We start from the raw sequence: 114629 nt of genomic DNA, 5'->3' as shown, positions 1-114629 counted from the left end.
CGCCGGTCCCGGAGGCCCCGGGGCTTCCCCCCACGCCCAGGGCAGGGGCCCCGGCGGTGGGATGAGCGACGACACCGCGATCCTCACCCCGCAGAAGCCGGCCCCCGAGCCCGGCCACCCGAACTACGGCGGCGTCGCCGACAACGTCTCCGGCCACACCGTCACCAGCGGCATCCCCGTCGTCCCCGCCGGCGCACAGAGCGGGCCGTTCGGGCCGGGCGGCGCCGACGCTCCCGGGCCGCACACGCCCCCGAAGCTGCCCGAACCCGCCGGCTCGCAGACTCAGACGTCCCGCGCGCCCAAGAAGAAGGGCCGCAACAAGCTGGCCCTGATCGGCGGCGGCGTGATCGTCCTCGCCGGTGGCGTCTACGGCGCCGGCCTGCTGATGGCCCACTCCGACGTGCCCAAGGGCACCACCGTGCTCGGCGTCGACATCGGCGGCGGCACCCGCGACGAGGCGCTGAAGAAGCTCAACGACGCCTTCGACAAGCAGGTCAACAAGCCGCTGAAGCTCTCGGTCGGCGGCAGGACCGTCTCGCTGGAGCCGGACAAGGCCGGGCTGCAGTTCGACATGCAGCAGACGGTCAGCGCGGCCGCGACCAGTGACTACAACCCGGTCTCGGTCATCGGCTCCCTCTTCGGCAACCACCGGGTCGTCGATCCGGTCATGCCCACCGACGAGGAGAAGCTGCAGGCGGCCCTGCAGGACGTCTCCGGCGGGTCCGGCTCGGTGACCGAGGGCACCATCAAGTTCGACTCCGGCAAGGCCGTCGCCGTCTACGGCAAGGCGGGCAAGGGCATCGACGTCGCCAAGTCCACCGCGGCGGTCCAGGAGGCCTACCGCACCCAGGTGGAGACGGGCGCGTCCGCCGCGGTGCAGGTCGCCACGACCACTCAGCAGCCGACGGTCGCGAACGCCGAGGTCGACCGGTTCATGAAGGAGTTCGCCGAACCGGCGATGGCCAACAAGGTCACGATCCAGACGGATGCCGCGCACAGCATCCAGTTCGGCTCCCTGTCGCTGCCGAAGATCCTGGGAGCCAAGGCCGTCGACGGCAAGCTCGTGGACACCTACGACCTCAAGGCGCTCAAGGCGGCGTACGGCGCCACCTTCGACGGCGTGCAGATCAACGGCGCGAGCGGCAAGCGCGACGTCCTCCCGCAGGATGTCGCCTCCGCCCTGCGCAAGGCACTGCGCGCCAAGACGGCGGCGGAGCGGACCGTCACCATCGACACCAACCCGAGCTAGCGCAACCGCTCGGAGCAGGGGGCACCCGGCACTCGCCGGGTGCCCCCTGGCCGTCGTATGACATCTGTCATCCGGCAGTCGGGACCGCCGACACTGCCGGGCTCCCGGCCCCCGCGGCCACCCTTGAGCACATGACAACGACAGCGTTGAACACGACGACTGCGGTGGTCGGATTCGATCAGGTGAGCAAGAGCTACGGGGACGTACGGGCCGTCGACGGCCTCACGCTCGCGCTGCACCCGGGGGAGACCGTTGCCCTGCTGGGCCCCAACGGGGCCGGCAAGTCCACCACGCTCGATCTGCTACTCGGCCTCAAGCGCCCCGACAGTGGCAGGGTCGGCGTCTTCGGTACCGACCCGCGCGAGGCGATCGTCGCCGGACGGGTGGGGGCCATGCTCCAGAGCGGCGGGCTGATGGGCGAGGTCACGGTCGCCGAGATGGTGCGGCTGGCCTGCGATCTGCATCCGCGGCCGTACCCCGTCTCCGACGTCCTGGCCCGCGCGGGCATCACGCAGATCGCCGACCGCAAGGCCGACAAGCTCTCCGGCGGCCAGTCCCAGCGCGTCCGCTTCGCCCTCGCCACGGCGGGCGACGGCGACCTGATCGTCCTCGACGAGCCCACCACCGGCATGGACGTCACCACCCGCCAGGCCTTCTGGGCCACCATGCGCGAACAGGCCGACCAGGGCCGTACGGTCCTCTTCGCCACGCACTACCTGGAAGAGGCGGACGCGATCGCCGACCGGGTGCTGGTCCTGCACCGCGGCCGGCTGCTGGCCGACGGCACGGCGGCCGAGATCAAGGCGAAGGCGGGGGCGCGGCGGATCTCCTTCGACCTGGCCGACGGTCCGGTCGACGAGGCCGCCCTGCGCAGCCTGCCCTTCCTCACCTCGCTCACGGTGTCCAACAGCGGCTCCGCCGCGGAGTCGGGCCGGACCGTCCGCCTCCAGTCCTCCGACGCCGACGCGACCGTCCACGCCCTCTACGGGCTCGGCCTCTACCCCCGCAACCTCGAAGTCGCCGGGCTCGGACTGGAGCAGGCGTTCGTCGCCATCACCACCGCCGAGGAGGCACGTACGTCATGAAGGCCCTGATCCGGCTGGAACTCACCCGCGCCCTGCGCAACCGCAAGTTCCTGTTCTTCTCGGTGCTCTACCCGTCGATGCTGTTCCTGCTGATCGCGGGCAGCGCCGACAGCACGACCGAGGTCGACGGCACGGGCCTGACCCTGCCGACCTACATGATGGTCTCCATGGCCTCCTTCGGCGCCCTCACGGCCGTCCTGATGGGCAACAGCGAGCGCATCGCCAAGGAACGCGAGAGCGGCTGGGTACGGCAGCTGCGGCTGACCACCCTGCCGGGCCGCGGGTATGTGCTGGCCAAGACCGCGAGCGCAGCCGTGGTCAGCCTGCCGTCGATCGTCGTCATCTTCGTCGTAGCCGCCGTCGTGAAGGACGTACGTCTGGACGCCTGGCAGTGGCTCGCCCTCACCGGTGCGATCTGGGCCGGGAGCCTGGTCTTCGCCGCGCTCGGTGTGGCGATCGGATACTCCGCCACCGGTGACGCGGTACGCCCGATCACGATGATCATCTACTTCGGGCTGTCCCTGCTCGGCGGCCTGTGGATGCCCACGACGACCTTCCCGCAGTGGCTCCAGGACATCGCCGCCTGGGTGCCCACGCACGCGTACGCTGCGCTGGGGCAGGCCATCGAGCAGAGCCAGGCCCCCCACGCGAAGGACCTCGTCGTCCTCGTCGTCTCCTTCGCCCTGTTCACGGGCGGCGCGGCCTGGCTGTACCGGAAGGACACGTTGAAGGCGTGAGCGGCACAGGCGTGGGTATCGGGCAGCGCCCGCAGAACCGCAAGCAACGCGTCGTCAAGCTCCTGTGGACCGGTATCTGGCTGGTGTACCTGAGCGCGCCGGCCAACGACCTGCTGCACGGCGGTCACAGCCCGGGCGTCCGGGTGCTCGGCTGGATCGGCCTCGCCGCGTTCGTCACCTGGTACATGCTGCTGCTCTTCCGCACCGGCCGAGGCGAACGCAACAGCGTCGTGCTCGCCTCCCTCGGCGTCCTCGCCGCCCAGTCCACGGTCCTCGCCCTGACCCTGGGCCGGGAGTGGCTGGTGCTGTTCGTGTACGTCTCCATCGCCTCCGGCGCGGCCCTGCCGCTGCGCATGGCGCGCTGGACGATCCCGGGCGCGTCCGCGCTGATGACCGTGATCGCGTTCGCGACGCCGGGCGGCAAGGCATTCCTGGCCGGGCTGCTGATCCCAGCCCTGCTGGGCGGCTTCGCCATGACCGGCGTACGCGAGCTCATCCGCACGACGATCGCGCTGCGCGAGGCCCGCGCCACCGTCGCCCAACTGGCCGCGAACGAGGAGAGACTGCGCCTGGCGCGGGACCTGCACGACCTGCTGGGGCACTCCCTCTCCCTGATCACCATCAAGAGCGAACTCGCGGGCCGGATGCTCCCCGGCCACCCCGACAAGGCCGCCCGGCAGGTCGCCGACATCGAGCAGGTCAGCCGTCAGGCCCTGGTCGACGTGCGCGAGGCGGTCTCGGGCTACCGCCGCCCGCGTCTCGCGGCGGAACTGGCGGGCGCCAGGGTCGCCCTGACGGCAGCCGGCGTGACGGCCGAGCTCCCGGCCGAGCCCGACCTCACCGACGTCGCCGAGGACAGCGAGACGGCCCTCGCCTGGGCCCTGCGCGAGGCGGTCACCAACGTCGTACGGCACAGCGGCGCCCAGCGCTGCACGGTCGAGGTCGCGCGCCGCCAGACCCTCGACGGCCCCGTCCTCGAACTCTCCGTCGAGGACGACGGCTCCGGCGACCAGGGCAACGGCCCCGGCCACGGCCTGACCGGCCTCTCGGAACGCCTGGAGAAGGCGGGCGGCACCCTGGAGGCGGCCGGCACCCGGCAGGGCTTCCGCCTGATCGCCCGCGTCCCGGCCGCCGCGATCTCGGCGGACGTAGGATCCGGTTCATGAGCCGCACGATCAAGGTCCTCCTCGCCGAGGACCAGTCGATGGTCCGCGAGGCCCTGGCCGCCCTGCTCGGCCTGGAGGAGGACATCGAGGTCGTCGCCCAGGTGGCTCGCGGTGACGAGGTCCTCGCGGCGGCCCGCGACCACGACGTGGACGTGGCGCTCCTGGACATCGAGATGCCGGGCGCGACGGGCATCGAGGCGGCGGCGCTGCTGCACAAGGAGCTGCCGGCCGTGAAGCTGGTCGTCCTCACGACCTTCGGCCGCCCCGGCTACCTGCGCAGCGCGATGGAGTCCGGCGCCGACGCCTTCCTCGTCAAGGACGCCCCGGCGGCCCAACTGGCCGAGGCGATACGCAAGGTACTGGCAGGTGAACGGGTCATCGACCCCACCCTGGCGGCAGCGGCCCTGGCGGAGGGCGCAAACCCTCTCACGGACCGCGAGCGGGAGGTCCTGCGGGCAGCGGAGGACGGCTCCACCAACGCCGAGCTGGCAGCAGCCCTGCACCTGTCCCAGGGCACGGTCCGCAACTACCTCTCGACGGCCATCCAGAAACTGGCGGTGCGCAACAGGGCGGAGGCGGTGAGGATCGCGCGGGAGAAGGGGTGGCTGTAGATCGCCGCCGGTGAAAGCGCCCCGAGGGGCAACGCCCTTCAGAGGCGCGGGGAACTGCGCGACCAGCCACAACGAACCCGCAGTCGCGCCACCGGCCCAACCGCTACGGCGAACCGGCGAACTCAGTTGAGCAACGCCCGGGCGGCCCGAGCCTGCCCGCGCACCTGTTCCGCCGCCCCCTCATCCACCGCACAGATCAACTCCGCGTACTCCTCCAACTCCACCGCCCCCTCGACGAAGTCCCCCCGCTGTACGAGCAACTGCGCCCGCTCGAACCGCAACCGAGCCGGATGCGACGGCAGCAGCAGCGACAGCTCCACCGCCCACAGCGCCACATCCGACCGCTCGGGCCGAGTCGCCGCCCAGGCCCGAACGTTGTTCAGAATCCGCAGCACCACATCCAGCGGATCGGCCGGCGACAGCATCGACGAATCCAGCGGCGCCCCCGTGGCCCCCGCCACCAGCAGCTCCGCATCGCCCCCCGTCAACACCCGCCCGCCGTCGAACGGATCGGCGAGCACTTGCTCATCGGTCGGCCCGAACCCCACGACGAAGTGCCCGGGCAGCGCGACCCCGTACACCGGGGCTCCCGCCCGCCGGGCCACCTCCATCCACACCACCGACAACAGAATCGGCAGCCCACGCCGCCGTCGAAGCACCTCGTGCAGCAACGACGACTCCAGCCGCTGATAGTCCGCGGCCGAGCCGCGAAACCCGTACCGCTCCCCGAGCAGCTCCCGCAGGGCCACGGCCCACGCCCTCGGCCCGCCCGGCCGAAACGGCAGCTGTCCGGCCAGGGCATCCAGCTCCACCTGCGCGGAATCCATCCCCGGCTCGTCCAGCGCCCCGTCCGCCTCGGCTCCCACCAGCAGACACAGCATGGACAGGTCGGGCCGCTCGGACCGTGCCTCTTCGGCGAACCGCCGCCGCAGCTCGGCGGAGCGTTCCGGAGGTGGGGGGTAGGGGGGACGCATAGCTGGCTCGTGCCCTTTCGCGGCGATCGGTACCACTGCTCACGGAGATCGATAGTGGTGGTAGGCATGATGCGCGGTGAACCCCATCCCGGCGTACATGTCCCGCGCGCCCGCGTTCTCCGCCTCGACCTGCAGCCACGCCGCCGACGCCCCCTCGTCGAGGGCCTGCCGGGCCAGCGCGGCCATCACCCGGGTGGCCAGCCCCTGCCGTCGCAGCGCCGGATCGACCTCCACGGCGGCGAACCCGGCCCAGCGCCCGTCCACGACACAGCGCCCGATCGCGGCAGGCGTACCGCCTTGCGCTCCGGCAACCGTCGCGAACCACACCGACGGCCCGCTCCCGAGCACGTTCAGGGCCACCTCGCTCACCCCCTTGCGCTGATACCGCGCAAGCCAAGCCTCGTCCGCCTCCCGGGCCAGCACCACTCCGGCGCCCTCGTCCCGGTCGGCGATCGGCGCGAGCGCCCCGATCCACATCTCGGCGGACACCTCCCGCACCCACCCCAGCCGCTCCAGCTCCGCGCACAGCAGCTCCTGCGTGCCCTCCGCCCCGGTCGCGGTCTGGATGTAGGCGGGGAGCCCACGGTCGCCGTACCAGCGCCGTACGGCATCCAGCGCGGCCGGCAGCGGCATGCCGGGATCGCCGAGCGGCAGCACCGAGTTGGCCCGCCGGGTGAACCCGGACGCGGCGCGCAGCTCCCACTCGCCGAGCCGTTCGCTCTCGAGGGGCCGCCACGCGCGCGTGGCGACGTGCGCGAGTTCCTCGTACGAGGCGGCGGGGCCCCGGCGCCGGGCGGGAGCGGCGGGCACCACCTTCCCCGCCACCAGCGACGATTCCGCGATGCGGACGGTCTCGCCACTCTTCCGTGTGATCAGCAGCACACCGTCGTCCCATGATGCGAGAACACCCACCGTGTCGGTGAACTTCTCACCCTCGGCCGCAGGATCGTTCAGGCGGCGTACGGAGACCCGTTTGCCCACGTCAGCAGCGGTGATACGGACCTCAAGGCGTCCCGTCGCTGAGATTTCCACAGGTCAGTTCACCCCTCCTGTTCGGATCATGCCCAAGAACGGAGATACTAGGGGCGGGCATCGACGACGCCGCGCTCCCGCGCGCCAGGCGGCGGAGCCTGAGGAGGCCCGCCAGCGCCCTATCGAGGAGGAACGACAGCGTGACCTACGTCATCGCGCAGCCTTGTGTCGACGTCAAGGACAAGGCGTGCATCGAGGAGTGCCCGGTCGACTGCATCTACGAGGGCCAGCGGTCCTTGTACATCCACCCGGACGAATGCGTCGACTGTGGTGCCTGTGAGCCGGTATGCCCGGTCGAGGCGATCTTCTACGAGGACGACACTCCGGAGGAGTGGAAGGACTACTACAAGGCGAACGTCGAGTTCTTCGACGAGCTCGGCTCCCCCGGCGGCGCCAGCAAGCTGGGTCTGATCGAGCGCGACCACCCGTTCGTCGCCGCGCTCCCGCCGCAGGCCGAGTAATCCTCACCGGCGACCCGCACAGCGTGCCGCCTCGGTCCCGTACGGCCTGATCGCCCCGATCGTCGTACGGGACCGAGGCGTTGCCGTATCCGCTGTACCAGAAAGTGAGCGAGATCCCGTGTCCGCAGTCTCCGACCGCCTTCCGGCCTTCCCCTGGGACAAGCTGGAGCCGTACAAGAAGACGGCCGCCGCGCACCCCGACGGCATCGTCGACCTCTCGGTCGGCACGCCGGTCGACCCGGTTCCCGAGCTGATCCAGAAGGCTCTGATCGACGCGGCGGACTCCCCGGGCTATCCGACGGTCTGGGGCACCCCGGCGCTGCGTGACGCGATCACCGGCTGGGTGGAGCGCCGGCTGGGCGCCCGTGAGGTCACCCACCGGCACGTCCTGCCGATCGTCGGCTCCAAGGAACTGGTCGCCTGGCTCCCCACCCAGCTGGGCCTCGGCCCCGGCGACCGGGTTGCCTACCCGCGCCTGGCCTACCCGACGTACGAGGTCGGCGCCCGCCTCGCCCGCGCCGACCACGAGGTCTACGACGACCCGACCGACCTGGACCCGGCGGGCCTGAAGCTCCTGTGGCTGAACTCCCCGTCGAACCCGACGGGCAAGGTCCTGTCCAAGGACGAGCTCACCCGGATCGTGGCGTGGGCCCGTTCGCACGGCATCCTGATCTTCTCCGACGAGTGCTACCTGGAACTGGGCTGGGACGCCGACCCGGTCTCGGTCCTGCACCCGGACGTGAACGGCGGCTCGTACGACGGCATCGTCGCGGTCCACAGCCTCTCCAAGCGCTCGAACCTGGCCGGCTACCGTGCCGCGTTCCTGGCCGGCGACCCCGCGGTCCTGTCGCCCCTCCTGCAGATCCGCAAGCACGGCGGCATGATGACGGCGGCCCCGACCCAGGCGGCGGTCGTCGCGGCCCTCGGCGACGACGAACACGTCCGCGTCCAGCGCGAGCGCTACGCCGCCCGCCGCGCGGCCCTGCGCGAGGCCCTGCTCCGCCACGGCTTCCGCATCGAACACAGCGAGGCCAGCCTCTACCTCTGGGCCACGAAGGACGAGTCCTGCTGGACGACCGTCTCCGCACTCGCCGACCTGGGCATCCTCGTGGCCCCGGGCGACTTCTACGGCGAGGCGGGCGCCCACCACGTACGAGTCGCCTTCACGGCGACGGACGAACGCGTGAGGGCAGCGGTACAGCGCCTGACGTAAGCCCGTCCGGCTGTACGGCGCCCGCCGGCACCGCTGTGCCCCAGCCCCGGCCGACGTACCGAACGTACCGACGTACCGTCGCAGGCACGCAAAAGCCGACGGGGCCCAGGGAACTCCCTGAACCCCGTCGGCTCAAGCCGGGCGCACGCCGGCGTCAGCCGAGCGGAAGCCCCTGCACCGGCAGCGAACCGGCCGCCGGCACGCCACTCCCGGCCGCGTCACCGAGGACGGTCCCGACCGACCCGGCGACACCGCCCGCGGTCGCCTGCGCCGCGGGCGTCGCCTTCTTCGTGACCTTGCTGCCGGCCTTGGTCGCCGCCGGCACCGCCTTCTTCGCGGCCTTGCCGCCGGTCTTGGTCACCTTGCCACTGGCCTTCGTCGCGGTCGGCAGCGCGTTGTCGACGGCGTTGTCGACCGCGCCACCCGCGAGCCCTGTGGCGTTCGCGGCCGCGCCGTCGACGACGCTCGCGCCGTCCAGGGCGGTGAGCCCGCCGACCTGCGGGGCGTTGGGCAGTTCGGGGGCCGCGCTGGCGGAGCCGGCCGCACCGACCCCGGCAGCCGCTCCCGCAGCGACGAGCAGCGCGGCACGGGCGATCCGGCGGGTCAGGGGGAGGGACATGATGCTCCTTCGACGGTTATGTCGGATGAGAACGATGAAGTGTCCGACCACGCCCGGCAGTTGACCGACTGGCTGTTGATCTCCGGGCTCGGACGCAGTGACTACCGCTCGAAGCCCTCGAAGGTTGCGGCGGCGCAACGTAAAGAGTTGGCAATGCGTCGCATTATCGCCTGCGGATAAATCCGGGCAAAACTCATGCCGCCCGAAACCCTGCCGAATCCTTACAGCCCTTGATTCCCAAGGCCTTTGACGGATGCGAGGGTGTCCGCGCGAAAACCTGCCCACACCACCGCCGACCGACACCTCGGGTGACCCTCGGGAGTGATCCGCCGAACGCCTGCGCGTGGCAGTCGACGTGTACGGGCCGGCTGCTACGGCATGGTTGTGATCCGGACCGCGTCCAGCCCGCTCCGCACCCCCGAGGCGCCCTGCCCCGCGAGCGGACGCCACTGGCTGTCGGTGTTCCCGGCGGTCCACTCCCGGCCCGCGTACGCCACCCGCTTGATGTGCAGATCGGAGGCGTTGGCCACGGCCCAGTGGGCCAACTGCCAGCCGCGCTCGCGGACACCGCGCCCGGCGCCGGAACCCCCGTCGGCGGTCACGGGCAGCACGACGGTCTGCCCGTCGCTCCCGGCCGCGGACGCGGTGGGCGTGGGCGTGGTCTTCTCGGCGCCGACCTCGGCCGAGGCCGGCTGGAGCGCGTCCCGCCCGAAGTCCCGTACGAGCGCGGCCCGCACGGCGTCCGGACCCGTGGCCCGCGTGGCGGCGGGGCGCCCCTCGCAGGTCAGCGTGGCCGCCGAACGCCCGGTGAGGGCCGCCGCGAGCAGCGTCGCGTCCGGCTCGTGCTTGGCGTAGGCCTCCGGGAAGCCACTGCGCTGGACGTGCTGCGCGGCCACGGTGAGCGGCATCTCCAGGTAGCCGCGGACCTTGACCAGGTGCTTGTAGAACATGCCCGACGAATAGATCGGGTCCATGATCTCCGCCTCGGTGCCCCAGCCCATCGAGGGCCGCTGCTGGAACAGTCCCAGCGAGTCGCGGTCGCCATGGGTGATGTTGCGCAGCGCCGACTCCTGCAGGGCGGTCGCGAGGGCGATCGCCACGGCCCGCTCGGGCAGGCCCCGGCCGGTGCCGACAGCGGCGATCGTCGCCGCGTTCACCGCCTGCTCCGGCGTGAACTCGTACCTCGCCCCGTCGCCCGAGGCGACCTGGCAGCCCGGCTCGCCCGTGCCGCCGGTGACGTACTGCACCGCGAGATAGGCCGCGACGGCGAGCAGGACCAGGAAGGCCGCCCCGCGACGCAGGAGGCGGCCACGACGACTGGAGGAGGGGTACGGCTCTGGCACGCCCTACAAGGTAGCTGAGGTTACCGAGGGGTATGGGTCGAGTGAGGAAAGTGGGAGGACGGCCCCACGGTCCGGCGCGTTAGGGTCGGCACCATGGCCGACACCTCCCTTGACCTCACGCTGGACGCCGCGAAGCTCACCGCGCAGCTCGTCGACTTCCCCTCCGTCAGCGGCACGGAACAGCCTCTCGCGGACGCGATCGAGGCCGCCCTGCGTGCCCTGCCGCATCTGACGGTCGACCGGTACGGCAACAACGTCGTGGCGCGCACCGACCTGGGTCGGCCGGAACGCGTGATCCTCGCCGGCCACATCGACACGGTGCCGATCGCGGACAACGTCCCTTCGCGGCTGGACGAGGACGGCGTCCTGTGGGGCTGCGGCACCTGCGACATGAAGTCGGGCGTCGCGGTCCAGCTCCGCATCGCCGCGACGGTCCTGGCCCCGAACCGCGACCTGACCTTCGTCTTCTACGACAACGAAGAGGTGACCGCGGACCTCAACGGCCTCAAGCATGTGTCCGAGGCCCGTCCGGAGTGGCTGCAGGGCGACTTCGCGGTCCTGCTGGAGCCGTCGGACGGCGAGGTCGAGGGCGGCTGCCAGGGCACGCTCCGGGTGCTCCTCAAGACGAAGGGCGAGCGCGCCCACTCCGCGCGCAGCTGGATGGGCTCGAACGCGATCCACGCGGCGGCCCCGATCCTGGCCCGCCTGGCGTCGTACGAACCCCGTTACCCGCTGATCGACGGCCTGGAGTACCGCGAGGGCCTGAACGCGGTCGGCATCTCGGGCGGCGTGGCGGGCAATGTCATCCCGGACGAATGCGTCGTCACCGTCAACTTCCGCTACGCCCCCGACCGCACCGAGGAGGAGGCCATCGCGCACGTCCGCGAGGTCTTCGCCGACTGCGGGGTCGAGGAGTTCGTGGTGGACGACCACAGCGGCGGCGCGCTTCCCGGCCTCTCGCACCCCGCGGCAGCGGCGTTCATGGCCGCGGTCGGCGGCACCGCGCGCCCCAAGTACGGCTGGACGGACGTCTCCCGTTTCTCCTCCCTCGGCATCCCGGCGGTCAACTACGGCCCCGGCAACCCGCACTTGGCGCACAAGCGGGACGAACGGGTCGAGACGGCGAAGATCCTGGCGGGGGAGGAGCGGTTGAGGGCGTGGCTCACGGCGTAGGACCCGGGGTGGACGAGGGGTGAGCGTGCGCCCGGGGATCGCCGGTGCGGCGCTTCATGGCAGACATGCACACGTCCCCCGTCCGTAACCCGCGTGGATCTACGCTGAGTGGAAAGACTGCAACATCTGCACGACCTGCAAGTCCGCAGGCCCCGCAGCGGAGGGAGCGTACATGGCTACCGGCAACCCCGAGGGGAAGAAGCAGCCACCGTCGGAGCAGCGTCTGGGACCGGTGATCCGCAGGCGGGGTCAGGTGACGGCGAGCACGACCGACCAGCGCCTGCTGGATGCGGGCGGACCCTCCGACTGGGTCCACACGGACCCCTGGCGAGTCCTGCGCATCCAGTCGGAGTTCATCGAGGGCTTCGGCACCCTCGCCGAACTCCCGGCCGCCATCAGCGTGTTCGGCTCGGCCCGCACACCGGTCGACTCTCCCGAGTACGACGCCGGAGTCCGCCTCGGCCGGGGCCTGGTCGAGGCCGGCTTCGCGGTCATCACCGGCGGTGGCCCCGGTGCCATGGAAGCGGCGAACAAGGGCGCCTGCGAGGCGAAGGGCGTCTCGGTCGGCCTCGGCATCGAGCTCCCCTTCGAGCAGGGGCTCAACCCCTACGTCGACATCGGCCTGAACTTCCGGTACTTCTTCGTCCGCAAGATGATGTTCGTCAAGTACGCGCAGGGCTTCGTGGTCCTCCCCGGTGGCCTCGGCACCCTCGACGAACTCTTCGAGGCCCTCACTCTCGTCCAGACCCAGAAGGTCACCCGCTTCCCGATCGTCCTCTTCGGTACCGAGTACTGGGGCGGCCTGGTCGACTGGCTGAAGAACACTCTGATCGCCCAGGGCAAGGCCTCGGAAAAGGACCTGCTCCTGTTCCACGTCACGGACGACGTGGACGAGGCGGTGGCCTTGGTGTCGAAGGAGGCGGGGCGCTAGCGCCGGGCTTGAGCCGTACGGTCCGGTGTCCGAGGACGAGGAGTGTTTCTCGGCGCCGGTCCAGGCATTTCAGCCCGTCCGGCGCTTGAGGACGAGGCCGGTCAGGCCGAGAGCGGGGCTGGGGGCGCAGCCCCCAGGTCCAGGGTCGACGGGGCAGCACACCTTCAAGGGCGGGACGGGCAGGGGCGGCGGGGGCGAAGAAGGCTAGGCCAACCCCCGCCGCGCCACTGCCGGAGCCCGCCACCCCGCGATCGACGCCACCATCTCCAGCACCTGCCGCGTCTCCGCCACCTCGTGCACCCGGTACACCTGCGCCCCCAACCACGCCGACACCGCAGTAGTGGCCAGCGTCCCCACCACCCGCTCCTTCACCGGCCTGTCCAACGTCTCCCCGACAAAGTCCTTGTTGGACAGCGACACCAGCACGGGCCACCCCGTCTCCACCATCTCCCCGAGCCGCCGAGTCGCCTCAAGACTGTGCCGCGTGCTCTTGCCGAAGTCGTGACCCGGATCGATCAGGATCGACTCCCGCGGCACCCCCAGCGCCGACGCCCGCTCGGCCAGCCCCACAGTCACCCGCAGAATGTCGGCCATGACGTCGTCGTACGTCACCCGGTGCGGCCGAGTCCGGGGCTCCGCACCTCCGGCATGGGTGCACACCAACCCGACCCCGTACCGAGCGGCGACCTCCGCCAGCCCCGGATCCGCCCCGCCCCACGCGTCGTTCAGCAGATCCGCCCCCGCCTCGCACACCGCTGCCCCGACCTCGGCCCGCCAGGTGTCCACGCTGATCACGACATCCGGGAAGCGCCGCCGCACCTCGGCCACGAATGCGACCGTCCGCCGCGCCTCCTCCTCGGCGGTCACCTCTTCGCCGGGCCCTGCCTTGACCCCACCGATGTCGATGATGGCCGCACCCTCCGCCACGGCCTGCTCCACGCGCGCGAGGGCGGGCTCGTCGCGGAACGTCGCCCCCTGGTCGTAGAAGGAGTCCGGGGTCCGGTTCACGATCGCCATGATCACCGGCTCGTGCGTGTCGAACTCACGCCTGCCCAGCCTGAGCATCCCCTGTGACCTCTCCTTGTGTGTCCTGGTACGTCCCGCCCTTCGGGCCGCCTGCGACCCTAACTGTCAGAGTCGCATGGCACGATCGGACCCTGACACACTCGACCGCTCGCATACACCGACCGTGGGGGCCGCAGCGATGGTTATGTTCTTGTTCCTGGTCGTCGCGTTGGCCGTCGTGGTCGCCGCGGTGACACTCGCCGTGGTGGGCGGCGGTGAGAGCGACGGCCCGCTGCCCGAGGCAGCGCCCGAGCGCCTGCAGGACCTGCTGCCGCTGGACCGCCCGCTCGACCGCGCGGACATCGAGACCCTCCGCTTCCCGATCACTGCCCGCGGCTACCGCATGGCCGACGTCGACGACGCCCTCAGCCGCCTCGGCGCCGAGCTCGCCGAGCGCGACGCCCGCATCGCCGACCTGGAGTCCGCGCTGTCCGGCGCGCAGGCCTCGGCCGGTCATGTGTCGATGGACAAGCCCGCCCAGGAGGACCAGCAGTGAGTGACGGCACTGCCCTCGCCGGCCCGGACGGCGCCCTGCGCTGCCCCTGGGCCTTGTCCACCCCGGACTACGTGACGTATCACGACGAGGAATGGGGCCGCCCGGTCCACGGCGACGACGCCCTCTACGAACGCCTCAGCCTGGAGGCATTCCAGTCGGGCCTGTCCTGGATCACGATCCTGCGCCGCCGCGGCGGTTTCCGAGCCGCCTTCGCGGGCTTCGAGATCGCCAAGGTCGCCACCTTCACGGACGCCGACAAGGACCGCCTCCTCACCGACGAGGGCATCATCCGCAACCGGGCGAAGATCGACGCGACCGTCGCCAACGCCCGCGTCCTGGCCGACTGGGCCCCCGGCGACCTGGACGCCCTGATCTGGTCCCACGCCCCGGACCCGACCACGCGCCCGGCTCCGAAGACCCTCGCGGACGTCCCAGCGGTCACCCCGGAGTCGACGGCCCTGTCCAAGGCCCTGAAGAAGAGGGGCCTGCGCTTCGTGGGACCGACGACGGCATACGCCCTGATGCAGGCGTGCGGCCTGGTCGACGACCACTTGCAGGCATGCGTCGCGAGGAGCGCTCCGTAAGGGGCGCGGGGCTGTGCCGATGTGCGGCTCCGCCGCGTGGGCGCGGCCAACCACGACGGACCCGCAGCCCCCGACGGCGCTACCGCCCCGAGCTCATCGGCCCAAGTACTTCGGCTTCTCCTTGTTGACGAAGGCCTGCACCGCGATCGCATGATCGTCCGAGGACCCCGCTCGCGTCTGCAACTCGTCCTCCTTCTCCAAGGTCTCCTCCAAGGAGTGCGACAGTCCGAACGCCACCGCCTCCTTGATCGCCCCGTACGCCACCGTCGGCCCCTCGGCCAGCGCCCGCGCCACCTTCTCGGCCTCCGCGCGCAGCTCATCCGCGGCCACCAGCCGGTTCGCGATCCCCAGCTCGTACGCCTCCTGCGCCTTGATGTTCCGCGGGAACAGCAGCAGGTCCGCCGCGCGGCCCGGTCCGACGACCCGCGGCAGCGTCCACGAGATCCCGGAGTCGGCGGTCAGCGCGACCCCCGCGAAGGACGTGTTGAAGGCCGCCGTATCCGCCACCACCCGATAGTCCGCAGCGAGCGCGAACCCGAAGCCGGCCCCGGCAGCGACCCCGTTCACCCCGGCCACCACCGGCTTCGACATCCCGGCCAGCGCCCGCACGACGGGGTTGTAGTGCTCCCGCACCGTGCTCATCGTCTGCCCCGACCCCGTCTCGCGGTCGGAGACCAGCAAGCCGATGTGCTCCTTCAGGTCCTGCCCCACGCAGAACGCCCGCTCCCCGGCCGCGGTCAGCAGCACGGCTCGTACGGCGTCGTCGCCCGCCGCAGCCTGGACCGCGTCCCGCAGGGCGACCTTGGTCTCGATGTTCAGCGCGTTCATCGCCTCGGGGCGGTTGAGCGTGATCGTCGCGAGCCCGTCGCTCACCTCGTAGAGCACGGTGTCGGCCATGGCGTATCCCCTCCGGTGCGGCAGCTCGGGCGTACTCGTCGGTACGCACCTGTCTGAGGGACAGCATGGCGGAGATCACCGGCGACCGCCCCGACCGGACGTGTGACCTGCGTCAAAGAATTTGCGTCCGGTTCCGTTCGGCCGAAGCGCGTGCGGCGGAGCAGTATCGCAGTCACATCGCCGAATTGAGTGGTTTTGCTCGCGCGCGTTGCCCAAGCGATGCCGACTGATGTTGGTCATCGGGTCCTGAGATGCGGGATAATGGCTTGGAAGCAATGTGTTCGATGCCGGTGTCGCGTGTCCCATACCTGACGCGCGTGCCCTCCATGGGGCCGTCGGCTTTGACGATGAGCTGGTTTCAGGAAGGGGAACGAGCATGGCGGCCATGAAGCCGCGAACGGGCGATGGCCCGCTCGAGGTGACCAAGGAGGGGCGGGGCATCGTCATGCGCGTTCCGCTCGAAGGCGGCGGTCGGCTCGTCGTCGAGCTGACCCCGGACGAGGCCGACGCGCTCGGCGATGCCCTCAAGAAGGTCGTCGGCTGACGCGGCAGCGACCCTACCCTTTCGGCGGCCCCGGCATCGCACATGGTGCCGGGGTCGCTGCTTTCCCGGTACGCCTGCGATTCCCGCCGCTCCGTCTGTCAGTCTTCCCGGTAGGTCGGTGGCTATTCCCAGTAGGAATACGGCCTGTGTGGCGGCCGGTCAGGCGGTCAGCGCTTGACCGCGCACAGCAGCCCGTCGCCCACTGGCAGCAGGGACGGAACCAGCTCCTGGCTCTCGCGCACCGCGCGCAGCAGCTCCCGGATCCGTATGACCTCGGTGGGCTGCGGGCCCGAGTCGACCGTGCGGCCGTTGGCGAAGACGCCCTCGAAGACGACGAGGCCGCCCGAACGCAGCAGGCGCAACGATTCAGCGAGATAGTCGAGGAACTCCAGCCGGTCGCCGTCGCAGAAGACGAGGTCGTAACCGGCGTCGGCGAGGCGGGGCAGGACGTCCAGGGCGCGGCCCGGGATGAAGCGGGCGCGGTTGCTGGCGAAGCCGGCGGCACGGAAGGCCTGGCGGGCGAACTGCTGGTGCTCGGGCTCCGGGTCGACCGTGGTCAGCACACCGTCCGGGCGCATACCGTGCAGGAGGTGGATTCCGGAGACGCCGGTACCGGTGCCGATCTCCGCGACGGCCTTGGCGTCCACGGTGGCGGCGAGCATCCGCAGCGCGGCACCCGTGCCGGGCGACACCGAGCGCAGCCCCGCCTCACGGGCCCGGTCACGGGCCCAGCGCAGGACGTCGTCCTCGGCGACGTAGGCGTCGGCGAACGCCCAGCTCGTCTGCCGGTTGCCGGTAATGACCCTCTCCTGTCCCCGTGGTTGCCTGGGCGTGACTGTATCCGTTGCGGCCGGGAACCCGCAGATGGGACCAGGCGTTTAGAGGGGTGTGAAGACGAGCGGGGGGACACGGTTGGATCACGACGACGAGCAGCGCCGAGAGCAAGTGCTGACGCAGGCCCACCAGCCGTGTCAGCCCAGATCAAATTCTCGTAAAACCGCTTATCCGGAGCTAACGGGCGAGGTGGCTATGGTAGGGGCTCCACTGGACACCACCAGAGCCGACAGGGGAGGTGCGGCTGCGCCTGTGGATCGGGGAGGAGTGCTCCGGCGCTTTCTCGGATCGGCAGGTAGGCCGAAATCCGTGAACGACACCGCTGACCACAGCCACGCCGACGACTACGCCCAGACCGCGACCTTCTCCACCGACGCGGACGGGCAGGCGTGGACTCCGCCCACCTGGGAGGAGATCGTCAGCACGCACAGCGGCCGCGTCTACCGCCTGGCGTACCGCCTCACCGGCAATCAGCACGACGCAGAGGACCTGACGCAGGAGGTCTTCGTCCGCGTCTTCCGCTCCCTGTCGACTTACACGCCGGGCACCTTCGAGGGCTGGCTGCACCGCATCACCACCAACCTCTTCCTGGACATGGTCCGTCGCAAGCAGCGCATCCGCTTCGACGCACTGGGCGACGACGCCGCCGAGCGGCTGCCCAGCAAGGAGCCCACGCCCCAGCAGGTCTTCAACGACGCGCACTTCGACGCGGACGTCCAGCAGGCCCTCGACACCCTCGCACCCGAGTTCCGTGCCGCCGTCGTCCTGTGCGACATCGAAGGACTGTCGTACGAGGAGATCGCCGCGACCCTCGGCGTCAAGCTCGGCACCGTCCGGTCCCGGATCCACCGCGGCCGTTCCCAGCTGCGCAAGGCCCTCGCGCACCGTTCGCCGGAGGCGCGTGCCGAGCGCCGCTCCTTCGTGCCGCGCGTGCCCGCACTGGGGGGAGGGGGCGCGACCGCGTGAGTGCCACCCGACCCAACCCCGCCGAACGGCTCCTCGCCGAGCAGCACCTTGGCGACCGACTCTCCGCCCTCGTCGACGGAGAGCTCGGTCATGAGACGCGCGAGCGCGTCCTGGCCCACCTTGCGACCTGCGCCAGGTGCAAGTCCGAGGCCGACGCCCAGCGCCGACTGAAGAACGTCTTCGCGGAGGCGGCCCCGCCGCCTCCCTCAGAGAGTTTCCTGGCCCGTCTTCAGGGCCTCCCCGGGGGAGGTGACCTGGACGGCGGCGGCTCGCCGCTCGGCGGGGGAGGATTCGGCGGACTGTCCGGACGGCCCGGCGCCGGGGCCTTCGGAGTGAAGGGGGACGACCGCTTCGAGTTCGGATACGTCCCGTCGCGCTCGCACGCCGTCCCGGCGCTCCCCGCCTCTGACCGCGGCTTCCGTACGCACCCCGTGGGCCGTCATGACGCCGATCGCGCGTCCTCCCGTATGCGGTTCGCGTTGGTCGCGGCGGGTGCGGTGTCGCTCGCGGCCATCTCGCTGGGCGGTGTCACGACGAGCGCGCCGACCGATGCGGAAGCGCGCGGTGGCACGGGGACCGGCAGCAATGTGACCCCGACGCGGACCCAGGGCACGGGCGCCACGACGGCACCGGAGAACCAGCGCCGCCGTGCCGTGGGCCCCCTGCTCGCGCAGGGACAGGGTGCGCGGACGCCCGACACCTCCGTGGCCCCGACCGAGGTCTCGGCTCCCCTCCTGCCCGGGATGCCTGCCCAGGCCGCCGACGCGGACATACACACCCTCGCCGCGCCCGTGGTGGCAGGCGCGGCCGCCATGTCCCCGCTGATACGCCCGCTCAGTGCGACCGCGCCGCTCGCCCTGACCTCGTGGGCCACGACCGCCGCGATCACGGCCGCCCCCGACCTGCTCACCGCACCCCTCCCCGACGCGACCTCATCCCCCTCCGCCCCTGAGGCCACCCGCCGCTGACCCGTCCTCTGCGCAGCGGACCGGGAACCTGATTGAATCCAGGGTGGGCCGCGCGCCGTGCCTGTGGGCCGTGCGCGGAGTGGATGAGCTGCGGCCGCCGTTGATGCCGCGTGCCGGATGGGGGGTAGCACGAGGTCGCCGGTTTCCTGGGGGGAACCTGAGTGCGACAGCGCAGAGTCGAGTAGGCATTCGGGCGCCGGGACGACCCGGTGGCGGCCTGCCGAGAAGCCAGGGATCGGATGCAGCCGCGGCCGTGGGTGCGGCACCGTTCGGGCGGGGTTCCTTGGACAGCCGGCACACGGGCTGCGGGGTGGCGACCGATCGGCTGTGGCTGCCCAGCCGGACGCCGGCCGTGTCCGTTGGGACGCGGCCCGGGAGCGGAGCGCCCTACTCGAGCATCGGGTCAGCAGTGAGCAGGAAGCAGAGCATGAACGAGGGGAAGCCCGCGAAGGCGAAGTGGTGGAACCGGCCTCGACCGCAGGGGCCTTCGGCCGAGCCGGAGGGGGCCGCACCGACGCCGGGCGACTTGAGCGAGCCGACGGCACCGGCCGGGGACGCTGGAGACGACGGTGCGCGGGGCCACCGTGCTGACACCGACGGGGACTTCGAGCTGGCGCTGCCTGCGGTGAGCGACGGTCGTGGTGGGACTTCGGCGCAGGGCGACTTCGAGCTGGCGCGGCCCGCGGTGGGGGCAGCCGGCGACGCGACTTCGACAGAGGGAGACTTCGAGCTTCGGCCCGCGGTGAGCGGCAGTGGTGGTGACGGGGCTTCCGCCGAGACTGACTTCGAGCTTCGGCCTGCGGTGAGCGGCAGTGGTGGTGACGGGGCTTCCGCCGAGACTGACTTCGTCCTGGCCCGGCCTGCCGCGCACGTGGACGGCGCAGGCGACGGCGAGGCGGCTTCGGGTGAGGGGCGCTTCGAGCAGGCCCGGCCGACCGGAGCGCCCGCGCCCGCCCCGGAGGCCGACGTGACAGTCACAGCAGCCGGAGCTGCCGACGACGAGCGCCCCGAGCCCCTGCACGCCCCCGACCCCTACAGCACCCCTCCCTACGGCGAGCCCGGCCCCTGGGCGCCCGCTCCGCCGGTCCAGCACCCCGCGACCACGCCCGCGCCCGGGACGGCCGTACCGAGCCCGCCCCCGTCGGTGCACGGCGTGCTGACGCCCGCGCCTGGGACGGCCGTGCCGAGCCCGCCCCCGCCGACGCATGGCGTGCTGACGCCCGCGCCTGGGACGGCCGTGCCGAGCCCGCCCCCGTCGGTGCACGGCGTGCTGACGCCCGCGCCTGGGACGGCCGTGCCGAGCCCGCCCCCGTCGGCGCACGGCGTGCCGACGCCCGCGCCTGGGACGGCCGTGCCGAGCCCGCCCCCGTCGGCGCACGGCGTGCTGACGCCCGCGTCCGGTGCAGCCGCCTCGACGACCGGCACCGAGGGCACAGCGCACACCGCACCCGGGCCTCCGGTACCCCCGTCTCCGTCCGGCGCCGAACCCGCCCCCGCACCGCCCCCGGCCCTCAGCGCAACCGTCACGGCGGCGCCCCCCGGCATCCCCGCCCAGACACCACCTCCGGCGACCGGCACGGCCACCCGGGCCACCCCGGCCCCGACGGCGGATACCCCAGCCCCTGCCAACCCCTGGCAGAACTACGACCCCTGGTCCCGCACGCCCCACGCGCCCCACACCACGCCGCTCCAGCAAAACGGCGCCACAGGTGTCACCGGCGTGCCGAGCCGCAAGCGAGGGAGGAAGGCGCTCCTCGTCGGTGCCCTGCTGCTCGCGCTCGTGTCCGGTGGGGTCGGTGGTGTCGTGGGGGCGTCCTTGGAGCGCAACGGCGGTGTGGGGGCCGTCGAGCTGCCGCAGGCCGGCAGTGAGTCCGCCGGGCGGGCGCCGGACAGTGTCGCCGGGATCGCCGCGCGTGCCCTGCCGAGCGTCGTGACGCTCCATGTGAGCGGCAGCGAGGAGCAGGGCACCGGCACCGGGTTCGTGCTCGACGACCGCGGTCACATCCTCACCAACAACCACGTCGTCGAACCCGCGGGCGATGACGGCGAGATATCCGTGACCTTCCACAGCGGCGACACCGCGAAGGCCACCGTCGTCGGACGGGACGGCGGCTACGACCTCGCCGTCGTCAAGGTCACCGGCGTCAGCGGCCTCGCCCCCCTGCCGCTCGGCAACTCCGACAACGTCCAGGTCGGCGACCCTGTCGTGGCCATCGGCGCCCCCTTCGACCTGGCGGGCACCGTCACCTCCGGCATCGTCAGCGCCAAGGAGCGGCCGATCACGGCCGGTGGCGAGAGCGGCGACGGGAGCGACATGTCGTACGTGGACGCGTTGCAGACCGACGCGCCCATCAACCCCGGCAACTCCGGCGGTCCTCTCCTCGACGCCCAGGGCCGTGTCGTCGGCATCAACTCCGCGATCCGTTCCGCCGACAGCGGCTCCGACCTCGACGGCGGCCAGGCCGGTTCCATCGGCCTCGGCTTCGCCATCCCGGTCAACCAGGCCAAGCGCGTCGCCGAGGAGCTGATCAACACGGGCAGGGCGACCCACCCGGTCATCGGGGTCACGCTCGACATGGGCTACACCGGCGACGGAGCCCGCGTCGGCACCAAGGGCAGCGACGGCGGTCCCGCGGTCACGGCCGGCGGCCCGGGCGCCAAGGCAGGCATCAAGTCCGGCGACGTCATCACCGAGGTCAACGGGCAGCGCGTGCACTCCGGTGAGGAGCTCATCGTCAAGACCCGCGCCCACCGCCCCGGCGACCGGCTGGAACTGACCTTGGAGCGTGGCGGGAAGGAGATCTCGATCCCGCTGACGCTGGGCTCGTCGAGTGGAGGCTGAGCGGGCCGAGACTCACAGAAACCTCTCAGCGTGACCCGTGTCACTGCCCACACGGGTGCTGACAAGGCAAACAACCCGGAAAACCGCACGACCACCCGCATTCGGAGGCCTCGGGACAGTACCGGTCGTAGCGGATCGCCGGGTACCGTGGAGCCGACCGAGGACATCGCAAGGAGCTTCAGGTGTTCAATGACATAGGACCGCTCGAGCTGGTGACGCTCATTGTCCTCGCCGTGCTCGTCTTCGGTCCGGACAAGCTCCCGAAGCTCATCCAGGACGCCACGCGGACGATCCGCAAGATCCGCGAGTTCTCGGAGAGCGCCAAGCAGGACATCCGGCAGGAACTGGGCCCGGAGTTCAAGGACTTCGAATTCGAGGACCTCAACCCCAAGACGTACCTCCGCAAGCAGCTGGACAACGACGAGCTGGGGCTGAAGGAGATCCGCAACGGCTTCGACCTGAAGAAGGAGATGGCCGAGGTCACCGACGCCGTCCACGGCCGTGACGCGGAATCGCCCTCGCCGTCCTCCGCCTCGGGTTCCGCCGGCGGCACGATCGACATGACGAAGAAGCCCGAGAGCCCCCGCGACGAGCGCCCGCCGTACGACGCGGACGCCACCTGACCCGTACGAACAGGCGGGCGGGACACCGCTCGTACGTGACGCTTCTCATACTCCGCCCGGGTCGTGCACGGCCTGAACACGCCCTCTGTGCGCCCCACGCGCCGGGCGGTTTCGCTGCCGCTCGGAGCGGGGTGGCTATGCTGCCGAGTTGTTGTGCGGACCGGACGAGTACGCCCGAAGGGGGGCGGGCCGGGCTGGTCCGGCGAGAACGAGGAGGCGTCCGGGTACATGGAGACGACGAGTCAGACATCGAGTCGGGCAGTCGCGCAGGAACCGGCCGTGGAGAGCGGACAGCAATTCCCCTCCGCCCGGCGCACGGTCGACGGCTACCTGTTGGCGCCCTTCCCGTGGTACGGCCTCGACGAGGCCTTCACGGGGCCGCGCTGGCTGATGCAGGTCGGCATGGCGGCCGACGGGTCCGTGGAACACGGATCGATCGGGCACGGCGACGAGCCCTCCGTACGGAACGAGGCGACGGAGGACCGGGAGAAGTTCGCGGTGGTCGTGACCGTCGCGGCGAACCCGTCCCGGCGGAGCGCCGACGGTACGGGGCTGCTGGAGGCCACCTCGGTGTCCTCGGCGGCGTGGCTCGCCGGGGTGGGGCTGCTGTCCTTCACCTGGCCGGGGCAGATGGACCACTCCCTGCGCGACGACTGGCTGGAGCAGCAGACGGAGACGGCGTGGGCGCTCGCGGACGACCTCGAGGGTTCGGACTGGTCGACGCTGTCCCTGCCGGTGGACGGGGTGCCCACACCCTTCCACTACCGGGAGTCCGAGTTCGGCTGGGTGCTGGCCGGCTCCACCGAGGAGGGGGTGCACGTGGGGGCGTACGGGAGAGGCATGAGCGCGTACGGGCTGGGCTTCGCCGTCATCAAGGACATCGCGGCGTACGCCTAGGCCTCGACCTGCACCGGGTTCCGGTCACGACGATGGGGGCGCCGTCCGGTGAGACGGCGCCCCCATCGTCGTACGGGACTCAGAACTTGTTCTTCGGGGTGATCCCGAGGGACAGCCCCGAAAGGCCCCTCTGGCGGCCTCCCAGCTTCCCCGCGATCGCGCGCAGCGCCGAGCCCGCCGGGGAGTCGGGGTCCGTCAGGACGACCGGCTTGCCCTCGTCGCCGCCCTCGCGCAGACGGACGTCGATGGGGATGCTGCCGAGGACCGGGACGTTGGCCCCCGTCGTGCGGGTGAGGCCCTCGGCGACCGTCTGGCCGCCCCCCGTGCCGAAGACGTCGACCATCTCGTCACAGTGCGGGCAGGGCAGGCCGGACATGTTCTCGACCACGCCGACGATCTTCTGGTGGGTCTGGACGGCGATGGAGCCGGCCCGCTCGGCGACCTCGGCGGCCGCCTGCTGAGGCGTGGTGACGACGAGGATCTCCGCGTTCGGGACCAGCTGGGCCACCGAGATCGCGATGTCGCCCGTGCCCGGCGGCAGGTCGAGGAGCAGGACGTCCAGGTCGCCCCAGTACACGTCCGCCAGGAACTGCTGGAGCGCGCGGTGCAGCATCGGGCCGCGCCAGACCACCGGGGCGTTGCCCGGCGTGAACATGCCGATGGAGATGACCTTCACACCGTTCGCGGACGGCGGCATGATCATGTTCTCGACCTGGGTCGGACGCCCGTCCGCGCCCAGCATGCGCGGCACGCTGTGGCCGTAGATGTCGGCGTCGACGACGCCCACCTTGAGGCCGTCGGCCGCCATCGCCGCCGCCAGGTTGACCGTCACGGACGACTTGCCGACACCGCCCTTGCCGGAGGCGACCGCGTACACGCGGGTCAGCGAGCCCGGCTTGGCGAAGGGGACCTCGCGCTCGGCGGTGCCGCCGCGCAGGGCGTTCGCCAGCTCCTTGCGCTGCTCGTCGCTCATGACGTCGAGGGTGACGTCGACGCGGGTGACGCCCTCGACGCGGGAGACGGCATCCGTCACGCGCTGCGTGATCGTCTCGCGCATCGGGCAGCCGGAGACCGTCAGGTACACGGTGACCGCGACCGCACCGTCCGCACCGATCTCCACCGACTTGACCATCCCCAGTTCAGTGATGGGGCGGTTGATCTCGGGGTCGTTCACCGTCGCCAGCGCTTCGCGCACCGCGTCTTCCGTAGCCATAGGACGATGGTACGGCGCGGTAGCCATGCCCCGGTAAGCCCGTCAGCGGTCGTCTACGTCACGTCCCGCAGACCGATCTGCCGGGAATACCCCGTGCTCGCGGTGGCCACTGCGCCGGTGGCCGTTGCCCCGCTCGTCCAGGTCCTTCAGCAGGTCCTGCAGCTCCGAGCGCATCCAGTCGCGGGTGGCCACCTCGCCGAGGCCGATGCGCAGCGCGGCGATCTCGCGGGTCAGGTACTCGGTGTCGGCGATCGACCGCTCGTTCTGCTTGCGGTCCTGCTCCAGGTTGACCCGGTCGCGGTCGTCCTGCCGGTTCTGCGCGAGCAGGATCAGCGGGGCGGCGTAGGAGGCCTGCAGGGACAGGGCCAGCGTCAGGAAGATGAAGGGGTACTCGTCGAACCGCAGATCGCCGGGTGCGGCGATGTTCCACAGCACCCACACGATGATCACGATCGTCATCCAGACGAGGAACCGTCCGGTGCCGATGAAACGGGCGATGCGCTCCGACAGCCGTCCGAAGGCCTCGGGATCCCACTCCGGCAGGATCCGGCGGCGCGGCGGGCGGGGTTGGTCCAGGCGCGCACGGGGCGCCCGGGTGGCCGCGGTGGCGCCCGACACGACGCGCTCGCGCGTGCCCTCGCGCTCAGGAGCCATGGACCGTCACCCCCTCGCCCGCGCCCTCGTCCAGGTGGAACTCGGTCTCCCGCCAGTCGTCGGGCAGCATGTGGTCCAGCACGTCGTCCACGGTCACCACGCCCAGCAGCGACCCGGATTCGTCCACGACGGGCGCCGCGACCATGTCGTACGTCGCGAAGAACCCCGCGACGACCGGCAGCGCCGCGTCCGGGTCCAGGGCCTCCAGAGCCTCGTCGACCATGGAGCTGACCAGCGTGTACGGCGGGTCGCGCAGCAGCCGCTGGAAGTGGACCGTGCCGAGGTACTTGCCGGTCGGGGTCTCGTCGGGCGGGCGGCAGACGTAGACCTGGGCGGCCAGGGCGGGCGACAGGTCGGGGTTGCGGACCCGGGCGAGAGCGTCGGCGACGGTGGCGTCGGGGCGCAGGATGACCGGCTCGGTCGTCATCAGACCGCCGGCCGTGTGCTCCTCGTACGCCATCAGACGGCGCATGTCGGCCGCGTCGGCGGGCTGCATCAGGCTCAGCAGCCGCTCCTTGTCGTCCTCCGGCAGCTCACCGAGGAGGTCGGCCGCGTCGTCCGGGTCCATGGCCTCCAGGACGTCGGCGGCGCGTTCCTCCTTCAGCTTGCCGAGGATCTCGATCTGGTCGTCCTCGGGGAGCTCTTCGAGGACGTCGGCGAGGCGGTCGTCGTCGAGGGCCGCGGCGACCTCGGCACGGCGCTTGGGGGAGAGGTGGTGCAGCACGTTGGCGAGGTCGGCGGGGCGCAGCTGCTCGAAGGTGGCGAGGAGGCTCTCGGCGCCCTGTCCCTTCTCCTCCAGGGTGAAGCCGGTGACGGCGGACCACTCGACGGTCAGCGACTCGCCCTTGGCCCGCCGGAAGGCGCCGCTGCGGCCGCCCTTGCGTACGAACACCTTGTCGATCTCCCAGTCCCGGCGGGCCGGCAGCTGCCCGACCGACAGATCGAGGACGGTGACCTCCTCGCCGGTCTCGACGAGGGTGACGCGCCGGTCGAGAAGCTCGCCGAAGACGAGGCGCTCGGTGGGGCGCTGCTCGAAGCGGCGGACGTTGAGCACGCCGGTGGTGATGACCTGGCCGGACTCGATGCTGGTGACGCGGGTCATGGGCAGGAAGATGCGGCGCCGGGTGGAGAGTTCGACGACCAGGCCGAGCACGCGTGGCGGACGCCGGCCGACCCGCAGCATGACGACCAGATCGCGGACCCGGCCCACCTGGTCGCCGTTCGGGTCGAACGCGGCGACGTCGGCGAGGTGCGAGACGAAGATCCGGGGAGCGCCGGCTGCCATTGCTGCGGCTCCTTTGCCTGCTGTTGCGCTTGCCTGTTCGTGGACTGTGCCGCTTACCCGAATTGCCCGCTCGGGTGGGCTTCAGGCTAGCCCGTCCGGATCCGATACGCCCTGGTGAGCAGTCCGGACGGACTGGCTCCGCCTGGGCCCTGACACCCCGGTACGCTGCGGTACGCCGCTCGGGTCCCACAACAGAAAGGCAGCCCCACCTGTGCCTGCGATTCCTCAGGGTCGTATTCGCCGGGCCGCGATGGTGAGCGCCGTGTGCGCGCTGGTCGTTTCGGGAACCGGACTGACGGGATGCAGTGAGGACCCGGACGAGGGCACCAACGGCGTCGGCAAGCTGACGGCCGCCGAGATCCAGCGCAAGTCCCGCACGGCCGCCGACTCCGCCGAAGCGGTCCGCCTCGCCGGGAGCGTGGTCACCAGCGGGCGCACCTACAAGCTCGACATGCAGCTGAAGGCCGACGGCGGCACGGGGTCGGTCACCGCCCAGGGGGCCACCTTCCAGCTGCTGCGGATCGGCGAGCAGCTGTATCTGAAGGCCGACGCCGGGTTCTGGAGCGATGCGGACGGCGCCAAGACCGATGCGGCGGCGGACAAGCTGAACGGCAAGTACGTGAGGGTGCCGGAGGGTGATCCGTCGTACAAGAAGTTCAGCGGATTCACGGACAAGGGTGTCCTGCTCGACGGCCTGTTGACGCTCCACGGCGCTCTCGCCACCGACGGGCGCCACGAGCAGGAGGGCACCCGCACCATCCGCATCACCGGCGACAAGGGCGCCGGCGGCACCCTCGACGTCTCCCTGGAGGGCACTCCGTACCCGCTGCGCCTTACCCGCGCGGGCGGCGGCGGCACTTTGACCTTCTCGGCCTGGGGCAAGGACTTCCCGCTGGAGAAGCCGGACAAGGACGAGACGGTGGACTACGGCAAGCAGCTGCCGACGTCTTGACGGCCCTGCTCGGTGACCGCCCGGCTGAGTACCGCCCGGCGGTGCAGCGCCTAGCGGCGTCGCTTCTGCTTCTTCTTCAGCAGCAGCCGCGGCAGCCCCGCGGGGATCGGCTCACGTGTCGTCGCCGGGGAAGGCAGAGGCGCCTCGGCCAGTGAGCCGTCCGGCAGCGGGGCGGTGGTGCCCGTCGGCTCCAGGCGCAGTACCCGGCACTCGCGGGCCCATCGGGACGGCATGGCCTCACCGTCGGGCGCGTTGAGGCGCTTGCCCTTCAGCTCGGCGACCGTCGCCTCCCACGGCTCGGAGCCCGGCGCCAGTTCCACGACCTTCGCCGACCAGGAGACCAGCCGGCCGCCCTTGTCCTTGCTGCGGACCGTCACCTCGGCCGTGGCCCCGTCGGCCAGCCCCGGCAGCGGCTGCTCGCCCGGCCCGTCGCCGACGACACACGCCGCACCCTCGTGCCACGCGTGCCACAGCGCCCGGGCCGCGACACCGGGTCCGCTGACCCAGACGAGGCCGGACTTCTTCGTGGCCTCCTCGACGAGGGCCTGGTCGAGCAGCTCGCTTGTCATGCCCCAAGCCTATCCAGCCGGCTCCGGCCCGGTCGGCGGCGCCGGAATCGGACCGCTCAGAGCCATCCGTTGCGCTTGAGCGTGCGGTGGATGCCCAGACAGATGGCCACCGTGATGCTCATGATCACGGGGTAGCCGTACTTCCAGTGCGTCTCCGGCATGTAGTCGAAGTTCATGCCGTACACCCCGCACACCATCGTCGGTACGGCGATGATCGCGGCCCACGAGGTGATCTTCCGCATGTCCTCGTTCTGCGCCACGGACGCCTGCGCGAGGTTGGCCTGGAGGATCGAGTTGAGGAGCTCGTCGAAGCCGATGACCTGCTCGTGCACGCGCGCGACGTGGTCGGCGACGTCCCGGAAGTACTTCTGGATGTCCGGGTCGATCAGCCGCATCGGCCGCTCGCTCAGCAGCTGCATGGGCCGCAGCAGCGGCGACACCGCGCGCTTGAACTCGAGGACCTCGCGCTTGAGTTGGTAGATCCGCCCCGCGTCCGTGCCGCGCGGCGTGCCCTTGCGTCCGGGCGAGAAGACCTCGGTCTCCACCTCGTCGATGTCGTCCTGCACCGCGTCGGCGACGGCGATGTACCCGTCGACGACATGGTCGGCGATCGCGTGCAGCACGGCTGACGGACCCTTGGCGAGCAGCTCGGGGTCGTCCTGCAGCCGGTGCCGCAGCGCCCGCAGCGAGCCCTGCCCGCCGTGCCGGACCGTGATGAAGAAGTCCCGGCCGGTGAAGCACATGACCTCGCCGGTTTCGACGACCTCGCTGTTGGCGGTGAGTTCGTCGTGCTCGACGTAGTGGATGGTCTTGAAGACGGTGAACAGGGAGTCGTCGTAGCGCTCCAGCTTGGGGCGCTGGTGCGCCTGCACCGCGTCCTCGACGGCCAGCGGGTGCAGCCCGAACTCACTGGCGATACCGGCGAATTCGGCCTCGGTCGGCTCGTGCAGGCCGATCCACACGAACCCGCCGTCCCGCCGTACCCGGCGCATCGCCTCGTGCGGGGTCAGCGGCTGCGGGGTCTCGACGCGGGCGCCGTCGCGGTAGACGGCGCAGTCGACGACGGCGGAGGGCGTCGCCGGGTCGCGGGTGGTGTCGTACGTTCCGGTGTCCTTGCGCAGCGAGACGCGGGAGGGGCGGACCACGGCACGCAGGTCGCGGATCATCGACATGAGCAAGCTCCTTCGCAACGGGCAACGAAGCGTGAAGGGCCGCAGCACGGTTGGAACTGCCCGGAATGGGGACGTCCTGACTTCAGGATGTTTGGCACGTCCACAAAGCGGGGAGCACCGCACCGTCGCGGTGATGGGCTTCGTTGCTGATTCAGATCAAACAGATCAGGCAAAGCGAAACGAAGTGCTCTTCCGCGTGAGGACGCGAGCATGAAAGGCGGCGGTCAGCCGGAGGCGGAACAGCCGAATCAGCTACATCAGCGGCGGGAAGAGCGAGTGGTACTGCACGGTCGACTTCGATCCATGACAGCCCCACCTCCTCCGGCCGGTCCCTCGTGAGGGACGATCCATACCCCGTTCGGGGTTCCCCGTAGGGGAGTCTCTATTCGGTGTCAGGACTCGATCGCGAAGCTTCTGCATGCCGTCCCGAACACCGGGCAAGAGTATCAGCCGACTGAAGTGTCAAGGCGCTCCTTTGCCCGGTACTGACGAGTTCTATGCTCGGCGCATGGCTGATGTTCTCCCTCTGGTCGAGGCCCGGTTGCGCTCCGCGCTGGGCGAACCGGACGCACGCGCGGCGGTCACCTTTCTCGGTACGGACCGCATGGAGGTGCTCCGTTTCCAGGAGGGAGACCTCGTGCGTTACGCCACACTCGGCATGTCCGCGCATCCCATGAACGACCCCACCGCGATGGTCGCCGACCCGGTCAAGGGCCCCCGCGCCGAGCTGGTGCTCTCGGTCCGCGCCGGGGTCGCCGACACCGACAAGGTGCTCCGCCCGCTCGCCGTGCTCGCCGCGTCCCCGCAGGTGGAGGGCGTGATCGTGGCTCCGGGCGCCTCGCTGGACGTCGGTGAACCGCTGTGGCCGGGGGCTCCGTTCACCTCGGTCCTGGTCGCCGAGCCGGGCGGCCTGGTCGAGGACCTGGAACTCGACGAGCCTGCCGACCCCGTGCACTTCCTGCCGCTGCTCCCCATGACCCCGAACGAGGCCGCGTGGAAGCGGGTGCACGGCGCCCAAGCCCTCCAGGAGCGCTGGCTGACGAACGGGACGGACCTCCGGGATCCCGCCCGGACGTCCGTCCCGCTGGACTGACCGCCGCGTGAGTAACCTCACCAACCGGTGGCTGAAAAGCGTCAGTTGGCGAACACGGTCACGCTGTCCTCGGTGGCGTGCGCCGGCGCCAGCTCCTCGGCCTCGCCACTGAGCGACTTCCGGCGTACGACGACCACGAGCGAGCCCAGTACGGCTGTGACGGCAGCCACGACGAACGGGATGCGGAGGCTGCCGGTCCACTCCTCGATCCGCGGCGCGAAGTAGGGCGCGGCCGCCGCCGCGAACCACCGCACGAAGTTGTAGCCCGCGCTCGCCACGGGGCGAGGGGCGTCGGAGACGCCGAGCGCCAGCTCCGTGTAGACGGTGTTGTTCACGCCGATGAACGCGCCGGACAGGATCGTGCAGACGACGGCGGTGGTGTGGTCGCCGTAGCCGAGGACGAGCACGTCCGCGGCCAGCAGCACCAGGGAGCCGCCGAGCACCTTCAGCGAGCCGAACCGCTTCTGCAGGCGTGGCGCCACCAGCACCGAGAACACGGCGAGGAGCAGACCCCAGGCGAAGAACACCGCGCCCGACCGGTACGGGCTCATGTTCAGCACGAACGGTGTGAAGGCCAGCACGGTGAAGAACGTGTAGTTGTAGAAGAACGCCGAGACCGCCGCGGACGCGAGGCCGCCGTGGCCGAGGGCCCTGATCGGGTCCAGCATCGAGGTCTTGCGGGCCGGCTTCGGCTGCTCCTTCAGGAACGCCGCGATGCACAGGAAGCCGACCGCCATCAGCGCGGCCGTACCGAAGAACGGGTAGCGCCAGCTGGCGTCCCCGAGCAGCGCGCCCAGCAGCGGTCCGCAGGCCATGCCGAGGCCGAGGGCGGACTCGTACAGCAGGATCGCCGCAGCGCTGCCGCCGGCTGCCGCGCCGACGATGACAGCGAGGGCGGTGGAGACGAAGAGCGCATTGCCGAGCCCCCAGCCCGCCCGGAACCCGACCAGCTCGCCGACCGATCCGGACGTGCCCGCGAGGCCTGCGAAGACGATCACGAACGCGAGGCCGAGCAGCAGGGTCTTGCGGCCGCCGATGCGGCTGGAGACGAATCCGGTGACCAGCATCGCCACGGCGGTGATGAGGAAGTACGAGGTGAAGAGCAGGGAGACCTGGCCGGCGGTGGCGTGCAGGCCGCCGGCGATGGACGGCAGGATCGGGTCGACGAGCCCGATGCCCATGAAGGCCACGACGGAAGCGCCGGCAGTCGCCCACACGGCCCTCGGCTGCCGCAGGATGCTGCCCGCTCCCGCGTCGAAGGGGTCCATTGCGTTCTCCAATCCCGGACTGAGGTAGGTGGCAGATACACAGAGTATGTTAGCTAGTCTAATTAATGCAAGCTACATCTATATTCGGTCGGCACGCGTTCCGTCCGGACGGGTGATCGTCCTTGACGTGACGCAGAAGGGGTAGGAGCGTGGGGGCCTATGAGGGGCGAACCCAGTTGCCCGAAGTGTGGTGGCCGGGTCAGGGCTCCCGGACTCTTCGCCGACACCTGGCAGTGCGATGTGCACGGCACCGTGCATCCGGTGCAGCCCGTGATCCCGCCCAGCGTCGAGGCCCTCGGTGTGGTCGTGCATCGCACGCATGTGCCGGTGTGGATGCCGTGGCCGCTGCCGATCGGCTGGCTGTTCACCGGCGTCGCCAGTGCGGGCGACGACCGCAGTGGCGGCCGCGCGACCGCCGTGGCCTGCTCCGGACCCGGCCCGCTGGGCGGCATGGGTGAGCTGATCCTGGTCGCCGAGGAGCTCGGCGTCGGCCTCGGCGCGCGCTACGCGGGCATCGACGGTCCGGATCCGGGGCCGTACATGAACGTCGAGAAGCCACCCCAGGTCAAGGTTCTGGCCGCCGGTCGCCCGACCCCGCTGTGGCATGTCTCCGGAGCCCCGGACGACCGTGCCGTCTTCGCGGGCGAGGCGCTCGGGATGTGGCTGTGGGCGGTCGTGTGGCCCGAGCAGTCGGGGTTGCTCATGTACGACGAGCTGGTGCTGACGGATCTGCGGGACGCGGGGGCCGAGGTGGAACTGGTGCCCTGCGGGGCGTTGTCGCCGCGCTTGCTCGAGCCGTAGCGCTCCGCTGGGTCGGGCCGTGGTGCGCCCAAGAGCACGGGTGGTCGAGGGTGGTCTGCGACTGCGGGTTATTTGTGGTTGATCGCGCAGTTCCCCGCGCCCCTTTCAGGGCGCTGCCCGTAGGGGGCGCTCGGGCTGTGTGGGTGTGACAAGGGTCGTTGAAAATCTGGTTATCCTTGAGCGGTCCCTGCCGTATCGTCCCCCCGACTGGAGTTCGCGTCGTGCGCATCGACCTGCACACCCACTCCACCGCTTCCGACGGCACGGACACCCCCGCCGAGCTGGTACGCAACGCCGCCGCGGCCGGACTGGACGTCGTGGCGCTCACCGACCACGACACCACCCGCGGATACGCCGAGGCCATCGCCGCGCTGCCGCAGGGGCTCACTCTCGTCACCGGCGCCGAGCTGTCCTGCCGGATCGACGGGATCAGCATGCACATGCTGGCCTACCTCTTCGACCCCGAGGAACCGGCGCTGTTCGCCGAGCGGGAGCTGGTGCGCGACGACCGGGTGCCCCGGGCCCAGGGCATGGTCGCCAGGCTCAACGAGCTGGGCGTGCCCGTCACCTGGGAGCAGGTGCTGCGGATCGCCGGTGAGGGCTCGGTCGGGCGGCCGCACGTCGCCTCCGCGCTGGTCGAGCTCGGAGTCGTACCGACCGTGGGCGACGCCTTCACCGAGGACTGGCTGGCCGACGGCGGCCGGGCCTTCGTGGAGAAGCACGAGACCGACCCGTTCGAGGCCGTCCGGCTGATCAAGGCCGCGGGCGGCGTCGCCGTCTTCGCGCACCCCGCCGCGAGCAAGCGGGGCCGCACGGTGCCGGAGTCCGCCATCGCGGACCTGGCCGCGGCCGGGCTCGACGGCATCGAGGTCGACCACATGGACCACGACCCCGACACGCGGGCGCGGCTGCGCGGGCTCGCCAAGGAGCTCGGGCTGCTGACGACCGGCTCCAGCGACTACCACGGCAGCCGCAAGACGTGCGTGCTCGGCGAGTACACGACGGACCCCGAGGTGTACGGCGAGATCACGCGGCGGGCCACGGGGGCGTTTCCCGTGCCGGGGACCGGCGGGGCCTGAGGCTCACCCCGTCACCGCTTCACCCCGTCGCATCCTCATGCTCGCGTCCCGTTCGTTTCGTTCCTCCGCAAGGCACCCATGTTCGACCTCGCCGTCTTCGGCTCCCTGTTCCTGACCCTTTTCGTCATCATGGATCCCCCCGGGATCACCCCGATCTTCCTCGCGCTCACCGCCGGCCGACCTGCCAAGGTGCAGAAGCGGATGGCCTTCCAGGCCGTCTGCGTGGCGGGCGCTGTGATCGCGGTCTTCGGGCTCCTCGGCCATCAGATCCTCAACTACCTGCACGTCTCCGTCCCCGCGCTGATGATCGCGGGCGGGCTGCTGCTCCTGCTGATCGCGCTCGACCTGCTCACCGGTAAGACGGACGAGCCCAAGCAGACCAAGGACGTGAACGTCGCCCTGGTCCCGCTGGGCATGCCGCTGCTCGCCGGGCCGGGTGCGATCGTGTCGGTCATCCTCGCCGTGCAGAAGGCCGACAGTGTCGCCATGCAGGTGTCGGTGTGGTCGGCGATCCTCGCCATCCACGTGGTGCTGTGGCTCGTGATGCGGTACTCGCTGCTGATCATCAGGGTCATCAAGGACGGCGGCGTGGTCCTGGTGACGCGGCTCGCGGGCATGATGCTGTCGGCGATCGCTGTGCAGCAGATCATCAACGGCGTCACCCAGGTGATCCAGGGCGCCTGAGACCTCGGAACCGCGCAGCGCCCTCGAGGGCGCTGCCGGATGCGCGAAGCCCCCGTACGGCGTCAGTGCCGTACGGGGGCTTCGAAGCTACTGCGGTGATCCGCGTCTGTTATGAGGCCGTGGTGTCGGCCGGTCGGATCCACAGACGCTGTCCGGTGGCGGCGGCCTGCTGAACGATCCGGTTGACGGAGGCGGCGTCCACGACGGTGCTGTCCACGGGCGTACCGTCGAACTCGTCGAGTCGCATGATTTCGAAGCGCAAGGGCTTCTCCCTTCGTCTGGTCATCCTCCTGCGGAGAACTGAGGAGAACTACTTGGTTACACACGTATGCAACGTGCTTCGTGTTGCAAACATTCCCTACGCTAAAGAAATTTTTCGAACGTCTAACTACTGACCGGTACACGGTCGTCCGGAGATCAAGGCGGGACTGACCGGGACCGGTTGTGTCCGCAGCGTGACCGCCGGGACAATGGTGGCGATGAACGACGACCTCGCGGCGCTCGGCGCCCGCATCGACCGCACCAACGAGCTGCTGCAGCGCATGCTCGCCGAGGTGGCGAAGACGCCCTCCACCCATGCGATTTTCGTCGACGCGGGCTATCTCTACGCGGCCGCGGGACGCCTGGTCGCCGGGACGGAGGACCGCCGGGCCTTCGATCTGGACGCCGAGGGGCTGATCGAGGCGCTCATCGACCGGGCACGCACGATCTTCGCGGACAGCAGGCTGCTGCGGGTCTACTGGTACGACGGCGCCCGCCGCCGCATCCATACGGCGGAACAGCAGTCGATCGCCGAGCTCCCCGACGTGAAGGTGCGGCTGGGGAACCTCAACGCCAACAACCAGCAGAAGGGCGTCGACTCACTGATCAGGACCGACCTGGAGTCCCTCGCCAGGCACCGCGCCATCAGCGACGCGGCGCTGCTCGGCGGCGACGAGGACCTGGTGTCGGCGGTGGAGGCCGCGCAGGGGTACGGGGCGCGGGTGCACCTGTGGGGCATCGAGGCGCCGGAAGGCCGTAACCAGGCCGAGCCCCTGCTCTGGGAGGTCGACAGCCAGCGCACCCTCGACCTCGACTTCTTCAAGCCCTACGTCTCCCGGCGCACGGCCGCCGCGTACGAGGCGGCGGGAGCCCGGCCGACGCGGGAGGACGTCCGGTTCGTCGGCGCCCAGATCGCGGCGAAGTGGCTCGCGGCCCGGGGGCGGGAGTCGCTCGTGGAACTGCTGCCCGGCCATCCGTATCTGCCCGGGTCCGTCGACCAGGACCTGCTCGTGGAGGCCGAGGGGCTGCTGCAGTACTCCCTGCGCGGGCAGGCGGATCTGCGGCGGGCGCTGCGGGACGGGTTCTGGGAGCACCTGCAGGCGCAGTACTAGACCGGGCGCAGAACTGGACCGGGCGCCGCACTCGGCCATGCGTCGGATCGGACGAGGAGCCGCACTCGGCCATGTGCCGGATTGGCTCAGGCGTCGCACCACGCCATGCGTCGGATGGGACCAGGCGCCGTATCAGGCCTGGGTGGCGGACCCGTCGACGGTGTTCCAGAAGTCGGCGACGGCCTCGGCGGTGCGCAGGGGCTGGTCGGCGTTGGGGGAGTGCTCGGCGTTGGGGATGACGGTGCGGCGGGCGTTCAGCCGTGCGGCCATGTCGTCGAGGAGCGGGACCGGCCAGGTGTCGTCGCTCGCGCCTGACAGGACGTGGAACGGGAGGGGGAGAGCGGCGAGTTCGTCCACGCGATCCGGCTCCGTGGTCAACTGGCGGCCCGTGGCGAGGAGTTGGGCCGGCTTCGTGCCGAGCCAGCGCCGGCGCAGCAGGTCCGGGCCGCCGATGCCGCGCGCCGGCCCGCCGACCTCCTCGGGCGGCCCCATCGCGAGGATCGCTTCCCAGGTCTCGGCCATGGTCATCACCGCGAGCGCGTCCCGCAGCAGCTTCACGCGCTGCTGCTGGGAGTCCGAGATCTGGGCGGGGCCCGACGCCATGAGAGTGAGCGAGCTGAACGGGGTGTGGTCGAGGAGAACGGCCGCGCGGGCGATCTGGCCGCCGAGGGAGTGGCCGAAGAGGTGCAGGGGAGCCTCGAGAGTGCCGAGCGCTGCCGCTTGGGCGAGGACGTCCCGCGCCAACTCCTCTCGCGCATACGGCGCTTCGTCGCGCTCCGGACCGTCCGACTCGTGCTGTCCCCGCCCGTCGACGGCGATCGTGCGGTAGCCGCGCGCCGCGAGCGGCTCGTGCATGAGCGTGAAGTCCTCCTTGCTGCCCGTGAACCCGGGAAGCAGCAGGGCGACACCTCGGACCTCGACACCGGGAGCGGCGGGCGAGTCGACGACGGCGAAGGTGCCGCGGGAGGTGTGGAGGGGGTAGGCGCGGGCGTTCGGGGGCGGCGTGAAGGCGGGTTCGGTGGTCACGGGGGGAGGGTAGCGGGTGGGCCGTAGGACCCCCATGGGTCCGTCCGGGAAAGCCGACGGCCCGGCCACCGCGCGAGGCGGGACCGGGCCGTCGTACAGGAGATCAGCTCTCCGCGGGCTCCGTGGCGGCCGTGGCCTTGCGGGCACGGCGCACCTTGGGCTTGGCCTCGGCCGCGCTTTCGGCGGCCTCCACGGTCGCCGCCGCCTTGCGGGTACGGCGACGCGGCGCGGGCGCCTCGGTGGCCTTCGGTTCCGCGGTCGCCGTCGGCTCCTGCGTGGCCTGGGCCGGGATCTCGGCGGCCAGGGTGGCCGACGCCGCGGTCTTGCGGGTGCGGCGTGCCTTGGGCTTGGCCTCGGCGGCCTCGGCCGTGTCGACGGCGGCGTCCGCAGCGGCAGTCGCCTTGCGGGTCCGGCGGGGCTTGGCCTCGGCGGCTTCCGGCTCGGTGACGGTCGCGGCGGCCTTGCGCGTACGACGCGGCTTCGCCTCCGTGCCCTCGGCCGTGTCCACGGCTGCCTCGGCAGTGGCGGTGGCCTTGCGGGTGCGGCGCGCCTTGGGCTTGGCCTCGACGGCTTCCGCCGTGTCGACGGCGGTCTCCGCAGCGGCGGCCGTCTTGCGGGTGCGCCGCGGCTTGGTCTCGGCTGCCTCCGGCTCCTGGGCCGTCTGAGCCGGGATCTCGGCGGCTTCCACGGTCGCCGCCGCGGTCTTGCGGGTGCGACGCGCCTTGGGCTTGGCCTCGGCGGCCTCGGCCGTGTCGACGGCGGCTTCGGCCGCAGCCGTTGCCTTACGGGTCCGGCGGCGCGGCTTGGTCTCCGTCGCCTCCGGGGCCTGAGGCGCAGCCTCGGTGGTGCCCTCGGCCGTGTCCACGGCGCTCTCCGCCGTGGCCGTCGCCTTGCGGGTGCGGCGGCGCGGCTTGGCGGCAGGGGCCTCTTCGGCCACCGCGACCTGGTCGGCCGCAGGCGCCGCAGCGGGCTCGGACGCCTGCACGGCCTCCGCGACCTGCGCGGTCTCCACCTCCGGCGTCGCCACGGCCGGAGCCGAAGTCGCCTTCGGTTCCGCCGACTTGCGGGTCCGGCGGCGGCGCGGCTTCGCCGGGGTCTCCTCGGCGGAGTCCAGGGACGGGCCCTCCGCCGTCGTGACGGCCGCCTCTGCGGCGTCCGCGGGCTCGGGGGCCGAGGACGTGGCGGTCACGGCCTGCTCCGCCGACGCCCCGCTGCGGGTGCGGCGACGGCGGCGCGGGGTGCGGGGCTCGGTGACGGACTCCGCCGTGCCGGCCCCGGCGGTCTCCTCCGGAGTCCCGGAACCGACGGCGGGCGCCGACGTCTCGTCCAGCGTTGCTCCACCGCGCGTGCGGCGGCGGCGACGCGGCGTGCGCGCCGGGCGCTCACGGTCCGGCGAGGACGAGCGGGACTCGTCCCGGCCGCCTCGGCCACCGCGGCCGCGCGCACCGCGTCCGCCGGTCTCGCCGAGGTCCTCCAGCTGCTCCGCCTCCAGCCCGGCGCGCGTGCGCTCCGAGCGGGGCAGGACGCCCTTGGTGCCCGCGGGGATGCTCAGTTCCTCGAAGAGGTGCGGGGACGTGGAGTACGTCTCCGGCGGGTCGTTGAAGTTCAGCTCCAGCGCCTTGTTGATCAGCTGCCAGCGCGGGATGTCGTCCCAGTCGACGAGAGTGATCGCGATGCCCTTGGCGCCCGCGCGGCCGGTGCGGCCGATGCGGTGCAGGTACGTCTTCTCCTCTTCCGGCGACTGGTAGTTGATGACGTGCGTCACGCCCTCGACGTCGATACCGCGAGCGGCGACGTCGGTGCAGACGAGGACGTCCACCTTGCCGTTGCGGAAGGCGCGCAGCGCCTGCTCGCGGGCGCCCTGGCCGAGGTCGCCGTGGACCGCGCCGGCCGCGAAGCCGCGCTGCTTGAGCTGGTCGGCGAGGTCGGCCGCGGTGCGCTTCGTACGACAGAAGACCATGGCCAGTCCCCGGCCGTCGGCCTGCAGTATGCGCGCGACCATCTCGGGCTTGTCCATGTTGTGCGCGCGGTAGACGTGCTGCGAGGTGTTCGCGACCGTGGCGCCCGCGTCGTCCGGCGCGGTGGCGCGGATGTGGGTGGGCTGCGACATGTAACGGCGCGCGAGGCCGATGACCGCGCCCGGCATGGTCGCCGAGAACAGCATGGTCTGGCGCCTGGCCGGCAGCATGTTGATGATCTTCTCGACGTCGGGCAGGAAGCCCAGGTCGAGCATCTCGTCGGCCTCGTCGAGGACGAGCGCCTTGATGTGCTTGAGGTTGAGCTTCTTCTGGCCCGCGAGGTCCAGCAGTCGGCCCGGGGTACCGACGATCACGTCGACGCCCTTCTTCAGGGCCTCGACCTGGGGCTCGTAGGCCCGGCCGCCGTAGATCGCGAGGACGCGGACGTTACGCACCTTGCCCGCGGTGAGCAGGTCGTTGGTGACCTGCGTGCACAGCTCGCGGGTGGGGACGACCACGAGTGCCTGCGGGGCGTCGGTGAGGGCGTCGGGCCCCGCGCGCCCGGCCTCCACGTCGGCGGGGACGGTGACGCGCTCGAGGAGCGGGAGACCGAAGCCCAGCGTCTTGCCGGTGCCGGTCTTGGCCTGGCCGATGACGTCCGTGCCGGAGAGGGCGACGGGGAGGGTCATCTCCTGGATGGGGAAGGGGTTGATGATGCCGACGGCCTCAAGGGCTTCGGCGGTCTCGGGAAGGATTCCGAGCTCTCGGAAAGTCGTAGTCAGGGTGCTGCCTCTTCTGTGTACGCGGTGCGAGGCGAGCGCGGGGGTCTTGACGGACCGTGCCGGGGACGTCGGCTGCCATACGGATTGGCCGTAGGACACGGGACCACTGCCGACGCTCTAGCGCTCGTACCGCTGAGGGTGTCCCTCCGGTCGTCGTACGCATCTGTGCCGTACGACCGAGGAGGGCTGTCGGGTCGGAGCCGATCGGGCCTCCGACCGGGCATCCTCATAACGTGCGGCCCGTCGAATACATCAGAGTACTCAGCGGGCGCATTACCACCATACCCTGGAAACGCGCACATGCGATGGCCGAATTGGTCACGTAGTCGGCGTCACACTGATTGACCAGGGACTTCCGTGACGTGGAGAGCGGGCTATTGTGCGCTACATGACGACGCCTGACAACACGCCCGACGCCTCCGACACCGCTGACTCCGCCGTCGAGACCGGCGGCACCGTCGCACACACCGGGGTCGCCGCCCAGGACTGGGCGCAGGCCTCCGCCGATCCGCAGTACCGGGCCGCCGTCGTGGACCTGCTCGGCGCGCTGGCCTACGGGGAGCTGGCGGCGTTCGAGCGGCTGGCGGAGGACGCCAAGCTGGCGCCGACGCTGGGGGACAAGGCGGAGCTGGCGAAGATGGCGTCGGCCGAGTTCCACCACTACGAGAAGCTGCGGGACCGGCTCACCGAGATCGGGGCCGAGCCCACGCAGGCGATGGAGCCGTTCGTCGCGGCGCTGGACGGCTTCCACAAGCAGACGGCGCCCTCGGACTGGCTTGAAGGGCTGGTCAAGGCGTACGTCGGTGACTCGATCGCCAGTGACTTCTACCGGGAGGTCGCCGCGCGGCTCGACTCGGACTCGCGGGGGCTGGTGCTGGCCGTGCTCGACGACACCGGGCACGCCTCCTTCGCAGTGGAGAAGGTGCGGGCCGCCATCGACGCGGATCCGCGTGTGGGTGGACGGCTCGCCCTGTGGGCCCGGCGCTTGATGGGGGAGGCGCTGTCGCAGTCCCAGCGGGTCGTGGCCGACCGGGACGCGCTGTCCACGATGCTGGTGGGCGGGGTGGCGGACGGGTTCGATCTCGCCGAGGTCGGCAAGATGTTCTCGCGGATCACCGAGGCGCACACCAAGCGGATGGCTGCGCTGGGACTGGCGGCTTAGGCGCCGGCCCCGCTTCCTGGGGGCCTGCGGCCTCGCTTTCTGGGGGCCGGCGGCCCCCAGACCCCTGCTTCGGCCCTGGACGGGCCTCGTCCTCAAACGCCGGACGGGCTGGATTTCGCCGGCCGGCGCTGGGACGTGAGCGCCGGCCTTCGGACGGCGTCAGGAAGCCGGCGGCCGGTCGTCCTCGGAATCTACGCGGTCGCCGAGTGCCGGCTCAGTCTTCCCGCGGGGCGTACCAGCAGGGAGAGAGAGGCGGCGGAGACGACTGCCGCGCCGATCAGGATCACGAAGAGGTTGCCGAAGTCCAGCGCGGTGTGCGTGATGAACGCGCCGAAGAGGGCGCCGGCGACGCCCGTCGGCAGGACCAGGGAACTCGTCGGCAGACGGTGCGGCAGGCGGCGGGTGGCAGCCCACGCCAGGGCCAGGCCTAGGATCGCGGAGCTGAGCGCTTCCAAGAGCATGCTGGGGTCCCTCCCACATGGCCGACCTGCTCGAACCGGTCGTAGCCCGTCATACCCCTGACCTGCGGAATGCAATCCTCCTGTGTGATCGACCTGTGCTCCGATCGTGGAGAGACGGGAGGGGCCCGGCGACCGTGGTCGCCGGGCCCCTCCCGTCACGCCTGTCTGTCGGCGCCTTCTCGCTTACAGCGCGCCGAAGCCCACCTTGCGCGGGGCCGGCTCGCCGAGCTCCACGTACGCGAGGCGGTCTGCCGGGACCAGGACCTTGCGGCCGTGCTCGTCCACGAGGGTCAGCAGCTGTGACTTTCCGGCCAGCGCCTCGGACACCGCCCGCTCGACCTCCTCGGCACTCTGACCGCTCTCCAGAACGATCTCGCGGGGCGCGTGCTGCACGCCGATCTTGACCTCCACGGCTATGTCCCTCCGACGGTCAGTGAAGTGCGCGACCTTCCGCGCCGTACCCAGCACACATTAGCCCGGTGAGGGGACCTGCACGCTCCGCCCAAGAACGCCAGGAGCGAACAGGGGGCGGGAACAAATGCCCGACACGCTCAGTGGTGCTCGGTGCCGTGCAGCGGGAAGCCCGCGATGCCGCGCCAGGCCAGGGACGTCAGCAGCTGCACCGCCTGGTCGCGCGGCACGCTGCGGTCGCTGTGCAGCCAGGAGCGGGCCACGACCTGGGCGAGGCCGCCGAGGCCGGAGGCGAGCAGCATCGACTCCGCGCGCGAGAGGCCGGTGTCCTCGGCGATGACGTCGCAGATCGCCTCGGCGCACTCGTTCGTGACCTTGTCGACGCGCTCGCGCACGGCGGGCTCGTTGGTCAGGTCCGACTCGAAGACCAGACGGAAGGCGCCGCCGTCGTCCTCGACGTACGCGAAGTACGCGTCCATCGTCGCCCGCACGCGCTGCTTGTTGTCGGTCGTCGACGCGAGCGCGTGGCGTACGGATTGGATCAGGGACTCGCAGTGCTGGTCCAGCAGGGCGAGATAGAGGTCGAGCTTGCCCGGGAAGTGCTGGTAGAGCACCGGCTTGCTGACGCCGGCGCGCTCGGCGATGTCGTCCATCGCTGCAGCGTGGTAGCCCTGCGCGACGAACACCTCCTGGGCGGCGCCCAGCAGCTGGTTCCGTCGGGCACGGCGCGGCAGGCGCGTGCCCCGCGGGCGTGCCGCCTCTGTCTGCTCGATGGCTGTCACGCCGCCTCCCAATGTCGTCCGCATGCGGTGTGCGCCGCGTCGCCATCGTACTTTTCGGTAACCCTGGTGTGCGCGGTACGAGCGCAGAATTTCACGGACCGGACGGTGACGAAAGTCGCGCAGAAGGTTTGAAACCCGTCCGGAACGGGCAACAACTGGTCTCTTTCCTGCTCAACGGCACTCTCTTCCGTGCCCACCTGTACCTTCATTCGCCTTCGTTCGTGCAGAGTGGCGCCCGGAGTCGGTCCGTCTCACCGGCAGCCGTCGTCGTGACGCCGGCCGGCGTCACCGATAGTCGTCCTCGTCGATGGAGACGACGCGTGCCTGTTCGATGAGATCGGCCTCGTTGGCCTCGTCCTGGTCCGTCTCGGTCAGCCGGTCGTCACGGTCGCGCCGGACATCGGCGTGCTGCTCGGCCGCGTCGGCGACGGGGGCCTCGACGTCGTACTCCTCGTCCTGCTCGGTGTCGTCGTCCACGAAGGTCTCGGGGTCGGTGGGATCGACGGCCATGGCGGGCTCCCTTCCTAGAACGTCCCCGTGGGGCACAACGTCCCTGGGTGAAGCAGGGGGTCCCTCTCCGGGTGCCCTGCGTACGAGCCTAGGAGACACCGGATCCGGACGCTATGCGATCGGCGGGGGATCTGCGGCAATTCGGGCGTGCTCCGGATGGCTTCCGTGAGCGCGACGCGTCTGACGGGTTTCCCGCCCGGGAAACTGCCATGTACGTGTCGACTTGTGACGGCGAACACATGAACCACTGCGTGATCGTCTCGTAACATTGCCGCATGTCTTCGACCGAGCTCCCGTCAGCGCCGGCCGCCAATGTGCTCCCCAAGGTGGCGACCGTCAGGGTCGCCGAGGGGGAGCGGCTGCGGTCGGTCGGGCTGCCCGGGATCACGCTGACGGTGCGGTCGAGGCCGCCCGCGCGCGAGGGGCTGCCGCCCGCGCTGTACGTCCACGGGCTCGGAGGTTCCTCGCAGAACTGGTCGGCACTGATGGAGCTGCTCGAGGGCGAGGTCGACTGCGAGGCCGTCGACCTGCCGGGCTTCGGCGACTCGCCACCGCCGGACGACGGCGACTACTCGATCACCGCGCACGCACGCGCGGTGATCCGCTATCTCGACGCCTCCGGTCGCGGCCCCGTACACCTCTTCGGCAACTCGCTCGGCGGCGCGGTCACCACGCGCGTCGCCGCCGTACGTCCGGACCTCGTCCGTACGCTCACCCTCGTGTCCCCCGCCCTGCCCGAGCTCCGCGTCCAGCGCAGCGCCGTGCCCACCGCGCTGCTCTCGGTGCCCGGAGTGACCTCGCTGTTCACCCGGATCACCAAGCAGTGGTCGGCGGAGCAGCGGGTCCGCGGCGTGATGCACCTCTGCTACGGCGACCCCGACCGGGTGACGCCTGAAGGATTCAGCAACGCGGTCCAGGAGATGGAACGGCGGCTGCAACTGCCGTACTTCTGGGACGCGATGACGCGTTCCGCGCGCGGGCTGGTCAATGCCTACACGCTGGGCGGGCAGCACGCGCTGTGGCGCCAGGCCGAGCGCGTACTGGCTCCGACCCTGCTCATCTACGGCGGCCGGGACCAGCTCGTCGGCTACCGCATGCGCAGCAAGGCCGCACGCGCCTTCCGCGACTCCCGCCTGCTGAGCCTGCCGGAGGCCGGGCACGTGGCGATGATGGAGTACCCGGAGGTGGTCGCCCGGGCGTTCGTCGAACTCCTCGTGGAAACGGGGGAGTCGGAGGCCGCGGGGGGTGCCCGCGGCGAGGGCGTGGATGCCCTCTCGAGGCGCAGGGCGGGCGAGACCGAGGCCGCGAGACGGAGTGCGGGTGGGACCAGGGCCGCTGCGAGCGGCGACGGCACCATGACCGAGAACGCGGGGAGCTGAGGCGCGACGTGGGACGCCACAGCAGGCGCGGGTCCGCCGCCAAGCCCAAGCGCGACGCCGCGGACACAACTGCACGACAGGATTCCCGGGGAGGGCAGCCGGAGGCGGGCACGGCCCAGCGGGGGATGTCCGTGCCGGGCGCGGGGCCCGGTCGGGCTCCGGGTGCCCGACCGCCTGGTGCAGCTCCGGGTGCGGGCCCGAGCGGTTGGCCGCAGTCCGGCGGACCTGGTGGTGGTCGCCGGGTGCCGGGCCCGCCGCCCGGCCGGCAGGGGATGCCCCCGGGCGGAGCTCCCGGGTACGCAGGACGCGGCTTCCCCGACGGCACGCCCGCGCAGGGGGTCCCGAGGCTCTCCGACGGCACGCCCGCGCGCGGCTTTCCGAGGCTGCCCGACGGCACGCCCGCGCACGGCTTCCCGAGGTTCCCCGACGGCACCCCCGCGCACGGCGTGCCCCGTTTCGCCGACGGTACGCCCGCCCACGGCACCCCCCAGGCCCGTGCCGGCCACCCCGAGCAGCGTGAATCCGGCGGTGGTTGGGGCGAGCTGAGGGGGCGCACCGGCGGTGCCCACGGCGCGCCCGCGGCGGCCGGCGCCCCGCCCGTGACCGGTGTTCCGGTGCCGCGGCCCCGGCGGGCTGCGCCGTCCGAAGGCCCCCGGCAGGACTACCTCGAGGCCTTCGACAGGGACGGGGACGTCGACGTATTCGCGCCCCGCACGGTCGAGACCGCCCACACCTCCGGCCCGTACGCCTCCGTCACCGACTGGGACACCAGGACCGGCGCCGGTGGCGCGGACGACACGGGGACGTATGTCGGCACCGATGTCGATGACGACGACGCCCCGCCGACCGGCGAGCCCGTGGCAGCGAAGGGCTCCAAGGGCCGGGCCTTTTCCGGCATCGCCGCCGCCGCGGTAGTCACCGTGCTTGCCGTCGTCGTCGCAGGTCAGGTCGCGAAGGGGCGGGAGGCCAGCGACGTACAGTCGCAGTCCGCCACCGACCAGGGGCGGGACGCCCGCGACTCGGCCTCGCGTGGGGAAGGGCGGCCGACGCCGGACAGTTCGCCGAGTGTGCCGGCGCCGCTGACGTACGAGCAGAAGATGGGTGAGACGTACGCGCTCAGCGCCAAGCTCGAGGGCTCGGGCAAGTTCGACGCGGTCCCGGGGATCGCCAAGGCGCCCGGCAAGGGGCAGAAGTACACCTATCGCGTGGACGTGGAGCAGGGGCTCGGGCTCGACGGCGAACTCTTCGCCGAGGCCGTGCAGAAGACCCTCAACGACGACCGGAGCTGGGCGCACAACGGCGCCCGCACCTTCGAGCGCATCTACTCCGGCAAGCCGGACTTCGTGATCACTCTGGCCAGCCCGGGCACGACGGCCGACTGGTGTGCCAAGTCCGGTCTGGACACCACCGAGGACAATGTGTCGTGCGACTCCGCCGCCACCGAGCGCGTCATGATCAACGCGTACAGATGGGCGCAGGGGTCGGAGACATACGGTGATCGCATCCACGAGTACCGGCAGATGCTGATCAACCACGAGGTCGGTCACCGGCTCGGCTACTCCCATGTGACCTGCGACAAGGACGGCGAGCTCGCCCCGGTCATGCAGCAGCAGACCAAGTTCCTCGACCACGACGGGATTCGCTGCCGGGCCAACCCCTGGATGTATCCCGGGAGTTGACGGGTGACTCATACGTCACATTGACATGTGCAGCGAGTTCATACATATTTCTGCACATGTCGACCCGTCACACCCTCTCTCGCGCCGCCATCGAGCTGGCGCTGATCGGTGTGACCGCTCTGTGCGTGGCCGACCTCGACTGTCGCTGACGCCCGCCCTCTGGCGTTCGCGTCGCGATCTTCTTCTTCCACTCCTGTAAGTCGCTGACGGGTCTCGGACCCGTGGCGCCTGCACAGGCTGCCGACGACCCGACGCCGGGGCAGACGTCTGTCCATCCCTGTCTCACTCCGCGTCATTTCGTCTCGATATCCGAGACTCATTCTTCCGAGAGGTCGTCTCCGATGCGTCAATCGTCCGTCATAGCGCGCCGCGTGGCCGCGGCATCCGTCAGCCTGGTCGTAGCGGCGGGCGCCGCCGCCTGCGGGCCCGAGGACAACGATGCCAAGAGTGCCGGCGGCGACTCCACGCCCCACAAGGGCGGCACGCTCACAGTCCTGAACTCCAATCCGCAGCAGGACTTCGACCCGGCCCGGCTGTACACCTCGGGCGGCGGAAACGTCCCGTCCCTCGTCTTCCGTACGCTCACCACCCGCAATCGCGAGAACGGTGAGGCCGGCGCCGAGGTCGTCCCCGACCTCGCCACCGACACCGGGCGCCCGAACAAGGATGCGACCGTGTGGACGTACACCCTCAAGGAGGGCCTCAAGTACGAGGACGGCACCTCGATCACCTCGGCCGACGTCAAGTACGGCATCGAGCGCTCGTTCGCCCCCGAACTGTCGGGCGGAGCCCCGTATTTGAGGGACTGGCTGGTCGGCGCGGCCGACTACCAGGGGCCGTACAAGGACAAGAAGGGCCTGACGGCGATCGAGACGCCGGACGAGCGGACCATCGTCTTCCATCTGAACAAGCCCGAGGGTGAGTTCCCGTACCTGGCGACGCAGACGCAGTTCACGCCGGTGCCGAAGGACAAGGACACCGGCACGAAGTACGAGGAGCACCCGGTCTCGTCCGGCCCGTACAAGGTCGTGAAGAACGAGAACGACGGTGAGCGGCTCACCCTGGAGCGCAACACACACTGGTCCGCCTCGACGGACTCCGAACGCAAGGCCTACCCCGACAAGATCGACGTACGGTCCGGGCTCGACTCGTCGGTGATCAACCAGCGGCTGTCCGCGTCCCAGGGCGTGGACGCGGCCGCGGTCACCACGGACACCAACCTCGGCCCCGCCGAGCTGGCCAAGGTGACCGGTGACAAGGAACTGGCCGCGCGCGTCGGAACCGGACACTTCGGCTACACCAACTACCTCGCGTTCAACCCGAAGATCAAGCCGTTCGACAACGTCAAGGTGCGCCAGGCCATCTCGTACGCCATCGACCGGTCGTCCGTGGTGAACGCGGCGGGCGGGTCCTCGCTCGCCGAGCCCGCGACCACCTTCCTGCCCGACCAGAAGTCCTTCGGCCACACGCCGTACGACCACTTCCCGGCGGGTGCGGCGGGCAACTCGGCGAAGGCCAGGGAACTGCTGAAGGAGACCGGTTACCCGAACGGTCTGACCATCACCCTGACCCACTCCAACGCCAAGGACTTCGAGACCAGCCCCGAGATCGCGACAGCGATCCAGGACGCGCTCAAGAAGGCGGGCATCACGGTCAAGCTGCAGGGTCTGGAGGAGAACGACTACTCCGACAGGATCCACAACGTGAAGACCGAGCCCGGCTTCTTCCTGGCGCACTGGGGTGCCGACTGGCCCTCCGGTGGTCCCTTCCTCGCCCCGATCTTCGACGGCCGGCAGATCGTCAAGGACGGTGCGAACTTCAATACCGGCCTGCTTGACGACAAGTCCGTCAACACCGAGATCGACGCGATCAACAAGCTGACCGATCTTGACGCCGCCGCCCAGCGATGGGGTGCCCTGGACAAGAAGATCGGCGAACAGGCGCTGACCGTGCCGCTGTTCCACCCCGTCTACAAGCGGCTGTACGGCGAGGCCGTCAAGAACGTCGTGATCAGCGACTGGACCGGCGTGCTGGACATCTCCCAGGTCGCGGTGAAGTAGCGCCGTGAGTGAGGCAGTTCTCGCCACCGAGGCTGCCGAGGCTCCCGGAGCGCCTGCTCCGGGAGCCTCGGGCACCCGTCAGTTCTGGCGGCGGCTGCGGACGCAGCGCGCCGCCCTCGTCGCGGCCGCCGTCGTCGCGCTGCTCGTCCTGGTCGCGCTCGCCGCACCGCTGCTCACCGCGATCGAGGGCCAGGACCCGACCACCTACCACCCCTCCTTGGTGGACTCCGCACGCGGCGGAGTGCCCATCGGGTCGTTCGGGGGAGTGAGCGCCGAACACTGGCTCGGCGTCGAACCGCAGACCGGGCGGGACCTGTTCGCGCGGCTCGTGTACGGCGCCCGGGTCTCGCTGGGAGTCGCGCTGGCCGCGACCGTCGTCCAGATCGCCATCGGTGTCGTGGTGGGCGTGGCGGCCGCGCTCGGCAACCGTTGGGTCGATCAGCTGCTCAGCCGCTTCACCGACGTCATCGTGGCGATGCCGCTGATGATCATGGCATTGGCGCTGCTCGCGATCGTGCCGTCGAGCTTCCCGCGACCCGTGCTGGTCGCCGTCGTGATCGGCCTGATCGCATGGGGCAACATCGCGAAGATCGTGCGCGCCCGGACGCTCACTCTCAAGGGGCTCGACTACGTCGCCGCCGCCCGGCTCAGCGGTTGGGGCACCTGGCGGATCGCCCGCCGGGAACTGCTGCCCGGCATCGCCGCACCGGTCATCACGTACGCGGCCCTGCTGGTCCCGGCCAACATCTCCGTGGAGGCGGCTCTGTCCTTCCTGGGTGTCGGTGTGAAGCCGCCGACGCCGTCCTGGGGGCAGATGCTCACCGCCGCCGACGTCTGGTACCAGGCAGCCCCGCAGTACCTCCTGCTGCCCGCCGGCGCACTCTTCGTGACCGTCCTGGCCCTCACCGTCCTCGGCGACGGCGTGCGCACCGCGCTCGACCCGCGCGCGGCGTCCCGGCTGCGCGTGGGCACGGGCCGCAAGAGGGAGGCCAAGGTATGAGCGGCTTCCTCGCGCGTCGCGTGCTGGGCGCCGTCGTCACGCTGTTCGCCATCTCGGTGATCGTCTACGTCGTCTTCTACGCCACCCCCGGCAACGTCGCCCAGATCACCTGCGGCCCGCGCTGCTCGCCCGCCCAGGTCCAGCAGGTCGCCGAGCAACTGCACCTCAACGACCCGCTGTACACGCGTTACTGGCACTTCCTCCAGGGTCTCGTCGCCGGCCAGGACTACTCGACGGGCGCGTCCGTGCAGCACTGCTCGGCGCCCTGCCTCGGGCTGTCGTACCAGAGCGACCAGCAGGTCACCGAGCTGATCCTGGCGAAACTGCCGGTGAGCCTGTCACTCGTGTTCGGTGCGATGGTGCTGTGGCTGGTCCTCGGCGTCGGCTCGGGCGTCCTTTCCGCATGGCGACGCGGGCGTCTCACCGAGCGGCTGCTGACCGGCGTCACGCTCGCCGGTGTGGCCACGCCGGTCTTCGTGATCGGCCTGGTCCTGATGATCGTCATCTGCGGCCGGCTGCGACTGCTGCCGTTCCCGCAGTACGTCGCGTTCACCGACGATCCCGAACAGTGGGCGTGGAACCTGCTGCTGCCGTGGCTCTCCCTGGCCCTCATCGAGGCGGCGGCGTTCGCCCGTCTCACGCGCGCGTCCGTGCTGGAGACGCTGGCCGAGGACCACATCCGCACCTTCCGGGCGTACGGCGTCGGCGAGCGGTCGGTCATCGGACGGCACGCGCTGCGCGGCGCCCTCGCGCCGGTCATCGCGCTCAACGCCAACAACTTCGGCGGCGCGGTCGGCGGCGCGGTGCTCACCGAGACACTCTTCGGCCTGCCGGGCATCGGACAGGAACTGGTCCATGCGGTCAACGTCGTCGACCTCCCGGTCGTCGTCGGCATGGTCCTGGTCATCGGCTTCTTCGTGGTCGTAGCCAACGCCGTCGCGGACGTGCTGTACGCGGTGGCCGACCGACGGGTGGTACTGGCATGAGCCTTGTGGACGTCACCGACCTGACGGTCGAGTTCGGGTCCCTGCGGGCCGTCGACGGCCTCTCCTTCCGGCTGGAGCAGGGCGCCGCTCTGGCTCTCGTGGGTGAATCCGGCTCCGGGAAGTCCACGGTCGCCTCGGCGTTGCTGGGTCTGCACCGCGGCACGGGCGCACGCGTCGGCGGTTCGGTCGAGGTCGCAGGCGTCGACGTACGGGAGGCGCCGGACGACGAACTGCGGCGACTGCGCGGCGGGAAGGCGGCCATGGTCTTCCAGGACCCGCTCTCCGCGCTCGACCCGTACTACGCGATAGGCGACCAGATCGCCGAGGTGTACCGCACACACACGCGTGCCTCGCGACGAGCGGCACGCGTGCGTGCGGTCGAGGTGCTGGACCGGGTTGGAATTCCGGACGCACCGCGGCGATCCCGTTCCCGTCCGCACGAGTTCAGCGGCGGCATGCGCCAGCGTGCCCTCATCGCCATGGCGTTGGCCTGTGAGCCCGACCTGCTGATCGCCGACGAGCCGACGACCGCGCTCGACGTGACGGTCCAGGCCCAGATCCTCGACCTGCTGCACACGCTCCGCGAGGAGACCGGCATGGGCCTCCTCCTGGTCACCCACGACGTCGGCGTCGCCGCCGAGAGCGTCGACGAGGTGCTGGTGATGCGCCACGGGCGGTCGGTGGAACGCGGCCCGGTCGCCGACGTCCTGGGTACTCCCGAGCAGCCGTACACGCGCGAACTGCTGCACGCGGTCCCGCGCGTGGACGCGCCGCGCGCCATTCATGAGGACGCCAAGGAGCCCGAGGGAGCGACGAACGCCCCGGCGGACGTCGTCCCCGCGGACGTCATTCCCACGGAGGTCATTCCCACGGAGGTCATTCCCGCGGACGTCATTCCCACGGAGGTCATTCCCGCGGACGTCATCGCCGCGGACGTCGTCCTGGAGGCGACCGGCCTCCGGCGTGAATTCGGGCGCGGCAAGCGGGCGTTCACCGCGGTGGACGACGTGACGCTGGCGATCCGCCGGGGCGAGACCCTCGGTGTCGTGGGGGAGAGCGGCAGCGGCAAGACGACCCTCGGGCGGATGCTGGTCGGCCTCCTGGAGCCGACGGCGGGCGAAGTGCGTGACGGCGGCCACGTGCGCGTGGGCGTGAATCCCGCGGTGCAGATGGTCTTCCAGGACCCTGTGTCCTCCCTCAACCCCCGCCGCACCGTGGGCGAGTCGATCGCCGACCCGCTCCGCGCGCGGGGCGAGGACGACGAGGGGCGCATCCGCGGGCGGGTACGGGAACTGCTGGGGCGCGTGGGGCTCGAAGCGGCGCACTACGACCGCTACCCCCACGAGTTCAGCGGCGGTCAGCGCCAGCGCGTGGGCATCGCACGGGCGCTCGCCGCCGACCCGCGCGTCATCGTCTGCGACGAGCCCGTCTCCGCGCTCGACGTCACCACGCAGGCGCAGGTCGTGGCCCTGCTGGGGGAGTTGCAGCGTGAACTGGGGCTCGCGCTGGTCTTCGTCGCGCACGACCTCGCCGTCGTACGCCAGGTCAGCGACCGGGTCGCGGTGATGCGGGGCGGGCGGATCGTCGAGGAGGGCCCCGCCGACGAGGTGTACGACAATCCGCAGGACCCGTACACCAAGCAGCTCCTGGCCGCCGTACCGGCGCTCGACCCCGGGATCGCGGCCCAGCGGCGGGCCGTGCGACGGGAGTTGGCCGCGGTGTGACCGTCTGCGCCGTTCAGGTGTGACGATGCGTGCGCGTTTACTCTCTTAGCGCGACGGAACGCGACCCGCACGGGAAAGTTACGACCGTTCACCCCTTTTGGTGGCGCGATGGACAACCGTCCGTCGCGCCACCGCCTTGTCCGCATACGTTCTTCCCGCTGTGAGCCGCCGGGGGAACGGCGGCTCCCCTAAGGGAGATCGGGGGTGTACTCGTGCGCATCGGACTGATTGCGGAGGGCGGCTATCCGTATGTGAGCGGTGACGCCAGGCTCTGGTGCGACCGGCTCGTGCGCGGGCTCGGACAGCACGAGTTCGACATCTACGCGCTCAGCCGCAGCGAGCGCCGGGAGGACGAGGGCTGGATCCCGCTGCCACCCCAGGTCAGCCGGGTGCGCACGGCGCCGCTGTGGGCGGCCGAGGACGACGGGGTGGTATACGGACGCCGTGCGCGCCGGCGATTCGCCGACTGCTACGGCGAGTTGGTGGCCGTGCTCTGCGCCGGGGCCACCACAGTCACGTCCGGAGCCCCCGAGGACGCGTCGGCCACCGAGGCGGACCGTTTCGGCAACGCGCTGTACGGCCTCGCCGAACTCGCCCGCGACGAGGGCGGGCTGGTGGGAGCGCTCCGCTCCGAATCCGCCGTGCGTACTCTCGAGCGCGCCTGCCGAGCGCGGGGCGCCCTGCGCACGGCGCGCGAGGCGCGCGTTCCCGATCTGCTGGCCGTCGCCGGGCATCTCGAACGCGCCCTGCGCCCCCTCTCGCTCGACTGGTACGAGGACGACGGCCTGGGCTCGGTCGACCTGTGCCACGCCACGTCCGGTGGTGCCGCGGCCCTGCCCGCCCTGCTCGCCCGCCACTTCTACGGCGTACCACTGCTGCTGACGGAGTACGGCGTCCGGCTGCGCACGCACTACCTGGCCGAAACCGACTCCTCGCCCGCCGTACGGTCCCTGCTCGCCGCCCTCCACGGCAGGCTCGCCGCCGAGTCATACGCCCGTGCAGCCCTCATCACGCCGGGCAACGGCCACGCCCGCCGCTGGCAGGAGCGCTGCGGCGCCGACCGCGCGAAGCTCCGCACGGTCTACCCCGGCATGGACGCCGACCGCTTCGCCGAGGTCGGCGAGAGCACGGAGCGCGCGGACGCGGACGCGGACACGGACGCGGACACGCTCGTCTGGGTCGGCCGCTTCGAACCGGCCAAGGACCTGGTGTCGTTGCTGCACGCCTTCGCCGAGGTCCGCAAGAAGCAGCCGAAGACCCGCCTGCGGATCATCGGCACCCCTGCGGGCGACGAGGGCGCCGCTTACCTCGGCCACTGCAAGGTGCTGGCCGCGCAGCTCTTCCCCGACGAGGCCGAGGGCCCGCACACGGTCGGCCACAACCCGGTCTCCTTCGAGGAGATCGGCGGCCCAGAGGTCCCGGCCCTCGCCGACGCCTACGCCTCGGGTGCGGTGGCCGTCCTGTCCAGCGTCGTGGAGGGCTTCCCGATCGGCCTGGTCGAGGCCATGTTCTGCGGCCGCGCCACGGTGTCCACCGACGTCGGCGCGGTGGTGGAGGTCATCGGCGGCACCGGTCTCGTCGTACCGCCGCGCAATCCCCGCGCGCTCGCGGAGGCCTGTGTGGCGCTGCTGCGCGACCCCGAGCGCCGCGAGCGCCTGGGCGCGGCCGCACGCGCGCGTGCGCTCGAACTGTTCACCGTCGAGCAGAACGTCGCAGCATTTCACGGCATTTACCTGGAGATCGTCTCGCGCACACCGGTCCGCCGAGTCGTCCTCGACGAGTCCGGCGCCCCCCTGCCCTTCGCCGTCCCCGCCGAGGCCCACGTCCCCGGCCGCTGGACCGACCGAACCGGGCGCCTGGTAGCCCGCGGCGGCCCACCCCGACCGCCAGGAGCCCCCGTACGCGCCACCGCGCTGCCCGCGACGGAGGGAGCGCGATGAACGGCCTGGGAGGACTGGACCGCCCCGGGGCCCCCACCAGCCCCGGAGCATGGCACGAGCGCTCACAGGACCGGCTTGCGCCGGAGACCTACGCGCGGGAGGACGCGGCGGCGGGGACGGGCGGTGCAGGGACGGGCGCGGCGGCGGGGACGGATGTACGGGCAGGCGCGGCCGCAGGGATGGAAGTAAGTGAAGGCGCGGCAGCGACGGACGGGTGGGGAGGCAGACCGGCAGCGACGGACGCAAGGCAAGGCGCAGCCGACGTGCCGCCCCCCATCGCCGCCGACGCACGAAACCCCGCCCCCACCCCGACCCCAACGCGCACGATCGGCGCCAGACCAACCCCCACCGACCCCCGTCCCACTTCCACCCCCACCCGCCGCACGGGCGCCGACCCGGTCAAGGCGCTGATGCACCGTCACCGAAACCTGTGCGAACGCGCGGTGGACCCGCTGGACATCGCCGCCGGCCTGGAGGCCCACGGCATCACCGACCGCACCGCGTCCCGCTTCCTGCACCGGGACGTCTTCTCCCTCGCGGAGGAGATGTACGCCCGAGTGCCCCGCGACGCGGAGTCACCCCAGGGCGCCCCGGTCCTCACCGCCCCCCGCGCCCGGGCCGACTGGATTCTCCTCACCCTCCTCCCCGGAGTCCTCTGCGTGGCGGCCGTGACCGCCCTGCACCTCACCCACGGCCAGTCCCGCCTGATCGCGGCCGTCGCAGGAACCCTCGCTGTGGCCCTCGCCGTGCGCGCCGCCCTGACCCGGGGCCCCCTCGTCGGCAAGGACCGCACACACCCCACCGCCACTCGGATCGCCTGGCTCGTCGCCTACACCCTCCTCGGCGACGGCCTCCTCCAGGCAGCCGCCACAGGAGGCCCGGACGCCCTCCCCATCGGCACCGCCGAAGGCCCATGGCCCCTCACCACGGCACCCGTTCTGGCCCTCACTCTCTCCTGCGCCCCGGCGGCGTGGTGCGCTCACCTCTTCGCCGTACGAGCCCGCCGCAGACTCTCGGCCAGTCGAGCCCTGGAGGAGTTCGCAACCTCGGCGAAGCCCTTGCTCCTGGGCACGTTCGCTCTCTACCTCTGCGCGTTGACGGCCCTGCTGACCCTCACGACCGCCGCCCTGGACGAGCCCCTCGCCTACCCCCAGACCCTCACCCTGGGCGCCCTTTTGCTCCTCTCCCGTCTCCTCACCACCTACGGCTTCACGCACGCCCCCGCGCTCGTCCTCACCGCCGCAGCCTCAGCCGAGGCAACGGCCCTGGCCACCCTCTTCGCCGCCCGCCTCCCCGGCTGCGCCTTACTGTCAACCCCCGTTCAGACGCTCATCGACACGTGGGGCCCGGCCGCCATCCCCACCATCGCCTGTGGCGCAGGCGCCCTGACCCTCCTACTGCACGCACTGCGCACGGTGACGAGGGCATCGGCACACGCGAAGGCGGACGACACATGCTGACGCGACAGCAATCACGCCGCGCCCCCAGCCGAGTACGGCGGCAAAGGGGGCGTGCCGAGGGGCGTCCGCCCGCAGGGAGCCGGCGTTCGGCGGACGTCATCGGACAGCTCCGGTTGCCCAACGGCAACCGCCCGACCGAGGCCGGACACCCGCGGCGCCGCCCCGACCCCCAACACACCCGCAGGCGTGACGGAAACCCGCACCCAGCATCACAGCCCGCCGCCGGCATACGCCCCCACAGCACCGCCGAACGCCCCCTGCCCGAAACCCCCCTCCCTCCCGGAAGCCCCTCCAGCTGAAGCCCCCGAAGGAGAACCCCAAATGATCACCTCCCGACCCGACCACTCCTCGGCCCCGGGAGCCGCCCGATGAGAGTCCTGCTGATCGGAGCCAACGGCTACCTCGGCCGCTTCGTAGCCGACCGCCTCCTCGCCGACCCCGCCGTCCAACTCACCGCGCTGGGCCGCGGTGACGACGCCGATGTCCGCTTCGACCTCGCATCAGGCAGCCCCGGCGCCCTCACCCGCTTCCTCGACGCGGTCCACCCCGGCGTGGTCATCAACTGCGCGGGTGCCACCAGAGGCGGTGCCCGCGAACTCACCCGCCACAACACCGTCGCCGTCGCCACCGTCTGCGAAGCCCTGCGCCGCAGCGGCTGCGGCGCCCGCCTCGTCCAGATCGGCTGCGGCGCCGAGTACGGACCGAGTCAGCCCGGCTCCTCCACGGCCGAGGACGCAGTCCCTCGCCCGGGCGGCCCGTACGGCGTCAGCAAACTCGCCGCCACCGAACTGGTCCTGGGCTCCGGCCTGGACGCCGTGGTCCTCCGGGTCTTCTCGCCCGCAGGCCCGGGCACCCCCGCCGGCTCCCCCCTCGGCCGCCTCGCAGAGGCCATGCGCCGCGCCATGCAGTCGGGCGACGGAGAGCTCAAACTCACCGGCCTCGGTGCCCAACGAGACTTCATCGACGTCCGCGACGTGGCCCGCGCCGTCCACGCGGCCTCGCTGTCCGCCGCGCAGGGCGTCATCAACATCGGCTCGGGCCGCGCCGTCCGCCTCCGCGACGCCGCAGCCGTGCTCGCCCGCGTGGCCGGCTACGGCGGCGCGCTCCACGAACTCGACGGCCCGCCCGGCCCGTTGCGGGCATCCATCGGCCACCCCCGCCCCGACTCGGACCACATGTCCCACGCCGGCCACACCGCGCACACCGCCCACGCGACGCACGTGGCCCATGCGGCCCACGCCGCCCAAGCGGGCCAGGTCTCCCCGGCTGCGTACCCGTACCCGGACGGCTGCGGCAGTTGGCAGCAGGCCGACGTACGCACCGCCCGCGACCGCCTCGGCTGGCGCCCCCGGATCAACCTCGAAGAGTCCCTGGGCGATATCTGGATGGAGGCGGCATGCCGTATCTGACCGGCGCCACGCCCACCACAGCGGAGACCGACTTCCGGACCGGCCTCGGCATCCCCGGCTACGCGCACCCCCTGCTCGCCCCGACCGAGTGGGGCGAGCTCACCCGCCCCGGCACCCCACTGGACTGGGTCGTCCTCAACGTCGCCGACGGCCCCGGCGCCCGCCCGGACCCCCATTGCCTGGAGGCCGCCGGGAGGCTCCGCAACGCCGGAGTCCGCGTCCTCGGCCATCTCGACGCGGCCCGCCTCGACACAGCCCAGGCCGCCTCGGCCCGCCTCGGCACGACCCGCCTCGACAGGGCGCACCTCGGCACGACCCACGCCGGCACGACCCACGCCGGCAGGACCCGCCGCAGCACGGCCCGCTTCGGCAGCGGCCACCGCGGCATGCCGCACGGCGCCCGCCCCTTCGACCAGCTGATCTCCGAGGCCCAGCGCTACCTCGACTGGTACCTCGTCGACGGCTTCTTCCTCGACCGCTGCCCGACCGAACGGGCCGCCCTGCCCGAGGTCCGCCGCACGGTCAGCACGCTCCGCGCCCTGCGTGACGAGGCCCACATCGTCCTCGGCCACGACACCCACCCGCACCCGGGCTACGCCGAGTGCGCCGACCAGCTGGTCACCTTCCGCGGCTCGTGGAGCGACTACCGCTGGTCGCAGGTCGCCGAGTGGACGGCCGACTATCCGGCCGACCGCTTCTGCCACTTCGTCCACGGAGTGCCCCTCGGACACCTCGACGAGGCACTGCGCATCGCCCGCTGGCAGGGCGCCGCGACCATCTGGTTCACCGACCGCACGGACCGCGGCGGGCGCACCGATCCCTGGGAGACCATGCCCGGCTACTGGGACGAAATCGTCTCGCGGATCGGAACAGGTGTCTCGGAATGAAAAAGGCCATGGCACTGTTACGGGGAGAACAACTGTAGTGATAGACCGACCAACGGAGTCCCCGTGTCGCTGCCACCCCTGGTCGAGCCGGCCCCCGAGCTCACCGTAGACGAGGTTCGCAGGTACTCCCGCCACCTGATCATCCCCGATGTCGGGATGGACGGGCAGAAGCGGCTGAAGAACGCCAAGGTGCTGTGCGTGGGCGCCGGCGGCCTGGGCTCGCCGGCGCTGATGTACCTGGCCGCGGCGGGCGTCGGCACGCTCGGCATCGTGGAGTTCGACGAGGTCGACGAGTCGAACCTGCAGCGCCAGATCATCCACAGCCAGTCCGACATCGGCCGCTCCAAGGCCGAGTCCGCGCGTGACAGCGTCAAGGGCATCAACCCGTACGTGAACGTGATCCTTCACGAGGAGCGGCTCGAGGCCGACAACGTGATGGACATCTTCAGCCAGTACGACCTGATCGTCGACGGCACGGACAACTTCGCGACCCGTTACCTGGTCAACGACGCCTGCGTGCTGCTGAACAAGCCGTACGTCTGGGGCTCGATCTACCGCTTCGACGGCCAGGCCTCCGTCTTCTGGTCCGAGCACGGACCCTGCTACCGCTGCCTCTACCCCGAGCCCCCGCCCCCCGGCATGGTCCCCTCCTGCGCCGAGGGCGGCGTGCTCGGCGTGCTGTGCGCGTCCATCGGCTCCATCCAGGTCAACGAGGCCATCAAGCTGCTCGCGGGCATCGGTGAGCCGCTGGTCGGCCGCCTGATGATCTACGACGCCCTGGAGATGCAGTACCGCCAGGTCAAGGTCCGCAAGGACCCGAACTGCGCCGTCTGCGGCGAGAACCCGACCGTCACCGAGCTCATCGACTACGAGGCCTTCTGCGGTGTCGTGTCCGAGGAGGCCCAGGAAGCGGCGGCCGGCTCCACGATCACTCCCAAGCAGCTCAAGGAGTGGATCGACGACGGCGAGAACATCGACATCATCGACGTCCGCGAGATCAACGAGTACGAGATCGTCTCGATCCCCGGCGCCCGGCTGATCCCGAAGAACGAGTTCCTCATGGGCACCGCCCTGGAGAGCCTCCCGCAGGACAAGAAGATCGTCTTGCACTGCAAGACGGGTGTCCGCAGTGCGGAAGTCCTCGCGGTCCTGAAGTCCGCGGGCTTCTCCGACGCCGTGCACGTGGGCGGCGGCGTGATCGGCTGGGTCAACCAGATCGAGCCGGACAAGCCGGTCTACTGACGCGACGGCTTCGCCCTCAGGGCGGAACCAGCTCCGGTGGCGGGGGCTTCGAGCACCACGGGTGGTCGAAGCCCCCGCCACCGTCATGAGCAGACCTTGCCGTCCTTGGGCACCGTCCCCTGAAGCAGGTACGCGTTGATCGCCGAGTCGACGCAGTCGCTCCCCTTCCCGTACGCGGCGTGGCCCTCGCCCTTCCATGTGAGCGTCACCCCGACACCCTTGCCGAGTTCGTCGGCCATTTTCCGGGTGCCCTCGTAGGGCGTCGCCGGATCGCCCGTGTTGCCGACCAGCAGGATCGGTGCCGCACCCGGCGCGCTCACCTCGGGAGTCTCGTACTGTCCGGCCACCGGCCAGTCGTGACACCAGCCCGCCGTGTCCCAGCCCAGCATGGGCCCGAACACGGGTGAGACCTTTTCGAACCGGGGCAGCAGCTTCCGCGCCTGCTCGGCGGTGGGGCGCTGCTTGTCGTCCAGGCACGATATGACCCGTTGTGAGTGGGTCCCCGTGACGTAGTGCCCCGACGGATCACGATCGTTGTACTCGTCGGCGAGCGCCAGGAGTTCCGAGCCGTCTCCCTGCTCGGCCGCATCGAGCGCACTGGTCAGGGTCGGCCAACTCGCCTCGCTGTACAGCGGCCTGAGGAGACCGGTGAGCGCCAGTGCCTCCGTGAGCTTTCGCTCGGATCCTGTCGGGAGAGGGCTTTCATCGATCCGCTTCAGCAGGCCCACGATCTCCTGCGTGCCCTCCTTTGCACCCTGGCCGGTGGACTCGAGGTAGTTGTTCAGAGCGCGCTGGAAGCCCCTGGCCTGGTTCTCGACGTGCCCAGCCGCGTCGGCGCTCGGGTCGGCGACCGCGTCCAGGATCAGACGCCCCACGTTCTTCGGGAACAAGTGGGCGTAGACGCCGCCGAGTTCGGTGCCGTAGGAGATACCGAAGTAGTGCATCTTCGGATCGCCGAGGACCTGGCGCATCAGGTCCATGTCGCGGGCGGTATCGGTGGTCGACACATGCGCCATCAGCTTCCCCGTGGACTTCTGGCAGCCCTTGCCGAAGGCGGCGGCGTCCCGGAAGTACGCCGTCTCCTCGGCCGGGGTGTCCGGCGTGATGTCCACCGACTCGGCGGCCTGGATCTCCTTGTCGCTGCGGCAGCGGACGCCTTCGCTGGCGCCCACCCCACGCGGATCCCAGCTCACCAGGTCGTATCGCTCGCCCAGTTCGGACGTGTTGGAGGCGTACCACGGCAGTGTGGACATCCCTGAGCTGCCGGGGCCGCCGAAGTTGAACAGGAGCGAGCCGATGCGGTCGTCGCCGCCCGCCTTGGAGCGAATCAGGGCGAGGCCGATCGTCCTGCCGTCCGGTTTCGCCCAGTCCAGCGGTGCCTTGAGCGTGGCGCACTGCCACTCGTCGCCCGGCGCGGGGGAGTCCCCGGCGGCCTTGCAGCGTCCCCAGTTGAGCTTCTGCGAGGTCAGAGAGGCCGGCAGCGTGGTCGCCGAACCTGTGGAGGTGCCTGATGAACTCGCGCCGCTCGTCTCCCCACCGGCCTCCGCGCCGTCCGAAGACGAGCCACCGCTGCAACCAGTCGCCAACAGCGCGGCGGCGGCCGTCAGAGCCGTCCACCGTACGAAACGCGCCATGCCAATTCCCCCCTCGCAGGCCGTCCGCACCGTGCCGCGGATGGCGGTCAGGCCATAGTAGGCGGATCACGAAAACGCCGTTGGGGCCTGTGGATAACTCTCTGACCTGCTGTTTTCCAGGCCATCGGGGCGATCTCAAGAGCAGACGGTCCCGGCCGCCGGCACCTTCCCGTCCAGCAGATATCCGTTCACCGTGTCCTGCACGCACTTGCTCTTGCTGTTGTACGCCCCATGCCCCTGTCCCTTGTACGTCAGCTCGACGCCCACCCCCTCGCCCAGCGCCTCCACCATCCGCCGCGCGCCTTCGTACGGCGTGGCGGGGTCGCCCGTGTTGCCCACGACGAGGATCGGCGCGGAGCCCGGCGCGCTCACGTCGGGATGGTCGGCGGCACCCGCCACGGCCCAGTCGGTGCAGCTGAGCATGGACCATGCGAAGGCGTCACCGAACAGGGGCGAGGCGGCCCGGAACTCGGGCAGTTTCCGCTCCACGTATTCCGGGGTGTACCGCGGCTTGTCGTCGGCGCAGTTGATCGAGATGTTGGCGGCGCTGATGTTGCTGTACTCGCCGTTCTCGCTGCGCCCGTTCAGCGAGTCGGACAGCAGCATCAGGATCCTGCCGTCACCGTCGTACGCCTGCTGCAGCCCCTCGGTCAGGTACTGCCAGAGGTCCTGGGAGTACAGCGCCTGCGCGATGCCGGTGGTCGCGGCGCTCTGGGTCAGCTCGCGCGGGAACACGCCCTGGATCGGCTTGCTGTCGAGGTCCTTCAGGAGCTTCGCCATGCGGTTCTTGACGTCCTGTGCGGTGTCGCCGATCGGGCAGTCCTCGATCTTCGAGGTGCAGTCCTCCGCGAAGTTGTCGAGCGCCAGCTGAAAGCCCTTGACCTGCCCGAGTGAGCCCTGCTCTGAGTTCTGCGTCGGGTCGACCACCGCGTCGAAGACCGCGCGGCCCACGTTCTTGGGGAACAAGTGGGCGTAGACACCGCCGAGTTCGGTGCCGTACGAGATGCCGAAGTAGTGCAGTTTGTCGTCGCCGAGCACCTGGCGCATCAGGTCCATGTCGCGGGCCGCGTCGGTGGTGCGCACATGCGGCAGCATCCCGTCGGAGTTCTCCTCGCAGGCGTCGTTGAACTCCTCGGTGCGGTCCACCAGTTCGGTCCGCTCGGCGGCGTCGTCCGGCGACGTGTCCTGCTGGAAGTAGGCGTCGAGCTGCTGGTCGTTCTCGCACAGTACCGGCGCGCTGCGGCCGACCCCGCGCGGGTCGAAGCTCACCAGGTCGTAGCGGGTGCGCAGCTTCTCGTACCCGTCGCCGAAGGAGGGCAGCGTGGTGACGCCCGACGCGCCGGGCCCGCCGAAGTTGAAGATCAGCGAGCCGATGCGCCGGTTCGGGTCGCCGCTGGACTGGGCCCGGATAAGCGCGATGTCGATCGTGTCGCCCTTGGGATCGTCCCAGTCACGGGGCGCCTTCATGGTGGCGCACTGCCATGAGTCGCCGTCCGGCAGAGGTGACGGGCTGCCCGCGCCGCCCTGCGCCTGGGAGGGGGCCGGGCAGTCCTTCCAGCTGAGCCGCTGGGCCGTGAGGTCCTCGTTCCCGGAGTCGTCGTCGCTGCAGCCGGCCAGCAAGGAGGACAGCAGCAGGGCGGCGGCGGTCAGGGCAGCGGCGCGCTTCCGGGGAGGGTTCGGCATGGTCCCATCCTGCGGTCGTACATGGTGGGGCGCTCGGGGCACGGTCCGTACGAGGTACGGCCGCGCCTCACCCGCCTACGTGCCCTTACAACGTACGACGCCCTGGTCCTCGTAGGACAAGTCCCCTCGTAGGACAAGTCCGCGGTCCTGGCAGGACAAGTCCGCCGTTCTCGCAGGACAAGTCGGCGCGTGTCACAGCGCGCCCTTGCGGGTCAGGTGGTTGAAGGCCAGCCAGCCCGGCAGCACCGGCAGCCACAGTGTCAGCAGCCGGAACAGCAGCACCGACGGCGCGGCGACCTCGCTGGGCAGGCCCACGGCGATCAGACCGACGGTCAGGGTCGCCTCCACGGCGCCGACGCCGCCCGGGGTCGGGGCCGCGGAGCCGAGGGCGTTGCCCGCGAGGAAGACGACGGCCACGCTGGCGAGGCTGATCGAGGTCCCCTCGCTGCCGAACGCCCTGATGGACGCGTCCAGGCACATCACGAAGCAGGCGGTCAGCAGCAGCATGCCGCCGATGCCGGTGACCAGCTTCTGGGGCCGCTGGAGCACGTCGAGCATGCGCGGCACGACACCCGCGAACAACGACCTCACGCGCGTGACGACGAATTTCCGCAGGAACGGCACCGACGTCACCACGAGCACCAGTACGGCCACGGTCAGCAGACCCGCGATGACGGTCCGGGACGGCGACAGCGACGGCGTTTTCTCGGTGCCGGTCAGATAACCGAAGGCCAGCAGCATCAGGATGTGGCAGCCGAGCCCGAACAACTGCGAGGCGCCGACGCTCGCCACCGCGAGTCCCGGCCGCACTCCCGCGCGCTGCAGGAACCGCGTGTTGAGGGCGACGCCGCCGACCGCGGCCGGTGCGACGATCTTCACGAAGGACCCGGCGACCTGCGCCGACACGGTCCGCCGGAACGGCACCCGCTCGGGCACGAACCCCAGCAGCGCCATCGCCGCCGCGAAGTAACTGGCCGCCGAGAACAGCACAGCCGCGGCCACCCAGCCCCACTCGGCGTTGGCGATGAGCGGGCCGAACTCGATGTGCGTGAGCTGCGTCAGCAGGAAGTACGCGCCGATGGCACCGGCGATGAGGCTGATCAGCGTGCGCGGCCGCACCCGCTCCAGTCGGGCGGGTTCGACGGGTGCCTGCGGCCTGATGAGCAGCACCTCGTGGCGGATCTGCGTGAGCAGATCCTCCTCGCGAGCCTCGTCCACGGCCTCATCGATGGCCCGCTTCTCGGCCCGCGCCTGCGCCCGTACGGTCTTCTTGTCCGGCTTTTCCGGCTTGTCGAGCTTCTTGTCGAGTTCCTTGTCCGGCTTGTCGAGTCCCGGCCCGGCGTCATCCGCGGCCCCCCCGCTGCGCGCGTGCTTGGCATGCCGCGAGGCCTCCAGCACCGCCTCACGCTCACGCTCGGCCCTCTCGCGGGCGAGCCGGCGCAGCGTCGCGCGCGTGGAGCGGCTCAGCGCGATGGGCTGCAGCATCGGCAGACAGTCGGCCACGGCGTCCGGACCGAGCACGCCCACCGCCGAGGCCACCGCGCGCTCCGCGCCCACGCGCAGGCCGAGCGTGACCAGCAGCTGCGAGATGTCCATGCGCAGCAGCAGATTGTTCGCCGCGATCTCGCCGATCCGCAGGTCGGTGATGATCACCTTGCCGGAACGATCCACCAGAATTGCGTCACCCACCAGCCTGCGGTGGGCGATGCGGCGGGACTGAAGGGCTTTCACCTGGAGCCAGGTACCGCGCAGCAGGTCGTCAGTGATCTCCTCGTCCGGCAGCGAGTCGAGTGTGTGCCCGCCGGTGTGCTCGTAGACCAGCATCACGGCGTCCGGGCCGAGCTCGGATGTGGCGATCAGCTTGGGAGCGTTGGCGCCGGCCGCGATCGCCGCGTAGGCGAGCAGCGCCTCCTGCTCCAGGGCCTGGCGCAGCGACTGGAGGCTGCTGCGGGTGGCGAAGCCGCGCAGGGTCAGATTGCGCCACGCGCGGTAGAAGAAGCCCTGGGCCTGCTGTTCCCGGTCCACCACCGTGACATCGAGCGGGGGGCCCTCCTCAAGGGTGACGAAGTAGCGCCGGCCCCGGTCGCCGGACTCCTCGGACACCTCCTCGCGGGCCGCGCTCACCGGGCGGAAGCCGACGTGCCTGAGGCCCGCCATCAGGGTCCGCCCCGTGGGCCGGACGTTGGGCGAGCCGACGGCGTACAGCGTGCCGTAGGCGACGGTCCAGCCGATCAGCAGCGTCAGCAGGATCGAGAACGGCGTCGTGTAGCCGGTGACCAGCATCGAGAAGGCGTACAGGACCAGGACCGCCCACAGGACCGCACGCCAGCGGGGTCTGCGGGACATGCCCACGGCGGTCATGTACGCGATGACCGGGGCGAGGTAGCCGTGCACCGGGTCGGTGAGGGAGCCGACGTCGCCGGGGGAGGGCTGGGTGAGCGCGTCCCGGATGGAGTCCGGGGCGGCCCGCGCGACCCACAGGTCCGTGGCGAGCGTCACGCCGTGAGCGAGGACCGCGGCGAGGACACCGTCGGCGATCCGCAGCCCGTCCCGCTTGATCAGGCGCTCGATCGCGAAGGCGACCGGCACCAGAAGGATCGCGATGCTGGACACCAGCCCGGCGATCTTGCTGAACAGGTCGGGCGCCTGCCCGGTGCCCTTGTTGATGTCCTGCTCGAGACCCGAGGTGGTGCCGTGCGCGAATGCGGCGACCGCGAGCAGCAGGGCGATGCCCAGCACGCCCACGAGGAGCCGCATCAGGTCGGAGGGACGGTGCACGCGCGCGGGGAGCAGCGGTTCGTCGCCCTCGACCTCGTCGGCGTGCACCTCTTCGAGGTCGTACGCGGCCTTCCCCTCGACGGCCTTGCGGCCGGCGTCACTCGCGCCGGCGCCCTTGCCGGGCTCGTCCGTCTTGCCGCCGTCGCTGTCGCCGGAGTCCTTCTTGTCGGCGTTCGCGGTGTCCGGGCGCGACGAAGCCGCAGAGGTGCTTTCCGCGTCGTCCGGGTGCGCACCCTGCTGCTTCATCGTCTCTTCTTGGTCTCGTATCACCAGTCACCGCCCGCACGATGGTGGCATGCCCCACCGACACACGGGGGCATCAGGGTGCAATGCGGGGGCGCACAGTCTGCCTGAAGCGTCGCCTCCGGGCGAGGCATACGCACAGTGGCGAGCGCGTCACATTGTCGGTGGGGTGCGGCAGGATGGGCCGGATGAGCGAGGAGAGGCTTCCGGACAACACCCGCCCGGAGTACGACCGGGCCCACCCGGAGCACGCGGACGCGTTGCCGGAGTATGCCGAACGCGTGCTCGAGGTCGCCGACCTGATTCCGCAGGGGCGCGTCATGACGTACGGGGACGTGGCGGAGTGGCTGGAGGAGGGCGGTCCCCGGCAGGTCGGCCGGGTGATGGCCCTCTACGGGGGCGCCGTCGCGTGGTGGCGGGTGGTCCGCGCTGACGGGGTCCTGCTGCCGGGCCACGAGCTGCGGGCGCTGGATCACTACCGCGCGGAGGGCACACCGCTGAAGGAGGCGAGCAGGGCCGCCGAGGGCCACCTGCCGCGCCTCGACATGAGACGGGCGCGCTGGGACGGCGGAGAACGCGCACAGGGTCACACCTGACAGCTTCCGCCATTGGACGGCCCGCTGTGTGACCTGTGATCCGTACGGGGGAAAGGGGGCACGTCCGTGGCATGACGTACGTTCGTGAGTCGAGGGACACACGTGCCATGAGTGGCCGGAGGGATGAACCGGAAGCCCTGCTTCCGCACTACCCCTCGGCGTAGCGTCTGCTGCACGTGTCGCCCTCACCTCGCAGCCACCGCCCTCCACGCGCGAGAGGCGACCCACCAGCACACCCACCAGGACCGGCGAATCACGTGAGCTCCTCTTTCTCCACCAGGCGCCTGTCGCACCCCCAGGTGCGACAGGGGGCCCGTGGCGCTTACCGGCTGGTGCGTACCCCTCCAGTGCGAGTGGCTCCCCCTCGTCTTGACGCCGCACAGCGCGCCGTGGTTGACCATGCCGCCGGTCCGCTTCTAGTTCTCGCAGGTCCGGGGACCGGTAAGACGACGACACTCGTCGAGTCGGTGGCGGAGCGCATCGCCCGTGGCACGGACCCCGAGCGCATCCTGGTGCTCACTTTCAGCCGCAAGGCCGCCGTGGAGCTGCGGGACCGCATGGCGTTGCGCATAGGGGCGGCCCGTGCGCCCCAGGCGACCACGTTCCACTCGTTCTGCTACGCACTGGTCCGCGCCCACCAGGACAGCGACCTGTTCGTGGAGCCGCTGCGGCTGCTGTCCGGCCCGGAGCAGGACGTGGCGGTGCGTGAGCTGCTCGCGGGCCAGCCGGACCTGGAGCGGCTCGGCCTCGCGCATGTGCGCTGGCCGGACGAGCTGCGCGCCTGCCTGACCACCCGTGGCTTCGCCGACGAGGTCCGCGCGGTCCTCGCCCGCAGCCGCGAACTGGGCCTCGGCCCGGACGCCCTGGACGCCTTCGCCCACCGCATCGGCCGCCCCGACTGGCGCGCCGCGGCGTCCTTCCTCGCCGAGTACCTCGACGTGCTCGACATGCAGGGCGTGCTCGACTACGCCGAACTCGTTCACCGCGCGGTGCTCCTCGCCCGCCGTCCCGAGGTCGCCGAGCGGCTCGCCGCGCAGTACGACGGCGTGTACGTCGACGAGTACCAGGACACCGACCCGGCGCAGGTACGGCTGCTGCACGCCCTCGTCGGCGGCGGGCGGACCCTCGTTGCCTTTGGCGACCCCGATCAGTCGATCTACGCCTTCCGCGGCGCCGACGTGAACGGCATCCTGGAGTTTCCGCACGTTTTCCCGCGCGCGGACGGCCGCCCCGCGCGCGTGGAGGTCCTGCGCACCTCCCGCCGCTCCGGCGCCGCCCTGCTGGCCGCGACCCGGCTGCTGACCCAGCGCATGCCGCTCACGCGCCTGCCGGCGGAGAAAGTACGCGCCCATCGCGAGCTGGCGCCGGTCCGCGAGGGCGGCCGCGTGGAGGTCTTCACGTACCCGACGCTCGGCACCGAGCTGGACAACGTCGCCGACATCCTGCGCAGGGCGCATCTGGAGGACGGCGTTCCGTGGGGCGAGATGGCCGTACTGGTGCGGGCCGGGTCGCGCACGATCCCGACCGTGCGCCGGGCGCTGACGGCGGCCGGAGTGCCTCTCGACATCGACGGCGACGACCTGCCGCTGAGGCATGAGCCGGCGGTGGCGCCACTGTTGACGGCGCTGCGGGCGGTGGCCACGGCCGAGGCCGCACTGGCGACCGAGGCAGCCGACGGGGGCGTACGGCGCGAATCCCAGGGGGAAGACGTACCGCCGCAGGACGGTGACCCCGGCGGCGACGACTCGACGGACGAACCCGCCCCCTCGTGGCTCGACACCGAGACGGCCCTGACCCTGCTCGCCTCGCCCCTCGCGGGCATGGACGCCGCCGACCTGCGCCGCCTCGGGCGGGCCCTGCGCGACGAGGAGCGGGCGGCAGGAAATCCCTTGCCACCGCCCTCCGACGACCTGCTCGCACGGGCGCTCGCCGAGCCGGAGCGCCTGGCCGTGCACGACCCCACATACGCGCGTGGCGCCCAGCGCCTCGGCGCGCTGCTGCGCAAGGCCCGTGAGCGCCTCGCGGCCGGCGGTACGGCCGAGGAGGCGTTGTGGGACCTGTGGGAGGGCACGCCCTGGCCCACGCGCCTGGAGCGGACGGCCCGCCGCGGCGGCGCGGCCGGCCGCAACGCCGACCGTGACCTCGACGCCGTATGCGCACTGTTCGCGACAGCGACCCGCGCGGAGGAGCGCACCGGCGGCCGGGGAGCCCTGAACTTCCTGGAGGAGATCGAGGCCGAGGACATCGCCGCAGACACCCTGACGCGGCGTGCCGTGCGCCCCGACGCCGTGCGCCTGATGACCGCGCACCGCTCAAAGGGCCTCGAATGGCGCCTGGTCGTCCTCGCGGGCGTCCAGGAGGGACTGTGGCCGGACCTGCGCCGTCGCGGCTCCCTCCTGGAGGCCGACCGCATCGGCCGCGACGGACTCGCCGAACCGCTCACCCCGGGCGCGCTGTTGGCGGAGGAGCGCCGCCTGTTCTACGTCGCCGCCACACGCGCGCGTGAACGCCTCGTCGTCACCGCGGTGAAGGCCCCGGCGGACGACGGCGACCAGCCCTCCCGCTTCCTGACCGAGCTCGGCGTGGAGCCCAAGGACGTGACCGGCCGCCCACGCCGCCCGCTGTCCGTCGCAGCCCTCGTGGCCGAACTCCGGGCGACGACGGTCGACCCGCGCGTGTCGGAAACGCTCAGGGAGGCCGCCGCCCGCCGCCTGGCCCGGCTCGCCGCGCTCGCCGACGAGGACGGCCGCCCGCTGGTCCCGGCCGCGCACCCCTACCGCTGGTGGGGCATGTTCGAGCCGACGGAGTCCAAGGTGCCGCTGCGCAACCGCGACCAGCCCGTCGTGCTCTCCGGAAGCGCCCTCGAGCAGCTCGCCAACACCTGCGCCCTGCAGTGGTTCCTGGGCCGCGAGGTGAAGGCCGACGCGCCCGCGACGGTCGCCCAGGGCTTCGGCAACGTGGTGCATGTCCTCGCCGACGAGGTCGCCTCCGGACACACCCCGGCCGACCTCGCCGTCCTCATGGAGCGCCTCGACTCGGTGTGGAACGCACTCGCCTTCGACGCGCCCTGGAAGTCGGCGCAGGAGAAGGACAACGCGCGCGTGGCGCTCGAACGCTTCCTCAAGTGGCACGTGATGGACCGCGCGGGGCGAACCCCGGTGGCGAGCGAGCACGACTTCGACGTCACCCTCGGGGCGGGCGACTTCGAGGTGCGCATCCGTGGCCAGATGGACCGCGTCGAGGCCGACGGCGAAGGGCGTGCCTACGTGGTCGACTTCAAGACCGGCAAACAGGCTCCCAGCGCGGCCGACGTGGCCCGCCACCCGCAGCTCGCCGTCTACCAGCTCGCCGTCAACGAGGGCGCCGTCGACGAGGCCTTCGACGGCGTACGCCCCGAGCCGGGCGGCGCCGAACTCGTCCAGCTCCGCCAGGGCGCCGCCAAGCGCGACGGCGGCGAGACGCTCCCCAAGGTGCAGGGACAGCAGCCCCTGGAGGGCGCGGAGGGGGAGTGGGTGGGCGACCTGCTGGCCACGGCAGCGGGCAAGGTTCTCGACGAACGATTCACACCGACCGCGGGCCAGCACTGCACCCACTGCGCGTTCCGGGCGTCGTGCAGCGCACGGCCCGAGGGGCGGCACGTGATCGAGTAACGCCTCGTCAGTGACGGGAGTGACCGATCGCACCACCCGTGCTGACCTGCGGTTCTTCCGGCCCGCGGAGTGATCCGGCGTCGACTGTCAGTGCCCGCCGCTAGCCTCTCTGAGGTGTCCGCCCGTATCACCGATCCCGAGCAGCTCAAGGAGCTCCTCGGCATCCCGTTTACTCCGGAGCAGACGGCCTGTATCACCGCGCCGCCCGCCCCGCAGGTCATCGTGGCCGGAGCCGGATCGGGCAAGACGACGGTGATGGCGGCACGCGTGGTGTGGCTGGTCGGCACCGGCCAGGTCGCCCCCGAACAGGTCCTCGGCCTGACCTTCACCAACAAGGCCGCCGGTGAACTCGCCGAGCGCGTCCGCAAGGCGCTCATCAAGGCCGGCGTCACCGACCCCGACGTCATCGACCCGGACAACCCGCCGGGCGAGCCGGTGATCTCGACGTACCACGCCTTCGCCGGCCGTCTGCTGACCGACCACGGCCTGCGCATCGGCCTCGAACCGACGTCCCGCCTGCTCGCCGACGCGACCCGCTACCAACTCGCCGCGCGTGTGTTGCGCGAGGCCCCGGGCCCATATCCGGCACTGACCCGCTCCTTCGCCGACCTGGTCAGCGATCTGCTCACCCTCGACGCCGAACTGGCCGAGCACCTCGTACGGCCCGCGGCCCTGCGCGCGTACGACGCGGAGGTGCTGCTCACCCTGCAAGGTGCCAAGCTCACCAACGCCGATCTGCGCAAGGTCCCCGAGGCGGCCGCGGCGCGCCGGGAACTGGCCGACCTCGTGGGCCGCTACCGCGCGGCCAAGCGGGAGCGGGATCTGCTCGACTTCGGCGACCAGATCGCCCTGTCGGCACAGCTCGCCGGGGTCCCCGAAGTGGGCCGCATCCTGCGCGACGAGTTCCGTGTGGTCCTCCTGGACGAGTACCAGGACACGTCCGTCGCCCAACGCGTCCTCCTGGCAGGCCTCTTCGGAGGCGGCACCGGCCACCCGGTGACCGCCGTCGGCGACCCCTGCCAGGCGATCTACGGGTGGCGCGGCGCCTCTGTCGCCAATCTCGACGACTTCCCCGAGCACTTCGCGCACGCCGACGGCCGCCCCGCCGCGCGCCAGGCGCTCAGCGAGAACCGCCGCAGCGGCGGCCGGCTCCTCGACCTCGCCAACGGTCTCGCCGAGCCACTGCGCGCCATGCACGCGGGCGTGGAGGCCCTCCGCCCGGCACCGGGCGCCGAGCGTGACGGCACGGTCCGATGCGCCCTGCTGCCCACCCATGCCGAGGAGATCGACTGGATCGCCGACTCCGTGGCGCATCTCGTCCGCACCGGCAAGGAACCAGGGGAGATCGCCGTCCTGTGCCGCACGGCGACCGACTTCGCCGAGATCCAGGCGTCGCTCGTCGCCCGGGACATCCCCGTCGAGGTGGTCGGCCTGTCCGGGCTGCTCCATCTGCCCGAAATCGCCGATCTGGTCGCCGTCTGCGAGGTTCTCCAGGACCCCGGGGCCAACGCCGCCCTGGTCCGCCTCCTCACCGGCCCGCGATGGCGTATCGGCCCGCGCGACCTCGCCCTCCTGGGGCGCCGCGCACGGCGGTTGGTGTCCCACGCGCGGGTGGACGGCGACGACGACCCGGACCGACGCCTCGCCGAGGCCGTCGAGGGGGTCGACCCCGCCGAGGTCATCTCGCTCGCGGACGCCCTCGACACCTTCCTCGAGACGCCGATGGACAGCGACGGTGACGACGACGGGCTGCCCTTCTCGCCGGACGCGCGCGTGCGGTTCGCGCGCCTGGCCACCGAACTGCGGGACCTGCGCCGCTCCCTGTCCGACCCGCTGATGGACGTCCTCCACCGCGTCCTCGCCGTCACCGGCCTGGAAGTGGAGCTGTCGGCCTCCCCGCACGCGCTGGCCGCCCGTCGCCGCGAGACCCTGTCCAACTTCCTCGACATCGCCGCCTCCTTCGCGGCCGGCGACAACGAGGCGTCCCTGCTCGCTTTCCTGGGCTTCCTGCGCACCGCCGCTCAGTACGAGAAGGGGCTCGACAACGCCCTTCCGGGCGGCGAGAACACCGTCAAAGTGCTCACCGCGCACAAGTCCAAGGGCCTGGAGTGGGACGTCGTCGCCGTCCCCGGCCTGGTCACGGGCACCTTCCCCAGCACCCAGGGCCGCGAGAAGTGGACCGCGCAGGGCAAGGTCCTGCCGCACGAGCTGCGCGGCGACACCGACACGCTCCCGGACGTCGCCTCCTGGGACTCCCGCGGCCTGAAGGCCTTCCACGAGGCCATGAAGGACCACCAGCACACCGAGGAACTCCGCCTCGGCTACGTGACCTTCACCCGCCCCCGTTCCCTGCTCCTCGGCTCCGGCCACTGGTGGGGCCCCACCCAGAAGAAACCTCGCGGACCTTCTGACTTCCTCGTGGCTCTGTACGACCACTGCGCGGCCGGGCACGGCGAGATCGAGGCATGGGCCGACGAGCCGGCCGACGGCGAGGAGAACCCGGCCCTGCACCGGGAGAACGCCGACCAGCTGTGGCCCCTGCCTCTCGACGAGGCGGCGATGGCCCGACGCCGGGCGGCCGCCGAGACGGTCCTGGCCCACCTGGAGACCCTCACCTCCCACGAGGACGCCCACCCCACCGCCGCCCACGACCCGGACACGTACGACGATCCGGACTGGCCGCCGCCGCCGGACGACGACGAAGCGTTCGCGGACGATTTGCCCGACGGGGACGCTCCTTTCGCCGACCAGGCCTTCGCCGACGAGAGATTCGCCGACGAGGCCGTCGCCGACGAGGCCTTCGGCGACTACTTCGGGGACGGATCCCGCCGAGACGGTTCCTTCGCGGACGGCTCCCGCGGGGACAAGCGCATCGCGGACGCCCCCGACGAGTCCGTCGCCGGCGCCCGCTCGTCCGGGGAGGACCTTGACGACTGGGACTCCTGGCCCACCGGCCGCCCGACCATCCCGCATCAGGCGACGGCCCCGGAGCCCCCCGCCGGACCACCCGCACGCCCCCATCCCACGGACACGGAACCCCTCACCCCCGAGGAGATCCGCACCCTGGCCTCCTGGGACCGCGACCTCGACGCCCTCACCGGAGAGCTCCTGCGCGCCCGCGGGAGCGTCACCGACGTACCCCTGCCCACGACGCTGACCGCGTCCCAGCTGATGCGGCTGGCCGCCGACCCGGACGGGTTCGCGCAGGAGCTCGCCCGCCCGATGCCGCGTCCGCCACAACCTGCCGCGCGCCGGGGCACCCGGTTCCACGCCTGGGTCGAGGCCCGCTTCGAAGAGCTCACGCTGCCCATGCTGGAGCCGGACGACCTGCCCGGCAGCGAGGCCGAGATCGCCGACGAGCGCGACCTGGAGGTTCTCAAGGACGCCTTCGAGCGCACCGAATACGCGCACCGCACGCCGTACCGGGTCGAGGCCCCTTTCCAGCTCGCGATCGCGGGCCGCGTCGTGAGGGGCCGTATCGACGCCGTCTACAAGGAGGGCGACGGCGACGGGGCGACGTACGAGATCGTCGACTGGAAGACCAACCGGACCTGCACCGCCGACCCGCTCCAGCTGGCCCTGTACCGGCTCGCCTGGGCCGAGCAGGAGGGCGTGCCGCTGGAATCGGTCAAGGCCTCGTTCCTCTACGTCCGCAGCGGCGAGGTCGTACGACCGGAGGAGCTGCCGGACCGGACTGCGCTGGAGCGACTGCTGACCGAGGACCCGGTCACGGAGGCGGAGTGTGAGGAACCGCCCACCGAGGATGTCGGTGCGGGCCGATAGGCTCGTGACCATGAGCCAGACCCCGGACAGCGCTGTCCGCACGTACATCGAGCAGCACCGCGCCGCCTTCCTCGACGACCTCGCCGAGTGGCTGCGCATACCGTCCGTGTCGGCCCAGCCCGACCACGCGCCCGACGTACGCCGCAGCGCCGACTGGCTCGCCGCCAAGCTCAAGGAGACCGGCTTCCCGACCGCCGAGGTCTGGCCGAGCGCGGGCGCACCCGCCGTATTCGCCGAGTGGCCCTCCGACGATCCGAAGGCGCCCACGGTCCTTGTCTACGGCCACCACGACGTGCAGCCCGCCGCCCGCGAGGACGGCTGGGACAGCGAGCCCTTCGAGCCCGTCGTCCGCGAAGGCCGCCTCTACGCGCGCGGGGCGGCCGACGACAAGGGCCAAGTGTTCTTCCACACACTCGGCGTCCGCGCCCACCTCGCGACCACCGGCCGCACGACCCCGGCCGTGCACCTGAAGCTGCTGATCGAGGGCGAGGAGGAGTCCGGCTCCCCGCACTTCCGCGCTCTCGTCGAGGAGAACGCCGAGCGGCTCGCGGCCGACGCCGTGATCGTGTCCGACACCGGCATGTGGTCCGAGAACACCCCAACTGTGTGCACCGGCATGCGCGGCCTGGCCGAGTGCGAGATCCGGCTGCACGGCCCCGACCAGGACATCCACTCCGGTTCCTTCGGCGGCGCCGTCCCCAACCCGGCGACCGCGGCCGCCCGCCTGGTCGCCGCCCTGCACGACGAGCACGCGCGCGTGGCGATCCCCGGCTTCTACGACGGCATCGTCGAACTGACCGACCGCGAGCGCGAACTCTTCGCCGAGCTGCCCTTCGACGAGCAGCAGTGGCTGCGCACCGCCAAGTCGTACGCCACCCAGGGCGAGGCCGGGCACACCACCCTGGAGCGCGTCTGGGCCCGCCCCACCGCCGAGGTCAACGGCATCGGCGGCGGCTACCAAGGCCCGGGCAGCAAGACGATCATCCCGTCCTCCGCCATGGTGAAGCTCTCCTTCCGGCTGGTCGCGGGACAGGAGCCCGACCACATCGAGAAGGCCGTCCGCGCGTGGGCCGACGCTCAGGTGCCCGCCGGTATCCGCTGCGAGATCACGTTCAGCGGGGCCACACGCCCGTGCCTGACGCCGCTGGACCACCCCGCCCTGCAGTCCGTCGTACGCGCCATGAGCCGCGCCTTCGAGGGCCCGGTCCGCTTCACCCGCGAAGGCGGCTCGGGTCCCGCCGCCGATCTCCAGGACGTCCTCGACGCACCCGTGCTCTTCCTCGGCATCTCCGTCCCCTCCGACGGCTGGCACGCCCCGAACGAAAAGGTCGAGCTCGATCTCCTGCTCAAGGGCGTCGAGACCACCGCCTACCTCTGGGGCGACCTGGCCGCGAACTGGCGTCATGCGCCCTGACCCACCTGGGCCGTCCGGACGGGCATCGCGCGCGGGGCACACTGAATCGGCCGTCCCGTACCACCGAGCCCCGATGGACCCGGTCGCCTCCCGTCGCACGCCCCGCCGATCCACCCACCGAAGCACACCGTTCCACTGGGGGAGTTGGAAGCACCCGTGACCACTTCGACCGACCACACCGCCGACCGCCCCATCTCGCTCACCGCACCGAGCGGCATTGACCGCGCCGCCCACCACCGGCTCGACGAGGCCTGGCTCGCGGCGGCATGGAGCCACCCCACGACCCGCTGCTTCGTGGTCTCCGGCGGTCAGGTCCTCGTCGACGAGACGGTGGACGGACGCACCGAACTCGTCATGACCCCCTCCTTCGAGGCCCCTCTCACCGAAGCGCACCGCTACTTCCTCGGCATCGACGAGGACGGGGTCAGCTACTTTGCCCTGCAGAAGGACGCGCTGCCCGGCCGTATCGACCAGTCCGCGCGCCCGGCCGGCCTGCGCGAGGCGGGCCTGCTGCTGTCGCCGCGGGACGCCGGCCTGATGGTGCACGCCGTCGGCCTGGAGAACTGGCAGCGCACCCACCGCTTCTGCTCCCGCTGCGGTGAGCGCACCGTGATCGCCGCGGCCGGGCACATCCGCCGCTGCCCCGCCTGCGGCGCCGAGCACTACCCGCGCACCGATCCGGCTGTGATCATGGCCGTCACCGACGAGGACGACCGCATTCTGCTCGGCCGCCAGGTCCACTGGCCTGAGGGCCGCTTCTCGACGCTCGCCGGTTTCGTCGAGCCCGGCGAGTCCATCGAGCAGACAGTGCGCCGGGAGGTCTACGAGGAGGCCGGTGTCAGCGTCGGCCAGGTCGAGTACGTCGCCAGCCAGCCCTGGCCCTTCCCGTCCAGCCTCATGCTGGGCTTCATGGCCCGCGCCACCTCCACCGAGGTCAATGTCGACGGTGACGAGATCCACGAGGCCCGCTGGTTCTCCCGCGAGGAACTGCGCGCTGCCTTCGAATCCGGCGAGGTCATGCCGCCGTACGGCATCTCGATCGCGGCCCGTCTGATCGAGCTCTGGTACGGCAAGCCGCTGCCGACCCGCAGCGTCTGAGTGCAACAAAAGGGTGGCCGTCCCGATCCGGGACGGCCACCCTCTGCATGCCCTTCAATGCGCTTCGGTAGCGCTTCGGTCACACGCCGATCTTCTGCTTCACCTGAGCCAGCGACGGGTTCGTCAGCGTCGAACCATCCCCGAACAGCACGGTGGGTACCGTCTGATTCCCGCCATTCGCCTTCTCGACGAACGCCGCGGACTCGGGGTCCTGCTCGATGTTGATCTCGGTGTACGCGATGCCCTCGCGGTCCAGCTGCTTCTTCAGCCGCTGGCAGTAGCCGCACCACGTGGTGCTGTACATCGTCACAGTGCCCTGCATGTCTCGCGCGCTCCTCTGATGGCTCGGGGAAACAGGTCGTCCGATGAGGGAACGTACGCGACCACGGCGCCATTCCCACCCGGGGTATCGCCGGGCACGTGACGCCTGCCGCATTAGTACGACTAACCGTGCCTGCCTGTGGACAACCGGCACAGCCGTCTCCGGCGACCTGGCAGCATGGCCGTGTGACAGCAGCAACGCACTCCACCCTCTTCCCGCAGGTACCGGACTCTGCCGACGCGGTGCTCGACGGGCTCGACCCCGAGCAGCGCGAGGTGGCCACCGCCCTGCACGGGCCGGTGTGCGTGCTCGCGGGCGCCGGCACGGGCAAGACACGGGCGATCACCCATCGCATCGCCTACGGGGTGCGCGCAGGCATCCTCCAGCCCTCGAGCGTGCTCGCCGTCACCTTCACCAACCGAGCCGCAGGAGAGATGCGCGGCCGGCTGCGTCAGCTCGGCGCCGCCGGGGTCCAGGCGCGTACGTTCCACTCGGCCGCCCTGCGCCAGCTCCAGTACTTCTGGCCGAAAGCGGTCGGCGGCTCCATGCCCCGGCTCGTCGACCGCAAGATCCAGCTCGTCGCCGACGCGGCCGCCGCCTGCCGCATCCGCCTCGACCGGAACGAGCTGCGGGACGTCACCGCCGAGATCGAGTGGTCCAAGGTCACCCGGACCGTCCCCGCCGACTATCCGCCCGCCGTCGCCAAGGCGGGCCGCGACGCCCCCCGCGACCCGGCCGAGATCGCCCAGATCTACAACGTCTACGAGGACCTCAAGCGCGACCGCTCGGTCATCGACTTCGAGGACGTCCTGCTGCTCACCGTCGGCATCCTCCAGGAAAGGCACGACATCGCCGACCAGGTCCGCTCCCAGTACCAGCACTTCGTGGTCGACGAGTACCAGGACGTCAGCCCGCTCCAGCAGCGTCTGCTGGAGCTGTGGCTGGGCGACCGGGACAATCTGTGTGTGGTCGGCGATGCCAGCCAGACGATCTACTCGTTCACGGGAGCAACTCCCGACCATCTGCTCGACTTCCGCACCCGGCACCCCGGCGCCACCGTCGTGAAGCTGGTCCGCGACTACCGCTCCACCCCCCAGGTCGTCCACCTCGCCAACGGCGTGCTCGCCCAGGCCCGGGGGCGCGCCGCCGACCACCGCCTGGAGCTGGTCTCCCAGCGCGACCCGGGCCCCGAGCCCGTGTACACCGAGTACACCGACGAGCCCGCCGAGGCCGAGGGTGCCGCCCGCCGTATCCGGGAACTCATGGACTCCGGAGTTGCGGCCGGCGAGATCGCCATCCTGTTCCGCACCAACTCCCAGTCCGAGACCTACGAGCAGGCCCTCGCCGACGCGGGCGTCGCCTACCAGCTGCGGGGTGCCGAGCGGTTCTTCGACCGTCCCGAGGTGCGAAAGGCGGGCATCGCCCTGCGCGGCGCGGCCCGCTTCGGCGGCAACGACTCACTCCTCGACGACGCGGTCGACCTGCCCTCGCAGGTACGGGCCGTGCTGTCGGGCGAGGGCTGGACGACCGAGCCCCCGGCCGGCTCCGGCGCCGTCAGAGAGCGCTGGGAGTCGCTGGCCGCCCTGGTGAACCTCGCCCAGGACTTCGCCGCCGCCAAACCGGGCGCCAGTCTCGCCGACCTTGTCGCGGAGCTCGACGAGCGGGCGAACGCCCAGCACGCCCCGACCGTCCAAGGCGTCACCCTCGCCTCCCTCCACTCGGCCAAGGGCCTGGAGTGGGACGTTGTCTTCCTGGTCGGCGTCGCCGAGGGCATGATGCCGATCACCTACGCAAAGACGGACGAGCAGATCGAGGAGGAACGCCGCCTCCTCTATGTCGGTGTCACCCGCGCCAGGCTGCACCTCCATGTCTCCTGGGCGCTCACCCGCGCACCCGGAGGCCGCCCGAACCGTCGCCCCAGCCGCTTCCTCGACGGACTGCGCCCCGGCTCGGTCGCCACCGCAGGACGCACCGCCGCCGTCGGTGCCGGTGGCGTCGAGCGCGGCTTCACGAGCAGGCCGGACGCCGCCCCGAGACGCACTCAACGCTCCCCGGCCCGCTGCCGTGTCTGCGGGCGCACCCTCACCGACGCCGGCGAGATGAAGCTGATGCGCTGCGAGGGCTGCCCCTCCGATATGGACGAGGGCCTCTACGAACGACTCCGCGAGTGGCGCGCGGTCCAGGCCCGGCTCAGCGGGCAGCCGGACTTCTGCATCTTCACGGACCGGACCCTGATGGCCATTGCAGAGGCGGAGCCGGCCAGTCCGGTTGAGCTGTCCCGCATCTCCGGCGTCCTCAAGCGGAAGCTTGAGCGCTACGGAGCCGATGTGCTGGCCATCTGTGCAGGCCAGGAGGTTGGGGAGGGCTCCGACGGGGAATGACACGAACTCGTCGAAAAAATAGTTTGCGCATGCCCCAGCAATCCCCATAGGTTCTTAGCCACGGGAACGGAGGCCTTCTCGGAGGCCCCAATTCCGTGTTCTACTTGCATACCCGTCGGACTGGTTCACCCCAGTCCCCCTAGACGCCGAGAGGAGGCGAGTCCAGTGATCAGCATCAACACCAGCTCCATCAGCAGCGTGAAAATGACCGATCCCTCGGTCGTCGCCTCCCTGTGCATGCTCAGCGTCTCGAACCAGGGCACCGGTCTGTCCGGCATCCGTGCCGCGCGTCCGGCGTCCGCCCTGTCTCTCGCGGGTCTCCCTGTCCGCGAGGGCAATGAGCGACCGACCAAGGCACTGGAAGCGGCAGTAGTGGCACAGGCCAAGGCCTATGCCTTTACGGCGACCGGTGCCGGATTCCGGAAGCAGACGAAGCACCACCACCTGATGTGGGCCTTCCGTGGGCCAGAACCCTGGAGTGATCCAGCCTGATCGTCGATCAGGCCGGCGCCTTCAGGGCCGCGGAACCCCATCCGGGATCCGCGGCCCTTCTGTTTGTCCCCCCACAGGGATGACGGAGCGAAGGGGCCTCGGGACAAGAAAGACCCGGTACCAGCCGCCACCCGGCCCAACAGGGCCGGAACGACCAGACGAGGAAGACGAACCGTGCAACTCGAAGCGCACGCCCCGTCCGTACCGCCTTCAGACGTGATCCCCAAGCCCGGCCTCACGGAGGACTCCACCTTGACCCCGCTCACTGCGCTCACCGCGCTCGACGACGCCATCGAGAACCTCGGCGTGCCCGTCCCCTGCCGTTCCTACGACCCGGAGGTCTTCTTCGCCGAGTCGCCGGCGGACGTCGAGTACGCCAAGTCCCTCTGCCGCACCTGCCCGCTGATCGAGGCCTGCCTCGCCGGCGCCAAGGAGCGGCGTGAGCCCTGGGGCGTCTGGGGTGGCGAGCTGTTCGTCCAGGGTGTTGTCGTCGCCCGGAAGCGGCCGCGTGGTCGCCCGCGCAAGAACCCGGTCACGGCATGAACATCGCAGGAACAATCGACCGTCCCTTCACGCACGACCCCCAGAAGCAGGCCCCGATGAAGCCGTCCACCCACGAGCTCGCAGGCTCCGCGCCTGAAGACTTCACCACCAGTGGCGCGAACGACTCGCGTCAGAACAGGAACCGAGAGATGCAACTCATCCAAGAAGCCCTGGCACGTGCGCATATGCACGAGCGCCGGTACGTGGCCGAGCAGGAACGACGGGCCGTGCGCCTGGCGACCGCTCGCCGCATGCAGCGTCGGGCCGAGCGGGCCTCGCTGCGTGCCCGCCGCGCGCTCGCCATGGCGGTCATGCAGTAACCGAACACGCCGCCAGACGGTGGCCTCCCGACCCGGGAGGCGGTAGTCCCCGCGGGGGCCGGTTCCGTGTGAACGGGACCGGCCCCCGCAGTGCGTTGTGACCGCCGATCAGTGAGCGGCGGCGATATCGTCGCTGAGTGACGAGTCTTCCCGGAGGCAGTGACAACGGCGGTTCCACCACGGAGCCCCAGCCCCTCGTGTGCGCCCGCTGCGGCACCCGGGCCAGGGCCCCGCAGCCCACCTGGACCTGCTCCGTGGAGAACGGCGCCCGCAACTACATCTGCGATACCTGCTCCAGGGAGAACCTCAGAGCGATCGAGGGACGGCTGGACTCGGCCTGGTGGTAGGGCGGCTCACGCCTCCGCAGCCGTCTCCTGCTCGTCCGTCAGCTCCTCCGGAACGAATCCGGGCAGCCAGTCCTCCAATTCCTCGCGCAGTCGCACGGTCGCTCCCAGCTGGCACAGCACGCCGATGGTGCTCAGCGTCACCCGGTGGATGAGGAGATACGCCGGGGGCAGGTTGAGCTGCTTGGCCAGCTGGTAGGCGGGCGAGCGGGGGTCGGCCACGCGCCCGGCCTGACTGCGCATCCAGCCGCGGGTGAAGGTGAACTCCTCGACCTGAGCCGGTTCGATGATCGGCAGCAGATAGTCGAGGACTGCGTTCGGGTCGAGGTCGATCGACTCCTTGACGAAGCCCTCGGCACAGAGGAGTTCGTAGACAGCCTCCGCCTCGCCGTCCAGGGTCATGCGCAGGGAGTCGCCGATGGGAGTCGGCAGACCGCCCGGCAGTCGGTCGACCGTGCCGAAGTCCAGGACACCCAGCCGCCAGTCGTGCTCACTCTCCGGACCGCCCGGCAGGAGGCGGAAGTTCCCCGGGTGTGGGTCGGCGTGCAGGAGCCCGGTGCGGGCCGGGCCGGAGAAGAGGAAGCGGGCCAGGAGCTGGCCGGCGCGGTTGCGCTGCTCCTCGGTGCCCTCGGAGATCACCTCCGACAGGGGGACACCGTCGATCCACTCCGTGACCAGGACCTGCTCGCACTGGTGGACCACCGCAGGGACGACGACATCCGGATCGTCGGCGAACTCCTCCGCGTGGGCCTGCTGGGCCTGCGCCTCCAGGCCGTAGTCCAGTTCCTCGGAGACCCGGTCCTTCAGCTCCGCGATGAGCGGCTTGATGTCCATGCCCGGAATCAGCGGACCCAAGAGCCGGGCGAAACGGCTCAGTTGGTTCAGATCGGACAGCAGTGCCTCGCCGGCTCCGGGGTACTGCACCTTGACCGCCACCTCGCGGCCGTCGTGCCACACACCTCGGTGCACCTGGCCGATCGAGGCCGCAGCGGCGGGCTTGTCCTCGAACTCCAGAAACAGCTCCTGCCAGTCCTCGCCGAGCCGCTCCGCCAGCACCGAGTGCACGGTGCGCGTCGGCATAGGGGGCGCGGCCTCCTGCAGCTTGGTGAGCGCGGCGCGGTAGGGGCCGGCGATCTCCTCGGGCAGGGCCGACTCGAAGACGGACAGGGCCTGCCCGAACTTCATCGCACCGCCCTTGAGCTCGCCGAGCACCTTGAACATCTGCTCGGCGGTGCGTTGCTGCAGCTCGCGGCCGACGATCTCCGCGGACTCGCCGACGATCCGCTTGCCCAGTCCCCAGGTCGCCCGTCCGGCGAAGCCGAGCGGGAGCGCGGCGAGCTTGGCGGTACGGGTGACCGCCTTGCGGGGAAGATCAGACATGCGCCCTCCAGGTACCAGCCGACCGCTCCGAGTCTGCCTGACGGCGTGACTCCTTCGGCGGCCGTTGCTCCGCCATTGTCTCGCGCTACTGCTCGTCCTCGGAGGGGTGTTCTCCCTCACCTTTCTCCGTGGCGCCGCACGCGCATGCCTGGTGCGCCCACACCGGCCGGGAGTGCCAGCTCAGACCGGGTAGGGACACCTCCCAGCGTGCACCGGCGCTCGACGGAGTCCGTCCGTCCAGAAAGGCCAGGGCGTGGGCGGCCGTCAGTCCGGCGACCGTGGTGGCCAGGGCGAGATCGCAAGGGCGTACGTCGCGTGACCGCCCGGTGCCGGAGCGCCACTGAGCGACGAGGCGGGGCCAGGCCGGGTCCCGGTCGGTGCGGCCCTCGTGGAGACAGCCGGCGCAGGCCGTCTCGCCGGGCAGGACCAGCGGGCCGACCACGCCGGTGCCCTCCACGACACCGGCGTACAGATGGGGCGTACCCGACGCGACGAGGGGCTCGGCGGCGGACGGGGAGGGTGCGTGCACCGCGACGTCGTCCCGGGGCGCGATGATCACCAGCGAGTGACCGGCGCCGTCCTGCGCGGGAGGTGACTGGGAGGTCCGGCGTGGTGGCCGTTCCGGTGCGCAGTGGCGTGCGGCTCGCCGGGCGGCCTCGTCCCTGCGGTCGCCGACCGCCTCCGGGGGCAGCCCGCCCGGTGCGACGTCCCACGGCTCGACACGGCCGACGTCGCGCACGTCGACCTCGCCCACCCCCGCGCCCGACAGCAGCGAGGCCACCATGGCGCCCACGCGGCCGGCGCCCCTCACCTGTACGCGCATTGAGCGGCGTGCGGTCAGGCGGCTGATCGCCTCGCCCGGCTCGGACGCGCACAGGGACAGTGAGGCCAGGTCGGGGCGCAGCCGGTCCAGGACATCCTTCTTGCGCCGCAGGGCGTCGCCGGCCGGCCCGCCTCCCTTCGCGTCGTCGAGCAGCCCCGCCCGTGCCAGCCGTCGCACCAGCCCGTCGACGTGACCGTCCGGCAGGTCCATGCGGCGGCCCTCTTCGCGCAGCAGCTCCAGCCCGCGAGTGCCGTTGAGCAGATCGAGGAAACTGCCCGTCGCTGTGTCCATCGGACCCAGTGTCAGAGCGTGCGCCGGAGTCATCCCGAACTGAACGGTGTTGAGATCGCGCCAGCCACGCCTGAGTGCGGGCTTCAGTAGTGGCGCCAGCGGAGCCGATGGAGCCGATGGAGGTGATGGAACCAGTGGAGCCGGTGAAGTCGGCGTAGGCGATGTAGTCGACGTAGCCGTCGAATCCCCCGAAGCAGTCGAAACCGTCGCTTGCATGAACAGGCCCCCGTAGCCGTCGTGAACGTCTGTCCCCGTGTGCCGGTGGAACTCGGTCGCAGCCCCGCCGGTGACAGCCAGCATGCCCCGACAGCGCGCCCGGCGCCGAAAGTTGTCCACAGGCGGTGGATATTCGTCGTACAAATCAAACGCATGGTGGGGGATCGGCACGGAACCGTCCCGGAGTCGGGACTTCCCCTATGCGCAACGGGTAACGTCGGGGCGTGTCCGCCGACCCACTGCACCGCGCCGGAACGCCACAGCGCAGTACGACGAGCCCGCCGTCGAGCGGCTCGGGGGCGAGCGCGATCGAGGTCCGCAGAAGCGCCCGGCGCCGCCGGACGGTCTCGGCGTACCGCGAGGGCGATCGCACCGTCGTGCTCATCCCCGCCCGGATGTCCGAGGCCGAGGAGCAGCGCTGGGTGAACGTCATGCTCGACAAGCTGGCAGCCCAGGAGAGCAAGCGGGTCCTCGGTGACGCCGAACTGGCCGAGCGGGCGGAGCGGCTGTCGGCGCAGTACTTCGACGGCCGCGCGCGGCCCGACTCGGTCCGCTGGGTCACCAACCAGAACACGCGCTGGGGCTCGTGCACCCCGGCCGAGGGCAGCATCCGGCTCTCGCACCGCCTGCAGGGTATGCCCGAGTACGTCGTCGACTACGTGCTCCTTCATGAGCTCGCGCATCTGCTGGTGCCCGGCCACGGGCCCCGCTTCTGGCGGCTGCTGGAGGGGTATCCCCGCACCGAGCGGGCGAAGGGCTACCTGGAAGGCGTGGTCGCCGCCGAACGGTTGCCTCATCTTCCCGGCGCGCGCGGCGAATGACCGCTCCCTGAGGACGTCCTGAGGCGGCGCTTCCGGTTGGGCCGGGCGAGGGTTGTGTACCGGGTCTGTACCGGCTTGGCTCGATGTCCGAGTTTGCCGTTAGCCTGGCGCGACGCAATCACATTCGGGATGGGGGACGGTCGTTACGCATGGCCAGGGAATTCCAACGCGGCCACAAGGCCAGGATCAGTGACCTCACCGCGGGCACGGATCTGTACGTAGGGGTACAGATCGCCGCTCCGGGGCTGTCGTTCGATATCAGCTGCTTCGGTCTCGACGCCGACGAACGGCTCTCGGACGACCGCTACTTCGTCTTCTTCAACCAGCCGAAGTCACCTGAGGAGTCCATCCAGCTCCTCGGCACCCAGGCGGGCGACACGGAGTCCTTCCGCATCACGCTCGACAAGATCCCCCCGCAGATCCAGAAGCTGTCCTTCACGGCGACGATCGACGGCGCCGGACAGATGTCGCAGGTGGGCCCCGGATACATCCGCATCGTCGCCGGCGGCGAGGAGGTGGCCCGGTACGCCTTCACCGGCTCGGAGTTCTCCACCGAACGCGCGGTGATGCTGGGCGACTTCTACCTCAAGGACGTCTGGCGGTTCGCCGCCGTCGGGCAGGGCTTCGACGGTGGCCTCGATGCGCTGCTGAGGAACTTCGGCGGTGAGGTCGCCGAGGAGGAGACGCCCAACGCCCCGCAGCAGGCCCAGCAGTCGCAGGGCGGTGCCGCTCCGGGCTTCGCTCCGCCCGCCCAGGCCGCCGCGCCACCCGCCTTCGGCGCTCCGGCTCCGGCTCCGGCGCCCGCGCCCGCTCCGGCCCCGGCTGCTGCGCCCGCACCGCAGCCCGCCGCGCAGGGCTTCGCGCCCCCGCAGGGGTCCACGCCGCCGCCTCCGGCTCCGGCGCCCTCGGTGCACGCCCAGCCCACGATCGTCGCGCCGATGACGCCGCCCGGTGGCGCCCCGCCGCCCCCCGCCCCGGCCCCCGCGCCCTACGGCCAGCCCGGTCAGCCCGGTCAGCAGCCGCCGTACGGCCAGGCGCCCGCGCCGAGCGCCCCGCCGCCGCCCGGTTACGCCCAGCCTCAGGCGCCGCAGGCACCGGCCCCGCCTCCTGGCTACGGCCAGCCGACTCCGCCCCCCGGCTACGGCCAGCCGACCCCGCCTCCGGGCTATGGCCAGCAGCCCCCCTACGGGCAGGTCCCGGGTCAGCAGGCACCCTATGGAGCCCCGCAGGGAGCACCTCAGGGTGCACCGCAGGGCCCCGGTGTGGCCGCGGCGCTGCAGCAGTTCAAGGAGACGCCCACCGGTCAGCGCTGGACGCAGCAGAACAAGAAGATGGTCCGCGTCGACCTCGGCATCGGCGGGCAGCCCGTGCTGGCCCGGCAGGGCAGCATGGTGCTCTACCAGGGCAAGGTCGACTTCAGCTACAAGGGCGCCGGCTTCTCCGGCCGGATCGTGGGCAACGCGACCGGCCAGGAGATGCAGCTGATGCGCTGTACCGGCCAGGGCCAGGTGTTCCTCGCCGAGAACTCCACGATGCTGCACCCCATCGAGCTCCAGGGCGACGGCATCTGCGTCTCCGCCGAGAACGTCCTCGCCTTCGACGAGAGCCTCCAGTACGAGATCCGCCGTATCGAGGGCCACGGCATCCCCGGCGGCGCGCTGTTCACGATGCAGTTCACAGGCACGGGCACGATCGTCGTCAAGACGCACGGCACGCCCGTGGTGCTGCCGGTCACGCCCACGACGTTCGCCGACGCCAACGCCGTGGTCGCCTGGTCGTCCGCAGCCCAGGTGATCGTCTCCAGCCAGGTCCGGATGCGCCGCAACGCCTACCCCGGCGACACCGGAGAGAGCGTCAACCTCCAGTTCCGGGCAGCTCCCGGCAACTTCATCGTCGTCCAGCCGTACGAGATCTGAGGGAGCCCGTCATGAACCAGCCACTCGCGGGCTTCGCCCCCGCACCCGTCTCCGCCCGCATGGAGAACCACGGCAACCACATGGCGAAGATCGCCATGCAGACCGGGAACGATCTCCTCGCGCGTGTGGGGTCGATGGTCGCCTACGAAGGCTTCGTCCAGTACGAGCCCAACCCGCCGGCCGTGCGCCAGATCGCCAAGGACTGGATGACCGGCGAGGGCGCACCCCTGATGAAGTGCTCCGGCGACGGACTGCTCTACCTCGCCGACTACGGCGCCAACGTCGTCATCATCAACCTCAACGGCGACGGCATCTCCGTCAACGCCACCAACCTGCTCGCCTTCGACGCGCATCTGACGTGGGGCGTCGAGCGGGTCAAGGGTCTGGCGAAGTTCGCCGGACAGGGCCTGTGGAACACCAAGATCTCCGGGCAGGGCTGGGTCGCTCTGACCTCCCGGGGCAAGCCGATCGTCGTCGACTGCGGCGGCGGCGAGGACGAGACGTACGTCGACCCGGACGCGCTCGTCGCCTGGTCCCCGAACCTCAAGGTGAAGGGCAAGCGCAGCTTCAAGGCGCAGTCGCTCATCGGCCGGGGCAGCGGTGAGGCCTACCAGATGGCCTTCTCCGGTCAGGGCATCGTCGTCGTCCAGCCCAGCGAGGACAGCACCGACCGTCTTAGGGTCCGGGGCTGAGGGGGAGCCAGAAACGCCATGCAGAGTTCGCTTTTCGCCTACAACGACCAACAGACCCAGGAGCGCTGGAGCCTGCAGAACAAGCAGATGCTCCGCGTCGCCCTGGAGGGCCACGACGACATCCTCGCCCGCAAGGGGACCATGGTCGCCTACCAGGGCCTGGTCGAATTCGACGCCGAGTTCCAGAGCAACCAGCAGGGACGCGCGCGTGCACACACCGGTGAGGGCCTCGACCTCATGCGCTGCCACGGGCAGGGCACGGTCTACCTCGCCAACCTCAAGCAGCACGTGCACATGGTCGACGTGGAGCAGGAAGGCCTGACCGTCGACAGCAGCTACGTGCTGGCGATGGACTCCTCGCTGCACCACGAGGTCATCGCCGTCGACAGCCTCTACGGCATCTCCGGCTCCGGGAAGTACCAGCTCAACATCACCGGCCGCGGCAAGGTCGCCCTGATGACCTCGGGCATGCCGCTGATGATGCAGGTGACGCCCGACAAGTACGTCAACTGCGACGCCGACGCGATCGTCGCCTGGTCGACCGGCCTGCGCGTCCAGATGCAGTCCCAGACGCACTCCTCGGGGGTGTGGCGGCGCCGCGGCAACACCGGTGAGGGCTGGGAGCTCAGCTTCATGGGCAGCGGTTACGCGATCGTCCAGCCCAGCGAGCTGCTGCCGCCGCAGAACGCCCAGATCGGCTCGGGCCTCGCCGCGCAGTACGGCATGGGCCAGCAGGGAGCGCGAGGCCAGAACCAGGGCAACGTCTGGAGCTGATCGTTCCGCGGGCCGGGCCGAGGGTTTTCGGGGGCTGAGGGCTGCTCTGGCTGCGGGTCGTGTGTGGCTAGTCGCGCAATTCCCCGCGCCCCTTACGGGGCGCGCGGTCAACCGGCTGTGTAAGGGGCGACAGCCAATGGCGGTCGCCCCTTACAGGTTCACAGGCGGGCGCGGGTTGCTTCCAGCAGTCGTACGACCGACTCGTCCGCTACGTCCGCCACCTCGTCGTAGGTGAACCAGCGCAGGTCGAGGGACTCGTCGCTGATCGCCGCCACGGCTCCGGGCGGAGCCAGTGCCGCGTACTGGACGTCGAGGTGCCAGGCGCACGGGGTGTGGTGCCGGTCCAGGCGGACGGGGCCGCCGGGCAGCAGGGTCAGCCCCGCGATGCCCGACTCCTCGGTCGCCTCGCGCAGGGCGGCCGCGGTCAGCGTGTCGTCGGCCGGCTCGCAGTGGCCGCCCATCTGCAGCCACATGCGCAGCTTCTTGTGCAGCGTGAGCAGCACACGCCTGCGCGACGGGTCGATCACCAGCGCGCTGGCGGTGATGTGCCCGTCGCCGCAGGCCTTCCACATGCCGTCCGGATGGGCCTCCAGATGCTTCAGGTAGGTCTGGCGCAGGTCCGGTTGGTCCTCGTAGCCCTTCAGTACGAGGACCGCGTCGTCGTGCAGGCTCACTCGGTGTCGTCGCCCTTGGAGTCACCCTGGGCGTCGCCCTCGGTGTCGTCGTCCTTCTTCAGGTTCGGCTTCCCGGTCGAGCCGTGCGCCGCCTCGCCGAGCATCTTGTCCAGCTCGGAGAAGTCGATCTGCTCGCGGTGCACGAAGCCGTCCGGATCGTCCAGGTCGGAGGCCGTCGGCAGCATGTCCGGGTGGGCCCACAGCGCGTCACGGCCGTCGACACCGCGCGCGTCGGTGAGCGAGGCCCACAGGCGGGAGGCGTCGCGCAGCCGGCGCGGCCGCAGTTCCAGGCCGATCAGCGTGGCGAACGTCTGCTCCGCCGGGCCGCCCGAGGCGCGTCGGCGCCGCAGCGTCTCCCGCAGGGCGTCAGCGGACGACAGGCGGGGCTTCGCGGCCGCGTGGACAACGGCGTCGACCCAGCCCTCGACGAGCGCCAGTGCCGTCTCCAGACGGGCCAGAGCCGCCTTCTGCTCCGGAGTGTCCTCCGGCTGGAACATGCCCTGCTGGAGGGCGTCCTGCAGCTGCTCCGGATTCTGCGGGTCGAACTGGCCGACCACGTCCTCCAGCTTGGCCGTGTCGACCTTGATCCCGCGCGCGTAGCCGTCGACCGCGCCGAACAGGTGCGAGCGCAGCCACGGCACGTGCGCGAAGAGGCGCTGGTGGGCCGCCTCGCGCAGGGCGATGTACAGCCGCACCTCCTCCTTCGGTACGCCCAGGTCCTTGCCGAACGTCTCGATGTTGATCGGCAGCAGCGCGGCCTTGCCCACGGGGCCGAGCGGCAGACCGATGTCGGTGGAGCCGACGACCTCGCCGGCGAGCACGCCGACGGCCTGCCCGATCTGCGTGCCGAACATGGCGCCGCCCATCGAGCGCATCATGCCGATCAGCGGGCCGGCCATGGCCTGCATCTCCTCCGGCAGGACGTCACCCATGGCGGTGCCGACGCGCTCGGCCACCGGGTCGACGAGCTCCTGCCACGCGGGCAGGGTCGCCTCGACCCACTCCGCGCGGGACCACGCCACCGCGGAGCCCGCGCCGGACGGCAGCGCCGTCGCGTCGTCGAGCCACAGGTCGGCCAGGCGGACGGCTTCCTGAACCGCGTTGCGCTCGGCGGGGCCGACGCTCGCGTCCTTGGTGCCGTCGGAAGTGCCCTGGGAGACCGTCTGGCGGGCGATCTGCTTGGCCATGTCCCAGTTCACCGGGCCGCCCTCATAGGAGAGCATCTGGCCCAGCTGCTGGAACGCGGCGCCCAGGTCGGTGGGGTTCAGGGAACCGAACATGGCAGCGAACGGATTGTCGGCACCGGTGCCACCGAAGCCACCGGCTCCGGGCAGCCCGCCGAAACCGAACGGGTTGGCCGGGCCCTGACCACCACCGCTCTGCTGGTCCTTCTTCTTGCCCTCGTCGCCGTCGTCCGGCTCCTCCGGCGGAAGGCCGAATCCGAATGGGGTGTCACTCACGGGATTCCTCGGCTGGTAAGGCCACCGGTTTGGCACCGGCGGCGCGACTGCCCGATAACACCACCCAGCGTAGACACCGCGAGCCGTTCGGGCCTCGGTGCTTCGCCGACTCTTGGCCTGCGGCAGGATGGATGCCACCTGGTACGGACGCGTCACTCGCGTCCGTACTGAAGACAACCGCTGGAGACGCCCGGTGAGTTCCCCTGATCCGCAGGTTCGCGCAGCGCGAAACCAGTCAACCCCGCCCGCGCGCGGCGTGCGCGGCCCCGTAGTCGCGGTGACCGGTGCCGCTTCCGGCATCGGCGCCCTGCTCACCGAGCGGCTGGTCGCGTCGGACGAGGTCAAGCAGGTCATCGCCATCGACGAGCGGCGCGGCGAGTGCGCGGCGGCGCAGTGGCACATCCTGGACGTGCGGGACCCGGCAATCGCGGACAAGCTGCGGGGCGCCGACGTGGTCGTGCACCTGGCGCTCGACCTGGATCTGGAGACGGATTCGGCCGCCCGGACCGCATACAACGTTCGGGGGACGCAGACCGTGCTGACCGCCGCCGCGGCGGCGGGCATCCATCGGGTCGTGCTGTGCACCTCCGCGATGGTCTACGGGGCGCTGCCGGAGAACGAGCTGCCGCTGTCCGAGGACGCCGAGCTGAGGGCGACGGCGGAGGCCACGGGGGTCGGGGACCTGCTGGAGATCGAGCGCCTTGCGCGAAGGGCACCGCGGGCCCATCCGGGACTTAATGTCACCGTTGTCCGGCCCGCGGTACTCGTGGGCGGCACGGACACCGCGCTGACCAGGTACTTCGAGTCGCCGCGGCTGCTCGTAGTCGCCGGTTCCCGGCCCGCCTGGCAGTTCTGCCATGTCGAGGACCTGTGCAGCGCCCTGGAGTACGCCGTCCTGGAGAAGGTCGACGGGGAACTCGCCGTCGGCTGTGACGGCTGGCTGGAGCAGGAGGAGGTCGAGGAGCTCAGCGGGATCCGCCGCATGGAGCTGCCGTCGGCGGTCGCGCTGGGCGCGGCGGCCCGGCTGCACCGGATCGGACTGACGCCCTCCCCGGCCGGAGACCTGGCGTACACGATGTATCCCTGGGTCGTGAGCGGGAGCCGGCTGCATGACGCCGGGTGGCGGCCGCAGTGGACCAACGAGGAAGTGCTCGCGGAGCTGCTGGAGGAGGTCTCCGGCAGGCACACGGTCGCCGGACGGCGGCTCGGGCGCAAGGACGCCACGGCGGCCGGCGCCGCGGGAGCGACGGTTGCCCTGCTGGGCGCTGCGGCGGTGGTACGCAGGGCACGAAAGGCCCGGCGGCGGATCTGAGGTCCGTCCGTACGACCCTCCAAACCGCCACGCGCGTGTGCCGGGCGAATCGGCAATTCCCCGGTGCCGGTGACCTGGTGCACGATGGGGGCATGGCACCCACCCATGATCACCCTGGTGAGCAGGCCGCGCAGGACCCCATCAAGCTGCTCGCGATCCGCGACACGCCGCTGTCCGTGGACGAGGTCTTCCGGCTCGTCGGGGACGATTCCGCCGGCGGAATCGCCCTCTTCGCCGGGACCGTGCGCAACCACGACGGGGGTGCCGATGTCGACGAGCTCGGGTACTCCTGCCACCCGAGCGCCGAGGCCGAGATGCGGCGCGTCGCCGAGAAGGTCGTCGCCGAATTCCCGGTGCGGGCGCTCGCGGCCGTACACCGGGTCGGAGACCTCAGGGTCGGGGACCTCGCCGTCGTCGTGGCCGTCTCCTGTCCGCACCGCGGAGAGGCCTTCGAGGCGTGCCGGAAGCTGATCGACGACCTCAAGCACGAGGTGCCGATCTGGAAGCACCAGAAGTTCTCCGACGGCACCGAGGAATGGGTCGGCGCCTGCTGAGCGGTCCCCGAAGCGCTGAAAACGGTCCCTGAAGCCGTCCGACGGAACCCGTCCACCCCACTCCGGTTGCGTAACCGCACCCCTGACGTGAGCGTTGTCAGTGCCAGTGGTTAATCTGCTGATCAGTCAGTTGCGGTCGCTCATTGGGGATGGGAGGACGGCATGGCGGCACTCGCCTGGTTGCTGATTCCGCTCGCGGCTGCGATCGGCGCCGGCCTGTGGGGCAGTTGGGCCAACCGGACCCGCAGGGCACGGGCCGACGGGCCCGAGCTCGACGGGTATGCCCGGTTCCGCGAGGCCATGGAGAAGAGGTCCTCCTCCCGCACCTGATCGCGGGGGCGGGTTCGCAGCCCTGACGGGGCACTGACAGGCGTGTCACGTACTGTCGTGCCATGCCACGCCGCACCGCGACGATGCTCGCCTCCACCCTGATGCTGATCGCGCTCCTGTGCGCGGGAGTCTTCATCCCCGTGCCGTACGCGGAGATGTCGCCCGGGCCGACGGTGAACACCCTCGGCGATCATGACGGCGAGCCGGTGCTGCAGGTCAACGGTCGCAAGACCTACCCGACGAGCGGGCATCTCAACATGACCACCGTCCGGGTCACCAGCGCCGACTACAGGATGAACCTCGTGGAGGCCGTCTACGGGTGGCTGGCGCATGACAACAAGGTCGTGCCGCACGAGACCCTCTACCCGGACGGCAAGACCGAGGAGCAGTCCACCCAGGAGAACGCCGAGGAGTTCAGCCAGTCCCAGGAGAGCGCCAAGGTCGCCGCCCTGAAGGCACTGGACATCCCGGTGCAGAGCTGGGTGATCGTCTCGACCGTGGTCAAGGGGACGCCCGCCGAGGGCAAGCTGCACGCCGGTGACGTCATCAAGTCCGTCGACGGTACGGCCGTGAAGAAGCCCGCCGACGTCGCCGAGCTGGTGACCAAGCACAAGCCGGGCCAGGACGTCGTCTTCACGATCGTGCCGGCCAAGGAGCAGGTCGCCGCCGAGAAGGAACGCCGGACGCCGAAGAAGACCGAGAAGATCACGATCAGGACCGCCGAGTCCGACGACACCGGCGAGAAGCGCGCCGTCGTCGGGATCTCCGCCGGGACCGACCACACCTTCCCGTTCACCATCGACATCAAGCTCGCCGACGTCGGCGGCCCCAGCGCGGGTCTGATGTTCGCGCTCGGGCTCTACGACAAGCTCACACCGGGCAGCCTCACCGGCGGAAAGTTCGTCGCCGGCACCGGCACCATCGACGACGCCGGCAAGGTCGGCCCCATCGGCGGCATCGAGATGAAGACCGTCGGCGCGCGCGACAAGGGCGCCCAATACTTCCTCACGCCGGCCGACAACTGCGCGACGGCCGCCAGGGACGTCCCCAGCGGCCTCACCCTGGTCAAGGTCGGCACCATCGACGACGCCCTCGGCGCCCTGAAGGACATCCGCTCCGGCGACACGGCCGACCTGCCGAAGTGCACGACCAAGGACTGAGCGACCAACCTCGAGTACGTGAGTAGCGACGAACCTCGAGTAGGTCAGTAGCGACGAACCTCGAGTACGTCAGTGGGGGCGCCCTTCGCTTCCGGGCGCCCCCACTGCCGTAGGTCCGCTGCCGTACAAGTCCGCGCCGACGTACGGGATGACGCCGTACTAGATCCCGCCGCCGTACCGGGCCGTCGCGCCGCAGGACCTCAGTCCGCGAACGTCGCAGCCAGGGCCTCCGCGAGACCCGGGACCAGGTCCGGGCCGGTGAGGACTTCCGTCGGGGTGTCCTTCTCGCGCAGGCGCAGGGCCGATTCGCGGGCGCCGTCGCGCAGGACCGCGACCGTCATGCGAACCTCCTGACGCTCGGGGTGGTCCGCCACCCACTTCGCGAGCTTGGCCTCGCTCAGGCCCTGCGGGACCTGCGCCTCGGCGGACGGGGGCAACATGAGACGCTCGACCGTGAGCGCGCAACCGGCCACCGCGTCGGGCCAGGCGATCGTGGCGAGGAACTCATCGAGCGCCTTGCCCGTTTCAACTTCGTCCTGCTCGATCGGGGTCAGGCCGGAGGACTCCTGCTCGTCCCCCAGGCCGAGCTGGGCGGCGAGGCCGGGTTCCTGGGCCCGCAGCCGTGCGGTGTCTACGAGGGCGAAGAGGCGGGCGGGCTGGTCCCAGCCGAGGCCGGAGGCGTACTCGTCGATCTCGAGAACGGCCCGGGTCAGCGGGCTCGCCGCCATGGGAGTGTTGGACATGGTCACAATCCTGCCTCGTTCCCGGCCGGAATCGGGAACTGAGTAAAGCGTGAGTAAGTTGCATAGGTGTGGGCCCGCGATCACGGGGGGCCACGGAGGGTCCACGAAGACGCGGGCCTGACGGATCAACAGCGAACCTCGGGGTGCGAACCTTGGCTTTCCAGATGCCGGACCGCGGCGGAGGCCCGACCGGGCCACGGATCAGAGTGGGCCGCCCGTCCCGGCGTGTCCGGACGCTGCTCATGACACTGGGCGTCCTCGCCGTCCTCGGCATGGCCTTCACCATGTTCGCGGGCTTCTGGACGGACTGGCTCTGGTACCGGTCGGTGAATTACTCCTCGGTGTTCACGACCACGCTGTGGACGAAGATCGGACTCTTCTTCGTCTTCGGTCTGTTGATGGCCCTCGCGGTCGGGTTCAACATCTGGCTGGCGCACCGGCTGCGTCCGCCGCTGAGCGCCATGTCGATGGAGCAGCAGAGCCTCGACCGCTACCGCATGGGCATCGCGCCCTACAAGAAGTGGCTGCTGCTGGCGATCACTGCGCTGGTCGGCCTGATCGCGGGCGCCTCCGCCTCCAGCCAGTGGCGGACCTGGCTGATGTGGGTCAACGGCGTGCCCTTCGGCGAGAAGGACCCGCAGTTCCACCTCGACGTCGGCTTCTACGCCTTCGACCTGCCCTGGTACCGGTTCCTGCTCGGCTTCGGCTTCGCCGCCGCGATCCTCTCCGTGATCGCCGCCGCGCTCACCCACTACCTGTACGGCGGGCTGCGCATCACCAGCCCGGGCGCCCGTGCCACGGCCGCGGCCACCGGCCATCTGTCGGTCCTCATCGGCATCTTCGTCGCCCTGAAGGCCGTCGCGTACTGGCTCGACCGGTACGGGCTCGCGGTGAAGTCCAGTGACTTCAAGGCGACCGACAACTGGACAGGCCTCAGGTACGTCGACGCCAACGCATATCTGCCGGCCAAGACGATCCTGTTCTGCATCGCCGTCATCTGCGCGCTGCTGTTCTTCGCCACCCTGTGGCGGCGCACCTGGCAGCTGCCGGTCATCGGCTTCGGCCTGATGGTGCTCTCGGCGATCCTCATCGGCGGCCTGTACCCGGCGATCGTCCAGAAGTTCCAGGTCCAGCCCAACGAGCAGGCCAAGGAAGCGCCGTACGTCGAGAAGAACCTCAAGGCGACGCGCGACGCGTACGGCATCGACGGCACCAAGGTCACCGAGTACCCGGGCACGAGCAAGACCGAGGACAAGACCCAGCTGCGCGACGACGTCGACTCCACGGCGAGCATCCGCATCCTGGACCCGAACATCGTCTCGCCCACGTTCCAGCAGCTCCAGCAGATCAGGAACTACTACGCGTTCCCGACCAACCTGGACGTCGACCGGTATGCCAAGGACGGCAAGGAGCAGGACACGGTCATTGGTCTGCGCGAGATCAACCTCAACGGCATCCCGAAGCGCAACTGGATCAACGACCACTTCCGTTACACCCACGGCTACGGCGTGGTCGCCGCCGAGGGCACCAACGCCGACGCCCAGGGCCGACCGGACTTCACCGAGTCCGACCTGCCGTCCAAGGGCGACCTCGGGACGTACGAGCAGAGGGTCTACTACGGCGAGAAGACCACCATGTACTCGATCGTCGGCGGTCCTCAGAAGGAGATCGACTACTCCGACGACAGCGGTGAGAAGACCTACAGCTACAAGGCCGACAGCGGGGTCAGTCTCTCCAACCCGGTCAACCGGGCCGCGTACGCGGTGGCGTTCGGCGAGCCGCAGATCCTGTACTCCGGTGCGATCGGCGACGGTTCGCGCATCCTGTACAACCGCACACCCAAGGAGCGCGTCGAGGCGGTCGCCCCGTGGCTGACCATCGACGGTGACGCCTATCCGGCGGTCGTGGACGGCCGGATCCAGTGGATCGTCGACGCGTACACGACGACGAACGGCTACCCGTACTCGTCGCGTACGACGCTCGGCGACACGACCGCCGACTCGCTGACGGCGAGCAACAACCAGCGGGCGGTGGTGGCCCAGCAGAACCAGGTCAACTACATCCGCAACTCTGTGAAGGCGACGGTCGACGCCTACACCGGCCAGGTCAAGCTCTTCCAGTGGGACACCAAGGACCCGGTCCTGAAGACCTGGATGAAGGCGTTCCCGGACACGGTGAAGCCGAAGAGCGAGATCTCGAAGTCGCTGATGGACCATCTGCGCTACCCGCAGGACCTGTTCAAGGTCCAGCGAGAGCTGCTCACCCGGTACCACGTGAAGGACGCCACGACGTTCCTCAGCGGCAGCGAGGTCTGGCAGGTGCCGGACGACCCGACCAACAAGTCGGGCAGCGCGGTGCCGCCGTACTACTTGAGCATGAAGATGCCCGACCAGAAGGCACAGGCGTTCTCTCTGACGACGACGTTCACGCCTAACGGCCGGGACAACCTCAGTGCCTTCATGGCGGTCGACGCGGAGGCGGGCACCAGTGACTACGGCAAGATCAGAATTCTGAAACTGCCGACCAACACCACGGTCAACGGCCCAAGTCAGGTCCAGAGCCAGTTCAACTCCGAGCAGAACATCGCCGAGACGATCAGGCTGCTGAGAGGCGGCGACTCCGAGGTCGAGTACGGCAACCTGCTGGCGGTCCCGCTCGACGGCGGACTGCTCTATGTGGAGCCGGTCTATGTGCGCGGTGGCGGACTCAAGTACCCGCTGCTGCGGAAGGTGTTGGTGTCCTACGGCGGCACCACCGCCTTCGAGGACACGCTCGGCGAGGCTCTCAACAAGGTCTTCGGAGCGGAGGGCCCGACCACCGAGCCACCGGACGAGGGTGACGAGCCGGGCGGTACGACGCCTCCGCCGACGTCCACCAACCCGACGGTCCAGGAGGCGTTGAACGACGCCCAGGACGCCTTCGAGGCCGGCCAGGAAGCTCTCAAGAAGAACGACTGGGAGGCGTACGGCAGGGCGCAGAAGGACCTCGAGGACGCGCTGAAGCGGGCTGAGGACGCACAGGCGCAGGCCGACAAGACCGGAGGTTCCGGCGGAGGGGGCGGTGGCGGCGGTGCAAGCCCGAGTTCCAGTCCGAAGCCGAGCAGTAGTCCCAGCGGAACCTAGGGACGACGGCTGAGCGAATAGCCCACCTCGCGCCGTGATACGGTTGCAGAACAACGGCGCGGGGTGGAGCAGCTCGGTAGCTCGCTGGGCTCATAACCCAGAGGTCGCAGGTTCAAATCCTGTCCCCGCTACTGAAGTCGGCGAATATTTCGTACGACAGCGAAGGCCCGGATCCTCCAGAGGATCCGGGCCTTCGTCGTGTGCGAACGCATGTGCCGCAGGGCTGGACGGTCGCGCCGCCTCGGGGAGTTGGGGGAACTGTGTTTGACTTGTCTCTCTGTGGGCATGTCGACAAAACGCTGAAGTGACCTCACTGGCTGCGGTATACCAGGTGTACCCAGGTTGCAGGTGGTGCGACGATGGACGTTATGGGGGACAAGGCAACTCTGTTGGAGACAGGGCGGTTTGTGCAGCCTGCCGACTTTGTGCAGCCGACGGGCGATTTCGTGCGGTCCACGAACGGCGCCTCGGAGCCGATGGTCGGCCTCTCGCAGCAGGTGAGTGACCTCACACAGTCGGATGGCGAGTTCGCGCTCGACCGGCCGACGGATCAGGACGAGACCGGGGACGCCGCCGAGGAGGCGCGCCAGAGACTCGCCGCCGAGGGCGGGGACGTCGAGGCGATGAGCGTCCTCGGGGCCATGCTGCTGCGCCGCGGTGATCTCGACGGAGCCGAGGCTCATCTGCGTGCCGCCACCGCGGCCGGGGACCGGGCCGCGGCCAACAATCTGGGAGTCCTCCTTCACCAGCGCGGGTACGCCGACGAGGCCGCCGGGTGGTGGCGGATCGCCGCCGTCGCGGGGTCGGCTGCGGCCGCGCACGCGCTGGGACGCCATCACCGCGAGCGGGGTGACGAGCCCGCCGCCGAGTACTGGCTGCGGCAGTCCGCCGAGCAGGGACACGCGCTGGGCGCCTACGCGCTCGCCGATCTGCTGGAGCACCGCAGCGACGGCGCGGCCGAGCAGTGGATGCGGGCCGCGGCGGAGCGCGGGCACCGCGAGGCGGCGTACCGGCTGGCGCGCGCGCTCGACCGGCAGGCGGTGCGGTCGGGGGAGGACGAACCCGACAACGGTGTCGCGCCGGACGAGTCGTTGCTGGCGGAGGCCGAGCAGTGGTATCGGCAGGCCGCCGCGCGCGGCCACCGCCGGGCCGCGCTGCATCTCGGGGCGATCCTCGAGAAGCGCGGGGAGCTGAAGGAGGCCGGGCGCTGGTATCTCACGTCCGCCAAGGACGGGGAGGCGCGGGCAGCCTGCGCGCTCGGGTTCCTGCTGCGCGACGCGGGGGACACCGAGAGCGCCGCCGTGTGGTGGCTGCGGGCCGCCCAGGACGGCGACGGCAACGCGGCGAACGCGCTGGGCGCGCTGCACGCCGAGCGTGGCCAGACGCAGACCGCCGAGCGGTGGTACCGGGCCGCGATGGACGCCGGCGATGTGAACGGCGCGTACAACCTCGGGCTGCTCTGCGCCGAGCAGAGGCGCACCGCGCAGGCCGAGCAGTGGTACCGGCGCGCGGCGTACGCCGGGCACCGCGAGGCGGCCAACGCGCTGGCCATCCTGCTGCTGCAGGGCGGCGACGCTACGGGCGCCGAGCCGTGGTTCTCCAAGGCCGCGGAGGCCGGAAGCGTGGACGCCGCGTTCAACCTGGGGATCCTGCACGCCGGGCGGGGCGAGGAGCGGCCCGCGCTGCGGTGGTACGAGCGTGCTGCGGCCGCCGGCCACACGGAGGCGGCGCTGCAGGTCGGCATCGCGCGGCTGCGGGACGGGGACGAGCTCGCCGCCGAGCGGCATCTGCGCTGTGCGGCCGGGGGCGGCAGTGCGGAGGCCGCGTACCGGCTGGCGACCGTGTTGGATGCTCGGCGCCCGCCGGAGCCCGCCCACGAGCTGGGGGAGCCGGCGCACGAGAAGACCGAGTGCGAGGAGTGGTACGAGCGGGCGGCATCCCAGGGGCATCGGCGGGCCCAGGTGCGGGTGGGGATGCTCGCCGCGGCCCGGGGCGATGTGGTGGAGGCGGCTCGGTGGTACCGGGCTGCCGCGGAGGCCGGTTCTCGCAACGGCGCCTTCAATCTGGGGCTGCTGCTGGCCCGGGAGGGCAGCGAGCCGGAGGCGGCGGTGTGGTGGACGCGCGCGGCTGACGCCGGGCACGGGCGGTCGGCTCTGCGGCTCGCTCTGGTCTACGCGCGTCGTGGGGAGCTGGCGGAGGGGAAGCGGTGGGCTGACCGGGCCGTGACGCTTGGGCCGCGGGAGGTCGCGGAGCGGGCGGGTCGGTTGCGGGACGCTCTGCGGGAGGAACTCTCCGCGTGACGCTGCGCTGAGCTTGGGCGGCTCGGCTGGAGCGGGGTGGGTTTCTGGGTGCCCGGCGTTGGGGTTGCCCCGGGGAGTTTCGCCCCCGCCGCCCCTACCCGTCCCGTCCCTGGGGGCTGCCGCCCCCAGACCCCCGCTTCTGCCCTGAACGGGCCTCGTCCTCAACCGCCGGACGGGCTGGATCAGCTGGGCCCAGGCAGTCTCCTCGACAAGCGATTTGCCTCCGTCCGCATGGTTGACGTAACGTTCAGTTCATCGACGCGGGGTGGAGCAGCTCGGTAGCTCGCTGGGCTCATAACCCAGAGGTCGCAGGTTCAAATCCTGTCCCCGCTACTGAAGGCCTAGGGCCGGGATCCGAAAGGGTCCCGGCCCTAGGTGTATCCAGCGGCATGTCAGAGCGCGTCAAGGCGCGTGGCCCACCGCCTCCTCGTACAGGGCGCGGTTCACCGTCCGGGACTCCGGGAGGGCGTCTCCCTCGGCCACCTCCTGTGCCTTGTACGCCGACTGCAGGCGGGTCGTCGTATCGGCGCGGATTTCCCAGTCCATGCGGAGCGGTGGGGTGGATCGTAGGATGGACTCCTCCGACTTCAGGAGTTTGGCGAGGTATGTGACGAAGGTCGCATCCTGCTTGTAGTCCGACGCGAAGTAGGAGTTCACCGTGCGGATGTAGGCCCTGATCAGGGCGACTCCCGCGTCCACGTCGTCCTGCAGCAGGGTGCGGCCGTACAGCATGCCGCCCAGCGGTTCGCCCGGCGGCTGGCCGCCCAGGAAGGCGTAGCCCTGCTCGCCGTCCACCTTGCGCCAGACCGGGTCAAGGAGCCAGGCCGAGTCGACGCCGCCGTTCTGCAGGGCGGTGAGGACGTCGGCCGAGCCCAGTTGCTGGTACTGGATGTCGGCGAGGCCGCCGCCGTGCTGCTCCAGGGCCTTCTCCATGGGGTACGCGATGACCGAGCCCTTGCCGATCATCGTGCCCAGCTTGCGGCCGGCCATCGCGACGCGGCTCGCGCTCTCGCCCTCCTTCAGGCGCACCCACAGGCCGCTCTTCGACTTCGGGTCGGGTGAGAAGTTCCCCGCGACCCACTTGAGGTCGAAGCCGCCCTTGATGCCGTTCATGACCGCTGCCTCCGGGGCCGCCCACAGGGCGTCGATGTCACCCTTGGCCAGCAGCGGGAGTGCGTCCGGGGTCGGCAGGACCTTCAGCGTGACGTCCAGTCCCTCCTTCTTGAACTCGCCCTTGTCCAGGGCGACTTGCAGAGGAGCGACGTACTCGGCACTCAGTGTCCCGGTCGCGATCGTCAGTTTGCGGGGCTCGGGCGCGGGCTGCGGGGGAGGGGCGCCCGGGAGGCAGCGGGCCGGTGTTCGGGTCGGGGAGAGGTCCTTCGGGTCCGTCCAGGATTTCTCGCCGCAGCCCTCCACCGGGCGGATGGTGCGTTGTCCGGCGCCCGCGTTCGAGGAGGAGTCCGACTCGTACGGGGACGAGCAGGCCGCCGACGTCAGCAGGGCCGCGGCGGCGATGACAGCGCCGTATGCGTGCGTGGTGCTCCGCTTCATGACTGGCCCCTTCCGCGGTCCCTCGGTGCCCAGGGGGTGAGCAGGCGGCCGGCGAAGCGGATCAGTTCGGAGAAGAGGACCCCGAGGACCGCGACGCAGACGATGCCGACGAACATCACGTCGTTCTGGAACAGGGCGCGTGAATCGAAGATCAGATGGCCCAGGCCGTTCGTCGCGGCGATCTGCTCCGACGCGACGATGACCAGGACCGCCACGCCCGCCGCGATGCGCGCGCCCACCAGCACGGCGGGGAGAGAGGCGGGCAGCAGGACGTGACGGAACATCTGCCACCGCGAGGCGCCGAAGACCTGGCCCGCGTCGCGGTGGCCGGTGGGGATGGACATGACGGCGGACATGGTGGAGATCCAGACGAAGAAGAAGACCGTGGCCGCGACCAGGGCCACCTGCGGGCCCTCGCCCAGGCCGAACATGTTCAGGAAGATCGGGAGCAGCGCCAGCTTGGGTACGACGTACAGGGCGTCCAGGAGCGGTTCCAGGGCCGCCCGTACCAGAGACAGCGAACCCATCAGCAGGCCCAGGGCGTAGCCCGCCGCCGTGCCGGCCGCGTATCCCGCGAGGACGCGCTTCAGGGTTGCCCACACGTCCGGCCACAGGTCGCCGGCCGCTGCCCGGTCCCAGCCGTCGGCGAGGATCGTGGAGGGGGCCGGGTAGACGCGGTCGTCGATCCAGGTCTGGGCCGCGGCCAGTTGCCACAGCAGGAGGAGGAAGAGGGGGACGGCGAGCGCCAGGGACAACTCCAGTGCGCGCCTGCGGCGGTGGGTGCGGGCGGGGTGCAGTTCCTGCGGGCCGGGGCGGCGGACCAGGACCGCCTCGGCAGGCGGCTTCGCGAGAGTCGTCATGCCGGCACCGCCTCCTTGCGCAGCAGCTCCCACAACTCGCTCTTCAGCGCGGTGAACTCGGGGGTGGCGCGGATGTCGCCGGTGCGCGGGCGCGCGAACGGCGGGCGGTGCTCGGCGATGATCCGGCCCGGGCGGGCGGACATGACCAGCACCCGGTCGCCGAGGACGATCGCCTCCTCCAGGCTGTGGGTGATGAAGAGCGTGGTGGTCCGCAGCGACTGGGTGATGTCCAGGAGTTCGTCCTGGAGGATCGTGCGGAGCTGGGCGTCGAGCGCCGCGAACGGCTCGTCCATCAGCAGCAGTTCGGGCTCCACGGCCACCGCCCGCGCGATCGCCACGCGCTGGCGCATGCCGCCCGAGAGGGTGGCCGGGTAGGCGGCCGCGAAGTCCGACAGGCCCATGCGGGCCAGCCAGTCGTCGGCACGGGCGTTCGCCTCGCGGCGCGGGACGCGTTGGATGTCCAGGCCGAAGCGGACGTTCGCGCGGACGGTCTTCCAGTCGTAGATGCCGTAGTCCTGGAAGATCATGGCGGCCGGGCGGCTGCTGGATGTGCGGATCTCCAGGGCGCCTGTACTCGGGCGGAGCAGGCCGCCGGCGATGCGCAGCAGCGTCGACTTGCCGCAGCCGGAGGGGCCGACGACACAGACGAACTCGCCGGGGGCGACGGTCAGATCGAGGGGGCCAAGAGCGTCGATCGTGTGGGGGGTTCGGCCGAAGGCGCGGGTGAGGTCACGTGCCTTGAGTTCGGTGCTCGGTGGATTCGACTGATTCGGCTTCTGCGGATACGGCTCTCCCACTTCGGTCTCCTCGCGGAGTGCGGAACGGACGTGTGGGTGATGCATGGGGGTGCCGTCGTTGACCATATGACGACCCGTCAGATTCGGAAACCCGTCAGATTCGGAATCCCGTCCAGATTCAGAAACCCCGTCCGCTACGGGAAGCATGTGTGGGCGGGCAGCACAAAGCCCCGGCACTCACCGGTGCCGGGGCTCAAGGGCGACTGTCAGGCCTTCAGGCCTTCGCGCAGTTCGGGCAGAGGCCGCGGTACGTCACCTCGACGTCCGAGACCGTGAAGCCGAAGCGCTCGGAGTCGGGGAGGTCTGCCATCGGGTTGCCGGTCGGGTGGACGTCCCGGATGGAGCCGCACTGGGCGCAGACCAGGTGGTGGTGGGGCCGGTGGGCGTTCGGGTCGTACCGCTTCGCGCGCTTGTCGGTGGAGACCTCGAGCACCTCGCCGAGGGTGACCAGCTCGCCCAGGGTGTTGTAGACGGTCGCCCGGGAGATCTCGGGCAGCTTGGCCACGGCCCGGGCGTGCACCTCGTCGGCCGTCAGGTGGACGTGATCGCCGGCGAGCACCTCGGCCACGACACGCCGCTGCGCGGTCATCCGCCATCCGCGTCCGCGCAGCCGTTCCAGAAGGTCGCTCATGCAGAACACCTTAACAGCACGAGGACCAGCTTCCGAATGGGTGTGACTTTGGAACATGAATTGACTTAGATAAAGTCTAGGATAGGATCGAGATCGACTTTGGCCAATGGGACAGGAGTGGCCGGAGTCGCTCGCATCAACGCAGGAGGCGTACGTGACCCAGGGACCGCTCACGACGGAGGCCGGCGCTCCGCTCGCGGACAACCAGAACAGCGAGACCGCGGGTGCCGGCGGCCCGGTCCTGGTCCAGGACCAGCTCCTGCTGGAGAAGCTCGCCCACTTCAACCGGGAGCGCATTCCGGAGCGCGTGGTGCATGCCCGCGGCGCCGGCGCCTACGGCACCTTCACGGTGACGGCCGATGTCACCCCGTACACGCGCGCCGCGTTCCTCTCCGAGGTCGGCAAGCGGACGGAGACGTTCCTGCGCTTCTCGACGGTGGCCGGCAGCCTGGGCGCGGCGGACGCCGTGCGCGACCCGCGCGGCTGGGCGCTGAAGTTCTACACCGAGGAAGGCAATTACGACCTGGTCGGCAACAACACCCCGGTGTTCTTCATCAAGGACGCCATCAAGTTCCCGGACTTCATCCACACCCAGAAGCGCGACCCGTACACGGGCAGCCAGGAGGCGGACAACGTCTGGGACTTCTGGTCCCTTTCACCGGAGTCCACGCACCAGGTGACCTGGCTGTTCGGCGACCGAGGCATCCCGGCGTCGTACCGCCACATGAACGGCTACGGCTCGCACACCTACCAGTGGAACAACGAGGCCGGTGAGGTCTTCTGGGTCAAGTACCACTTCAAGACCGACCAGGGGATCAAGAACCTCACCCAGGCCGAGGCGAATAAGCTCGCCGGTGAGGACCCCGACTCCCACCAGCGTGACCTGCGCACGGCCATCGAGCGTGGCGAGTTCCCGAGTTGGACCGTGCAGGTGCAGATCATGCCGGCGGCGGACGCGGCGGCATACCGCTTCAACCCCTTCGACCTCACCAAGGTGTGGCCGCACGAGGACTACCCGCCGATCGAGATCGGCAGGCTGGAGCTCAACCGCAACCCGCGGAACGTCTTCGCCGAGGTCGAGCAGTCGATCTTCAGCCCTGCCCACTTCGTGCCGGGCATCGGCCCGTCCCCGGACAAGATGCTCCAGGGCCGCCTCTTCGCGTACGGCGACGCCCACCGCTACCGCGTCGGCATCAACGCAGACCACCTGCCGGTGAATCGTCCGCACGCCACCGAGGCGCGCACCAACTCCCGCGACGGCTTCCTCTACGACGGCCGCCACGGCGGTGCGAAGAATTACGAGCCGAACAGCTTCGGCGGCCCGGCGCAGACCGGCCGTCCGCTGTGGCAGCCGTTCGCCGGCTTCACGGCCGGCACGGGCAACCATGAGGCGCCCGTGCACGCCGAGGACGACGACTTCGTGCAGGCGGGCAACCTCTACCGCCTGATGTCGCAGGACGAGAAGGAGCGCCTGATCTCCAACCTGGCGGGTGCCATCGCGCAGGTTTCGCGCGAGGACATCGCCGAGCGGGCGATCGGCAACTTCCGTCGGGCCGACGAGGACTTCGGCAAGCGGCTGGAGGCCGCGGTCCAGGCTTTGCGCGGCTGAGACGACAACCAGCACTGGATCGCTTGCCGAGGCCGGTGGGCCGGGTTCCTTCGGGGCCCGGCCCATCCGGCCTTCTAGGCGGGCACGTGCTGCCGTACGGGTGCCCAGCAGCGGATGATGTCGCGGACCGAGACGATGCCCACGGGCTCCTCGTGGTCCAGGACGATCAGATGCCGGAAGCCGCCGTGCGCCATGGCGCGGGCCGCCTCCTCCAGGGTCCATGACGGGGCCGCGAACACGACGTTGTTGGTGGTGTGGTCGTGAGCGCGCTCGGCGTCGGGGTTCTGTCCGAGGCCGACGGAATTGAGGATGTCGCGTTCGGTGAGGATGCCGATACCGCCGGCATCGGGATCGTGGACCACAGCCGCGCCGATCCGACGAGCGGACATCAGCGCGGCGGCCTGGCGAAGGGTGTGAGTGGGGCCGATGGTGAGGACCACGGTGCTCATGGCGTCACGTACGAGCATGGATGGAGCCACCTCCTGAAGTGCCCCCGCACCGTTTGTTCATTGCTTCACAAATTCACAAGTGGGGGGACTCTCAGAGTGACAGGCAAAGAGGGGGTCAACAAGGGGGCGTTCCGTAGCGCTCGTAGTGATCGACTGCCTTGGTGTGGTGCGTAGTTGCGCCCACCCCTACCAGGACCTGCGTGGTTCCCGTCGATGGCGGGTCGTCATTCGTCATCCCGGGATGTCCTTGGACGGCCCACAGACGGCCCAGGTGGCAGAGCGCTGCCCCGATGGGCAACGGCTCCGAATCACGAAGGAAGACAGCACCTTGTGCGGGGTGCCGCCTTCTCCCGCATCGGTTGCGGAAACTGTCAGGCTACGTCGCTGACCACGGCAAATGGCGTTTGTTGGCGTTGGTTGCCGAAGAATCTGAGGGAGGCCGTTGTGCCCTCGTTGTGCCCTCCAGGCGTGGCTGGGTCCTGGATCGGGCCGTCACCACAGAGGCCCCCGACCTGATTGGCCACTTCAGGGCGGGGGCCTCTGTGGTGCTGAATAGGGAACCACGACGACCGATTCGCGAGGCTGGCGTGTTCTGAGGCTTGTCGCTGTCCCGAGCGGGGGAGGCAGCAAGGATCTACCGGAGGGACCGGGGGAAAGGGAGGGAGCACGAAGGCCGAATCAGAGTGTGTATGGGAGCTACGCAGAGAGCAAGGCGGACGCGGCGGCGGCTCGGACTGGTGACGAGTACCGAACCGACGTTGACGGGGAGGGCCTGGCAGCCAACGCATACGCCCTGCTCGACGTCGCAGCAGCGATCCGCGAGAACACTGAGGCCCGGACCGCTTGAGGTGTCGGTGCAGCGCATGGCCTTGTCGGCCCTGACACCGCAATGCCCTTGAAATCCGGGCCTGGTGGGCGATCCTAGGAAGTTCCATTTTCAATGGACGTCCTCCTAGTTATATAAGAATCAACGATATTGCAGGTTGCGGACCGTGGGGCCTGCCTTTCTACTTGTGGCATGAGGCTCCCATGGAGGCGCGTGGCAGCCGAAGTCGAATCCATTGACTCGGAGAGGGCTGCTGTTCGTGCCGAGCGCGGTCAGTTAGATGTCGCTGCACGAGGCAGGAGGGGCGCTTGGCGGCAGCGAAGAGCGGCTCACATTGCCGAGTTGCAGGCGCAGGTTGATAGGTATGCCGCGCAGGTGGGCTCGCCGTCCCCTGATCGGAAGCTGATAGAGAAGGTGAACGTAATCCTGGGGGCGGCGCGAGATGCGGTGGAGGAGGACGCAAACCTGGTTGTTTGGTGGTCAGGATCAGCAGTAGACCGGGCCTTGGCGAACATTCATGAGGCCGAGCTGCTACTTCTGCAGTTGACGCCTGACGAGGAGTTGGCTTGGCGAGGAGCAGTTGTGCTTGCTCACGGCCTGCACCACCTGGGAAACGAAGACCCGAGACTGAAGCTTCTCGAAGAGCATCTGCGCGAAAATGAAAATACCCTGGATGTGGAATTCAGGGAACTGGCGATCAGTGTCCTGCATGCAGCCAACCATGTACAGGAAGCAGAGATAGCCAGGGCTCGAAACTTCCGCGACATTGTTCTTGTTTCATTTGTTGTCACGTCGCTGATCGTCACTCTATTTATCTGGTCAGGATATGTAAACCCTACTGCGGTGGCGGACAAGCTGTGCTTCGATCCTGTCGATCCCCATAATTCTGGAGAAACAATTCATGTATGCCCCGTTGGAAAGCCCGTAGAAGATGACGGAATGCTGGAGGTGGATGACGTAGCGGGGGGTGCCGACGTTCTGCTTGTGGCGTTGGTCGGAATGTGCTCGGCCACCTTGGCGGGTGCCGCCTCGGTCCGGCATATTCGGGGTACGGCAGGCCCTTACATGGTGCCGCTCGGGTTGCTGTTTTTGCGAATACCCATCGGTGCGTTGTCTGCTCTTATTGGCCTGATAGTGATCCATGGTGAATTCATACCAGGGCTTTCAGCGCTGGATAACAGTGCACAGATTATCGCTTGGGCTGTCGCCTTTGGTATCGCTCAGGAGGCACTGACCCGCATGATTGATGAGCAGGGAAACCGCGTACTAGAAAACGTACGAGGATCAGAGCGAGGTTTTGGTGCGCCTGCCCCGAACCCCGAGCCCAGCTCACATGTGCCGCCGCCTACGCGCTGGCGCCGACGCATGGCACCGAAGCAGCGTCTACGGCGCCGAAATTGAGTCCGGTGTCGAGCATGCTCTTGGGGCCACATGCTGCGGCCTGAGTCGAATGCGCGCATGCGGGGCGGGCGTGGCGCTCATACGCTGGTCGAGCTTGGCGGGACCGCCGTCGCGTGATGCGACCGCGCCGCCTCTGCTGCCGGTGCCGGTTGAACTGGCACGAGTAGCAGACAGATGGGTGATGACCTGAGCTCAGAATGGTGATGATCGGCGTCTACGGCCTCGACGGCGAGTCCTTCCTGGTAACGACTGAGGCATGCAGACGACCGCCTGCTGCTTGACGTACGTCAGCGCCGCGGTGTCCGTCCGGCTGAAGGCCCTCGGTCGACCTGCGCGGCGTCACAGACACGCCGAGGAGCTGGTCGAGCGCAGGCTTGCCCCGGCCGAACCGCAACGACGGCCGTCAGACGCCCTACCGTGGGCATCCCGTGTTCGTCGCGCAGCATGCCACCGCGACGTGCTGCCGCAACTGCCTGGAGACAACAGGGCCTTCGAGGGTGGCGCGGACGTCGATGACGGCCCCACGACGGCCCAGGGGACCCGAGAATGAGGGAAACGCGCAGGTCAAGCCCTAAGTACTGTCAGTAGCGCTCGTTGAGATACCCGAGGAGCTCGTCGTGCAGCAGGCCGTTCGAGGCGGCCGCGTTGCCGCTGTGGGGGCCGGGGCGGCCGTCGAGGCCGGTGAAGGTGCCGCCCGCCTCGGTCACGACGATCGCGGTGGCGGCCATGTCCCACAGGGAAAGCTCGGGCTCGGCGCACAGGTCCACCGAGCCCTCGGCGACCATCATGTACGGCCAGAAGTCGCCGTACGCGCGCGTGCGCCACACCTCGCGCGTGAGGTCGAGGAAGCCGTCGAGGCGCCCCTGCTCCTCCCAGCCGCTGAGTGAGGAGTACGCGAACGAGGCGTCCGTCAGTTTCGAGACGCGGGAGACGCGCAGGCGGGACGCGGAGGACAGGCTGCGGCCCGTGAACGCGCCGTGTCCCTTGGCGGCCCACCAGCGGCGGCCGAGGGCGGGGGCGGAGACGACGCCCACGACCGGCTGGTAGCCGCCCTCCGAGGCCTCCGTCAGGGAGATGAGGGTGGCCCACACCGGGACGCCGCGTACGTAGTTCTTGGTGCCGTCGATCGGGTCGATCACCCAGCGGCGGGGGCCGGTGCCCTCGACGCCGTACTCCTCTCCGAGGACCGCGTCTCTCGGGCGGGCGCGCTGGAGCTGCCCGCGGATGAGGTCCTCGGCGGCCTTGTCGGCCTCGCTCACCGGGGTCATGTCCGGCTTGGTCTCGACCTTGAGGTCGAGTGCCTTGAAGCGGTCCATGGTCGCGGCGTCGGCGGCGTCCGCGAGGACGTGGGCGAGGCGGAGATCGTCGAGGTAGTCCGGCATGGAACGAACGCTATCTGTCGTGGTCGGGGTGGGGCTACAGGGCCCGGTGGATCAAGCCCCCGGGCCGAGAGCCCGCGCACCCCGGCCGACTGGCGCCCCCGCGTGCCCTCGCGAACCCTTGACAGTGCCGCCGTGCGCGTCAAATCTGGGCGCAGAGCCGCTCGTCCCAGGGAGGCGATGATGCCTGCAGCGCGGGAATCCCTGCTGGACGCCGCGTACACGGCGCTGGCGCGCAGGCCGTGGTCTGCCGTGCGGATGGTGGACGTGGCCGCCGCGGCCGGAGTCTCCCGGCAGACGCTCTACAACGAGTTCGGGAGCAAGGAAGGCCTGGCCCGCGCACTGGTGAGGCGAGAGGCCGACGGTTACCTCGCCGGCGTCGAACGCGCCCTCGCCACCCACAGCGACGCCCGCGACCGGCTCACGGCGACCGCGGAGTGGACCGCCGGACTCGCCCGCGACAACGCCCTCGTCCGCGCCATGCTCACCGGCTGCTGGAGCGAGCGGCTGCCCTCGCCGACGCTGTCCGCGGTGCCGTCCTCCTCCGCCGTGCCCGCTCAGCGGCGGGCCGACGGGCCGCTCCCGTCACCCGGCGACTTCGTGGGCATGGTGCGCGACCGGGCCGTGGCGGTCCTCACCGGGCCCGGCGTCACCAAGTCCGACACCGCCGACCTGGCCCGCTCCTGCGAACTCGTCGTCAGGCTGGCCCTGTCCTGCGTCGCCGCGCCACCCGGCGAGGGCGGCGTCGCCGACCTCGTACGCAGCACGCTGCAACGGCAGTTGGCGGGCTGACCGCGGCAGAAAGTCGGGCTCAGCTCGCCGAGCCCGACAGCTGCAGGCCGACGACCCCCACGATCACCAGGGTGATCGACACGATCTTCAGCGTCGACACGACGTCACCGAGGAAGATCATCCCGTAGATCGCCGTGCCCGCCGCACCGATCCCCGTCCACACCGCATAGGCCGGCCCCACGTCCAGCTTCCTCAAGGCCAGCGTCAGCAGCCCGAAACTGCCGAGGGCGAAGATGCAGAACGCGACCGTCGGCCACAGGCGGCTGAAGCCGTGCGACAGCTTCAGGCAGACGGCGAACCCGGTTTCGAGCAGCCCCGCCACGATGACCAGCAGCCACGCCATGTGCTGTCCTCCCGTATCCCCACGCTCTGTGACCGCTTCGTCAGGTTCGTCAGGCTTTGGTCAGGCTTGGTTCCGGCTCGGTGCGATTATGCCCTTACCAGCCCTACAGAGAGACAAACAACGCGGAGGTCAGCCGCCTTCCTCCGTCGACCTGTCAGTCACCTTCCGTGGTTTCGCGCGTCGCCAGCAGCCGCCGCAGCGAGTACAGCCGCGCCGGATCGGCGTGCCCCTGCGCCACCCACTCGTCCAGCGCACAGTCCGGTTCGTCATGACTGCACGCACGCGGGCAGCCCTCGGTTCCCGGTTCCAGGTCGGGGAACGCGTGGATCACCCGGGAGGGGTCGACATGCGCCAGGCCGAAGGAGCGGACACCGGGGGTGTCGATCACCCAGCCGTCCACCTCCGCCAGCGGCAGCGCCAGGGCGGACGTCGTCGTGTGCCGGCCCCGGCCCGTCACCGCGTTCACATGACCCGTCGAGCGCCGTCGTTCCTCCGGCACCAGCGCGTTCACCAGCGTCGTCTTTCCGACCCCCGAGTGACCGACGAACGCCGTGACCCTGCCGCCCAGTTGCTCCCGTACGCGGTCCGCCGCGCCGCCGTTCTCCAGCTCGTCGCGGCTGGTGACGACGTACGGGATGTCCAGGTCGCCGTACAGCTCAAGGAGTTTGGCCGGTGGGGCCAGGTCCGACTTCGTCATCACCAGCAGCGGTTCCAGGCCGCCGTCGAACGCCGCCACCAGACAGCGGTCGATCAGCCGCGGTCGCGGCTCGGGGTCGGCGAGGGCGGTGACGATGGCGAGTTGGTCGGCGTTGGCCACGACCACGCGCTCGAAGGGATCGTCGTCGTCGGCCGTCCGTCGCAGCACCGACGTCCGCCCTTCGATCCTCACGATCCGCGCGAGGGTGTCCTTCTTGCCGGTGAGATCGCCGACCAGTGCCACCCGATCCCCGACGACCGCGGCCTTGCGGCCCAGTTCGCGGGCCTTCATGGCCATCACGATCCGGTCGTCCACGAGGACGGTCAGACGGCCCCGGTCGACGGTGAGGACCATGCCCTCGGCGGCGTCCTCGTGCTTGGGGCGGATGTTCGTACGGGGCCGGGTGTTACGACGGCCGGGACGGGTGCGGATGTCGTCCTCGTCGGTGTGCTTGCCGTAGCGGCGCATGGCGGTGTCCCTAAGCCCCGAGCATCCCGGTCCACAGTTCGGGGAAGTCCGGCAGGGTCTTCGCCGTTGTCGCCACGTTCTCGATCCGTACGCCCTCGACCGCGAGGCCGATGATCGCGCCGGCCGTCGCCATGCGGTGGTCCTCGTACGTGTGGAAGACCCCGCCGTGCAGGCGGCGCGGGCGGATGTGCAGGCCGTCGGCGGTCTCGGTGACATCGCCGCCGAGTTCGTTGATCTCCTTGGTCAGGGCGGCCAGGCGGTCGGTCTCGTGCAGCCGCAGGTGCGCGACGCCGCGCAGCGTGGACGGGGAGTCCGCGAGGGCGGCGACCGCGGCGATGCCCGGGGTGAGCTCGCCGACCTCGCTCAGGTCCACGTCGATGCCGTGGACGGAACCGGAACCGGTGAACACGAGCCCGTACTCGTTGAGTTCGCAGGAACCGCCCATCTCGGTGAAGATCTCGCGCAGCCGGTCACCGGGCTGGGTGGTCCGGGTGGGCCAGTCCGGGACGAGGACCTTGCCGCCGGTCACCAGTGCCGCCGCCAGGAACGGCTGGGCGTTGGACAGATCCGGCTCGATGGTCAGGTCACGGCCGAGCAGGGCGCCCGGCGTGACCCGCCAGACGTTCGGCTCGCCGCCCGACTCCGGGGTGTCGACCTGGGCGCCGACCGCGCGCAGCATGTCGACGGTCATGCGGATGTGCGGCAGGGAGGGGAGGGAGGAGCCGGTGTGCCGGACCTCCACGCCCTGGTTGAAACGCGGGCCGGAGAGCAGCAGCGCCGAGACGAACTGGGACGACGACGAGGCGTCGATCTCCACCGGTCCGCCCTCCAGCGCACCCCCGCCATGGACCGTGAGCGGCAGCGCACCCCGCGCGCCGTCGTCGATGCGGGCACCGAGGACGCGCAGGGCGTCGATCACGCCGTGCAGGGGACGCTCGTACGACCTGGGGTCGCCGTCGAAGCGGATGGGGCCGTCGGCCAGCGCGGCGACCGGCGGCAGGAAGCGCATCACGGTGCCGGCATTGCCGACGTCGACCGTGGCCGGGCCCCGCAGGCCCGCGGGGAGCACCCGCCAGGCCTCGCCGGTGCCCTCGGGGCCCACGCCCTCCTCGATACCGACGCCCATCTCCCGCAGCGCGCCGGCCATCAGCAGGGTGTCGCGGGAGCGCAGGGGGCGGCGCAGCCAGCCGGGCTCGCTGGCCAGGGCGGCGAGGACGAGGGCGCGGTTGGTGACCGACTTGGACCCCGGCACGTGGACCGTCGCGTCGACGGCTCCGCTCGCGTGCGGGGCGGGCCATAGGGCGGTGGGGGCGGCGGGGTTTTGGGCCATGGGTTCACTTTATAAGGAGGGGGTTGCACAGGCCGTTGTTCGGGTGCGGCGCTGTTGGGGGCTGGTCGCGCCCACGCGGCGCAGCGCACATCGACTCCGCCCCGCGCCCCTGAAGGCCGGCTGTCAGACCCCCAGGAGCCAGCGACCGCCGCCTATCAGCGAGCACAACGACACCGCGTGGAACAAGAAGAACCACAACGCCGCCGGCACATGCGTCAACCGCGACAGCTGATCCGCATCCGAGTCCCCCGCCCCGCCCCGCGCCCTCTTCGCCTGCAGCTCGAACGCCGGACGGACCCCGCCCACCAGCAGGAACCACACCACCACGTACGCGAACGCCGCCTGTACCTGAGGTCCGGTCAGCCAGGACACCAGGACGAAGGTGCCGCCGGTCACGAACACCGTCAGTGCCCCGTACGCATTCCGGATCATCACCAGCATCGCCACCAGCAGGGCCGTCGCCAGCCACAGCAGGAGCGTGATCCGGCCCGCGCCCAGCAGGGCGGCGCCGCCGAGGCCCAGCAGCGGGGGAGCGGTGTAGCCCGCGGCTGCGGTGAGGATCATGCCGAGGCCGTGCGGCTTGCCGCGGCTGACGGTGAGGCCGCTGGTGTCGGAGTGCAGGCGTATGCCGGTCAGGGTCCGGCCGGTCAGCAGCGCGATCAGGCCGTGGCCGCCCTCGTGGGCGATGGTGATGGCGTTGCGTGACAGACGCCACAGCGGGTGCGGGACGACGACGGCGAGCGCGACCACCAGGGCGGCGGTCACCACCCACAGGTCTGGGTCGGGCTGCGTACCGGAGACCTCGTCCCAGAGGGAGGCGAGCGAGGCGGATGCGGTGCTGTCCATGTAAGGCTTTGGCTCCCTGTGGGCGGATGGAATCTGGCAGTCTGGCACGTATGTGCGGACGGTATGCGGCCAGTCGTGGGACCGAGGATCTCGCAGGAATCTTTGAGATCGAGAAGTGGGAGCCCGAGGAGACCCTCGATGCGGATTACAACGTGGCTCCGACCAAAGAAGTTCACGTCGTCCTCGACCGTCCCTTGAAAGACGCGGACGACCCGCGCCCGGTTCGGCAGCTGCGCAAGCTCAAGTGGGGTCTGGTGCCCAGCTGGTCCAAGACGCCCGAGAGCGCCTTCAAAATGATCAACGCCCGCTCGGAGACGGTGCACGAGAAGCCGTCGTACCGGCGGGCCTTCAGCTCCCGGCGCTGCATCATCCCCGCCGACGGCTACTACGAGTGGGTCACCGGCACCCAGGAGCGGGATCTGGAGGTCGAGGGGAAGCGGAAACGGCCGCGCAAGCAGCCCTACTTCGTGCTGCCCGCCGACGGCTCGGTGTTCGCGATGGCGGGGCTGTACGAGTTCTGGCGGGACAGGACGCTGCCCGACGAGCATCCCCGGGCCTGGTGGGTGACCTGCTCCGTGATCACGACGGAGGCGGAGACGACCCCGCTCGCCGTGGCGCCCGCGGAGGGCCCGTCCGCACTGGCCGACATCCACCCCCGGATGCCCCTGATGCTGACGCCGGACCGCTGGGACGCCTGGCTCGACCCGGCCCGGACGAACCCGGAGGAGCTGCGGACGCTGCTCGACCCGCCGCCCGCCGGGCTGATGCGCGCCTACCCCGTCTCCACGCTGGTCAGCAACGTCCGCAACAACGGCCCGGAGCTGCTGAAGGAGCTGGAGGGGCCCGAAGAGGGCACACTCTTCTGATGTGACGACCGAGTCTGACGTGACGACCGAGATCATGGGTACGGACGCCGGGGACGCCCGCATCACCTGGCACCCCGCGAAGAAGGCCCGGCTGGTGGTGGCGGTGAGCCACGGCGCCGGCGGCGGCATCGGGGCCCGGGACCTGCAGGCGCTCGCCCAGGCCCTCCCGGCCCACGGCGTGACCGTCGCCCTCGTGGAGCAGCCCTGGCGGGTGGCCGGCAAGAAGGTGGCGCCCGCGCCCAAGACCCTGGACGTCGGCTGGCGGGGCCTGTGGCCCGCGCTCACCGCGCCCGGGCTGCCCGTGGTCTCCGGCGGGCGCAGCGCCGGCGCGCGCGTCGCCTGCCGTACCGCCGCGGAGCTGGGCGCCCACGCCGTCCTCGCGCTGAGCTTCCCACTCCACCCGCCGGGCAAGCCCGAGAAGTCCCGCGCCGACGAGTTGCTGGGGTCCGGGGTGCCGACCCTGGTCGTCCAGGGCGGGAACGATCCCTTCGGCAAACCGGCGGAATTCCCCGACGGCGGCTTCGATCTGGTCGAGGTGCCGTACGGCGATCACGGGTTCGCCGTGCCCAAGCGCGCGCCCCTCGACCAGGGCGAGGCCGTGGCGATCGTCACGGACGCGGTCGTGAAGTGGGTCGGGTCACTCGGGTAAAGACTCGGGAATGTCGGGGCCCCGGCCTCTGTTGTGGCGGACAGCGGTGCTGAACCAGCAGCGCTCACGTCGTAGGAGAGGAAGTCCGCCGCATGGGTTCGACCTTCTGCCCGACCACCGGCAGCCGCGCCGACCTGGACTGGACGGTGCTGCATGCGGCCAGGACCGCTCCTATTCGAGGGGCGGCAGGTACGGCAGGTCGTCTATCCTCCGATTCAGGTGGGTCCGGATTTGGCCCTGCCCGGAATCTTGAGGAGGTGGGTCCGGTTCCCGGTACCGACGCAGGGACCGACAACGGCCAGGCGGAGCAGCCCGAGGGCCAGGGCATGAGCGTGGAAACGTCCGCTGAGACGACCGCCGAGCGCACCGCGCGCTTCGAGCGGGACGCGCTCGAATTCCTCGACCAGATGTACTCGGCCGCGCTGCGCATGACGCGCAACCCTGCCGACGCCGAGGACCTGGTGCAGGAGACGTACGCCAAGGCGTACGCGTCCTTCCACCAGTTCCGCGAGGGCACCAACCTCAAGGCGTGGCTGTACCGGATCCTCACCAACACCTTCATCAACTCGTACCGCAAGAAGCAGCGCGAACCCCAGCGCTCCGCGGCCGAGGAGATCGAGGACTGGCAGCTCGCCCGCGCCGAGTCGCACATGTCGACGGGCTTGCGCTCCGCGGAGTCGCAGGCGCTCGACCACCTGCCGGACTCGGACGTGAAGGAAGCGCTCCAGGCCATCCCCGAGGAATTCCGCATCGCCGTGTATCTGGCCGACGTAGAGGGCTTTGCGTACAAGGAGATCGCGGACATCATGGGGACACCCATCGGTACGGTGATGTCCCGGCTGCACCGGGGACGCCGTCAACTGCGCGGCATGCTCGAGGACTACGCCCGTGAGCGCGGGCTCGTCCCGGCCGGCGCCGGAGAGTCGAACGAAGCGAAAGGCTCGGGCTCATGAGCTGCGGAGAGCCGCACGAGAC

102 protein-coding genes, 2 tRNA genes and 1 pseudogene (1 of these 105 running past the window's edge) are annotated in these 114629 nt (G+C 70.7%); 66 read left to right on the top strand and 39 right to left on the bottom strand.

The window, feature by feature from the left end:
- The 5 genes from ACFY5C_RS36360 to ACFY5C_RS36340 form a co-directional block, all read left to right on the top strand.
- Window positions 1-1249: the 3' portion of a hypothetical protein gene (locus ACFY5C_RS36360; protein ID WP_389452995.1), read on the top strand. Its footprint begins 1226 nt before the window's first position; 1249 of the gene's 2475 nt are visible here — the last part of the coding sequence; the start codon falls outside the window, past its left edge; it ends in the stop codon at window positions 1247-1249.
- Window positions 1250-1380: 131 nt separating this feature from the next.
- Window positions 1381-2334, top strand: a complete 954-nt coding sequence (locus ACFY5C_RS36355) for an ABC transporter ATP-binding protein (RefSeq protein WP_389452993.1) — start codon at window positions 1381-1383, stop codon at window positions 2332-2334.
- Window positions 2331-3071, top strand: a complete 741-nt coding sequence (locus ACFY5C_RS36350; protein ID WP_369273226.1) for an ABC transporter permease — start codon at window positions 2331-2333, stop codon at window positions 3069-3071. The genes ACFY5C_RS36355 and ACFY5C_RS36350 overlap by 4 nt, the downstream gene beginning before the upstream one ends.
- Window positions 3068-4237 (top strand): sensor histidine kinase, encoded by a 1170-nt coding sequence (locus tag ACFY5C_RS36345; RefSeq protein WP_389452991.1) that lies wholly within the window; start codon window positions 3068-3070, stop codon window positions 4235-4237. The genes ACFY5C_RS36350 and ACFY5C_RS36345 overlap by 4 nt, the downstream gene beginning before the upstream one ends.
- Window positions 4234-4848 carry a response regulator transcription factor gene (locus ACFY5C_RS36340; protein WP_389452988.1) on the top strand — a complete coding sequence of 205 codons (615 nt, stop codon included), beginning with the start codon at window positions 4234-4236 and terminating at the stop codon, window positions 4846-4848. Before ACFY5C_RS36345 ends, ACFY5C_RS36340 begins: the two co-directional genes overlap by 4 nt.
- Before the next feature lie 122 nt (window positions 4849-4970).
- Here ACFY5C_RS36340 and ACFY5C_RS36335 read toward each other — a convergent pair whose 3' ends face one another.
- The gene (locus ACFY5C_RS36335; RefSeq protein WP_389452985.1) at window positions 4971-5822 is read right to left on the bottom strand and encodes a tetratricopeptide repeat protein; all 852 of its coding nucleotides are present in this window, start codon (window positions 5820-5822) and stop codon (window positions 4971-4973) included.
- Between the two features lie 39 nt (window positions 5823-5861).
- Window positions 5862-6803, bottom strand: a complete 942-nt coding sequence (locus ACFY5C_RS36330) for a GNAT family N-acetyltransferase (protein WP_389452982.1) — start codon at window positions 6801-6803, stop codon at window positions 5862-5864.
- 191 nt (window positions 6804-6994) lie between these two features.
- Here ACFY5C_RS36330 and fdxA point away from each other — a divergent pair, with 191 nt between their 5' ends.
- Both fdxA and ACFY5C_RS36320 read left to right on the top strand, forming a co-directional pair.
- On the top strand, window positions 6995-7315 hold the full coding sequence (gene fdxA, locus ACFY5C_RS36325) for a ferredoxin (RefSeq protein WP_007495984.1): 321 nt from the start codon (window positions 6995-6997) through the stop codon (window positions 7313-7315).
- Between the two features lie 118 nt (window positions 7316-7433).
- The gene (locus ACFY5C_RS36320) at window positions 7434-8528 is read left to right on the top strand and encodes a bifunctional succinyldiaminopimelate transaminase/glutamate-prephenate aminotransferase (protein ID WP_389452979.1); all 1095 of its coding nucleotides are present in this window, start codon (window positions 7434-7436) and stop codon (window positions 8526-8528) included.
- A gap of 154 nt (window positions 8529-8682) precedes the next feature.
- Here the strand turns inward: ACFY5C_RS36320 and ACFY5C_RS36315 are convergent, their stop codons facing one another.
- Both ACFY5C_RS36315 and ACFY5C_RS36310 read right to left on the bottom strand, forming a co-directional pair.
- Entirely contained in the window at window positions 8683-9147 is a 465-nt protein-coding gene (locus ACFY5C_RS36315; RefSeq protein ID WP_389452977.1) for an ATP-binding protein, read from the bottom strand.
- A gap of 371 nt (window positions 9148-9518) precedes the next feature.
- On the bottom strand, window positions 9519-10490 hold the full coding sequence (locus ACFY5C_RS36310; protein WP_389452974.1) for a heavy metal transporter: 972 nt from the start codon (window positions 10488-10490) through the stop codon (window positions 9519-9521).
- 93 nt (window positions 10491-10583) lie between these two features.
- Here ACFY5C_RS36310 and dapE point away from each other — a divergent pair, with 93 nt between their 5' ends.
- Both dapE and ACFY5C_RS36300 read left to right on the top strand, forming a co-directional pair.
- Window positions 10584-11663 (top strand): succinyl-diaminopimelate desuccinylase, encoded by a 1080-nt coding sequence (gene dapE, locus ACFY5C_RS36305; RefSeq protein ID WP_389452971.1) that lies wholly within the window; start codon window positions 10584-10586, stop codon window positions 11661-11663.
- Window positions 11664-11835: 172 nt separating this feature from the next.
- The gene (locus ACFY5C_RS36300; RefSeq protein WP_389452968.1) at window positions 11836-12594 is read left to right on the top strand and encodes a TIGR00730 family Rossman fold protein; all 759 of its coding nucleotides are present in this window, start codon (window positions 11836-11838) and stop codon (window positions 12592-12594) included.
- Between the two features lie 204 nt (window positions 12595-12798).
- On the opposite strand, the gene folP is transcribed toward ACFY5C_RS36300, so the two are convergent.
- The gene (gene folP / locus ACFY5C_RS36295) at window positions 12799-13659 is read right to left on the bottom strand and encodes a dihydropteroate synthase (protein ID WP_389452965.1); all 861 of its coding nucleotides are present in this window, start codon (window positions 13657-13659) and stop codon (window positions 12799-12801) included.
- A gap of 139 nt (window positions 13660-13798) precedes the next feature.
- Between folP and ACFY5C_RS36290 the strand changes: the two genes are divergently transcribed.
- Both ACFY5C_RS36290 and ACFY5C_RS36285 read left to right on the top strand, forming a co-directional pair.
- Window positions 13799-14155, top strand: a complete 357-nt coding sequence (locus ACFY5C_RS36290) for a DivIVA domain-containing protein (RefSeq protein ID WP_389452963.1) — start codon at window positions 13799-13801, stop codon at window positions 14153-14155.
- Entirely contained in the window at window positions 14152-14739 is a 588-nt protein-coding gene (locus ACFY5C_RS36285; protein WP_389452960.1) for a DNA-3-methyladenine glycosylase I, read from the top strand. Before ACFY5C_RS36290 ends, ACFY5C_RS36285 begins: the two co-directional genes overlap by 4 nt.
- A gap of 93 nt (window positions 14740-14832) precedes the next feature.
- On the opposite strand, the gene ACFY5C_RS36280 is transcribed toward ACFY5C_RS36285, so the two are convergent.
- Window positions 14833-15636 carry an enoyl-CoA hydratase/isomerase family protein gene (locus tag ACFY5C_RS36280; protein WP_389452957.1) on the bottom strand — a complete coding sequence of 268 codons (804 nt, stop codon included), beginning with the start codon at window positions 15634-15636 and terminating at the stop codon, window positions 14833-14835.
- 65 nt (window positions 15637-15701) lie between these two features.
- Here ACFY5C_RS36280 and ACFY5C_RS36275 point away from each other — a divergent pair, with 65 nt between their 5' ends.
- Both ACFY5C_RS36275 and ACFY5C_RS36270 read left to right on the top strand, forming a co-directional pair.
- Entirely contained in the window at window positions 15702-15866 is a 165-nt protein-coding gene (locus ACFY5C_RS36275; protein ID WP_389452954.1) for a hypothetical protein, read from the top strand.
- Window positions 15867-16012: 146 nt separating this feature from the next.
- Window positions 16013-16180: a DUF3117 domain-containing protein gene (locus ACFY5C_RS36270; RefSeq protein ID WP_003966491.1), complete on the top strand. Its 168-nt coding sequence runs from the start codon at window positions 16013-16015 to the stop codon at window positions 16178-16180.
- Window positions 16181-16347: 167 nt separating this feature from the next.
- On the opposite strand, the gene ACFY5C_RS36265 is transcribed toward ACFY5C_RS36270, so the two are convergent.
- Entirely contained in the window at window positions 16348-17046 is a 699-nt protein-coding gene (locus ACFY5C_RS36265; protein ID WP_389453069.1) for an O-methyltransferase, read from the bottom strand.
- 235 nt (window positions 17047-17281) lie between these two features.
- Here ACFY5C_RS36265 and sigE point away from each other — a divergent pair, with 235 nt between their 5' ends.
- From sigE to ACFY5C_RS36240, 5 genes are all read left to right on the top strand, one after another.
- Window positions 17282-17980, top strand: coding sequence for an RNA polymerase sigma factor SigE (sigE, locus tag ACFY5C_RS36260; RefSeq protein WP_369273240.1), 699 nt, complete (start codon window positions 17282-17284; stop codon window positions 17978-17980).
- Complete coding sequence (locus ACFY5C_RS36255) at window positions 17977-18948, top strand: anti-sigma factor family protein (protein ID WP_389452951.1); 972 nt, start codon at window positions 17977-17979, stop codon at window positions 18946-18948. Before sigE ends, ACFY5C_RS36255 begins: the two co-directional genes overlap by 4 nt.
- 427 nt (window positions 18949-19375) lie before the next feature.
- Window positions 19376-21790 (top strand): trypsin-like peptidase domain-containing protein, encoded by a 2415-nt coding sequence (locus tag ACFY5C_RS36250; protein ID WP_389452948.1) that lies wholly within the window; start codon window positions 19376-19378, stop codon window positions 21788-21790.
- A 182-nt stretch (window positions 21791-21972) separates the two neighbouring features.
- Window positions 21973-22413: a sec-independent translocase gene (locus tag ACFY5C_RS36245; RefSeq protein WP_389452946.1), complete on the top strand. Its 441-nt coding sequence runs from the start codon at window positions 21973-21975 to the stop codon at window positions 22411-22413.
- Between the two features lie 228 nt (window positions 22414-22641).
- Window positions 22642-23310, top strand: a complete 669-nt coding sequence (locus ACFY5C_RS36240) for a hypothetical protein (protein WP_389452943.1) — start codon at window positions 22642-22644, stop codon at window positions 23308-23310.
- Between the two features lie 79 nt (window positions 23311-23389).
- Here ACFY5C_RS36240 and ACFY5C_RS36235 read toward each other — a convergent pair whose 3' ends face one another.
- Genes ACFY5C_RS36235 through ACFY5C_RS36225 form a run of 3 tightly spaced genes read right to left on the bottom strand, consistent with a single transcriptional unit; the run spans window position 23390 to window position 26462 of the window.
- Window positions 23390-24523 carry an Mrp/NBP35 family ATP-binding protein gene (locus tag ACFY5C_RS36235; protein ID WP_389452941.1) on the bottom strand — a complete coding sequence of 378 codons (1134 nt, stop codon included), beginning with the start codon at window positions 24521-24523 and terminating at the stop codon, window positions 23390-23392.
- 42 nt (window positions 24524-24565) lie between these two features.
- Window positions 24566-25177 (bottom strand): DUF1003 domain-containing protein, encoded by a 612-nt coding sequence (locus tag ACFY5C_RS36230; RefSeq protein ID WP_389452938.1) that lies wholly within the window; start codon window positions 25175-25177, stop codon window positions 24566-24568.
- The gene (locus ACFY5C_RS36225) at window positions 25167-26462 is read right to left on the bottom strand and encodes a magnesium transporter MgtE N-terminal domain-containing protein (RefSeq protein ID WP_389452935.1); all 1296 of its coding nucleotides are present in this window, start codon (window positions 26460-26462) and stop codon (window positions 25167-25169) included. The genes ACFY5C_RS36230 and ACFY5C_RS36225 overlap by 11 nt, the downstream gene beginning before the upstream one ends.
- Before the next feature lie 211 nt (window positions 26463-26673).
- On the opposite strand from ACFY5C_RS36225, the gene ACFY5C_RS36220 reads away from it, so the two are divergent.
- Complete coding sequence (locus ACFY5C_RS36220) at window positions 26674-27414, top strand: hypothetical protein (RefSeq protein WP_389452932.1); 741 nt, start codon at window positions 26674-26676, stop codon at window positions 27412-27414.
- A 50-nt stretch (window positions 27415-27464) separates the two neighbouring features.
- Here ACFY5C_RS36220 and ACFY5C_RS36215 read toward each other — a convergent pair whose 3' ends face one another.
- Both ACFY5C_RS36215 and ACFY5C_RS36210 read right to left on the bottom strand, forming a co-directional pair.
- Window positions 27465-27983, bottom strand: a complete 519-nt coding sequence (locus ACFY5C_RS36215; RefSeq protein ID WP_389452929.1) for a hypothetical protein — start codon at window positions 27981-27983, stop codon at window positions 27465-27467.
- A gap of 56 nt (window positions 27984-28039) precedes the next feature.
- Window positions 28040-29155 (bottom strand): magnesium and cobalt transport protein CorA, encoded by a 1116-nt coding sequence (locus tag ACFY5C_RS36210; RefSeq protein WP_389452926.1) that lies wholly within the window; start codon window positions 29153-29155, stop codon window positions 28040-28042.
- 508 nt (window positions 29156-29663) lie between these two features.
- On the opposite strand from ACFY5C_RS36210, the gene ACFY5C_RS36205 reads away from it, so the two are divergent.
- Window positions 29664-30248: a suppressor of fused domain protein gene (locus ACFY5C_RS36205; RefSeq protein ID WP_389452924.1), complete on the top strand. Its 585-nt coding sequence runs from the start codon at window positions 29664-29666 to the stop codon at window positions 30246-30248.
- Between the two features lie 41 nt (window positions 30249-30289).
- Here the strand turns inward: ACFY5C_RS36205 and ACFY5C_RS36200 are convergent, their stop codons facing one another.
- Window positions 30290-31516, bottom strand: a complete 1227-nt coding sequence (locus tag ACFY5C_RS36200) for an MFS transporter (RefSeq protein WP_389452921.1) — start codon at window positions 31514-31516, stop codon at window positions 30290-30292.
- Window positions 31517-31675: 159 nt separating this feature from the next.
- Here ACFY5C_RS36200 and ACFY5C_RS36195 point away from each other — a divergent pair, with 159 nt between their 5' ends.
- The 3 genes from ACFY5C_RS36195 (at window position 31676) to ACFY5C_RS36185 (ending at window position 34080) form a co-directional block, all read left to right on the top strand.
- Complete coding sequence (locus ACFY5C_RS36195; protein ID WP_389452918.1) at window positions 31676-32317, top strand: DUF6758 family protein; 642 nt, start codon at window positions 31676-31678, stop codon at window positions 32315-32317.
- A gap of 221 nt (window positions 32318-32538) precedes the next feature.
- A complete protein-coding gene (locus ACFY5C_RS36190) occupies window positions 32539-33396 on the top strand; it encodes a PHP domain-containing protein (protein ID WP_389452916.1) in 858 nt (285 codons plus the stop codon).
- Window positions 33397-33474: 78 nt separating this feature from the next.
- Window positions 33475-34080: a MarC family protein gene (locus tag ACFY5C_RS36185; protein ID WP_389452913.1), complete on the top strand. Its 606-nt coding sequence runs from the start codon at window positions 33475-33477 to the stop codon at window positions 34078-34080.
- 109 nt (window positions 34081-34189) lie between these two features.
- Here ACFY5C_RS36185 and ACFY5C_RS36180 read toward each other — a convergent pair whose 3' ends face one another.
- On the bottom strand, window positions 34190-34342 hold the full coding sequence (locus tag ACFY5C_RS36180) for a hypothetical protein (protein WP_389452910.1): 153 nt from the start codon (window positions 34340-34342) through the stop codon (window positions 34190-34192).
- Between the two features lie 217 nt (window positions 34343-34559).
- Between ACFY5C_RS36180 and ACFY5C_RS36175 the strand changes: the two genes are divergently transcribed.
- A complete protein-coding gene (locus ACFY5C_RS36175) occupies window positions 34560-35453 on the top strand; it encodes an NYN domain-containing protein (RefSeq protein ID WP_389452907.1) in 894 nt (297 codons plus the stop codon).
- 132 nt (window positions 35454-35585) lie between these two features.
- On the opposite strand, the gene ACFY5C_RS36170 is transcribed toward ACFY5C_RS36175, so the two are convergent.
- Entirely contained in the window at window positions 35586-36515 is a 930-nt protein-coding gene (locus ACFY5C_RS36170) for an alpha/beta fold hydrolase (RefSeq protein ID WP_389452904.1), read from the bottom strand.
- A 67-nt stretch (window positions 36516-36582) separates the two neighbouring features.
- Window positions 36583-39126: a DEAD/DEAH box helicase gene (locus tag ACFY5C_RS36165; RefSeq protein WP_389453066.1), complete on the bottom strand. Its 2544-nt coding sequence runs from the start codon at window positions 39124-39126 to the stop codon at window positions 36583-36585.
- A 472-nt stretch (window positions 39127-39598) separates the two neighbouring features.
- Between ACFY5C_RS36165 and ACFY5C_RS36160 the strand changes: the two genes are divergently transcribed.
- A complete protein-coding gene (locus ACFY5C_RS36160) occupies window positions 39599-40381 on the top strand; it encodes a ferritin-like fold-containing protein (protein WP_389452902.1) in 783 nt (260 codons plus the stop codon).
- 191 nt (window positions 40382-40572) lie between these two features.
- Here ACFY5C_RS36160 and ACFY5C_RS36155 read toward each other — a convergent pair whose 3' ends face one another.
- From ACFY5C_RS36155 to ACFY5C_RS36140, 4 genes are all read right to left on the bottom strand, one after another.
- Window positions 40573-40842 (bottom strand): hypothetical protein, encoded by a 270-nt coding sequence (locus ACFY5C_RS36155; protein WP_383603124.1) that lies wholly within the window; start codon window positions 40840-40842, stop codon window positions 40573-40575.
- Window positions 40843-41025: 183 nt separating this feature from the next.
- A complete protein-coding gene (locus tag ACFY5C_RS36150; protein ID WP_062711803.1) occupies window positions 41026-41253 on the bottom strand; it encodes a DUF3107 domain-containing protein in 228 nt (75 codons plus the stop codon).
- A gap of 140 nt (window positions 41254-41393) precedes the next feature.
- Window positions 41394-42035: a TetR/AcrR family transcriptional regulator gene (locus ACFY5C_RS36145; RefSeq protein WP_389452899.1), complete on the bottom strand. Its 642-nt coding sequence runs from the start codon at window positions 42033-42035 to the stop codon at window positions 41394-41396.
- A gap of 285 nt (window positions 42036-42320) precedes the next feature.
- Window positions 42321-42545: a hypothetical protein gene (locus ACFY5C_RS36140; protein WP_389452897.1), complete on the bottom strand. Its 225-nt coding sequence runs from the start codon at window positions 42543-42545 to the stop codon at window positions 42321-42323.
- Between the two features lie 275 nt (window positions 42546-42820).
- On the opposite strand from ACFY5C_RS36140, the gene ACFY5C_RS36135 reads away from it, so the two are divergent.
- The 12 genes from ACFY5C_RS36135 to moeZ all read left to right on the top strand — a co-directional run bounded on the left by ACFY5C_RS36135 (window position 42821) and on the right by moeZ (window position 58311).
- Window positions 42821-43924 carry an alpha/beta fold hydrolase gene (locus tag ACFY5C_RS36135; RefSeq protein WP_389452894.1) on the top strand — a complete coding sequence of 368 codons (1104 nt, stop codon included), beginning with the start codon at window positions 42821-42823 and terminating at the stop codon, window positions 43922-43924.
- An 8-nt stretch (window positions 43925-43932) separates the two neighbouring features.
- Complete coding sequence (locus tag ACFY5C_RS36130) at window positions 43933-45603, top strand: DUF3152 domain-containing protein (protein ID WP_389452891.1); 1671 nt, start codon at window positions 43933-43935, stop codon at window positions 45601-45603.
- A 56-nt stretch (window positions 45604-45659) separates the two neighbouring features.
- Entirely contained in the window at window positions 45660-45752 is a 93-nt protein-coding gene (locus tag ACFY5C_RS36125; protein WP_389452888.1) for an Ms4533A family Cys-rich leader peptide, read from the top strand.
- A 192-nt stretch (window positions 45753-45944) separates the two neighbouring features.
- Complete coding sequence (locus ACFY5C_RS36120; RefSeq protein WP_389452885.1) at window positions 45945-47663, top strand: ABC transporter substrate-binding protein; 1719 nt, start codon at window positions 45945-45947, stop codon at window positions 47661-47663.
- A gap of 4 nt (window positions 47664-47667) precedes the next feature.
- The gene (locus ACFY5C_RS36115) at window positions 47668-48663 is read left to right on the top strand and encodes an ABC transporter permease (protein ID WP_389452882.1); all 996 of its coding nucleotides are present in this window, start codon (window positions 47668-47670) and stop codon (window positions 48661-48663) included.
- Window positions 48660-49649, top strand: coding sequence for an ABC transporter permease (locus tag ACFY5C_RS36110; RefSeq protein WP_389452879.1), 990 nt, complete (start codon window positions 48660-48662; stop codon window positions 49647-49649). Before ACFY5C_RS36115 ends, ACFY5C_RS36110 begins: the two co-directional genes overlap by 4 nt.
- On the top strand, window positions 49646-51373 hold the full coding sequence (locus ACFY5C_RS36105; protein WP_389452876.1) for a dipeptide ABC transporter ATP-binding protein: 1728 nt from the start codon (window positions 49646-49648) through the stop codon (window positions 51371-51373). Before ACFY5C_RS36110 ends, ACFY5C_RS36105 begins: the two co-directional genes overlap by 4 nt.
- Before the next feature lie 212 nt (window positions 51374-51585).
- Window positions 51586-53313, top strand: a complete 1728-nt coding sequence (locus ACFY5C_RS36100) for a DUF3492 domain-containing protein (RefSeq protein WP_389452874.1) — start codon at window positions 51586-51588, stop codon at window positions 53311-53313.
- A gap of 179 nt (window positions 53314-53492) precedes the next feature.
- Window positions 53493-54773 carry a hypothetical protein gene (locus ACFY5C_RS36095; protein ID WP_389453063.1) on the top strand — a complete coding sequence of 427 codons (1281 nt, stop codon included), beginning with the start codon at window positions 53493-53495 and terminating at the stop codon, window positions 54771-54773.
- 368 nt (window positions 54774-55141) lie between these two features.
- On the top strand, window positions 55142-56182 hold the full coding sequence (locus ACFY5C_RS36090) for an NAD-dependent epimerase/dehydratase family protein (RefSeq protein WP_389452871.1): 1041 nt from the start codon (window positions 55142-55144) through the stop codon (window positions 56180-56182).
- Entirely contained in the window at window positions 56170-57069 is a 900-nt protein-coding gene (locus tag ACFY5C_RS36085; RefSeq protein ID WP_389452868.1) for a spherulation-specific family 4 protein, read from the top strand. Before ACFY5C_RS36090 ends, ACFY5C_RS36085 begins: the two co-directional genes overlap by 13 nt.
- A gap of 63 nt (window positions 57070-57132) precedes the next feature.
- Window positions 57133-58311 (top strand): adenylyltransferase/sulfurtransferase MoeZ, encoded by a 1179-nt coding sequence (gene moeZ / locus ACFY5C_RS36080; protein WP_369273271.1) that lies wholly within the window; start codon window positions 57133-57135, stop codon window positions 58309-58311.
- Between the two features lie 83 nt (window positions 58312-58394).
- On the opposite strand, the gene ACFY5C_RS36075 is transcribed toward moeZ, so the two are convergent.
- The 3 genes from ACFY5C_RS36075 to ACFY5C_RS36065 all read right to left on the bottom strand — a co-directional run bounded on the left by ACFY5C_RS36075 (window position 58395) and on the right by ACFY5C_RS36065 (window position 64652).
- Window positions 58395-59945, bottom strand: a complete 1551-nt coding sequence (locus ACFY5C_RS36075; RefSeq protein ID WP_389452866.1) for an alpha/beta hydrolase — start codon at window positions 59943-59945, stop codon at window positions 58395-58397.
- Between the two features lie 135 nt (window positions 59946-60080).
- Complete coding sequence (locus ACFY5C_RS36070; protein WP_389452863.1) at window positions 60081-61628, bottom strand: alpha/beta hydrolase; 1548 nt, start codon at window positions 61626-61628, stop codon at window positions 60081-60083.
- A 192-nt stretch (window positions 61629-61820) separates the two neighbouring features.
- Window positions 61821-64652: a YbhN family protein gene (locus ACFY5C_RS36065; protein ID WP_389452860.1), complete on the bottom strand. Its 2832-nt coding sequence runs from the start codon at window positions 64650-64652 to the stop codon at window positions 61821-61823.
- Between the two features lie 185 nt (window positions 64653-64837).
- On the opposite strand from ACFY5C_RS36065, the gene ACFY5C_RS36060 reads away from it, so the two are divergent.
- The 5 genes from ACFY5C_RS36060 to nudC all read left to right on the top strand — a co-directional run bounded on the left by ACFY5C_RS36060 (window position 64838) and on the right by nudC (window position 75190).
- Window positions 64838-65245: an MGMT family protein gene (locus ACFY5C_RS36060; RefSeq protein ID WP_389452857.1), complete on the top strand. Its 408-nt coding sequence runs from the start codon at window positions 64838-64840 to the stop codon at window positions 65243-65245.
- 257 nt (window positions 65246-65502) lie between these two features.
- Entirely contained in the window at window positions 65503-68895 is a 3393-nt protein-coding gene (locus ACFY5C_RS36055) for an ATP-dependent helicase (protein ID WP_389452854.1), read from the top strand.
- A 114-nt stretch (window positions 68896-69009) separates the two neighbouring features.
- Window positions 69010-72678: a UvrD-helicase domain-containing protein gene (locus tag ACFY5C_RS36050; RefSeq protein ID WP_389452851.1), complete on the top strand. Its 3669-nt coding sequence runs from the start codon at window positions 69010-69012 to the stop codon at window positions 72676-72678.
- A 10-nt stretch (window positions 72679-72688) separates the two neighbouring features.
- Window positions 72689-74092, top strand: a complete 1404-nt coding sequence (locus ACFY5C_RS36045; RefSeq protein ID WP_389452848.1) for a dipeptidase — start codon at window positions 72689-72691, stop codon at window positions 74090-74092.
- Window positions 74093-74248: 156 nt separating this feature from the next.
- Entirely contained in the window at window positions 74249-75190 is a 942-nt protein-coding gene (nudC, locus tag ACFY5C_RS36040; protein ID WP_389452845.1) for an NAD(+) diphosphatase, read from the top strand.
- A 79-nt stretch (window positions 75191-75269) separates the two neighbouring features.
- Here nudC and ACFY5C_RS36035 read toward each other — a convergent pair whose 3' ends face one another.
- Entirely contained in the window at window positions 75270-75512 is a 243-nt protein-coding gene (locus tag ACFY5C_RS36035) for a mycoredoxin (protein WP_364437662.1), read from the bottom strand.
- Between the two features lie 128 nt (window positions 75513-75640).
- Here ACFY5C_RS36035 and ACFY5C_RS36030 point away from each other — a divergent pair, with 128 nt between their 5' ends.
- The 5 genes from ACFY5C_RS36030 (at window position 75641) to ACFY5C_RS36010 (ending at window position 79595) form a co-directional block, all read left to right on the top strand.
- Window positions 75641-77893 (top strand): ATP-dependent DNA helicase UvrD2, encoded by a 2253-nt coding sequence (locus ACFY5C_RS36030; RefSeq protein ID WP_389452842.1) that lies wholly within the window; start codon window positions 75641-75643, stop codon window positions 77891-77893.
- Between the two features lie 165 nt (window positions 77894-78058).
- Window positions 78059-78385 (top strand): hypothetical protein, encoded by a 327-nt coding sequence (locus tag ACFY5C_RS36025; RefSeq protein ID WP_389452839.1) that lies wholly within the window; start codon window positions 78059-78061, stop codon window positions 78383-78385.
- 174 nt (window positions 78386-78559) lie between these two features.
- Entirely contained in the window at window positions 78560-78928 is a 369-nt protein-coding gene (locus ACFY5C_RS36020) for a WhiB family transcriptional regulator (protein ID WP_126394927.1), read from the top strand.
- Window positions 78925-79248: a hypothetical protein gene (locus ACFY5C_RS36015; RefSeq protein WP_389452837.1), complete on the top strand. Its 324-nt coding sequence runs from the start codon at window positions 78925-78927 to the stop codon at window positions 79246-79248. The genes ACFY5C_RS36020 and ACFY5C_RS36015 overlap by 4 nt, the downstream gene beginning before the upstream one ends.
- A gap of 137 nt (window positions 79249-79385) precedes the next feature.
- On the top strand, window positions 79386-79595 hold the full coding sequence (locus tag ACFY5C_RS36010) for a hypothetical protein (protein WP_389452834.1): 210 nt from the start codon (window positions 79386-79388) through the stop codon (window positions 79593-79595).
- A 6-nt stretch (window positions 79596-79601) separates the two neighbouring features.
- Here ACFY5C_RS36010 and ACFY5C_RS36005 read toward each other — a convergent pair whose 3' ends face one another.
- Together ACFY5C_RS36005 and ACFY5C_RS36000 are read right to left on the bottom strand one after the other, a co-directional pair.
- Complete coding sequence (locus ACFY5C_RS36005; RefSeq protein WP_389452831.1) at window positions 79602-80972, bottom strand: ABC1 kinase family protein; 1371 nt, start codon at window positions 80970-80972, stop codon at window positions 79602-79604.
- Window positions 80965-82185: pseudogene (locus tag ACFY5C_RS36000) on the bottom strand (ThiF family adenylyltransferase). The gene ACFY5C_RS36005 and the pseudogene ACFY5C_RS36000 overlap by 8 nt, the downstream one beginning before the upstream one ends.
- 341 nt (window positions 82186-82526) lie before the next feature.
- Between ACFY5C_RS36000 and ACFY5C_RS35995 the strand changes: the two are divergent.
- From ACFY5C_RS35995 to ACFY5C_RS35980, 4 genes are all read left to right on the top strand, one after another.
- Window positions 82527-83123: a M48 family metallopeptidase gene (locus ACFY5C_RS35995; RefSeq protein ID WP_389452828.1), complete on the top strand. Its 597-nt coding sequence runs from the start codon at window positions 82527-82529 to the stop codon at window positions 83121-83123.
- A 149-nt stretch (window positions 83124-83272) separates the two neighbouring features.
- Window positions 83273-85039 carry a TerD family protein gene (locus ACFY5C_RS35990; RefSeq protein WP_389452826.1) on the top strand — a complete coding sequence of 589 codons (1767 nt, stop codon included), beginning with the start codon at window positions 83273-83275 and terminating at the stop codon, window positions 85037-85039.
- A gap of 11 nt (window positions 85040-85050) precedes the next feature.
- Window positions 85051-85731 (top strand): AIM24 family protein, encoded by a 681-nt coding sequence (locus tag ACFY5C_RS35985; protein ID WP_389452823.1) that lies wholly within the window; start codon window positions 85051-85053, stop codon window positions 85729-85731.
- Window positions 85732-85749: 18 nt separating this feature from the next.
- Complete coding sequence (locus ACFY5C_RS35980) at window positions 85750-86505, top strand: AIM24 family protein (RefSeq protein ID WP_389452820.1); 756 nt, start codon at window positions 85750-85752, stop codon at window positions 86503-86505.
- Between the two features lie 158 nt (window positions 86506-86663).
- Here the strand turns inward: ACFY5C_RS35980 and ACFY5C_RS35975 are convergent, their stop codons facing one another.
- Window positions 86664-87179 carry an NUDIX hydrolase gene (locus ACFY5C_RS35975; protein ID WP_389452817.1) on the bottom strand — a complete coding sequence of 172 codons (516 nt, stop codon included), beginning with the start codon at window positions 87177-87179 and terminating at the stop codon, window positions 86664-86666.
- On the bottom strand, window positions 87176-88639 hold the full coding sequence (locus ACFY5C_RS35970) for a zinc-dependent metalloprotease (RefSeq protein ID WP_389452814.1): 1464 nt from the start codon (window positions 88637-88639) through the stop codon (window positions 87176-87178). The genes ACFY5C_RS35975 and ACFY5C_RS35970 overlap by 4 nt, the downstream gene beginning before the upstream one ends.
- 193 nt (window positions 88640-88832) lie before the next feature.
- On the opposite strand from ACFY5C_RS35970, the gene ACFY5C_RS35965 reads away from it, so the two are divergent.
- From ACFY5C_RS35965 to ACFY5C_RS35950, 4 genes are all read left to right on the top strand, one after another.
- On the top strand, window positions 88833-89951 hold the full coding sequence (locus tag ACFY5C_RS35965) for an SDR family oxidoreductase (RefSeq protein ID WP_328423660.1): 1119 nt from the start codon (window positions 88833-88835) through the stop codon (window positions 89949-89951).
- 92 nt (window positions 89952-90043) lie between these two features.
- Window positions 90044-90505 (top strand): molybdenum cofactor biosynthesis protein MoaE, encoded by a 462-nt coding sequence (locus ACFY5C_RS35960; protein ID WP_389452812.1) that lies wholly within the window; start codon window positions 90044-90046, stop codon window positions 90503-90505.
- A gap of 162 nt (window positions 90506-90667) precedes the next feature.
- Window positions 90668-90835: a hypothetical protein gene (locus tag ACFY5C_RS35955; RefSeq protein WP_389452810.1), complete on the top strand. Its 168-nt coding sequence runs from the start codon at window positions 90668-90670 to the stop codon at window positions 90833-90835.
- A gap of 62 nt (window positions 90836-90897) precedes the next feature.
- Window positions 90898-91995: a PDZ domain-containing protein gene (locus ACFY5C_RS35950; RefSeq protein WP_389452808.1), complete on the top strand. Its 1098-nt coding sequence runs from the start codon at window positions 90898-90900 to the stop codon at window positions 91993-91995.
- 200 nt (window positions 91996-92195) lie between these two features.
- On the opposite strand, the gene ACFY5C_RS35945 is transcribed toward ACFY5C_RS35950, so the two are convergent.
- Complete coding sequence (locus ACFY5C_RS35945) at window positions 92196-92738, bottom strand: PPA1309 family protein (protein ID WP_389452805.1); 543 nt, start codon at window positions 92736-92738, stop codon at window positions 92196-92198.
- Window positions 92739-92902: 164 nt separating this feature from the next.
- On the opposite strand from ACFY5C_RS35945, the gene ACFY5C_RS35940 reads away from it, so the two are divergent.
- The 4 genes from ACFY5C_RS35940 to ACFY5C_RS35925 all read left to right on the top strand — a co-directional run bounded on the left by ACFY5C_RS35940 (window position 92903) and on the right by ACFY5C_RS35925 (window position 98493).
- Complete coding sequence (locus tag ACFY5C_RS35940; protein WP_389453060.1) at window positions 92903-95860, top strand: UPF0182 family protein; 2958 nt, start codon at window positions 92903-92905, stop codon at window positions 95858-95860.
- Window positions 95861-95917: 57 nt separating this feature from the next.
- Window positions 95918-95991, top strand: a tRNA-Met gene (locus ACFY5C_RS35935).
- A 228-nt stretch (window positions 95992-96219) separates the two neighbouring features.
- On the top strand, window positions 96220-98160 hold the full coding sequence (locus ACFY5C_RS35930; RefSeq protein WP_389452802.1) for a tetratricopeptide repeat protein: 1941 nt from the start codon (window positions 96220-96222) through the stop codon (window positions 98158-98160).
- Window positions 98161-98419: 259 nt separating this feature from the next.
- A tRNA-Met gene (locus ACFY5C_RS35925) sits at window positions 98420-98493 on the top strand.
- 69 nt (window positions 98494-98562) lie between these two features.
- On the opposite strand, the gene ACFY5C_RS35920 is transcribed toward ACFY5C_RS35925, so the two are convergent.
- From ACFY5C_RS35920 to ACFY5C_RS35905, 4 genes are all read right to left on the bottom strand, one after another.
- On the bottom strand, window positions 98563-99711 hold the full coding sequence (locus ACFY5C_RS35920) for an ABC transporter substrate-binding protein (RefSeq protein ID WP_389452799.1): 1149 nt from the start codon (window positions 99709-99711) through the stop codon (window positions 98563-98565).
- A complete protein-coding gene (locus ACFY5C_RS35915) occupies window positions 99708-100571 on the bottom strand; it encodes an ABC transporter permease (protein WP_389452796.1) in 864 nt (287 codons plus the stop codon). The genes ACFY5C_RS35920 and ACFY5C_RS35915 overlap by 4 nt, the downstream gene beginning before the upstream one ends.
- Complete coding sequence (locus tag ACFY5C_RS35910; RefSeq protein WP_389452793.1) at window positions 100568-101368, bottom strand: ABC transporter ATP-binding protein; 801 nt, start codon at window positions 101366-101368, stop codon at window positions 100568-100570. The genes ACFY5C_RS35915 and ACFY5C_RS35910 overlap by 4 nt, the downstream gene beginning before the upstream one ends.
- A 214-nt stretch (window positions 101369-101582) precedes the next feature.
- Window positions 101583-101999, bottom strand: a complete 417-nt coding sequence (locus ACFY5C_RS35905; protein WP_328423642.1) for a Fur family transcriptional regulator — start codon at window positions 101997-101999, stop codon at window positions 101583-101585.
- A gap of 106 nt (window positions 102000-102105) precedes the next feature.
- On the opposite strand from ACFY5C_RS35905, the gene ACFY5C_RS35900 reads away from it, so the two are divergent.
- Window positions 102106-103608 carry a catalase gene (locus tag ACFY5C_RS35900; RefSeq protein WP_389452790.1) on the top strand — a complete coding sequence of 501 codons (1503 nt, stop codon included), beginning with the start codon at window positions 102106-102108 and terminating at the stop codon, window positions 103606-103608.
- Between the two features lie 74 nt (window positions 103609-103682).
- On the opposite strand, the gene ACFY5C_RS35895 is transcribed toward ACFY5C_RS35900, so the two are convergent.
- Window positions 103683-104075 carry a CBS domain-containing protein gene (locus tag ACFY5C_RS35895; protein ID WP_328423640.1) on the bottom strand — a complete coding sequence of 131 codons (393 nt, stop codon included), beginning with the start codon at window positions 104073-104075 and terminating at the stop codon, window positions 103683-103685.
- A gap of 1021 nt (window positions 104076-105096) precedes the next feature.
- Between ACFY5C_RS35895 and ACFY5C_RS35890 the strand changes: the two genes are divergently transcribed.
- Together ACFY5C_RS35890 and ACFY5C_RS35885 are read left to right on the top strand one after the other, a co-directional pair.
- On the top strand, window positions 105097-106284 hold the full coding sequence (locus tag ACFY5C_RS35890) for a hypothetical protein (protein ID WP_389452787.1): 1188 nt from the start codon (window positions 105097-105099) through the stop codon (window positions 106282-106284).
- A 428-nt stretch (window positions 106285-106712) separates the two neighbouring features.
- Entirely contained in the window at window positions 106713-106859 is a 147-nt protein-coding gene (locus tag ACFY5C_RS35885; protein ID WP_389452784.1) for a DUF4186 family protein, read from the top strand.
- Window positions 106860-106865: 6 nt separating this feature from the next.
- Here ACFY5C_RS35885 and hisN read toward each other — a convergent pair whose 3' ends face one another.
- The gene (gene hisN / locus ACFY5C_RS35880) at window positions 106866-107666 is read right to left on the bottom strand and encodes a histidinol-phosphatase (protein ID WP_369273300.1); all 801 of its coding nucleotides are present in this window, start codon (window positions 107664-107666) and stop codon (window positions 106866-106868) included.
- Between the two features lie 177 nt (window positions 107667-107843).
- On the opposite strand from hisN, the gene ACFY5C_RS35875 reads away from it, so the two are divergent.
- On the top strand, window positions 107844-108455 hold the full coding sequence (locus ACFY5C_RS35875) for a TetR/AcrR family transcriptional regulator (RefSeq protein WP_389452782.1): 612 nt from the start codon (window positions 107844-107846) through the stop codon (window positions 108453-108455).
- 19 nt (window positions 108456-108474) lie between these two features.
- On the opposite strand, the gene ACFY5C_RS35870 is transcribed toward ACFY5C_RS35875, so the two are convergent.
- From ACFY5C_RS35870 to ACFY5C_RS35855, 4 genes are all read right to left on the bottom strand, one after another.
- Complete coding sequence (locus ACFY5C_RS35870) at window positions 108475-108798, bottom strand: DMT family transporter (RefSeq protein WP_389452779.1); 324 nt, start codon at window positions 108796-108798, stop codon at window positions 108475-108477.
- A gap of 154 nt (window positions 108799-108952) precedes the next feature.
- The gene (gene rsgA, locus ACFY5C_RS35865) at window positions 108953-109963 is read right to left on the bottom strand and encodes a ribosome small subunit-dependent GTPase A (protein ID WP_389452777.1); all 1011 of its coding nucleotides are present in this window, start codon (window positions 109961-109963) and stop codon (window positions 108953-108955) included.
- 10 nt (window positions 109964-109973) lie between these two features.
- Window positions 109974-111293: a 3-phosphoshikimate 1-carboxyvinyltransferase gene (gene aroA, locus ACFY5C_RS35860; protein ID WP_389452774.1), complete on the bottom strand. Its 1320-nt coding sequence runs from the start codon at window positions 111291-111293 to the stop codon at window positions 109974-109976.
- Window positions 111294-111416: 123 nt separating this feature from the next.
- Window positions 111417-112139, bottom strand: a complete 723-nt coding sequence (locus ACFY5C_RS35855; RefSeq protein ID WP_389452772.1) for a M50 family metallopeptidase — start codon at window positions 112137-112139, stop codon at window positions 111417-111419.
- 50 nt (window positions 112140-112189) lie between these two features.
- Between ACFY5C_RS35855 and ACFY5C_RS35850 the strand changes: the two genes are divergently transcribed.
- From ACFY5C_RS35850 to sigR, 3 genes are all read left to right on the top strand, one after another.
- A complete protein-coding gene (locus tag ACFY5C_RS35850; RefSeq protein WP_389452769.1) occupies window positions 112190-113005 on the top strand; it encodes an SOS response-associated peptidase in 816 nt (271 codons plus the stop codon).
- A gap of 34 nt (window positions 113006-113039) precedes the next feature.
- Window positions 113040-113654 carry an alpha/beta family hydrolase gene (locus tag ACFY5C_RS35845; RefSeq protein WP_389453057.1) on the top strand — a complete coding sequence of 205 codons (615 nt, stop codon included), beginning with the start codon at window positions 113040-113042 and terminating at the stop codon, window positions 113652-113654.
- A gap of 257 nt (window positions 113655-113911) precedes the next feature.
- A complete protein-coding gene (gene sigR / locus ACFY5C_RS35840) occupies window positions 113912-114607 on the top strand; it encodes an RNA polymerase sigma factor SigR (RefSeq protein ID WP_389452766.1) in 696 nt (231 codons plus the stop codon).
- Window positions 114608-114629: the final 22 nt, after the last annotated feature.

It is taken from the genome of Streptomyces sp. NPDC012935 (genome assembly GCF_042900345.1).
In the GTDB taxonomy this organism is placed as follows: Bacteria; Actinomycetota; Actinomycetes; order Streptomycetales; family Streptomycetaceae; genus Streptomyces.
This window is presented reverse-complemented; position numbering and strand designations above follow the sequence as displayed.

Coding starts and splice junctions, on each gene's coding strand:
- ACFY5C_RS36355 (WP_389452993.1), top strand. CDS start 1,381: ATGACAACGACAGCGTTGAACACGACGACTGCGGTGGTCGGATTCGAT.
- ACFY5C_RS36350 (WP_369273226.1), top strand. CDS start 2,331: ATGAAGGCCCTGATCCGGCTGGAACTCACCCGCGCCCTGCGCAACCGC.
- ACFY5C_RS36340 (WP_389452988.1), top strand. CDS start 4,234: ATGAGCCGCACGATCAAGGTCCTCCTCGCCGAGGACCAGTCGATGGTC.
- ACFY5C_RS36335 (WP_389452985.1), bottom strand. CDS start 5,822: ATGCGTCCCCCCTACCCCCCACCTCCGGAACGCTCCGCCGAGCTGCGG.
- ACFY5C_RS36315 (WP_389452977.1), bottom strand. CDS start 9,147: ATGTCCCTCCCCCTGACCCGCCGGATCGCCCGTGCCGCGCTGCTCGTC.
- dapE (WP_389452971.1), top strand. CDS start 10,584: ATGGCCGACACCTCCCTTGACCTCACGCTGGACGCCGCGAAGCTCACC.
- ACFY5C_RS36300 (WP_389452968.1), top strand. CDS start 11,836: ATGGCTACCGGCAACCCCGAGGGGAAGAAGCAGCCACCGTCGGAGCAG.
- folP (WP_389452965.1), bottom strand. CDS start 13,659: ATGCTCAGGCTGGGCAGGCGTGAGTTCGACACGCACGAGCCGGTGATC.
- ACFY5C_RS36290 (WP_389452963.1), top strand. CDS start 13,799: ATGGTTATGTTCTTGTTCCTGGTCGTCGCGTTGGCCGTCGTGGTCGCC.
- ACFY5C_RS36280 (WP_389452957.1), bottom strand. CDS start 15,636: ATGGCCGACACCGTGCTCTACGAGGTGAGCGACGGGCTCGCGACGATC.
- ACFY5C_RS36275 (WP_389452954.1), top strand. CDS start 15,702: ATGGCGGAGATCACCGGCGACCGCCCCGACCGGACGTGTGACCTGCGT.
- ACFY5C_RS36270 (WP_003966491.1), top strand. CDS start 16,013: ATGGCGGCCATGAAGCCGCGAACGGGCGATGGCCCGCTCGAGGTGACC.
- ACFY5C_RS36250 (WP_389452948.1), top strand. CDS start 19,376: ATGAACGAGGGGAAGCCCGCGAAGGCGAAGTGGTGGAACCGGCCTCGA.
- ACFY5C_RS36240 (WP_389452943.1), top strand. CDS start 22,642: ATGGAGACGACGAGTCAGACATCGAGTCGGGCAGTCGCGCAGGAACCG.
- ACFY5C_RS36235 (WP_389452941.1), bottom strand. CDS start 24,523: ATGGCTACGGAAGACGCGGTGCGCGAAGCGCTGGCGACGGTGAACGAC.
- ACFY5C_RS36230 (WP_389452938.1), bottom strand. CDS start 25,177: ATGGCTCCTGAGCGCGAGGGCACGCGCGAGCGCGTCGTGTCGGGCGCC.
- ACFY5C_RS36225 (WP_389452935.1), bottom strand. CDS start 26,462: ATGGCAGCCGGCGCTCCCCGGATCTTCGTCTCGCACCTCGCCGACGTC.
- ACFY5C_RS36215 (WP_389452929.1), bottom strand. CDS start 27,983: ATGACAAGCGAGCTGCTCGACCAGGCCCTCGTCGAGGAGGCCACGAAG.
- ACFY5C_RS36210 (WP_389452926.1), bottom strand. CDS start 29,155: ATGTCGATGATCCGCGACCTGCGTGCCGTGGTCCGCCCCTCCCGCGTC.
- ACFY5C_RS36205 (WP_389452924.1), top strand. CDS start 29,664: ATGGCTGATGTTCTCCCTCTGGTCGAGGCCCGGTTGCGCTCCGCGCTG.
- ACFY5C_RS36200 (WP_389452921.1), bottom strand. CDS start 31,516: ATGGACCCCTTCGACGCGGGAGCGGGCAGCATCCTGCGGCAGCCGAGG.
- ACFY5C_RS36195 (WP_389452918.1), top strand. CDS start 31,676: ATGAGGGGCGAACCCAGTTGCCCGAAGTGTGGTGGCCGGGTCAGGGCT.
- ACFY5C_RS36185 (WP_389452913.1), top strand. CDS start 33,475: ATGTTCGACCTCGCCGTCTTCGGCTCCCTGTTCCTGACCCTTTTCGTC.
- ACFY5C_RS36175 (WP_389452907.1), top strand. CDS start 34,560: ATGAACGACGACCTCGCGGCGCTCGGCGCCCGCATCGACCGCACCAAC.
- ACFY5C_RS36170 (WP_389452904.1), bottom strand. CDS start 36,515: ATGGGGGTCCTACGGCCCACCCGCTACCCTCCCCCCGTGACCACCGAA.
- ACFY5C_RS36165 (WP_389453066.1), bottom strand. CDS start 39,126: ATGACCCTCCCCGTCGCCCTCTCCGGCACGGACGTCATCGGCCAGGCC.
- ACFY5C_RS36155 (WP_383603124.1), bottom strand. CDS start 40,842: ATGCTCTTGGAAGCGCTCAGCTCCGCGATCCTAGGCCTGGCCCTGGCG.
- ACFY5C_RS36140 (WP_389452897.1), bottom strand. CDS start 42,545: ATGGCCGTCGATCCCACCGACCCCGAGACCTTCGTGGACGACGACACC.
- ACFY5C_RS36135 (WP_389452894.1), top strand. CDS start 42,821: ATGTCTTCGACCGAGCTCCCGTCAGCGCCGGCCGCCAATGTGCTCCCC.
- ACFY5C_RS36125 (WP_389452888.1), top strand. CDS start 45,660: ATGTCGACCCGTCACACCCTCTCTCGCGCCGCCATCGAGCTGGCGCTG.
- ACFY5C_RS36120 (WP_389452885.1), top strand. CDS start 45,945: ATGCGTCAATCGTCCGTCATAGCGCGCCGCGTGGCCGCGGCATCCGTC.
- ACFY5C_RS36110 (WP_389452879.1), top strand. CDS start 48,660: ATGAGCGGCTTCCTCGCGCGTCGCGTGCTGGGCGCCGTCGTCACGCTG.
- ACFY5C_RS36105 (WP_389452876.1), top strand. CDS start 49,646: ATGAGCCTTGTGGACGTCACCGACCTGACGGTCGAGTTCGGGTCCCTG.
- ACFY5C_RS36095 (WP_389453063.1), top strand. CDS start 53,493: ATGGAAGTAAGTGAAGGCGCGGCAGCGACGGACGGGTGGGGAGGCAGA.
- ACFY5C_RS36090 (WP_389452871.1), top strand. CDS start 55,142: ATGAGAGTCCTGCTGATCGGAGCCAACGGCTACCTCGGCCGCTTCGTA.
- ACFY5C_RS36085 (WP_389452868.1), top strand. CDS start 56,170: ATGCCGTATCTGACCGGCGCCACGCCCACCACAGCGGAGACCGACTTC.
- ACFY5C_RS36075 (WP_389452866.1), bottom strand. CDS start 59,945: ATGGCGCGTTTCGTACGGTGGACGGCTCTGACGGCCGCCGCCGCGCTG.
- ACFY5C_RS36070 (WP_389452863.1), bottom strand. CDS start 61,628: ATGCCGAACCCTCCCCGGAAGCGCGCCGCTGCCCTGACCGCCGCCGCC.
- ACFY5C_RS36065 (WP_389452860.1), bottom strand. CDS start 64,652: ATGAAGCAGCAGGGTGCGCACCCGGACGACGCGGAAAGCACCTCTGCG.
- ACFY5C_RS36060 (WP_389452857.1), top strand. CDS start 64,838: ATGAGCGAGGAGAGGCTTCCGGACAACACCCGCCCGGAGTACGACCGG.
- ACFY5C_RS36045 (WP_389452848.1), top strand. CDS start 72,689: ATGAGCCAGACCCCGGACAGCGCTGTCCGCACGTACATCGAGCAGCAC.
- ACFY5C_RS36035 (WP_364437662.1), bottom strand. CDS start 75,512: ATGCAGGGCACTGTGACGATGTACAGCACCACGTGGTGCGGCTACTGC.
- ACFY5C_RS36015 (WP_389452837.1), top strand. CDS start 78,925: ATGAACATCGCAGGAACAATCGACCGTCCCTTCACGCACGACCCCCAG.
- ACFY5C_RS36005 (WP_389452831.1), bottom strand. CDS start 80,972: ATGTCTGATCTTCCCCGCAAGGCGGTCACCCGTACCGCCAAGCTCGCC.
- ACFY5C_RS35990 (WP_389452826.1), top strand. CDS start 83,273: ATGGCCAGGGAATTCCAACGCGGCCACAAGGCCAGGATCAGTGACCTC.
- ACFY5C_RS35985 (WP_389452823.1), top strand. CDS start 85,051: ATGAACCAGCCACTCGCGGGCTTCGCCCCCGCACCCGTCTCCGCCCGC.
- ACFY5C_RS35980 (WP_389452820.1), top strand. CDS start 85,750: ATGCAGAGTTCGCTTTTCGCCTACAACGACCAACAGACCCAGGAGCGC.
- ACFY5C_RS35960 (WP_389452812.1), top strand. CDS start 90,044: ATGGCACCCACCCATGATCACCCTGGTGAGCAGGCCGCGCAGGACCCC.
- ACFY5C_RS35955 (WP_389452810.1), top strand. CDS start 90,668: ATGGCGGCACTCGCCTGGTTGCTGATTCCGCTCGCGGCTGCGATCGGC.
- ACFY5C_RS35950 (WP_389452808.1), top strand. CDS start 90,898: ATGCCACGCCGCACCGCGACGATGCTCGCCTCCACCCTGATGCTGATC.
- ACFY5C_RS35945 (WP_389452805.1), bottom strand. CDS start 92,738: ATGTCCAACACTCCCATGGCGGCGAGCCCGCTGACCCGGGCCGTTCTC.
- ACFY5C_RS35940 (WP_389453060.1), top strand. CDS start 92,903: ATGCCGGACCGCGGCGGAGGCCCGACCGGGCCACGGATCAGAGTGGGC.
- ACFY5C_RS35930 (WP_389452802.1), top strand. CDS start 96,220: ATGGACGTTATGGGGGACAAGGCAACTCTGTTGGAGACAGGGCGGTTT.
- ACFY5C_RS35920 (WP_389452799.1), bottom strand. CDS start 99,711: ATGAAGCGGAGCACCACGCACGCATACGGCGCTGTCATCGCCGCCGCG.
- ACFY5C_RS35915 (WP_389452796.1), bottom strand. CDS start 100,571: ATGACGACTCTCGCGAAGCCGCCTGCCGAGGCGGTCCTGGTCCGCCGC.
- ACFY5C_RS35905 (WP_328423642.1), bottom strand. CDS start 101,999: ATGAGCGACCTTCTGGAACGGCTGCGCGGACGCGGATGGCGGATGACC.
- ACFY5C_RS35900 (WP_389452790.1), top strand. CDS start 102,106: ATGGGACAGGAGTGGCCGGAGTCGCTCGCATCAACGCAGGAGGCGTAC.
- ACFY5C_RS35895 (WP_328423640.1), bottom strand. CDS start 104,075: ATGCTCGTACGTGACGCCATGAGCACCGTGGTCCTCACCATCGGCCCC.
- hisN (WP_369273300.1), bottom strand. CDS start 107,666: ATGCCGGACTACCTCGACGATCTCCGCCTCGCCCACGTCCTCGCGGAC.
- ACFY5C_RS35875 (WP_389452782.1), top strand. CDS start 107,844: ATGATGCCTGCAGCGCGGGAATCCCTGCTGGACGCCGCGTACACGGCG.
- ACFY5C_RS35870 (WP_389452779.1), bottom strand. CDS start 108,798: ATGGCGTGGCTGCTGGTCATCGTGGCGGGGCTGCTCGAAACCGGGTTC.
- rsgA (WP_389452777.1), bottom strand. CDS start 109,963: ATGCGCCGCTACGGCAAGCACACCGACGAGGACGACATCCGCACCCGT.
- aroA (WP_389452774.1), bottom strand. CDS start 111,293: ATGGCCCAAAACCCCGCCGCCCCCACCGCCCTATGGCCCGCCCCGCAC.
- ACFY5C_RS35855 (WP_389452772.1), bottom strand. CDS start 112,139: ATGGACAGCACCGCATCCGCCTCGCTCGCCTCCCTCTGGGACGAGGTC.
- ACFY5C_RS35850 (WP_389452769.1), top strand. CDS start 112,190: ATGTGCGGACGGTATGCGGCCAGTCGTGGGACCGAGGATCTCGCAGGA.
- ACFY5C_RS35845 (WP_389453057.1), top strand. CDS start 113,040: ATGGGTACGGACGCCGGGGACGCCCGCATCACCTGGCACCCCGCGAAG.